General features: G+C 68.9%; 99 protein-coding genes, 3 tRNA genes and 1 pseudogene (2 of these 103 running past the window's edge). 56 read left to right on the top strand and 47 right to left on the bottom strand.

The window, feature by feature from the left end:
• Window positions 1-681 carry the 5' portion of a hypothetical protein gene (locus tag ACTWQN_RS22480; RefSeq protein ID WP_443205497.1) on the bottom strand. Its footprint begins 294 nt before the window's first position, so only the first 681 of its 975 coding nucleotides appear in the window; it begins with the start codon at window positions 679-681; the stop codon falls past the left edge of the window.
• A gap of 390 nt (window positions 682-1,071) precedes the next feature.
• On the opposite strand from ACTWQN_RS22480, the gene ACTWQN_RS22475 reads away from it, so the two are divergent.
• Window positions 1,072-1,656, top strand: coding sequence for a hypothetical protein (locus ACTWQN_RS22475; RefSeq protein ID WP_443205496.1), 585 nt, complete (start codon window positions 1,072-1,074; stop codon window positions 1,654-1,656).
• A 98-nt stretch (window positions 1,657-1,754) separates the two neighbouring features.
• Here the strand turns inward: ACTWQN_RS22475 and ACTWQN_RS22470 are convergent, their stop codons facing one another.
• Together ACTWQN_RS22470 and ACTWQN_RS22465 are read right to left on the bottom strand one after the other, a co-directional pair.
• Window positions 1,755-3,632 (bottom strand): acyl-CoA dehydrogenase family protein, encoded by a 1,878-nt coding sequence (locus ACTWQN_RS22470; RefSeq protein ID WP_443205495.1) that lies wholly within the window; start codon window positions 3,630-3,632, stop codon window positions 1,755-1,757.
• Between the two features lie 77 nt (window positions 3,633-3,709).
• Window positions 3,710-3,907: an NADPH-dependent FMN reductase family protein gene (locus ACTWQN_RS22465; RefSeq protein WP_443205494.1), complete on the bottom strand. Its 198-nt coding sequence runs from the start codon at window positions 3,905-3,907 to the stop codon at window positions 3,710-3,712.
• 122 nt (window positions 3,908-4,029) lie between these two features.
• On the opposite strand from ACTWQN_RS22465, the gene ACTWQN_RS22460 reads away from it, so the two are divergent.
• Together ACTWQN_RS22460 and ACTWQN_RS22455 are read left to right on the top strand one after the other, a co-directional pair.
• Window positions 4,030-4,200, top strand: a complete 171-nt coding sequence (locus ACTWQN_RS22460) for a hypothetical protein (protein WP_443205493.1) — start codon at window positions 4,030-4,032, stop codon at window positions 4,198-4,200.
• Window positions 4,201-4,400: 200 nt separating this feature from the next.
• Entirely contained in the window at window positions 4,401-4,925 is a 525-nt protein-coding gene (locus ACTWQN_RS22455) for an ester cyclase (RefSeq protein WP_443205492.1), read from the top strand.
• 72 nt (window positions 4,926-4,997) lie between these two features.
• Here the strand turns inward: ACTWQN_RS22455 and leuS are convergent, their stop codons facing one another.
• Both leuS and ACTWQN_RS22445 read right to left on the bottom strand, forming a co-directional pair.
• Window positions 4,998-7,886, bottom strand: a complete 2,889-nt coding sequence (gene leuS, locus ACTWQN_RS22450) for a leucine--tRNA ligase (RefSeq protein ID WP_443205491.1) — start codon at window positions 7,884-7,886, stop codon at window positions 4,998-5,000.
• 193 nt (window positions 7,887-8,079) lie between these two features.
• On the bottom strand, window positions 8,080-9,144 hold the full coding sequence (locus ACTWQN_RS22445; RefSeq protein ID WP_443205490.1) for an esterase-like activity of phytase family protein: 1,065 nt from the start codon (window positions 9,142-9,144) through the stop codon (window positions 8,080-8,082).
• A gap of 66 nt (window positions 9,145-9,210) precedes the next feature.
• Here ACTWQN_RS22445 and ACTWQN_RS22440 point away from each other — a divergent pair, with 66 nt between their 5' ends.
• Together ACTWQN_RS22440 and ACTWQN_RS22435 are read left to right on the top strand one after the other, a co-directional pair.
• Entirely contained in the window at window positions 9,211-9,624 is a 414-nt protein-coding gene (locus ACTWQN_RS22440) for an SdpI family protein (RefSeq protein WP_443205489.1), read from the top strand.
• A gap of 84 nt (window positions 9,625-9,708) precedes the next feature.
• Window positions 9,709-10,674 carry a magnesium and cobalt transport protein CorA gene (locus ACTWQN_RS22435; protein ID WP_443205488.1) on the top strand — a complete coding sequence of 322 codons (966 nt, stop codon included), beginning with the start codon at window positions 9,709-9,711 and terminating at the stop codon, window positions 10,672-10,674.
• 176 nt (window positions 10,675-10,850) lie between these two features.
• Here the strand turns inward: ACTWQN_RS22435 and ACTWQN_RS22430 are convergent, their stop codons facing one another.
• Together ACTWQN_RS22430 and ACTWQN_RS22425 are read right to left on the bottom strand one after the other, a co-directional pair.
• Complete coding sequence (locus ACTWQN_RS22430; RefSeq protein WP_443205487.1) at window positions 10,851-11,426, bottom strand: YqgE/AlgH family protein; 576 nt, start codon at window positions 11,424-11,426, stop codon at window positions 10,851-10,853.
• A gap of 374 nt (window positions 11,427-11,800) precedes the next feature.
• Window positions 11,801-13,249: a CCA tRNA nucleotidyltransferase gene (locus ACTWQN_RS22425; RefSeq protein ID WP_443205547.1), complete on the bottom strand. Its 1,449-nt coding sequence runs from the start codon at window positions 13,247-13,249 to the stop codon at window positions 11,801-11,803.
• Window positions 13,250-13,505: 256 nt separating this feature from the next.
• On the opposite strand from ACTWQN_RS22425, the gene ACTWQN_RS22420 reads away from it, so the two are divergent.
• From ACTWQN_RS22420 to ACTWQN_RS22380, 9 genes are all read left to right on the top strand, one after another.
• Window positions 13,506-14,063: an NUDIX hydrolase gene (locus ACTWQN_RS22420; protein ID WP_443205486.1), complete on the top strand. Its 558-nt coding sequence runs from the start codon at window positions 13,506-13,508 to the stop codon at window positions 14,061-14,063.
• On the top strand, window positions 14,060-16,327 hold the full coding sequence (locus ACTWQN_RS22415; protein WP_443205485.1) for a DUF6049 family protein: 2,268 nt from the start codon (window positions 14,060-14,062) through the stop codon (window positions 16,325-16,327). The genes ACTWQN_RS22420 and ACTWQN_RS22415 overlap by 4 nt, the downstream gene beginning before the upstream one ends.
• Before the next feature lie 129 nt (window positions 16,328-16,456).
• Window positions 16,457-18,289 carry a murein biosynthesis integral membrane protein MurJ gene (gene murJ, locus ACTWQN_RS22410; protein ID WP_443205546.1) on the top strand — a complete coding sequence of 611 codons (1,833 nt, stop codon included), beginning with the start codon at window positions 16,457-16,459 and terminating at the stop codon, window positions 18,287-18,289.
• A 98-nt stretch (window positions 18,290-18,387) separates the two neighbouring features.
• Entirely contained in the window at window positions 18,388-19,965 is a 1,578-nt protein-coding gene (locus ACTWQN_RS22405) for a protein kinase family protein (protein WP_443205484.1), read from the top strand.
• A gap of 100 nt (window positions 19,966-20,065) precedes the next feature.
• On the top strand, window positions 20,066-20,674 hold the full coding sequence (gene sigM, locus ACTWQN_RS22400) for an RNA polymerase sigma factor SigM (protein ID WP_443205483.1): 609 nt from the start codon (window positions 20,066-20,068) through the stop codon (window positions 20,672-20,674).
• Window positions 20,671-21,450, top strand: coding sequence for an RsmA family anti-sigma factor (locus ACTWQN_RS22395; RefSeq protein WP_443205482.1), 780 nt, complete (start codon window positions 20,671-20,673; stop codon window positions 21,448-21,450). The genes sigM and ACTWQN_RS22395 overlap by 4 nt, the downstream gene beginning before the upstream one ends.
• Window positions 21,451-21,718: 268 nt before the next feature.
• A complete protein-coding gene (gene trxB, locus ACTWQN_RS22390; RefSeq protein WP_443205481.1) occupies window positions 21,719-22,717 on the top strand; it encodes a thioredoxin-disulfide reductase in 999 nt (332 codons plus the stop codon).
• 34 nt (window positions 22,718-22,751) lie between these two features.
• On the top strand, window positions 22,752-23,084 hold the full coding sequence (trxA, locus tag ACTWQN_RS22385; protein WP_443205480.1) for a thioredoxin: 333 nt from the start codon (window positions 22,752-22,754) through the stop codon (window positions 23,082-23,084).
• A 290-nt stretch (window positions 23,085-23,374) separates the two neighbouring features.
• The gene (locus ACTWQN_RS22380) at window positions 23,375-24,523 is read left to right on the top strand and encodes an N-acetylmuramoyl-L-alanine amidase (protein ID WP_443205479.1); all 1,149 of its coding nucleotides are present in this window, start codon (window positions 23,375-23,377) and stop codon (window positions 24,521-24,523) included.
• A 90-nt stretch (window positions 24,524-24,613) separates the two neighbouring features.
• On the opposite strand, the gene ACTWQN_RS22375 is transcribed toward ACTWQN_RS22380, so the two are convergent.
• Window positions 24,614-25,240, bottom strand: coding sequence for a GNAT family N-acetyltransferase (locus tag ACTWQN_RS22375; protein ID WP_443205478.1), 627 nt, complete (start codon window positions 25,238-25,240; stop codon window positions 24,614-24,616).
• A 289-nt stretch (window positions 25,241-25,529) separates the two neighbouring features.
• Here ACTWQN_RS22375 and ACTWQN_RS22370 point away from each other — a divergent pair, with 289 nt between their 5' ends.
• Entirely contained in the window at window positions 25,530-26,873 is a 1,344-nt protein-coding gene (locus tag ACTWQN_RS22370) for an aminotransferase-like domain-containing protein (RefSeq protein WP_443205477.1), read from the top strand.
• 172 nt (window positions 26,874-27,045) lie between these two features.
• Window positions 27,046-27,996 carry a D-alanine--D-alanine ligase family protein gene (locus tag ACTWQN_RS22365; protein ID WP_443205476.1) on the top strand — a complete coding sequence of 317 codons (951 nt, stop codon included), beginning with the start codon at window positions 27,046-27,048 and terminating at the stop codon, window positions 27,994-27,996.
• 121 nt (window positions 27,997-28,117) lie between these two features.
• Here ACTWQN_RS22365 and ACTWQN_RS22360 read toward each other — a convergent pair whose 3' ends face one another.
• From ACTWQN_RS22360 to rpmH, 8 genes are all read right to left on the bottom strand, one after another.
• Window positions 28,118-29,104, bottom strand: coding sequence for a ParB/RepB/Spo0J family partition protein (locus ACTWQN_RS22360; RefSeq protein WP_443205475.1), 987 nt, complete (start codon window positions 29,102-29,104; stop codon window positions 28,118-28,120).
• Window positions 29,101-30,045: a ParA family protein gene (locus ACTWQN_RS22355; protein ID WP_443205474.1), complete on the bottom strand. Its 945-nt coding sequence runs from the start codon at window positions 30,043-30,045 to the stop codon at window positions 29,101-29,103. The genes ACTWQN_RS22360 and ACTWQN_RS22355 overlap by 4 nt, the downstream gene beginning before the upstream one ends.
• Window positions 30,046-30,098: 53 nt before the next feature.
• A complete protein-coding gene (rsmG, locus tag ACTWQN_RS22350; RefSeq protein ID WP_443205473.1) occupies window positions 30,099-30,797 on the bottom strand; it encodes a 16S rRNA (guanine(527)-N(7))-methyltransferase RsmG in 699 nt (232 codons plus the stop codon).
• A gap of 308 nt (window positions 30,798-31,105) precedes the next feature.
• Complete coding sequence (locus ACTWQN_RS22345; protein WP_443205472.1) at window positions 31,106-31,657, bottom strand: Jag family protein; 552 nt, start codon at window positions 31,655-31,657, stop codon at window positions 31,106-31,108.
• A gap of 33 nt (window positions 31,658-31,690) precedes the next feature.
• A complete protein-coding gene (yidC, locus tag ACTWQN_RS22340) occupies window positions 31,691-32,638 on the bottom strand; it encodes a membrane protein insertase YidC (protein WP_443205471.1) in 948 nt (315 codons plus the stop codon).
• A 5-nt stretch (window positions 32,639-32,643) separates the two neighbouring features.
• Entirely contained in the window at window positions 32,644-32,982 is a 339-nt protein-coding gene (gene yidD / locus ACTWQN_RS22335; protein WP_443205470.1) for a membrane protein insertion efficiency factor YidD, read from the bottom strand.
• Window positions 32,982-33,431 carry a ribonuclease P protein component gene (rnpA, locus tag ACTWQN_RS22330; protein ID WP_443205469.1) on the bottom strand — a complete coding sequence of 150 codons (450 nt, stop codon included), beginning with the start codon at window positions 33,429-33,431 and terminating at the stop codon, window positions 32,982-32,984. The genes yidD and rnpA overlap by 1 nt, the downstream gene beginning before the upstream one ends.
• A 12-nt stretch (window positions 33,432-33,443) precedes the next feature.
• On the bottom strand, window positions 33,444-33,587 hold the full coding sequence (gene rpmH, locus ACTWQN_RS22325) for a 50S ribosomal protein L34 (protein ID WP_443205468.1): 144 nt from the start codon (window positions 33,585-33,587) through the stop codon (window positions 33,444-33,446).
• 713 nt (window positions 33,588-34,300) lie between these two features.
• Between rpmH and dnaA the strand changes: the two genes are divergently transcribed.
• The 12 genes and pseudogenes from dnaA (at window position 34,301) to ACTWQN_RS22265 (ending at window position 49,667) form a co-directional block, all read left to right on the top strand.
• Window positions 34,301-36,028, top strand: coding sequence for a chromosomal replication initiator protein DnaA (dnaA, locus tag ACTWQN_RS22320; protein ID WP_443205467.1), 1,728 nt, complete (start codon window positions 34,301-34,303; stop codon window positions 36,026-36,028).
• A 1,354-nt stretch (window positions 36,029-37,382) separates the two neighbouring features.
• Window positions 37,383-38,507, top strand: a complete 1,125-nt coding sequence (gene dnaN, locus ACTWQN_RS22315; protein ID WP_443205466.1) for a DNA polymerase III subunit beta — start codon at window positions 37,383-37,385, stop codon at window positions 38,505-38,507.
• Window positions 38,508-38,758: 251 nt separating this feature from the next.
• Window positions 38,759-39,646, top strand: coding sequence for a phosphogluconate dehydrogenase (NAD(+)-dependent, decarboxylating) (gene gnd / locus ACTWQN_RS22310; protein WP_443205465.1), 888 nt, complete (start codon window positions 38,759-38,761; stop codon window positions 39,644-39,646).
• A 284-nt stretch (window positions 39,647-39,930) separates the two neighbouring features.
• Window positions 39,931-41,106 (top strand): DNA replication/repair protein RecF, encoded by a 1,176-nt coding sequence (gene recF / locus ACTWQN_RS22305; RefSeq protein WP_443205464.1) that lies wholly within the window; start codon window positions 39,931-39,933, stop codon window positions 41,104-41,106.
• 91 nt (window positions 41,107-41,197) lie between these two features.
• Window positions 41,198-41,746 (top strand): DciA family protein, encoded by a 549-nt coding sequence (locus tag ACTWQN_RS22300; protein ID WP_443205545.1) that lies wholly within the window; start codon window positions 41,198-41,200, stop codon window positions 41,744-41,746.
• 362 nt (window positions 41,747-42,108) lie between these two features.
• Window positions 42,109-44,082 (top strand): DNA topoisomerase (ATP-hydrolyzing) subunit B, encoded by a 1,974-nt coding sequence (gyrB, locus tag ACTWQN_RS22295; protein WP_443205463.1) that lies wholly within the window; start codon window positions 42,109-42,111, stop codon window positions 44,080-44,082.
• 56 nt (window positions 44,083-44,138) lie between these two features.
• Window positions 44,139-46,634 (top strand): DNA gyrase subunit A, encoded by a 2,496-nt coding sequence (gene gyrA, locus ACTWQN_RS22290; RefSeq protein WP_443205462.1) that lies wholly within the window; start codon window positions 44,139-44,141, stop codon window positions 46,632-46,634.
• A gap of 51 nt (window positions 46,635-46,685) precedes the next feature.
• Window positions 46,686-47,465: a DUF3566 domain-containing protein gene (locus ACTWQN_RS22285; protein WP_443205461.1), complete on the top strand. Its 780-nt coding sequence runs from the start codon at window positions 46,686-46,688 to the stop codon at window positions 47,463-47,465.
• A 114-nt stretch (window positions 47,466-47,579) separates the two neighbouring features.
• Window positions 47,580-47,653: transfer RNA gene (locus ACTWQN_RS22280), tRNA-Ile, on the top strand.
• Between the two features lie 65 nt (window positions 47,654-47,718).
• Window positions 47,719-47,826 (top strand): annotated as a pseudogene (locus tag ACTWQN_RS22275) (DLW-39 family protein); the annotation flags it as partial.
• A gap of 100 nt (window positions 47,827-47,926) precedes the next feature.
• Window positions 47,927-47,999: transfer RNA gene (locus ACTWQN_RS22270), tRNA-Ala, on the top strand.
• 441 nt (window positions 48,000-48,440) lie between these two features.
• The gene (locus tag ACTWQN_RS22265; protein ID WP_443205460.1) at window positions 48,441-49,667 is read left to right on the top strand and encodes an MFS transporter; all 1,227 of its coding nucleotides are present in this window, start codon (window positions 48,441-48,443) and stop codon (window positions 49,665-49,667) included.
• A 98-nt stretch (window positions 49,668-49,765) separates the two neighbouring features.
• On the opposite strand, the gene ACTWQN_RS22260 is transcribed toward ACTWQN_RS22265, so the two are convergent.
• The 3 genes from ACTWQN_RS22260 to ACTWQN_RS22250 all read right to left on the bottom strand — a co-directional run bounded on the left by ACTWQN_RS22260 (window position 49,766) and on the right by ACTWQN_RS22250 (window position 51,244).
• Window positions 49,766-50,311 carry a Clp protease N-terminal domain-containing protein gene (locus tag ACTWQN_RS22260; protein ID WP_443205459.1) on the bottom strand — a complete coding sequence of 182 codons (546 nt, stop codon included), beginning with the start codon at window positions 50,309-50,311 and terminating at the stop codon, window positions 49,766-49,768.
• Window positions 50,312-50,313: 2 nt separating this feature from the next.
• Complete coding sequence (locus ACTWQN_RS22255; RefSeq protein ID WP_242189728.1) at window positions 50,314-50,523, bottom strand: HTH domain-containing protein; 210 nt, start codon at window positions 50,521-50,523, stop codon at window positions 50,314-50,316.
• A 145-nt stretch (window positions 50,524-50,668) separates the two neighbouring features.
• On the bottom strand, window positions 50,669-51,244 hold the full coding sequence (locus ACTWQN_RS22250; RefSeq protein ID WP_443205458.1) for a hypothetical protein: 576 nt from the start codon (window positions 51,242-51,244) through the stop codon (window positions 50,669-50,671).
• Between the two features lie 139 nt (window positions 51,245-51,383).
• Between ACTWQN_RS22250 and ACTWQN_RS22245 the strand changes: the two genes are divergently transcribed.
• Together ACTWQN_RS22245 and ACTWQN_RS22240 are read left to right on the top strand one after the other, a co-directional pair.
• Window positions 51,384-51,932, top strand: a complete 549-nt coding sequence (locus tag ACTWQN_RS22245; protein WP_443205457.1) for a peptidylprolyl isomerase — start codon at window positions 51,384-51,386, stop codon at window positions 51,930-51,932.
• Window positions 51,933-51,966: 34 nt separating this feature from the next.
• Window positions 51,967-52,896 carry a rhomboid family intramembrane serine protease gene (locus ACTWQN_RS22240; RefSeq protein ID WP_443205456.1) on the top strand — a complete coding sequence of 310 codons (930 nt, stop codon included), beginning with the start codon at window positions 51,967-51,969 and terminating at the stop codon, window positions 52,894-52,896.
• A 4-nt stretch (window positions 52,897-52,900) separates the two neighbouring features.
• On the opposite strand, the gene ACTWQN_RS22235 is transcribed toward ACTWQN_RS22240, so the two are convergent.
• Both ACTWQN_RS22235 and crgA read right to left on the bottom strand, forming a co-directional pair.
• Window positions 52,901-53,311, bottom strand: a complete 411-nt coding sequence (locus ACTWQN_RS22235; RefSeq protein WP_443205455.1) for a PH domain-containing protein — start codon at window positions 53,309-53,311, stop codon at window positions 52,901-52,903.
• Between the two features lie 170 nt (window positions 53,312-53,481).
• Window positions 53,482-53,748, bottom strand: a complete 267-nt coding sequence (gene crgA / locus ACTWQN_RS22230; RefSeq protein WP_443205544.1) for a cell division protein CrgA — start codon at window positions 53,746-53,748, stop codon at window positions 53,482-53,484.
• A 307-nt stretch (window positions 53,749-54,055) separates the two neighbouring features.
• On the opposite strand from crgA, the gene ACTWQN_RS22225 reads away from it, so the two are divergent.
• Window positions 54,056-54,697, top strand: coding sequence for an aminodeoxychorismate/anthranilate synthase component II (locus ACTWQN_RS22225; protein WP_443205454.1), 642 nt, complete (start codon window positions 54,056-54,058; stop codon window positions 54,695-54,697).
• Between the two features lie 12 nt (window positions 54,698-54,709).
• On the opposite strand, the gene pknB is transcribed toward ACTWQN_RS22225, so the two are convergent.
• The 7 genes from pknB to ACTWQN_RS22190 are packed head-to-tail and all read right to left on the bottom strand — an operon-like array spanning window position 54,710 to window position 64,176.
• The gene (gene pknB / locus ACTWQN_RS22220; protein WP_443205453.1) at window positions 54,710-56,665 is read right to left on the bottom strand and encodes a Stk1 family PASTA domain-containing Ser/Thr kinase; all 1,956 of its coding nucleotides are present in this window, start codon (window positions 56,663-56,665) and stop codon (window positions 54,710-54,712) included.
• A 37-nt stretch (window positions 56,666-56,702) separates the two neighbouring features.
• Window positions 56,703-58,016 (bottom strand): serine/threonine-protein kinase, encoded by a 1,314-nt coding sequence (locus ACTWQN_RS22215; RefSeq protein ID WP_443205452.1) that lies wholly within the window; start codon window positions 58,014-58,016, stop codon window positions 56,703-56,705.
• A 3-nt stretch (window positions 58,017-58,019) separates the two neighbouring features.
• Window positions 58,020-59,474, bottom strand: a complete 1,455-nt coding sequence (locus ACTWQN_RS22210) for a peptidoglycan D,D-transpeptidase FtsI family protein (RefSeq protein WP_443205451.1) — start codon at window positions 59,472-59,474, stop codon at window positions 58,020-58,022.
• A complete protein-coding gene (locus tag ACTWQN_RS22205; RefSeq protein ID WP_443205450.1) occupies window positions 59,471-60,895 on the bottom strand; it encodes an FtsW/RodA/SpoVE family cell cycle protein in 1,425 nt (474 codons plus the stop codon). Before ACTWQN_RS22205 ends, ACTWQN_RS22210 begins: the two co-directional genes overlap by 4 nt.
• Window positions 60,895-62,298 (bottom strand): protein phosphatase 2C domain-containing protein, encoded by a 1,404-nt coding sequence (locus ACTWQN_RS22200; protein WP_443205449.1) that lies wholly within the window; start codon window positions 62,296-62,298, stop codon window positions 60,895-60,897. The genes ACTWQN_RS22205 and ACTWQN_RS22200 overlap by 1 nt, the downstream gene beginning before the upstream one ends.
• Window positions 62,295-62,756: an FHA domain-containing protein FhaB/FipA gene (locus ACTWQN_RS22195; protein WP_443205448.1), complete on the bottom strand. Its 462-nt coding sequence runs from the start codon at window positions 62,754-62,756 to the stop codon at window positions 62,295-62,297. The genes ACTWQN_RS22200 and ACTWQN_RS22195 overlap by 4 nt, the downstream gene beginning before the upstream one ends.
• A 46-nt stretch (window positions 62,757-62,802) precedes the next feature.
• The gene (locus ACTWQN_RS22190; RefSeq protein ID WP_443205447.1) at window positions 62,803-64,176 is read right to left on the bottom strand and encodes an FHA domain-containing protein; all 1,374 of its coding nucleotides are present in this window, start codon (window positions 64,174-64,176) and stop codon (window positions 62,803-62,805) included.
• Window positions 64,177-64,385: 209 nt separating this feature from the next.
• Between ACTWQN_RS22190 and ACTWQN_RS22185 the strand changes: the two genes are divergently transcribed.
• The 7 genes from ACTWQN_RS22185 (at window position 64,386) to ACTWQN_RS22155 (ending at window position 70,117) form a co-directional block, all read left to right on the top strand.
• Window positions 64,386-64,468: transfer RNA gene (locus tag ACTWQN_RS22185), tRNA-Leu, on the top strand.
• A gap of 431 nt (window positions 64,469-64,899) precedes the next feature.
• A complete protein-coding gene (locus tag ACTWQN_RS22180) occupies window positions 64,900-65,382 on the top strand; it encodes an anthrone oxygenase family protein (protein WP_443205446.1) in 483 nt (160 codons plus the stop codon).
• Window positions 65,383-65,506: 124 nt separating this feature from the next.
• A complete protein-coding gene (locus tag ACTWQN_RS22175) occupies window positions 65,507-66,346 on the top strand; it encodes an SAM-dependent methyltransferase (RefSeq protein WP_443205445.1) in 840 nt (279 codons plus the stop codon).
• Window positions 66,347-66,547: 201 nt separating this feature from the next.
• Window positions 66,548-67,315, top strand: a complete 768-nt coding sequence (locus ACTWQN_RS22170) for an alpha/beta fold hydrolase (RefSeq protein WP_443205444.1) — start codon at window positions 66,548-66,550, stop codon at window positions 67,313-67,315.
• 229 nt (window positions 67,316-67,544) lie between these two features.
• Window positions 67,545-68,333: an IclR family transcriptional regulator gene (locus ACTWQN_RS22165; RefSeq protein WP_443205543.1), complete on the top strand. Its 789-nt coding sequence runs from the start codon at window positions 67,545-67,547 to the stop codon at window positions 68,331-68,333.
• A gap of 334 nt (window positions 68,334-68,667) precedes the next feature.
• Window positions 68,668-69,300: a hypothetical protein gene (locus ACTWQN_RS22160; RefSeq protein ID WP_443205542.1), complete on the top strand. Its 633-nt coding sequence runs from the start codon at window positions 68,668-68,670 to the stop codon at window positions 69,298-69,300.
• A 160-nt stretch (window positions 69,301-69,460) separates the two neighbouring features.
• Window positions 69,461-70,117, top strand: coding sequence for an SDR family oxidoreductase (locus ACTWQN_RS22155; RefSeq protein WP_443205443.1), 657 nt, complete (start codon window positions 69,461-69,463; stop codon window positions 70,115-70,117).
• A gap of 28 nt (window positions 70,118-70,145) precedes the next feature.
• On the opposite strand, the gene ACTWQN_RS22150 is transcribed toward ACTWQN_RS22155, so the two are convergent.
• Complete coding sequence (locus ACTWQN_RS22150) at window positions 70,146-71,456, bottom strand: D-arabinono-1,4-lactone oxidase (RefSeq protein WP_443205442.1); 1,311 nt, start codon at window positions 71,454-71,456, stop codon at window positions 70,146-70,148.
• Between the two features lie 74 nt (window positions 71,457-71,530).
• Here ACTWQN_RS22150 and ACTWQN_RS22145 point away from each other — a divergent pair, with 74 nt between their 5' ends.
• Window positions 71,531-72,715, top strand: a complete 1,185-nt coding sequence (locus ACTWQN_RS22145) for an amino acid deaminase/aldolase (protein WP_443205541.1) — start codon at window positions 71,531-71,533, stop codon at window positions 72,713-72,715.
• On the opposite strand, the gene ACTWQN_RS22140 is transcribed toward ACTWQN_RS22145, so the two are convergent.
• Entirely contained in the window at window positions 72,685-73,263 is a 579-nt protein-coding gene (locus ACTWQN_RS22140; protein ID WP_443205540.1) for a TetR/AcrR family transcriptional regulator, read from the bottom strand. The two genes, ACTWQN_RS22145 and ACTWQN_RS22140, sit on opposite strands and share 31 nt — an antisense overlap.
• A gap of 535 nt (window positions 73,264-73,798) precedes the next feature.
• Between ACTWQN_RS22140 and ACTWQN_RS22135 the strand changes: the two genes are divergently transcribed.
• Window positions 73,799-77,272, top strand: a complete 3,474-nt coding sequence (locus tag ACTWQN_RS22135; RefSeq protein ID WP_443205441.1) for an L-tyrosine/L-tryptophan isonitrile synthase family protein — start codon at window positions 73,799-73,801, stop codon at window positions 77,270-77,272.
• Between the two features lie 463 nt (window positions 77,273-77,735).
• On the opposite strand, the gene ACTWQN_RS22130 is transcribed toward ACTWQN_RS22135, so the two are convergent.
• On the bottom strand, window positions 77,736-78,074 hold the full coding sequence (locus ACTWQN_RS22130; RefSeq protein ID WP_443205440.1) for a hypothetical protein: 339 nt from the start codon (window positions 78,072-78,074) through the stop codon (window positions 77,736-77,738).
• A 13-nt stretch (window positions 78,075-78,087) separates the two neighbouring features.
• Window positions 78,088-78,333 carry a hypothetical protein gene (locus tag ACTWQN_RS22125; RefSeq protein ID WP_443205439.1) on the bottom strand — a complete coding sequence of 82 codons (246 nt, stop codon included), beginning with the start codon at window positions 78,331-78,333 and terminating at the stop codon, window positions 78,088-78,090.
• Between the two features lie 222 nt (window positions 78,334-78,555).
• On the opposite strand from ACTWQN_RS22125, the gene ACTWQN_RS22120 reads away from it, so the two are divergent.
• The 4 genes from ACTWQN_RS22120 (at window position 78,556) to ACTWQN_RS22105 (ending at window position 84,295) form a co-directional block, all read left to right on the top strand.
• Window positions 78,556-79,929, top strand: a complete 1,374-nt coding sequence (locus tag ACTWQN_RS22120) for a helix-turn-helix domain-containing protein (RefSeq protein ID WP_504230367.1) — start codon at window positions 78,556-78,558, stop codon at window positions 79,927-79,929.
• 53 nt (window positions 79,930-79,982) lie between these two features.
• Window positions 79,983-80,888 carry a phosphotransferase family protein gene (locus tag ACTWQN_RS22115; protein ID WP_443205539.1) on the top strand — a complete coding sequence of 302 codons (906 nt, stop codon included), beginning with the start codon at window positions 79,983-79,985 and terminating at the stop codon, window positions 80,886-80,888.
• Window positions 80,889-81,039: 151 nt separating this feature from the next.
• Window positions 81,040-81,348 (top strand): hypothetical protein, encoded by a 309-nt coding sequence (locus ACTWQN_RS22110; RefSeq protein WP_443205437.1) that lies wholly within the window; start codon window positions 81,040-81,042, stop codon window positions 81,346-81,348.
• A 331-nt stretch (window positions 81,349-81,679) separates the two neighbouring features.
• Window positions 81,680-84,295, top strand: a complete 2,616-nt coding sequence (locus ACTWQN_RS22105) for an L-tyrosine/L-tryptophan isonitrile synthase family protein (protein ID WP_443205436.1) — start codon at window positions 81,680-81,682, stop codon at window positions 84,293-84,295.
• A 107-nt stretch (window positions 84,296-84,402) separates the two neighbouring features.
• Here ACTWQN_RS22105 and ACTWQN_RS22100 read toward each other — a convergent pair whose 3' ends face one another.
• The 3 genes from ACTWQN_RS22100 to ACTWQN_RS22090 all read right to left on the bottom strand — a co-directional run bounded on the left by ACTWQN_RS22100 (window position 84,403) and on the right by ACTWQN_RS22090 (window position 86,336).
• Window positions 84,403-84,939, bottom strand: a complete 537-nt coding sequence (locus ACTWQN_RS22100; protein ID WP_443205435.1) for a copper resistance CopC family protein — start codon at window positions 84,937-84,939, stop codon at window positions 84,403-84,405.
• Window positions 84,936-85,613 (bottom strand): YcnI family copper-binding membrane protein, encoded by a 678-nt coding sequence (locus ACTWQN_RS22095; protein ID WP_443205434.1) that lies wholly within the window; start codon window positions 85,611-85,613, stop codon window positions 84,936-84,938. The genes ACTWQN_RS22100 and ACTWQN_RS22095 overlap by 4 nt, the downstream gene beginning before the upstream one ends.
• 138 nt (window positions 85,614-85,751) lie before the next feature.
• On the bottom strand, window positions 85,752-86,336 hold the full coding sequence (locus ACTWQN_RS22090; RefSeq protein ID WP_443205433.1) for a hypothetical protein: 585 nt from the start codon (window positions 86,334-86,336) through the stop codon (window positions 85,752-85,754).
• 299 nt (window positions 86,337-86,635) lie between these two features.
• Here ACTWQN_RS22090 and ACTWQN_RS22085 point away from each other — a divergent pair, with 299 nt between their 5' ends.
• From ACTWQN_RS22085 to ACTWQN_RS22065, 5 genes are read left to right on the top strand one after another with little or no spacing between them, the layout of a single operon-like run.
• Complete coding sequence (locus ACTWQN_RS22085) at window positions 86,636-88,270, top strand: BCCT family transporter (protein WP_443205538.1); 1,635 nt, start codon at window positions 86,636-86,638, stop codon at window positions 88,268-88,270.
• 3 nt (window positions 88,271-88,273) lie between these two features.
• Entirely contained in the window at window positions 88,274-88,921 is a 648-nt protein-coding gene (locus ACTWQN_RS22080; RefSeq protein WP_443205432.1) for an ABC transporter permease, read from the top strand.
• Window positions 88,914-90,098 (top strand): ABC transporter ATP-binding protein, encoded by a 1,185-nt coding sequence (locus tag ACTWQN_RS22075; RefSeq protein ID WP_443205431.1) that lies wholly within the window; start codon window positions 88,914-88,916, stop codon window positions 90,096-90,098. Before ACTWQN_RS22080 ends, ACTWQN_RS22075 begins: the two co-directional genes overlap by 8 nt.
• Complete coding sequence (locus ACTWQN_RS22070; protein WP_443205430.1) at window positions 90,095-90,862, top strand: ABC transporter permease; 768 nt, start codon at window positions 90,095-90,097, stop codon at window positions 90,860-90,862. The genes ACTWQN_RS22075 and ACTWQN_RS22070 overlap by 4 nt, the downstream gene beginning before the upstream one ends.
• On the top strand, window positions 90,859-91,872 hold the full coding sequence (locus tag ACTWQN_RS22065) for a glycine betaine ABC transporter substrate-binding protein (protein WP_443205429.1): 1,014 nt from the start codon (window positions 90,859-90,861) through the stop codon (window positions 91,870-91,872). Before ACTWQN_RS22070 ends, ACTWQN_RS22065 begins: the two co-directional genes overlap by 4 nt.
• 57 nt (window positions 91,873-91,929) lie before the next feature.
• On the opposite strand, the gene ACTWQN_RS22060 is transcribed toward ACTWQN_RS22065, so the two are convergent.
• Window positions 91,930-92,442: a DUF6474 family protein gene (locus ACTWQN_RS22060; protein WP_443205537.1), complete on the bottom strand. Its 513-nt coding sequence runs from the start codon at window positions 92,440-92,442 to the stop codon at window positions 91,930-91,932.
• A gap of 224 nt (window positions 92,443-92,666) precedes the next feature.
• Here ACTWQN_RS22060 and ACTWQN_RS22055 point away from each other — a divergent pair, with 224 nt between their 5' ends.
• Window positions 92,667-94,298, top strand: a complete 1,632-nt coding sequence (locus ACTWQN_RS22055; RefSeq protein ID WP_443205428.1) for a TM0106 family RecB-like putative nuclease — start codon at window positions 92,667-92,669, stop codon at window positions 94,296-94,298.
• A gap of 118 nt (window positions 94,299-94,416) precedes the next feature.
• Here ACTWQN_RS22055 and ACTWQN_RS22050 read toward each other — a convergent pair whose 3' ends face one another.
• The 3 genes from ACTWQN_RS22050 to ACTWQN_RS22040 form a co-directional block, all read right to left on the bottom strand.
• On the bottom strand, window positions 94,417-95,175 hold the full coding sequence (locus ACTWQN_RS22050) for an SDR family NAD(P)-dependent oxidoreductase (protein WP_443205427.1): 759 nt from the start codon (window positions 95,173-95,175) through the stop codon (window positions 94,417-94,419).
• Between the two features lie 104 nt (window positions 95,176-95,279).
• Window positions 95,280-95,402 carry a hypothetical protein gene (locus ACTWQN_RS22045; RefSeq protein WP_443205426.1) on the bottom strand — a complete coding sequence of 41 codons (123 nt, stop codon included), beginning with the start codon at window positions 95,400-95,402 and terminating at the stop codon, window positions 95,280-95,282.
• 175 nt (window positions 95,403-95,577) lie between these two features.
• Window positions 95,578-96,540, bottom strand: coding sequence for an aldo/keto reductase (locus ACTWQN_RS22040; RefSeq protein WP_443205425.1), 963 nt, complete (start codon window positions 96,538-96,540; stop codon window positions 95,578-95,580).
• 157 nt (window positions 96,541-96,697) lie between these two features.
• Between ACTWQN_RS22040 and ACTWQN_RS22035 the strand changes: the two genes are divergently transcribed.
• Window positions 96,698-97,990 carry a UDP-glucose dehydrogenase family protein gene (locus ACTWQN_RS22035; protein WP_443205424.1) on the top strand — a complete coding sequence of 431 codons (1,293 nt, stop codon included), beginning with the start codon at window positions 96,698-96,700 and terminating at the stop codon, window positions 97,988-97,990.
• Between the two features lie 197 nt (window positions 97,991-98,187).
• Window positions 98,188-99,996 (top strand): gamma-glutamyltransferase family protein, encoded by a 1,809-nt coding sequence (locus ACTWQN_RS22030; RefSeq protein ID WP_443205423.1) that lies wholly within the window; start codon window positions 98,188-98,190, stop codon window positions 99,994-99,996.
• 27 nt (window positions 99,997-100,023) lie between these two features.
• Here ACTWQN_RS22030 and ACTWQN_RS22025 read toward each other — a convergent pair whose 3' ends face one another.
• The 3 genes from ACTWQN_RS22025 to ACTWQN_RS22015 form a co-directional block, all read right to left on the bottom strand.
• Window positions 100,024-101,181 carry a glycerate kinase family protein gene (locus ACTWQN_RS22025; RefSeq protein WP_443205422.1) on the bottom strand — a complete coding sequence of 386 codons (1,158 nt, stop codon included), beginning with the start codon at window positions 101,179-101,181 and terminating at the stop codon, window positions 100,024-100,026.
• A gap of 9 nt (window positions 101,182-101,190) precedes the next feature.
• Window positions 101,191-102,714 carry an SLC13 family permease gene (locus ACTWQN_RS22020; protein ID WP_443205421.1) on the bottom strand — a complete coding sequence of 508 codons (1,524 nt, stop codon included), beginning with the start codon at window positions 102,712-102,714 and terminating at the stop codon, window positions 101,191-101,193.
• A 189-nt stretch (window positions 102,715-102,903) separates the two neighbouring features.
• Window positions 102,904-103,803 (bottom strand): DMT family transporter, encoded by a 900-nt coding sequence (locus tag ACTWQN_RS22015; RefSeq protein WP_443205420.1) that lies wholly within the window; start codon window positions 103,801-103,803, stop codon window positions 102,904-102,906.
• Between the two features lie 309 nt (window positions 103,804-104,112).
• On the opposite strand from ACTWQN_RS22015, the gene ACTWQN_RS22010 reads away from it, so the two are divergent.
• Window positions 104,113-105,231, top strand: coding sequence for a baeRF11 domain-containing protein (locus ACTWQN_RS22010; protein ID WP_443205419.1), 1,119 nt, complete (start codon window positions 104,113-104,115; stop codon window positions 105,229-105,231).
• A gap of 2 nt (window positions 105,232-105,233) precedes the next feature.
• Here ACTWQN_RS22010 and ACTWQN_RS22005 read toward each other — a convergent pair whose 3' ends face one another.
• Genes ACTWQN_RS22005 through ACTWQN_RS21995 form a run of 3 tightly spaced genes read right to left on the bottom strand, consistent with a single transcriptional unit; the run spans window position 105,234 to window position 107,618 of the window.
• The gene (locus ACTWQN_RS22005; protein WP_443205418.1) at window positions 105,234-105,896 is read right to left on the bottom strand and encodes a response regulator transcription factor; all 663 of its coding nucleotides are present in this window, start codon (window positions 105,894-105,896) and stop codon (window positions 105,234-105,236) included.
• Window positions 105,893-107,401 (bottom strand): sensor histidine kinase, encoded by a 1,509-nt coding sequence (locus ACTWQN_RS22000; protein WP_443205417.1) that lies wholly within the window; start codon window positions 107,399-107,401, stop codon window positions 105,893-105,895. Before ACTWQN_RS22000 ends, ACTWQN_RS22005 begins: the two co-directional genes overlap by 4 nt.
• Complete coding sequence (locus ACTWQN_RS21995) at window positions 107,364-107,618, bottom strand: hypothetical protein (RefSeq protein WP_443205416.1); 255 nt, start codon at window positions 107,616-107,618, stop codon at window positions 107,364-107,366. Before ACTWQN_RS21995 ends, ACTWQN_RS22000 begins: the two co-directional genes overlap by 38 nt.
• 294 nt (window positions 107,619-107,912) lie before the next feature.
• Here ACTWQN_RS21995 and ACTWQN_RS21990 point away from each other — a divergent pair, with 294 nt between their 5' ends.
• Window positions 107,913-111,158 (top strand): glycosyltransferase, encoded by a 3,246-nt coding sequence (locus tag ACTWQN_RS21990; RefSeq protein ID WP_443205415.1) that lies wholly within the window; start codon window positions 107,913-107,915, stop codon window positions 111,156-111,158.
• 85 nt (window positions 111,159-111,243) lie between these two features.
• Here the strand turns inward: ACTWQN_RS21990 and ACTWQN_RS21985 are convergent, their stop codons facing one another.
• The gene (locus ACTWQN_RS21985) at window positions 111,244-112,512 is read right to left on the bottom strand and encodes a hypothetical protein (RefSeq protein ID WP_443205414.1); all 1,269 of its coding nucleotides are present in this window, start codon (window positions 112,510-112,512) and stop codon (window positions 111,244-111,246) included.
• A 224-nt stretch (window positions 112,513-112,736) separates the two neighbouring features.
• Between ACTWQN_RS21985 and ACTWQN_RS21980 the strand changes: the two genes are divergently transcribed.
• Window positions 112,737-114,467 (top strand): acyltransferase family protein, encoded by a 1,731-nt coding sequence (locus ACTWQN_RS21980; protein ID WP_443205413.1) that lies wholly within the window; start codon window positions 112,737-112,739, stop codon window positions 114,465-114,467.
• A 21-nt stretch (window positions 114,468-114,488) separates the two neighbouring features.
• Window positions 114,489-115,157, top strand: a complete 669-nt coding sequence (gene msrA, locus ACTWQN_RS21975; protein ID WP_443205412.1) for a peptide-methionine (S)-S-oxide reductase MsrA — start codon at window positions 114,489-114,491, stop codon at window positions 115,155-115,157.
• 107 nt (window positions 115,158-115,264) lie between these two features.
• On the opposite strand, the gene ACTWQN_RS21970 is transcribed toward msrA, so the two are convergent.
• Window positions 115,265-115,343, bottom strand: partial view of a Txe/YoeB family addiction module toxin gene (locus tag ACTWQN_RS21970; protein ID WP_443205411.1) — the end only. 182 nt of this gene lie beyond the right edge of the window; the window shows 79 of its 261 coding nt (coding positions 183-261); its start codon lies beyond the right edge, outside the window; it ends in the stop codon at window positions 115,265-115,267.

Here is a 115,343-nt window from a genome sequence, read left to right as displayed (position 1 = left end):
GGCGTGCTCGGTGGTCAGCGAACCGTCGTCGCCCACCTTGTAGGAGTACATCTCGCCGCGGCCGGTGTCGTTGAACTTGCCCGCGTAGAGGGTGTCGCCGTAGCTCGACACGAACGACGCGGCGTAGACGTTGCGCGCCTTGCCGACCTGCTTGAGGTACGGGGCGCCGCCCTGCTTCATTGCGTCGGCCAGGTCGGTGAGCCGGTACTTGCGGATCGTGCCCCACTTGCCGGAGTTCTGGCCCTGCACGAACGCCCAGCCCTTGCTGACCGCGATCCCGCCGACGTGCGACTCGGCGATGGCGGCGGCGCCGACCTGCTTGCCGGTCAACGGATCGATGCCGATGATGCGGGCATCCTGGCCCGGCTCGCCGTAGGCGGTCACCAGCAGCAGGTCGTTGCCGCTGCCATCCCAGTCGCGCCAGGAGGAAATGCCCTGCGGCGTGTACTTGTCCAGGCCCGGCACCGCTGGTCCCTTGTCGAAGGCTCCGTCATAGGCGTACGAGGCGGACGGTCCGCTGTAGAACGTCGCGTTGGAGCCGCTGGCGTCCGACTCGCACGTGATGGCCTGGTCGGAACTTCCTTCTTCAGGCGCCGGGGCGGCTGTGCTGGTGGCGGCGGTACCGAGCAGGAACGCACCGCTGACCACGGTGATGGCGGTTTTCCGGAGCAGGGTGTGCATCGCGTCTCTCAGACATCTCGGCATCGTCTTGTCCACCCGTAGGACGCAGCACAGCCGGATCGGTTCCACCTGTGATCCACTTTCCGTTAACCGATCAGCGATCCCCTGGTAGGTGACGGAAATTCGCCAGCCAATCACGGCGAATGTATGCGGTGGCGCGTCGGGGAATTCGGGAAGCCCTGGCACAGGGCACCTGCGGCGCGATCGCGGACGCGGTGGACTTCCGGGATTTCAACGGCTTGTTCCGCGACTAGCGGACCGTTCAGGTCAGCCCGCTGCTGCGTTCGGCGCAATTCGGGGTTCGGGGCGATCTTTCTCGCGGTTCGGGTGAACCCGCATCGTCGCCAGGCGTCCAACGGACAATTGGACGACAAGCGTGGAGGTAGGGCCGTGTTGCACAGGTCGGTGCGAATGCTTGGTTCGGCGTTGGCGGTCGGTGCCGCGCTGCTGCTTTCGGCGTGCGGCCAGCAGGCGCCGCCGCCGCCGAACCTGCCGCCAGCTGGTGAGATCAACCAGGACTGGATCGCCGTCGACAGCCCACCGGTGCAGTCCACATCGGACACACCTGCCGCCGATCCGGCTTCGCCGCCGAAGACCACGACCAAGACCACACCGCAGGCCAGCGAACCGGCCCAGGCCCCGTCGAAGGAGTTCTTCGCGGCCACCTACGTGGACAGCACGAACCGCAAGCTCGTGCAGCGGCCGAGCGAGTTCATCCCGCCGAACGTCACCGGCCAGTACGCCAGCGAGGTCAAGCTGATGAACCTCAGCTGGTCGAGCTGGGGCGACAACGGCGGAATCGCCACCGGAGACGCCTACATCACCGGTGGTGGCGGCGCCCCCGAGACGGTGCACGGTGTCCGGCTCATCCTGGACAACCCGCAACCGCGCAACGGCACGATGCAGTACACCCACTACATGATCACCTGGCCCGAGTACGACGAACCAGACGAAGGCCAGCTCAACACCCTGTAACAGTCCGGATTCACCACTCACGAACCCGTTCAAGTGAGCAGTGAAGGGCACCTTTTACCAACTTACTTGGTAGAAGGTGCCCTTCACCTCGGTTCAGATCATGTGGCGATCGGGGCGGTTAGCCATTGGCGGGGGGTGCCGAAGGCCGTGACGAGGTCGACCGCGTGCGGGCGGAGTTGGCCGCACAGCACGTTGATCGCCTCGATGATCGCCTTCGACCGACGCGGCGTGATGCGCTCGTGCTCCAGGAACCAGCCGCGATCTTCCTCGATGTTGGACAGCACGTACAGGTCGCAGAGCTTGTTCAGCACCGCGGCGGTCCGGCGGTCGCCGCAGCGCTCGATCGCCGCGACGAAGGCCTCCAGCACCACGCGGTCCACGTGCACCCGGGCCGCCCGCAGCAGGTGGTCCTGCGCGTTGTTGAACACCTCGAAGGCGTTGTCGCGGTTCGCCCTTCGCAGCCGACGGCCGAGGCCGTCGAGCACGTGCCGCTCGCGGTCGTCGAACAGCTTCAGCTGCCAGCCGCGGTCGAGGATGTCGTCCCGGCCCGACCTGTCGATGATCCGCTGCACCAGGGAACGCGTCGCCGTGCGCTCGATCACCGCGCCGACGAAGGCCTCGGCGAGGAACTTGGCCATGCCCAGCGTGCCGAGGTCGTCGAACTGGTCCTTGTAGTTGGTCAGCAGCCCCTTGGCCACCAGTTGCAGCAGCACCGTGTTGTCGCCCTCGAACGTGGTGAAGACGTCGGTGTCGGCCTTGAGCTGCGCCAACTGGTTCTCCGCCAGGTAGCCCGCGCCGCCGCACGCCTCCCGGCAGGTCTGGATGGTCTGCGTCGCGTGCCAGGTCGAGACCGCCTTCAGCCCGGCAGCGCGGGTTTCCAGTTCCCGTTGCTGGCGTTCGTCATCGCGCACCTCGTGCAACGTGGTCACCAGCTCTTCCTGCGCGAAGTGCAGGGCGAAGGTCTTCGCCAGCGCGGGCAGCAGTTTCCGCTGGTGTGCGAGGTAATCCAGCAGCACGGCTGGCACGCCGGTGTCGGGTCGCTCGAACTGGCGGCGGGCGTCGGCGTAGCGCAGCGCGATCTCCAGCGCCAGCTTGGTGGCGCCGCCCGCGGTACCGGCCACCGAGATCCGACCGCGGATCAGGGTGCCGAGCATGGTGAAGAACCGCTTGCTGGAGCTGGCGATCGGGCTGCGGTAGGTGCCGTCCGGGTCGACGTCGCCGTAGCGGTTGAGCAGCGCCTCGCGCGGCACCCGCACCTGGTCGAAGGCGATCCGGCCGTTGTCGACACCGCCGAGCCCGGCTTTCCGGCCGCAGTCGGTGATCCGCACGCCCGGCAGCGTCTGCCCGGCAGCGTCCCGGATCGGCACCAGCAGCGCGTGCACGCCGTGGGTCTCGCCGCCGGTGATCAGCTGGGCGAACACCACCGCCAGCCGACCGTCCCGGGCGGCGTTGCCGATGTAGTCCTTGCGCGCCGACTCGTCCGGCGTCTGCACCACGAATTCCTGCGTCGCGGGGTCGTAGGTGGCGGTGGTGCGCAGGTGTTGGACGTCCGAGCCGTGGCCGGTCTCGGTCATCGCGAAGCAGCCCGGCAGGTCCAGGCTCATGATGTCGCGCAGGTAGCGCTCGTGGTGTTCTTCGGTGCCCAGCGCGACGATCGCGCCGCCGAACAGTCCCCATTGGACACCGGCCTTGACCATCAGGGACAGGTTGCCGGGCAGCATCTCCATCGAGACGACCGAACCGCCCGCGTCGCCGCGACCGCCGTAGGCGACTGGGAAACCGAGATCGGTGATGCCCGACTTGACCAGCAGGTGCAGCTGTTCGTAGGTCTGCGCGCGGTGGCTTTCGACGTCCAGGTCGTCGCCCGGCGGAAGCGGCACGCCGTCGAGGGCTTCGCGGACCTGGTTGCGGACGTGGGCCCAACGTCCGTCCAGCAGGGTCGCGAGTTCGCCTGCGTCGAATCCGGAGCTTTCCATCGCGGTCTCCACTCGTCGGTACCTGATCCGAGCCTAGTTACCGACGAGTAACACCGCCATGTGAGCTACCTCGCCGGTCAGCCGGCGAGCTTGGCGGCCTTACCGGCGATCCGGGAACCGTAGTACTCGGCTGCCTTGAGCTCGGCGTCGGTCGGGCCGGACCCGTTGCCGAAGGCGCCCGCGCCGTACGGGTTGCCGCCCGCCGCGTGGATCGCGTCGTCGGTGCAGCCCGGCGGCACCAGCACCGAACCCCAGTGCATGAACACGTTGTACATGCTCAGCAGTGTCGACTCGTGACCGCCGTGCAGCGTGCTCGCACTGACGAAACCGCCCGCCACCTTGTCCGCCAGCGCGCCCTTCGCCCACGGGGGCCTACTACCTGTACCGGACCCATCTGATGATGCTGATCAGCGAGGTCCGGCCAGAACTCGACGCTGCCTACCTGGCCGATGCGCTGCTCGCCGCGACCGGCGCCGAACTCGTCGTCCACCAGCTGCGCGACCTCGGCATCAGCCGCGACCGCGTGCTGGCCGGTATCGACGCCCTCGTCACCGGACTCGACCTCTGAACCCGTCCCGCGCGGCTCGTGGCGATTTCTCGCGAAATCGCCTGCTCACCCGCAGCGGTCGAATCCCGCGCGGCTCGCTTCGAAGAAGGGCACTGACCTCGCTAGGCCCGATGGTGGAGTGCGCGTCGGCCGCCAGCGACCGATGATCGCTGCATGCCCCGCCGCCGCTCGACACCGCTGTTGTCAGGAGGTGCAGTCGCATGAGTTCGAACCCCGGCGACATCGATCTCGGTGCCCTGTTCGACGAGCACGTCGCGGACGAGTTCGTCGTGCGGGACGTTGCCGCGACCATGGCGACGATGACCGATGCACCCGTGGTCAACCACGTGCCCACGACCGCCGGAGGCGCTGGTCGGGACGCGGTGACCCGGTTCTACCGCGACCACTTCATCGGGCAGTGGCCCGAGGACGTGGTCATCAACCGACTGTCCAGGACGATCGACGCGGAGCGCGTGGTCGACGAGATGATCATCAGCTTCACCCACGACCGGGTCATCGACGCGCTGCTGCCCGGTGTGGCGCCAACCGGCCGCCGCGTCGAGATCGCCGCCGTGGCGGTGGTGGGCTGCGAGAACGGCAAGGTCGCCTACGAACACATCTACTGGGACCAAGCATCCCTGCTGGTCCAGATCGGCCTCCTCAACCGCGACTCCCTACCGGTAACCGGCGAAGAACAGGTCAAAGCCCTACTGAAAAACCAACCCCTCAACACCCTGCAACCATGACGAGCGAGTGAAGGGCACCTTTGACCGGCATAGTCGGTCAAAGGTGCCCTTCAGCCATCACCCGAATGGTCGTCAGGCGACGACGTTGACCAGGCGGCCCGGCACGACGATGACCTTGCGCGGGTCCTTGCCCTCCAGCGCCGCGGCGATCTTCTCGTCCGCCAGCGCGCTGGCCTGCACCGCTTCCCGGTCCGCCGAGGCGGGCACCACGATCCGGGACCGCACCTTGCCGTTGATCTGGATCGGGTACTCCACGGTGTCCTCGACCAGGTACTCCTCGTCGGCCACCGGGAACGGACCGTGCGCCAGGCTCCCCGAGTGCCCGAGCCGGGCCCAGATCTCCTCGGCCAGGTGCGGCGTCAACGGCGCGACCATCAGCACCAGCGGCTCCACCACCGCCCGCGGCGTGCCATCGGCCGCCGAATAGGCCTTGGTGATCCGGTTGTTGAACTCGATCAGCTTCGCCACCGCGGTGTTGAACCGCAGCTCCGCGTAGTCCTCCCGGACCCCGGCGATGGTCTTGTGCAGCGCCCGCAGCATCTCGACGTCCGGCTGCTGCTCGGTCAACCGCAGCGCACCGGTGTTCTCGTCGACCACGTTGCGCCACAACCGCTGCAAGAACCGGTGCGAGCCCACCACGTCCTTGGTCACCCACGGCCGCGACGCGTCCAGCGGACCCATCGACATCTCGTACAACCGCAGCGTGTCCACGCCGTAGGCGTCGGCCATCTCGTCCGGGGAGACGGAGTTCTTCAGGCTCTTGCCCATCTTCCCGTACTCCCGGAAGACCTCCTGGCCCTGGTAGAAGTACTTGCCATCGCGTTCTTCCACCTCCTCGGCCGGGACGTACACGCCGCGCGAGTCGGCGAAGGCGTAGGCCTGGATGTAGCCCTGGTTGTACAACCGCCGGTACGGCTCCTCCGACTCCAGGTAGCCCAGGTCGTGCAGCACCTTGTGCCAGAACCGCGAGTACAGCAGGTGCAGCACCGCGTGCTCCACGCCGCCGACGTACAGGTCCACCCCGCCCGGGTCGCTCGCGCCGTGCAGCTCCGGGTGCTTGCCCATCCAGTACCGCTCGTTGGCCGGGTCGACCAACCGCTGGTCGTTGTCCGGGTCGATGTAGCGCAGCTGGTACCAGCAGGAACCGGCCCACTGCGGCATCACGTTGGTGTCCCGCCGGTAGTGCTGCAACCCGTCGCCCAGGTCCAGCTCCACCTCGGCCCAGTCGGTGGCCTTGGCCAGCGGCGGCTCCGGACTGCTGTCGGCGTCCTCCGGATCGAAGGTGCGCGGCGAGTAGTCCTCCACCTCGGGCAGCTCGACGGGCAGCTGGCCCTCCGGCAGCGCCAGCGGCACGCCGTCGTCGCCGTAGACGATCGGGAACGGCTCGCCCCAGTAGCGCTGCCGCGCGAACAGCCAGTCGCGCAGCTTGTACTGGACGGTGCCCTGGCCGTGGCGGTGCTCCTCCAGCCAGTCGATGATCAGCTTCTTGGCGTCCTGGACCTCCAGGCCGTTGAGGCTCAGGCCAGTGGTCTCCGAAGCGGAGTTGATCGCCGGACCCTCACCGGTGAACGCCTCGCCGTCGAAGCCGGGCGACGGCTGCACGGTGCGGATGATCGGCAGGCCGAACACCGTCGCGAAGTCCCAGTCCCGCTGGTCCTGGCCGGGCACCGCCATGATCGCGCCGGTGCCGTAGCCCATCAGCACGTAGTCGGCGATGAACACCGGGATCTGCGTGCCGTTGACCGGGTTCGTCGCCCAGGCCCCGGTGAAGACGCCGGTCTTCTCCTTGTTCTCCTGGCGGTCCAGATCGGACTTCATCGACGCGGTGCGCCGGTACCGCGCGACCGCCTCGGCCGGGGTCGCCACGCCACCGGTCCAGCGGTCGTCCGCCTCAGCCGGCCACTCGGTGGCGGTCAGCTCGTCGACCAGCGGGTGTTCCGGTGCCAGCACCATGTACGTGACACCGAACAGGGTGTCCGGACGGGTGGTGAACACCTCGATGTGGTGGGCCGAACCGTCCAGCGGGAACCGCACGTTGGCGCCCTGCGAGCGGCCGATCCAGTTCCGCTGCATGGTCTTGACCTTCTCCGGCCACTCCAGCCGGTCCAGGTCGTCGACCAGTCGGTCGGCGTAGGCGGTGATCCGCATCATCCACTGCTTGAGGTTGCGGCGGAACACCGGATAGTTGCCGCGCTCGGTCAGCCCGTCGGCGGTGACCTCCTCGTTCGCGACCACCGTGCCCAGTCCCGGCGCCCAGTTCACCGGAGCTTCGGACAGGTACGCCAGCCGGTAGGAGTCGATGACCTCGGCCCGCTCGGCGCTGGTCAGCTCGGCCCACCGGCGGCCGTCCGGGGTGGCGCGCTCACCGGTGGCGAACTGCTCCGCCAGCTCGGCGATCGGTCGGGCGCGGCCCTTGCCTCCGGCGGCCTCGGTGTCGTACCAGGAGTTGAAGATCTGCAGGAAGATCCACTGCGTCCAGCGGTAGAACTCGATGTCGGTGGTGGCGATCCGGCGCCGCTCGTCGTGGCCCAGGCCCAGGCGGCGGATCTGCCCCAGGAACCGCTGGATGTTGGCCTCGGTGGTGGTGCGCGGGTGCGTCCCGGTCTGCACCGCGTACTGCTCGGCGGGCAGGCCGAAGGAGTCGAAGCCCATGGTGTGCAGCACATTGCGGCCCAGCATCCGGTGGTAGCGGGCGTAGACGTCGGTGCCGATGTAGCCCAGCGGGTGGCCGACGTGCAGGCCGGAACCGGACGGGTACGGGAACATGTCCTGGACGAACAGCTTGTCCGCCGGGATGTCACCGGAGAGCGAACCAGCCGGGTTGGGGGCGTGGAACGTGCCGCGCTCCTCCCACTGGCGCTGCCAGCGCCGTTCGAGCTCGGCCGCCGTGTCCGCGGTGTAGCGGAACTGCGGAACCTCTTCGGTACCCCCGGTCGTCGAGCCCTCTGCCTGGCCACTCATCGTCTTGCGTCCTTCCCTGCCCTCTCGCCCGAACAGCGGTTCATGCGCTCCTAGTGTGCCGCCTGCTGAAAATGGAAAACCCCCCAGGCCCTGGGAGGGCATGAGGGGTTGCCGCGTCGAAGCGTCGCTACCGGACGTTCAACGCGGCCTCGCAAGAAGTCGTCGAATGCTCACGCCTCCAGGGTAACCGAGATCACTTCACCGCAAGGGTGATCAGCTGGGTCGTCTGGTCGGGGGAGAAGTTGTCGTCGCTGACCAGCACCAAGCTGCGGCTGCCGTCGGGAAGTCGCGGACCCCAGGTCATCCCCTCGACGTTGTCGATCTTGTTCAAGCCCAGGTCGGCGAGGTCCACCAGCAGCTGCTTGTGCACCGGCCGAACGTCCGCGCCGAGCAGCGACGGGACGTCCTGCACATCGGTGGCGCCGCGGGTGTCGACCCGGTAGATCCGGATCGAGTTGCCGACTCCGGTGACGAACGACCGCTCCATCACCAGGTACCCGCCGCGGTCGGCCAGCAGCGCGGACACCCCGTTGTTGGCGAACCCGCCGGTCGGCGACTCGGCGAACACCTTCTCCAGCGGGTAGGCGTACTGCCCGATCACCCGGCCGGACCGGGCCTGCACGGTGATCCGGGACAGCGCGCCGTGCTCGGTGGTCGGGGACTCGCCGTCCTGGATCAGCGGTCCCTCCATCGCGGTGACCACCCGGGCGCCACCGGCGGTGAAGGTCAGGCCCTCCAGCACCTCGTTCTGCTTCGGCCCGGTCTCCGGCAACATCCGCAGGTTCGCGGGCAGCGGCAGCTCCGCGTCGAACGCGCCGTCGGTCCGGGCGCTGCGGATCGACGGGTCGATCAGCTGCGTGCTGCGCTCGCCCTCGCTGGTCCACCAGAGGTCGCGGGTCCACGGGTCCCAGCGGATGTCCTCCGGGTCCACGCTGCCCTTCGGATAGGTCGTGCCGTCCGGGCGCAGCAGCGGCACGGTGCCGGTCAGCCGCACCTCGTTGTCGTGCAGCTGCGCGGTGTAGATCCGCGCCGGTTGCAGGTCCGAGCGATCGTCGCTGATCAGCACCCATTGCCCGGTTCGCGGGTCGTAGTCCGCACCGGACAGTCCGCCGACCGTGGTGCCGTCGAACTGCATGGCATGCGGCAGCGTCGTTTCGCCCACCAGCCGCACGTCGTCGGTTGCGGCGGCAGCGGGTGCGGCTGCCGCGACCGTCAGCGCGATCGCCAGCAGTCCGATCGGGACAGATGTTTTCGCCATGTGGGACAGCACACCCGACCAGGGTGTCCAGCAGGTAGCGCCCAGATGGAGGCTTAGGCTGTTCGAGTGCTCGCTGTTCAGGTGATCTGCTGCGCGATCTTGGTTCTCGGTGGGGCGGCGCTGCTGTTCCTCGGTTTCCGGGGACTGCGGGGCCAACTGCCCCGCAACCGCTACGTCGGTGTCCGCACCCCCGCCGCCATGCGCAGCGAGGACGCGTTCGAACTCGCCAACCGGGCGGCCGGGCCCGCGATGCTGGCCGGTGGGGCGGTCGCGGTGCTCGCCGGTGCCTCGCTGCCGATGCTGGCCGCCACGTTCAGCGTGGTGATGGTCGCGGTGATCGGGCTGGTCGGGGCGTTCGCGCTGATGACCGTCGGCGGTGTGATCGGTGACCGGGCCGCCGAGGCGATGCCCGAACCGGCGCCGGTCGGCGGCTGCGCCGGTTGCGCGGGCGGTTGCTGCGGCGCGCCGCAGCAGAACTGACCTTTCCAGGGGAACCGGGCCTTTCCAGAGAACCGGGCTCGGCAATTCGCGCCGCTGGGACGCCGCCGTGGCAACGTGACCGGCATGCTGAGGTGCACCCGCTTCCGCAACGGCGACTCGGAGGAGATCGCCGAAGCCGACGTGTTCGAGGCCCTGCGGACCGTGCCGGAGGACGCCTTCATCTGGCTCGACCTGCCGCCCGAGCGTTTCGACGTGCTGCACGAGGCGGCACAGCTGCTCGCCCTGCCGCGACTGGCCGTCGAAAACGCCGTGCAGGCGCACCAGCGCGCCAAGATCGAGCCGTATCCGGGCTGCCTGTTCGTGGTGCTCAAGGTGCTCGGCTACCACGAGGCGACCTCGACGGTCAGCATCTCGGAGCTGATGCTGCTGCTCAGCGACCGGGTGCTGATCTCGGTCCGGCACGGCGATGGGGACCCGTCCGCCGAGGCGCACCGGCGGGCCGCCGAACGACCCGACCTCGTCGCGCACGGGCGGCTGGCCGTGGTCTACCTGCTCGCGGACGCCGTGGTGGACGGCTACCTCGCCATCTCGGCGGAACTCGGCAAGGACCTCGTCGCGCTGGAGCAGCGGGTCTTCGCCCCGGGCCGGGACGACCCGACCGCCGAGCTGTACTCGCTCAAGCGGGAGGTGCTTGATTTCCGCGACGCGGTCGAGCCGCTGCTGCCGATCGCCCACCGGTTCCGGAGCCCGGAGGGCCCGGTGCAGGGCGTGCTCGGGCACCACTTCCGCGACGTGGCCGATCACGTGCTGCGCGCCGGTCGGGAGGCGCTGTCCTACGACGAGCTGCTCAACTCGGTGCTCGCCGCCCAGTTCTCGCGGACCGGGCTGTGGCAGAACGAGGACATGCGCAAGATCTCCGCGTGGGCGGCGATCGCGCTGGTGCCGACCATCGTCGGGTCCATCTACGGGATGAACTTCAACTACATGCCGGAACTGCACTGGGTCTTCGGCTATCCGCTGGCCCTGCTGCTGATCGTTGGCGCCTGCTGCGGCCTGTACGCCACCTTCCGCCGCAACGGCTGGCTCTGACGGCCAGCCGTTCTCACCGGGGCGACCACTCACGAGCTCTGTGCTGCTTCGTCAATCCACACCCAGTTGTCCACAACCCTGTGGACAACCTTCAAATCTGTGGATAACTCCCAGCCCAAACAGCCAAATTCCGCGATTCGGAACCACGCTTTTGGATTCCGGACTTTGGGATCGCGTCAATTGAGTTTGACGTCGCCGGGGTGGGTGGCGAGGAACGCCAGCGGCGGGCCCTGTCGGCGGAGCACGCGCCCCCATAGTTCGGTGCCCGGATCGGCGATCACGTCGTCGGGGAGGGCGGGGACCACGATCCAATCGCCCCGGTCGATCTCGCCAGCCAGTTGGCCGGTCTCCCAACCGGCGTACCCGGCGAAGAAGCGCAACCCCCGAGCCTTGGGCACCAGGTCGTCGGGGTCGCCGTCGAGATCGACCAGGCCGACCGGGCCGCGGACGCCGATCATCCCGGCGATCGCCCCGACGTCCTCACCGGCGCGCAGCGTGGCCAGGCAGATCGCCGTGCGCTGTTCCACCGGACCGCCGACGAACAGCGACTGCGGTTCGGTCGCGTGCTGACCCCACTTCGGCAGCACGTCGTGCACCGCTACCTCGCTCGGCCGGTTCAGCACGACGCCAAGAGTGCCCTCGGCACGATGGTGGATGACGTAAACGACCGTCCGCCGAAAGTTCCGGTCCAGCAGTTGTGGAGCAGCGACGAGCAGCGTCCCCGGTTCCACGTCCGCATCAGATCCCACCATCGCATGATCTCACTGGTTGCCCGCGCACGAACCCACCCTGACCAAACCGACCCAGCAGACACCCCCACCAGGCCCAATACCGACAGCAAATCCCGAAACACCAATCATCAGCCATAGCGAGTCGTTCAATTCACTATTATTAACGACACCCTGAGGGTCTGTCTTTGGTTTTGAAGCGGCGCAGCCGCTTGGCCCACCTACGCCACCGGCACCGCCGCGGGTTCTCAGACTCTGCCCACTGGCGTTCTCTGCGAGGCCTGCCACGACGTGGTGTATCGGACATACATGAGTCGGGGATCCCGGAGTCGAGACGGCGTGTGAGGTTCCGCTACCCGCGCCGCCACGCAAAACGAGTTCAAGAACAGACGCTGAGGTCAGGGAACGTCGATGCCCTGGGTCCTGGCCCAGCGGAAGAGCTCCTCGACGGCATCCTCGTGGGACATCGGGCCGCGGTCCAGGCGCAGCTCCTTGAGGTGCTTCCAGGCCTGGCCCACGACCGGGCCGGGGTCCACGCCGAGCAGCCGCATGATCTCGTTGCCGTCCAGGTCGGGCCGGACCTTCGCCAGGTCCTCAGCCGCCGCGATCCTGGCGATGCGCTCCTCCAGATCGTCGTACGCGCGCTGCAACGCGGCCGCCTTGCGCTTGTTGCGGGTCGTGCAGTCCGCCCGCACCAGCTTGTGCAGCCGATCCAGCAGCGGACCGGCGTCGTTGACGTAGCGGCGGACCGCCGAATCGGTCCACTGGCCGTCGCTGTAGCCGTGGAACCGGAGGTGCAGGAACACCAGGTCGGCGACGTCGTTGATGACGTCCTTCGGGTACCGCAGCGCGCGCAACCGCTTGCGCACCATCTTCGCGCCGACCACCTCGTGGTGGTGGAAGCTCACCCCGCCACCGGACTCGAACCGCCGGGTGGCCGGCTTGCCGATGTCGTGCAGCAACGCCGCGAGCCGCAGCACCAGATCCGGCGGGCCGTCCGGGTCGGCCGCCCGCTCCAGGTCGATCGCCTGGTCCAAGACGGTCAGCGAGTGCTGGTAGACGTCCTTGTGCTGGTGGTGCTCGTCGATCTCCAGCTTCATCTCGGGCACCTCGGGCAGCACGTGGTCGGCGAGCCCGGTGTCCACCAGCAGCTCGACGCCGCGCCGCGGGAACTCGCCGCACAGCAGCTTGGACAACTCGACCTGCACCCGCTCCGGGGTGATCCGGGTGATCTCGATGGCCATGTCGGTCATCGCCTGCACCACCCGGTCGGCGGCGGTGAAGCCGAGCTGGGAGACGAAGCGCGCCGCGCGCAGCATCCGCAGCGGGTCGTCGGCGAAGGAGTCCTCCGGGGCCGCCGGGGTGTCCAGCCGCCGCGCCACCAGGTCTGCCATCCCGCCGTGCCGGTCGATGAACGCCCGGCCCGGCAGCTCGATGGCCATCGCGTTCACGGTGAAGTCGCGACGCACCAGGTCACCCTCGATGGTGTCGCCGAAGGCGACGTCCGGATTGCGGCCCACCCGGTCGTAGGTGTCGGCGCGGAACGTGGTGATCTCGACGGTCGTGCCGCGCCGGAAGGCGCCGAGGGTGCCGAACTGGATGCCGGTGTCCCAGATCGTCTCGGCCCAGCCGGTCAGCAGGTCGCGCACCTGATCCGGACGCGCCTCGGTGGTGAAGTCGAGATCGGTGCCCAACCGGCCCAGCAGCATGTCCCGCACGCTGCCACCGACCAGGTACAACCGGTGGCCCGCCGCGGCGAAGCGCTGCGCGAGCTCCTCGGCGACCGGCGCGACTTTCACCAACTCCACGACAGCGTTGCGCTGCGCCTCGCGTTCCCGAGACTGCATCTCGGCGGACGTGGCGGAGTCGTGGTGCTGTGAAGGGGACACGAGATATCAGGGTATCGGCTGCTCAGCCCACCCAATTACCCCTGTGCGGGCCTGCGCAATCAGGTGGGCCGCGCAACCTCGGCACCAGGCCAGCGGACCAGCCGTGGGCCAGGGTCACAGCGCCGAAACGGCGGCTGGGTTCGCGCCACCAGCGCCCCTGTCGCCGGGCGACCAGTTCCCCCCTAAAACTGCTGATCGCACTACCATCAGCGGCATGCCCCCGTCGCCCGGCCGCTCCGGCGGTGCCCAGCCGGGGCGTCGGAACCGACGCCGGCGGCGCAGGCTGCGGACGGTCGACGAAACCTCCGCTGGGGGGCTGGTGGTCGACGGCGCGGCAGGCCTCGCTGCGATCATCGGAAGGCTGGACCGCAAGGGACGACTGCTGTGGTCGCTGCCGAAGGGACACATCGAGGCCGGTGAGACCCCCGAACAGACCGCGGTGCGCGAGGTCACCGAGGAGACCGGGATCATCGGCCGGGTGGTGATGCCGATCGGCACGATCGACTACTGGTTCGTCGCGGGCAACCGGCGCATACACAAGACCGTGCACCACTTCCTGCTGGATGCGGTGGGCGGAGAGCTTTCCGACGAGGACGTGGAGGTCACCGAGGTGGCGTGGGTGCCGCTTGGTGAACTGGACGAGGTACTGGCCTACGCCGACGAACGTCGGCTGGTGCGCCGCGCGCTGAGCCTGCGCAGCGGCGAACCGGACGGCGCGGCCGAGCGGCTCGGAGCCCGGCCAGCACGAGGTAGCGGGACGGAGCCCGGGTGAGGTTTCTGCTGGCCGCGATGGTCGCGGCGGTGTTGTTCGCGGTAATCCCGGTGGTCCCGGCACCATCGGCGGCCGCACAGGGCGGGACTCCGACCCAGTTGGACGTGATCAAGATCACTCCATCTGTGGTGGATGGCGGCGCGCCGCCCGGCGAGCTCGTCGTGACCGCCAGGTTGACCAACACCAGCGACAACGAGATCAACGACATCGAAGCCCGCATCCAGCGAGGCAATCCGACCACCACCGAACCGGCCGTCCAGCGCGCGCTGCGCGACGACTCGCCAACAGTCACCGAACCCTCCTTCAGCGCGGTCGCCGACCACCTCGCGCCCGGCCAGCAGATCCCCGTCGAGCTGCGCATCCCGCTCACCGGACCGAACTCGCTGCAGATCAGCCAGCCCGGCGTCTACCCGCTGCTGATCAACATCAACGGCGCGCCGACCATCGGCGGCCGGGCGCGGATCGCCGAAGCCCGATTCCTGCTGCCGGTGCTGGCCACCCCCGGCGGCGCCCCGACCCGACCCGCGCAGCCGACCAAGACCAGCCTGATCGTGCCGCTGGTCGATTACCCCCGGCTGGAGCGGGAAGCCATCCCGGGCACGGGGGCGGTGCTGGTCGACGACCAGCTGTCCACGTCGCTGGCGCCCGGCGGTCGGCTCTACGAGCTGGTGCAGGCGGTGATCGACGGCGCTGGGCCCGGCTCGCGGCTGGGCAACGCGCTGTGCTTCGCGATCGACCCGGACCTGCTGATCACCGTGAGCGCCATGCGGGGCGGTTACCAGGTGCGCCAGCCGAACGGTTCGCTGGTCGAAGGCATCGGTACCGGTGCCGCCAACCTGTGGCTGACCAAGCTGCGGGAGGCCACCGCGGGGCGCTGTGTGATCGCCCTGCCCTACGCCGACGCGGACATCGTCGCCGTGAGCCGCGCCGAGAACGGGCTGCCGGACGTGATCGACGGTGCGCTGCGCGGTGCCGACCTGCTGCGGGCACCGGAAATCCTGGGAGTCGACCCGCGACCGGTGCTCTGGCCGATCGAGGGAGCGCTGGACGAACCGGCCGCCGGTGCGCTGCCGCGCATCAGCACCGCACTGCTGGAGCCCCGGTCGTTGCAGCTGCCCGCCGGATCGCTGTCGCCGGTCCGGGTCCGGGGCCACGACCTGGCCGCCGTCCCCATCGACCCGCTGCTGACCAGCGCGCTCGACCCGCTGCACGACACGCCGCAGAAGGTCACCGCGCTGTCGCCGGCGCAGAACGGGCTGCTGTCCGCGCAGAACACCCTTGGCGCGCTGGTCTTCCGCGCCACCCAGGGCAACATCGCGGGCGCCACCTCGGTGCTGGCGCCGCCGCGTCGCTGGAACCTGCGCGGGGACGACGTGCGCAGCTTGCTCGACGGCATGCGACAGCTGGCCGACGCCGGGATCATCGAGCCCACCCCGCTGCCCGAGCCCGACCCGGCCACGCTGCCGGAAGCCGACCTCAGCTACCCGGTGGACACCGGTTCCGCGGAAATCCCGCGACCGCTGGTCGACCAGCTCCGCGACCAGAACTTCAAGGTCGGCGACCTGTACGTGTCGTCGCAGACGGAACGTTCCAGCCCGGTCGACCCCGGCCGCGTCACCACACCGCTGTTCAACGGGCTGCTGCACGGTGTCTCCAGCGCGTGGCGCGGCAGCCCCGAGGCGGCCCGGCAGTGGGTCGAGCGGGCCACCGGCGTGATCAACGAAGTGCTCGGCAAGGTCCGGCTGGAGGAGTTCCCCGGCGCGAAAACCCGGATTTCCTCGGACAGCCCGATCCCGATCACCGTGGTGAACGATCTGCCGATCACGATCTCGGTCGTGCTCCACATCCCGCGGGTGCCCGGCGTCGAGGTGCGCAACGACTTCGGCGGAACGCTCACCGTTCCGGCCAACGCAAGGCGGCAGTTCCTCCTGGAGACCACCGCGCAGGGGGCCGGGACGTTCGCCATCGACGTCACCGCCACAACCCAGCGGGGCACCCAGTTCGGCACCACCGAACGGCTGCAGATCTATTCCACCAACTACGGGGCGCTCATCCCGATCCTCACCGCGATCGCAGCCGCCTTGCTGGTGCTGATGTCCGGGCGGCGAATCCTCCGGCGGTTCCGGGCCAGGCGCCAACGGGCCGCGGCATCAGCCGAATCGACCGGTTCTGCCGAGCCGGGCCAGACCAACGGCGTACCGCAACCGGACGTGCCCGGAATCGTGCAGGCCCCCACCACCGACCGTGATCGGAACCGGAACTGAGATCCTGAGCGGAATCGCACCAGCACTCGCAGGTGTGAAACTCGACTGAGCGACAGGACCGGGCGGCCACTCGGTGTTCCGGCGGGCGAAGGATTTGAGGCAGTGAACCGAGACAGGGACCCCGGGCGGATGGGCGGTGCTCCCAGGCAACAGCCCGCGCCACGGCCCGAGACGCGCCCGACCGTGCCGATCCGGCGACCCGCCGCCGCACCGCCGCCACCGGCCCCGCTGCGGACCGGGCCGCCGAACAGACCGCGCGGCTGGCACGCCGCGGAGACCCAGCCGATCCCGGCGATACCGCCGGAACCCGGCATGGACCAGGCCGCCGAACAGACGCAGGTGATCCGCCCGGTCTCGCCGGGCAAGCCGTCCCTGCTCAAGGCCAGCGGCTCGATGGCGATCGCCACCCTGACCAGCCGGATCACCGGCTTCCTGTGGAAGCTGATGCTGGCCATCGCGGTCAGCTTCGGCGAGGTCAACGACTCGTTCACGGTCGCCAACACGCTGCCGAACACCATCTTCGAACTGCTCATCGGCGGTGTGCTGACCAGCGTGGTGGTCCCGGTGCTGGTGCGCGCGCAGAAGTCCGACCCCGACGGCGGCCAGCGGTTCGTCCAGCAGTTGATGACGCTGGCGATGGTGATCCTCGGGGTCGGCACACTGCTGGCGTTGGTCTGCACCCCGATCCTGACCTGGATCTTCGTCACCGAATCCGATGCCTCGAACCCGGCGCTGGTCAACGCTCTGGCGTACCTGCTGCTGCCGCAGATCTTCTTCTACGGCGTCAGTGCGCTGGTCGGCGCGATCCTGCAGTCGAAGCAGATCTTCAGCCCCCCGGCCTGGGCGCCGGTGGTCAACAACCTGGTCGTGATCGCCACCATCGGCGTCTACGTCCTGCTCCCGGGAGCTCTGACGCTGGACCCGGTGTCCATGACCGACGCGCACGTGCTCACGCTCGGCATCGGCGTGACCGCGGGCGTGATCTGCCAGGCCGCGATCCAACTGCCCGCCCTGCGCAAGACCGGCTTCCGGCTCCGCTGGCGGTGGGGATGGGACTCGCGGCTGTCCGAGTTCGGCGGGCTCGCGCTCTGGACGCTCGGGTACGTCGCGATCAGCCTGATCGGACTGGTCGTGCTCAGCCGGGTGGCCACCGGTGCCGACGCCGGTGCCTGGTCGATCTACAACTACGTGTGGATGCTGCTCCAATTGCCCTACGGCGTGATCGGTTTCTCGATCATGACGGCGATCCTGCCGCGGATGAGCGCGGCCGCCGCCGACGGCGACCACCGCAAGGTGATCGACGACCTCTCGCTGGGCAATCGACTGTCCACAGTGACCCTGTTGCCGGTCAGCGCGGTCATGACGGCGCTGGGCGTGCCGCTGGCCGTCGGGCTGTTCGCGCTCAAGCAGGACGCGATCGGGCAGGCCACCACGCTGGGCCTGGCGCTGGCCGTGTCGGCCTTCGGCGTGCTGCCCTACGCGCTGACCATGATGCAGATGCGGACGTTCAACGCGTTGCAGGACGCCCGCACCCCGACGCTGATCATGGTCGTGATGACCGCCGCCAAGGTGCTGATGGCCTTGGTGGTGGCGAACTTCCTGGAACCCGACCAGGTGGTGTTCGGCCTGACGTTCATCAATTCGTTCACCTTCGTCGTCGGTTGGCTGGTCGGTGAAGGCTGGTTGCGGCACCGGCTCGGTCCGCTGGGCAGCCGGCGTTTCCTTGGCACACTGGCGAAAACGCTGACCGCTTCGGTGCTCGGTGGCCTCCTCGCCTGGGCCAGTACGCTCGGCGTGGACGTGCTGATCCCCGGAAACGCCGGTGCTGGAACGGGATGGCTGCAGTTGATCGTCGGTGCGTTGGTCGGCTTCGCGGCGATCTTCGGTCTGATGTCCGTGCTGCGAGTGGCCGAACTGCGGCCCGCGATCGGACGGCTCACCGGTTTGCTGCGTCGTCGCTGACTGCCGCGTCACGTACCCTCGACGACGAAGTCTCCTTCCGCGGGGGAAGAGGGGCGGCACGCAGCCCCTGGCGGACCGGAAGGAGCGGGAGAGGAAAGGTGACCAGCAAACCCACCGAGCAGATCGCGGCGGAAAGCGGCGAATCCGGCGGCGACGAGGGTTCATCCGAGCAGGGGTTGACCCCTGGCCGGGTACTGGACCACGGCCGATACCGGCTGCTTTCCCAAGTCGGCTCGGACAACCGCTGCAACGTCCAGCTGTGGCGGGCCAAGGACGGCGTGCTGGGTCGCGATGTGGCGCTGACGATCCTGGTCGGCGATCGCTCCGACTCCCAAGCGGCCTCCAACGCGCGGCGGACCTTGGAACGTGCCATGCACGCCAGCACGTTCAACCACATCGGCGTCGCGCGGGTGCTCGACGTCGTCACGCAGTCCTCCAGCGAACCGACCGGCGTGCTCGGCATCGTGATCGCCGAATGGACCCACGGCACCGATCTGCTCGACCTGGTCACCGAGGGACCGCTGCCGCCCGGCACCGCGGCCCGGCTGCTGCAGCCGCTGGCCGCCGCCGTCGAAGCCGCGCACCACGCCGGTCTGGTGCTCGGCGCCGACCACCCGCAGCGCATCCGGGTCACGCCGGACGGTGAGATCCGGATGGCCTTCCCCGGCCCGATGGCGCAGGCCACCTCCAGCGACGACGTGCGCGGCCTGGGTGCCGCGCTGTACCTGCTGCTCACCGGGCGGTGGGCGCTCGGCGACGCGCCCGAGGGGCTGCCGGTCGCGCCGACCGGCCCGGACGGCAACTTGGTGGCACCGCGCACGTTGCGGCCGACCGTGCCGCTGGAGCTGTCCACGGTCGCGGTGCGCGCGCTGGGCAATCCGGATTCCACCGGCACCACCGGCGGGGTCCGCACCGGCGCCGCGGTGCTCCGCGTGCTGGAGCAGCACGCCACCTTCGATACCGCGAATGCGGCGACGCAAAGCGATCAGGCCACCGAGAGCAACGAGGTCTGGCGGCGCGAAGACCCCAAGCCGGACCGGGTCAAGCGCAAGAAGCTGATGATCAGCGTCGGCGTGCTGGCGGTGGCCACGCTGCTGGTGATCAGCTGGATCGCGGTCGGCCTGATCGGCATGTTCACCGACACCGGCAACAACAGCGGCGACGGCCGCACCATCAACCAGAACCAGCCCGGCAACTCGCAGCCGGGCCAGCCCCCAGCCGCAGCGACGCCGCTGAAGATCACCGCTGGCACTTCGTTCAACACCAACAACGACCCGGACGCCCCGGGGCGCATCCCGAACCTGTTCGACGGCAACCCGACCACCTACTGGTCGACGTTCAACTACAAACAGCAGCTCGGTCCCGGCGGCATCAGCAACGGGACCGGCGCGGTGCTGACCTTGGACCACGCCGCGGTGATCAGGCAGGTCGTGATCAACGCGCCGGGCCCGAGTGCGGGCACCAGGGTGGAGATCCGGCAGGTCAACGGCACGCCGAGCCTGGAAGGCAGCAAGCTGATCGGGTCCGCGGTGCTGGCCGCGGGCGACACCCCGATCACCGTGCAGGCCGACTCGCCGACCCAGCAGATCCTGGTGGTGATCACCCAGTTGGTGCCCAACGGTGGTGGCTTCGCCTCCCAGATCAACGAGGTCACGGTCAGCGGCAGCGCGGCTTGATGAGCTGTCGGTAGCCCTTCGTGACGGTTGACCAGGGGTAATGCACCACTCGTCAGTGTGGCGGATGTGCTGGTTCTCACGATTAGTAGAGTTCTGAGCCGTGTCTGTCCCCGTCAGCTCGGACGCCGAACTCATCGCGGCGCATACCAATGGAGATCCGCACGCGTTCTCCGAGCTCTTCCGCCGACATCGGGATCGGCTGTGGGCGGTGGCGCTGCGGACCATGCGCGATCACGAAGAGGCCGCCGATGCGCTTCAGGACGCGATGATCTCGGCATTCCGCAACGCCTCGTCGTTCCGCGCCGAATCCCAGGTCACCACGTGGCTGCATCGGATCGTGGTGAACGCCTGCCTGGACCGGATCCGCCGTCGCCAGGCCAGGCCGACCGTACCGCTGCCGGAAACCGGTCCCACCGAACCGGCGGTGCCCCGCGACGCCATCGACGAGCAGGACACCAGGATGGCCGTCCAGGATGCGCTCGCCGAGCTCCCCGAAGATCAACGGTCCGCGATCGTGTTAGTGGACGTGGAGGGATACTCCGTGGCGGAGACATCGGCGATCTTGGGCGTCGCCGAGGGGACGGTCAAGAGCCGGTGCGCTCGCGGCCGATCCAAACTAGCCAAACTTCTGGGGCACCTGCGGAACCCAAGTGCAGATGCGAACGTCCCAGATGACGCGATGGCCATGCGTCGACGGGAGGGACGATGAGTGGTGAACAACGGCGCACGGGGGCGCCGCAGGGGCCACCTTGGTCCCTGGACCTACTGGCCGATCTCCACGCGGGAGTACTGGACCAGCAGACCGCTGATCAACTGCGGGTGCAGGTCGAGGACGACCCGGAGGCCAGCGAGATCCTGGCGGCGCTGGACGCCACCAGTTCGGATCTCGCAGCGCTGCCGCCGTTGACGATCCCCGACGACGTTTCGGCCCGCATCGACGCCGCGCTGGAGAACGAGGTGCGCGCCTGGGCACAGCAGCAGGGCGCACCCGCCGCACCGCCTGCCACCGCGGGCGGCCAGGTGATCGACTTCGCGGCGGCCAAGCAGCGCCGCCGACGCCGCTACACGCTGGGTGCCGGACTGGTCGGGGTGGCCGCCGCGGCGGCCGCCGTGGTCTTCTCGGTCCTGCCCAGCACGGATTCCGGTGGCGACCAAGCGCAGTCCAGCGCCACACCGCCAGCCGTACCGCCGCTGGCACTGCAGGGTGAGCAGGTGCAGCTGGACGGCGAGCAGTTCGCCGAACTGCTCAAGACCGAGCAGTACAGCAGCGCGCTGGCCGACCCGCAGCAGCTCATCGGCTGCCTGCAGGCCAACGGCGTCAACGGCGGCAAACCGCTCGGAGCGCGGGAGATCACGCTCAACGGGCGACCCGCCCAACTGCTGATCCTGCCCGGCGGCCTCGGCCAGTTCCGGCTATTAGCGGTCGGCCCCGAGTGCGGCCCAGGAAACCCAGCAACCATCTCGGACTCCACATTCGGCGGCTGAAGACCGGCCCTTGAACTCGCTTCGCTTTGCGCGGGTGGCGATGCGGGTGCCGCAGGTGGGCTAAGCGACTACGCCGCTTCGAAGAAAAAGATCAAGGCAGATCCCCAGGCCGCTTGCTTCGGCTCCCGTACCGCCAGACGGGAGCCGACTTCGGTGTGCCCTGGAGCACGGCGTCGACTTGGTCGGGAACAGAGCCGAATAGGATCGCGTTGACCCGAGTACGGTCGCGCGCCCAGCGCGGCGGTGACGCAACGATGGAAGGGGCGCGGTGACTGGCGACGTCCGCAACGTGATCATCGTGGGCTCTGGCCCAGCCGGATACACCGCCGCGGTTTATGCCGCGCGGGCTGAGCTCGAACCACTGGTTTTCGAGGGGACCCAGTTCGGTGGCGCGCTGATGACCACCACCGATGTGGAGAACTACCCCGGCTTCCGGGACGGGATCATGGGCCCCGACCTCATGGAGCAGATGCGCGCCCAGGCCGAACGCTTCGGCGCTGAGCTGCGCGCCGAGGACGTCGAGCGCCTCGATCTGACCAGTGAGAAGAACACCGGGGTCAAGTCCGTGTTCGCCAATGGGGTGGAGTACCGCGCCAAGACCGTGATCCTGGCGATGGGTGCCGCTGCCCGCTACCTCGGCGTGCCCGGTGAGGAGAAGTTGCTGGGACGCGGTGTGTCGGCCTGCGCCACCTGCGACGGGTTCTTCTTCCGCGACCAGGACATCGCGGTCATCGGCGGCGGTGACTCGGCGATGGAGGAGGCCACCTTCCTGACCCGCTTCGCCCGGTCGGTGACGATCATCCACCGCCGCGAGGAGTTCCGCGCCTCCAAGATCATGCTGGAACGGGCCCGGGCCAACGAGAAGATCAAGTGGCTGACGAACAAGCTGGTGACGGAGGTCGTCGGCGACACCACCGTCGGTGCCCTGAAGCTGCGCGACACGGTCACCGGTGAGATCTCCGATCTGGAGGTTACCGGCATGTTCGTCGCGATCGGTCACGACCCGCGCAGCCAGCTGGTGCGCGAGCAGGTCACCGTCGACGACGAGGGCTACGTGCAGGTCCAGCAGCCCACCACGCACACCGGCATCCCCGGCGTCTTCGCCGCTGGCGACCTGGTGGACCACACCTACCGGCAGGCGGTCACCGCAGCCGGATCCGGCTGCGCCGCGGCCATCGACGCCGAACGCTGGCTCGCCGAACACGAGACCGCAGCCGCCGAGCTGGCCTCCGAACTCGTCGGCGGCGGCTACGGCTCTTCGCACTGAGCTGGCAATCTGACCTACCAAGAGGGAGAGAAACATGGCCGACGCCAAGAACACGGTGGTCGTGGACGCCGATACGTTCAAGAGCAAGGTCCTGGAAAGCGACAAGCCCGTGCTGGTGGACTTCTGGGCCACTTGGTGCGGCCCGTGCAAGATGGTCGCTCCGGTGCTCGAAGAGATCGCCGCCGAGCACAAGGACAAGATCACCGTCGCCAAGCTGGACATCGACCAGAACCCCAGCGTGTCGCGGGACTACCAGGTGATGTCCATCCCGACGCTGCTGCTGTTCGACAAGGGCCAGCCGGTGAAGCAGATCGTCGGCGCCAAACCAAAGGCGGCACTGGTGTCGGACTTGTCCGACTACCTGTGAAATCGGACTCCATCTGACGCAACCGAATAACGCGGTCCCGCCGTCTCGTCGATAGGACAGTGACGGCGGGACCGTGTTTTTTCGCGTACCGCACGAGATCGCCCACTCACGGGCCGTTGTCGCACGTCCGACCCGGTGCCCGTGGGCCGCAGCGCCGGGTCCCGGCACACAAGGCACAATGACCCGACGGGTCCGCCTTCCGGGCCCGGCACGCAGAACAGGACCCCGGGGCATTCCCGGCCATCCTCCGCGTCGGTGCCAAACCGGCGCCTGAATCGAGCGAGGAGTGCATGCAGCTGCTCCACCGCGGTGACGTCGGTCCGGCCGTTGCCGAGATCAAGAACACTCTTGCGACGCTGGGTCTGCTACCGGCCAACGGCCGGACAGGCCCGGTGATCTTTGATGAAGCGGTGGAACAGGCGGTCCGGGTCTTCCAGCAACAACGCGGGTTGATCACCGACGGAGTCGTCGGTCCGGCGACCTACCGGGCGCTGACGGACGCGCGCTGGCGGCTCGGGGATCGCTCGCTGGCGTTCCTGGTGTCCAAGCCGATCAGCGGCGACGACGTCTTCGCGTTGCAGGAGCGGCTGCTGGAGCTGGGCTACGACGCGGGCCGACCGGACGGCATCTTCGGCCGGGAGACCGAGCAGGCGCTGCGCAGCTTCCAACGGGACTACGGGCTGAACTCCGACGGCATCTGCGGGCCGGGCACCCTACGGGCCCTCAAACAGCTCGCACCGAAGGTCCGCGGTGGTCGCCCGGTGTTCCTGCGCGAGCAGGAGAAGGTGCGACGGGCCGGTCCGAGACTGCGCGGCAAGCGAATCGTGATCGATCCGGGACATGGCGGCCCGGATCGCGGAACCTGCATCGGCAACGTGCACGAGGCCGACCTGACCTGGGATCTGGCCCGCCGGTTGGAAGGCCGGATGGTCGCAACCGGGATGGAAGCGCTGATCACCCGCGGCCCCAACGCCAGCCCGCCGGACGCCGACCGCGCCGGGTTCGCCAACGAGGCCGGTGCCGACATGTTCCTGTCGCTGCACGTCGACTCCAATCCCTCACCGCTGGCCGAAGGCGTGGCGAGCTTCCACTTCGGCACCGGCAACGGCACCACCTCCACGGTGGGCGAGGCGCTGGCGGGCTTCCTGCAGCGCGAGATCGTCGCCCGGACCGGGCTGCGGGACTGCCACACCCACCCCAAGACCTGGGACGTGCTGCGGTTGACGCGGATGCCCGCGGTCCGGATGGAGATCGGTTACCTGACCAATGCGCGGGATCGCGGTCGGCTGCTGGACCCCGCCTTCCGGGACGTCGTCGCGGAAGGCCTGCTGGTCGCGGTCAAGCGGCTGTACCTGCTGGGCAAGGACGACCAGCCGACCGGCACCTTCACCTTCGACGATCTGCTGCGCCACGAACTCGCCCGCGCCGAAGGCGCCTGAAGGCCGCCAATTGGTTTCCCCATCGTGGAAGGACAGGGCTGGTCGACAGGTTGATTTGTCGACTTGGCGTCAAGGAAGCAAGGGGATTTGTCAGGCGCCGCCGACGATCGGTTCGGCCGTCTTGATCGTCACCGAGCTGAGCAGCCGCTCCAACGCGGCCTCGACGTCTTCCTTCCAGGAGATCGCGGTGCGCAGCTCAAGCCGCATGCGGGGCCACTTCGGGTGCGGCCGGACCGTTTTGAAACCGACCTGCTGCAGGAACCCGGCCGGAATCACGCAAGCCGCCGCCGAGCCCTCCAGGTCGCCGAAGGCCTCCACCGCCTTCACCCCGCGCCGCGTCAGGTCCTTCGCGACGTTCTGCACCAACACCCGGCCCAGGCCGCCGTGCTGGAACTCCGGCACCACGCGCAGCGCCGTCAGCAGCACCGCGTCCGCGCTCACCGGAGCGGTTGGGAAGGCCGTGGAGCGCGGCACGGCCGCTGGTGGCGCGTACATGGCATAGCCCGCCGGAACGCCGTCCACGTAGATGATGCGGCCGCAGGAACCCCACTCCAGCAGCACGCTGGAGACCCAAGCTTCCTTCTCCAGTTCGGTCTCGCCGAACTCCTCGGCCTGCTCCCGGACATGCGGCGCCAGCTCCCAAAAAATGCACCGACGACACTGCTGGGGCAGGTGGTCGAGGTTGTCCAGCGTGACGCCGACGACGCGTCGCGACACCTGACCTCCTGGAAACCCGCACGAACCCGCGCACTCCTCAGGCGCGGATGTGGTCAGGATAAGCCGCCACGCCTGGGCACCGAAAGCGCTAGAGCCCACCGAGCACACCTCGATGGGGTGAGATGGGTTACCGACAAATCTGCTCGGGAAGGCCCTTCCCCCTGTTGTGCGGGGTGCTGGTTACAGGTGCTCGTTACGCGGGGGGTGGGTCGCGGCGATAGCACCTATAGAATCGCCCGATCGCCCCCGAGAGGGCGAGCAGAGCGCACAACCGAAACCGGAGCGCGATATGTCGGATCACGGAAGCCAGCCGGCCACGCCGGAACAGCCCAGCCCGCCCGAGAAGCCCGCACGCAACCTGGACGCGTACCGGGCGCACTACGCCGAGCGGACCACCGGGATGACCGCCTCCGAGATCCGAGCTCTCTTCGCCGTCGCCAGCCGCCCCGAAGTGGTCTCGCTGGCGGGCGGCATGCCCAACCTAGCGGCGCTTCCGCTGGATTCGCTGGCCGCCGAGGTCGCCCGGCTGATCTCCGTCGACGGCCAGGTCGCGCTGCAGTACGGATCCGCGCACGGGGTGCCGGAACTGCGCGAGCAGATCTGCGAGGTCATGGCGCTGGAAGGGATCTCCGCCCACCCGGACGACGTGATGGTCACCGCAGGCTCCCAGATGGCCCTGGACATGGTCACCCGCATCTTCTGCGACCCGGGCGACGTCATCCTCGCCGAGGGACCGTCCTACGTCGGCGCGCTCGGCTCGTTCGCGGCGTACCAGGCCGAGGTCGTGCACGTCGCGATGGATGCCGACGGCCTGCAACCGTCCGCGCTGCGCGAGGCCATCGCCGAGGTGACCGCGCAGGGCAAGCGGATCAAGTTCCTCTACACCATCCCGAACTTCCACAACCCGGGCGGCATCACGCTGGCCGTGCCGCGGCGGGCCGAGATCCTGGAGATCTGCGCCCAGCACGGCATCCTGGTGGTGGAGGACAACCCGTACGGCCTGCTCGGCTTCGACGGCCAGCCGCATCCCGCGCTGCGCAGCATGGACGCGGACAACGTGGTCTACCTCGGCTCGTTCTCCAAGACCTTCGCCTCCGGCCTGCGGGTCGGCTGGGTGCTGGCACCGCACGCGGTCCGGGAGAAGCTGGTGCTGACCGCCGAGTCGGCCACCCTGTGCCCGCCCACGCTGAACCAGATGATCGTGTCCCGCTACCTGAGCACGCACGACTGGCAGGGGCAGATCAAGATCTTCCAGGAGCAGTACCGGGAGCGCCGCGACGCGATGCTCAGCGCGCTGGAGCAGTACATGCCGCCCGGTTGCACGTGGACTCGTCCGGACGGCGGCTTCTTCGTCTGGCTCACCGTGCCGGAGGGCGTGGACACCAAGGCGATGCTGCCGAGGGCGGTGACCCAACGCGTCGCGTACGTCTCGGGCACCGGGTTCTACCGCGACGGGTTCGGCAGTCGGCAGATGCGGTTGTCGTTCTGCTACCCGACGCCGGAGCGGATCCGCGAGGGCGTGCGACGGCTGGCGAACACGCTCACCGAGGAAATGGAGCTGGTCCGCACCTTCGGCACGGTGCCGCAGCGCAGCGTGCCGGGGCCGCAGGCCCCCGCACCCGACACCGCCTGAGCAGCCGTCCCCGAACTCGCTCCGCGCGGGCGGCGGTTGCTCGCCCAGCGTCGAAATGCGATCGGACACATCACACAGCCGATTCACGCGGGGCTCGACAATCGGTACGGTCCACTGTGCACAAGGAGTTCTCCCGTGCACAGTGGACTACTACTTTCCAGGGGTGTGCTGAGTGTCTGATCGCTGGGTTGCCGTGCTCGCCGGCGGGCTTTCGCACGAGCGCGAAGTGTCGTTGCGCTCCGGGCGTCGGTTGTCCGCCGCGCTGCGCTCGGTCGGCACGACCGTGGCGGAGTGGGACGCCGATGCCCGGCTGTTGTCCCGCATCGAGCAGGAGCGCCCCGACGCGGTCGTGGTCGCGCTCCACGGTGGGGAAGGGGAGAACGGCGCGGTGCAGGCGGTGCTGGAGCTGCTCGGCGTGCCCTACGTCGGCACCGGCCCGTACGCGTGCCGCCGGGCATGGGACAAGCCGACCGCGAAGGCCGAGCTGGCCCGCGCCGGACTGGCCACCCCGGACTGGGTGGCGCTGCCGCACGCGACCTTCCGCGAACTCGGCGCGCAAGCGGTGCTGGACGCGTTGGTCGCCAAGCTCGGTCTGCCGCTGATGCTCAAGCCGGACCAGGGCGGGTCGGCACTGGGCGCGCACGTGGTGCGCGACGCCGCGGAACTGCCGTCGGCGATGGTGGGTGCGCTGTCCTACGGGGACGCAGTGCTCGTCGAGCGGTTCGTGGCGGGCACCGAGGTGGCGATCACCGTCATCGATGGGCCGGACGGTCCGGAGGCGCTGCCCGCGGTGCAGATCGAACCGGCGGATGGCGTCTACGACTACACGGCTCGATACACCGCCGGACTCACCAGCTACCACGCACCGGCCGAGGTCGCGCCGGAAGTAGCTGCCGCCGCGGGCCAGCTGGCGATCGCCGCGCATCGACTGCTCGGCCTGCGCGACGTCTCCCGGACGGACGCGATCATCGACCGGAACGGCACGCCGCACTTCCTGGAAGTCAACGTGTCCCCCGGACTGACCGAGACCTCACTGTTGCCGATGGCGGTCGAGGCGGCGGGTCGATCACTGGGCGAAGTTTTCGCGACGCTCATCGAGCGCGCCATCTCGCGGTCGCGATGATCCGCCGTTTCACGTGAAACAGACGGGCCCGGTCTCGACGGAGACCGGGCCCATTTTTCGACACGCTATGCGGTTGATTCGTTGCAGATTGTGATCGTCACCGTGACGAAAGGCCACGGTGTCATTGATCGCGGATTTCTCGCGCCTGATCACCCAAGATCAACTCCGCCACCCGCTCAAGATCGTCGATCGAGCCGAACTCCACGACGATCCGACCTTTCCGCCGCCCTCGCTCCACTTTGACCGTCGTGTCGAAGTGGTTGGACAGCCGCTCGGCGAGCCGATCGAAGCCAGGGGCTTGGATCTCCTTCTTCGCCGCTGGCTTCTCCTTCGCCGGAGCCGCCGACTTCTGCAGAGTCACCGCTTCTTCCGTCGCCCGGACCGACATGCCCTCCGCGACGATCCGCTTGGCGAGATCCTCCTGGTTCCCGGCATCGTCCAGGCCGAGCAGGGCTCGGGCATGTCCGGCCGAGAGCACCCCGGCTGCCACCCGCCGCTGCACCGGCATCGGCAGGCGCAGCAGTCGGATGGTGTTGGTGATGACCGGACGGCTGCGGCCGATCCGGTCGGCCAGCTGATCATGCGTCACACCGAACTCCTCCAGCAGCTGCTGGTAGGCCGACGCCTCTTCGAGCGGATTGAGCTGCACCCGGTGGATGTTCTCCAGCAAGGCATCCCGCAGCAGTTCGTCGTCCTGGGTCTTGCGAACGATCGCCGGGATGAAATCCAGCCCGGCCAGCTGGGAAGCGCGCCACCGCCGCTCACCCATGATCAGCTCGAACTGGTCTGTTTCCAGCTCGCGCACCACGATGGGCTGCATAAGACCGAACTCGCGGATGGAGTGCTGCAGTTCGCGCAGCGCCTCCTCGTCGAACACCTGACGCGGTTGCTTCGGGTTCGGCGTGATCGAGGAGATGGCGATCTCGCGGTACACCGCACCGGCCACAGTCCCGCCGGTTTCACGTGAAACCGACTCTTCTGCGGGCTCGGTCGGCCGCGGCCCGCGCAACACGGGGCTGCGCAGCGCGGCGCCATCGACGCCCGCCGGGGGACCGCTCGGGATCAGCGCGGCGATACCGCGGCCAAGGCCACCTCGACGTTCGGTCATGCTGTTTTCCTCTCGGCACCACGCTCAGCGATCTCCCGCGCGGCGTCAAGGTAGCTCATCGCACCGCGCGAGCCCGGGTCGTAGGTCAATATGGTCTGAGCGAAGCCGGGCGCCTCGGAGATCTTCACGCTCCGCGGAATCACAGTGCGCAGCGTCAGGTCCCCGAAGTGCCCGCGCACCTCGGCGGTGACCTGGTCCGCCAGCTTGGTGCGCCCGTCGTACATGGTCAGCAGAATCGTCGACACCCACAGCGCCGGGTTCAAGTGCGACTGCACCAGCTCGATGTTGCGCAGCAGCTGGCCGAGCCCTTCAAGCGCGTAGTACTCGCACTGGATCGGGATCAGCACCTCGTGAGCAGCCACCAACGCGTTCACCGTGAGCAGGCCCAGCGACGGCGGGCAGTCCACGAAGATGTAGTCGGGGGCGAGCTGGTCCACCGCCTCGGAGTTCAGCGCCTCCTTCAACCGGCCCTCGCGAGCCACCATGGTGACGAGCTCGATCTCCGAACCCGCCAGGTCGATCGTCGCGGGCACGCACCACAGGTTGTTGGACTGGGTGCTCTGCGCAGCGGCATCCGCGACGCTGATCTCACCGAGCAGCACCTCGTACACCGAAGGCACGCCGGAGCGGTGCTCGACGCCCAACGCGGTGCTCGCGTTGCCCTGCGGGTCGAGGTCGATCACCAGCACGTTGAGCCCGTGCAGCGCGAGACCGGCTGCCAGGTTCACCGTGCTCGTCGTCTTGCCGACGCCGCCCTTCTGGTTGGCGACGGTGATGATCCGCCGATGCGTGGGGCGGGGGAGTTCCAGGGTGTCCGGGTGCAGCACCCGGGTCGCCCGCTGGGCCTCCTCCATGATCGGAGTCCAACCGATGTCGTCCCTGCCAAAGCTGCTCACCGGCGTCTCATCCGCCGGTCCGGAGGGGAACCGCAAACTGCCCATGGCACGCCCTCTCGTTTCACGTGAAACACGACCCGCTCCGTTTGACTCCGGATTCACCGTCCACGATCCTTTCTCGTTCGGCGCGCACCGTCACGACGCCGACCGGACGCACTTCGGGCCGCCGCGACCCGTTCCACCACGACGACGGTTGTCGGTACCTCTAGTACTCCGACACCGCATGACACAATTTCAGGGCCGCCACCACCGACCGCACTGATCGCTGCCGCATCCCGTTCGAGCTCCTCCGCCGCGCTGTCACCTTTCATGGCGAGCAGCCGGCCGCCCGGTCGCAGCAAGGGGAGACACCACTTAGCAAGCCGTTCCATCGGCGCCACGGCACGCACGGTCACGGCGTCCTGACCGGCCAGCCGTTCGCGCACCGGGCCCTCCTCGGCACGTCCACGCACCACCTCGACGGTGAGCGCCAACTCGGTGATGACTTCTTGCAACCACGCGACCCGTCGAGCCATTGGCTCCAACAGGGTCAGGTCGAGATCCGGGCGGGCGATCGCCAACGGGATGCCCGGCAACCCTGCCCCAGAGCCTACGTCCAACACCCGGCAGTTCGGGGGCAGCAACTCCGCAATAACCGCAGAGTTCAATAAATGTCTTTCCCAAAGCCGGTCAAGCTCCCGCGGACCGATCAATCCGCGGCGGATTCCGTGCTCCCGGAGCAGCTCCGCGAAGCCTTCCGCCAACGCCAACCGCTCACCGAATACGACCCGCGCCGCCGTCGGCGCACCCTCGGTCAAAGCATTCACCCCGTGTCGATGTTTCACGTGGAACCAGGTGGGTTCGCCTAAGCCTGCCGGATCGCGGTCCGCAGTCATACAGCAACCCGCGTTTCACGTGAAACCTCACCTATACGTTTCAGCGCCGAACTCTCTTTGCGGCGGCGCAGCCACTAGGCACGCCCGCGCAGCCCGTGCCGAAGATGGGGGAGGACCCAGGATCTCCATTCACTCACAGCAGGGTTGCGGCGAGGTTTCACGTGAAACGCACCCCGAATACAGCAGTGCCCCCGCAGGTCCGGCGACCTCGGGGGCACTGGGTGGTGATATCAGCTCTTGAAGACGACCACCTTGCGGTTGGGTTCCTCGCCTTCGCTTTCGCTGTGCACACCGTCGATCACCGCGACCGCGTCGTGGATGATCTTCCGCTCGAACGGCGTCATCGGCCGCATCCGAGCTTCCTTGCCGGACTCCAGCACGCCCTCCGCCGTCGAGCGACCGAGTTCGGTCAGTTCCCGCCGACGACCAGCCCGCCAGCCCGCGACGTCCAGCATCAGCCGACTGCGGACGCCGGTGTCCTGCTGCACCGCGAGCCGGGTCAACTCCTGAAGCGCTTCCAGCACCTGACCGCGACCGCCGACCAGCTTCTCCAGATCGTCGCCGCCGTCGATGCTCACCACCGCACGACCAGCTTCCACGTCGAGGTCGATGTCCCCGTCGTAGTCCAGCAGGTCGAGCAGCCGCTCCAGGTAGTCGCCCGCGACGTCACCTTCCTGCACCAGGAGGGCTTCGGTGTTCGACACCTCGGGCGCGGTCTCGGAAACAGCCTCGTCCTGGGGCTCGGCCGCGGACGGGCTCGACTCCTGCACGGTTTCAGACACTGGGTGTCTCCTCTCCAGGGTTCGCGGGCGAACTCACCGGGACTCGCCCGGCTTGTCCGCGTCACGAGAACGGTCTTCGATCACCCCGGGGATCTCACCGGGTTGGTCCTTGGTTGCCGGGTCCGCGGCACGGGCGCTGTCATCAGCGTCCGTGGCGGGCTCCACAGCAGTGGAGTTGATGACCGCGGGCGCGCCGGCCAGCGCAGCCTCCTCGCGGTCGATCCTGCGGTACACCACCCGCTGCTGACCCAGCGTCCAGAAGTTGTTGGCCAACCAGTACAGCAGAATCGCCAGCGGCAGGAACGGGCCGCCGATGATGGCGAACAACGGGAAGATCCACATCGTCAACCGGTTCATCATCGCCGCCTGCGGGGTCGACGCCGCGTCGGCGGTCTGCCGCTGCACCGAGTGTCGCGCGGTGAAGTGCGTGGCGATCGCCGCGGCGATCATCAGCGGCACACCCACCAGCAACATGTCCAGGCGGTCGGTGCCGAACATCGCCAGCACCTCGGGGGACTGGCTGATGGTGTTCGACAGCTTCGCGCCGAACAGGTCGGCGCTCACGAACGAGGCGACATCATCGGCGTCGAAGATGAAGTTCGACGGCGCACCCGGCTTGAACCCGTTGAGCACGTGGAAGAGCCCGATGAACACCGGGATCTGCACCAGCATCGGCAGGCAGCCGCTGATCGGGTTGAAGCCCTGCTCGGACTGCAGCTTCTGCATCTCCGCGGCCAGCTTCTGCCGGTCGTCGCCGTACTTCGCCTGCAACTCGCGGATCTGCGGCGCGAATTCCTGCATCTTCTTCATCGAGCGCATTTGGTGCACGAAGGGCTTGAACAGCAGCGCGCGCAGCGTGAAGACGAGGAACACGACGGCCAGCGCCCAGGCGTAGCCGCTGGCCGGATCGAGCATGAATCCGAACACCTTGTGCCAGAACCACAGAATGGCCGACACCGGGTAGTAGATGAAGTCCAGCACGCGGGCTACTCCTCGGCAGGTTTCTCAGGGGCGCGGGCACCGCTCGGGTCAACCGCTGCGGACCGCCCACGGGGTGGCGGCACCGGGTCCAGTCCTCCAGGGTGCCAGGGCCCGCAGCGCAGCAGTCTGCGCAGGGTAAGCCAGCCACCGCGGAACAGGCCGTGCACGGTGAGCGCCTCGACCGCATAAGTGCTGCAACTCGGGTAGAACCGGCAGGTCGGCGGCAGCAGCGGGGAGATCACTTTGCGGTAAACGTGCACCGGGCCGAGCAGTATCCAGGCGAGCGGGCTCGGGCGCCGAGCTGGGACGCGGAGCCTGTCGTCGTGCTCAAGGTCCGGAGCCATCACCTGGAACCTGTCGCTGGAACATCGGGGGCGAGGATGCGGAGCTTGCGCAACGCCGCATCGAGGTCCGCACCGAGTTCGCGGCTGGACGCATCCGATGCCGGAGGCAGGGCGCGGACCACCACCAGTGTGCCAGCGGGCAGCGCTGCCAGGCGGTCGCGCATCAGGTGTCGGAGGCGGCGGGTGACGCGGTGCCGAAGCACTGCTGTCCCCACTGCCTTGCTCACGACAAAACCCACCCGGGTCGAGACATCCGAATTCCGGGTGGGTGCCGTATTCGCATCGGCTGCCGGTGAGGTCCCGCCGCTGGCGCGGTGCGGGCCGGGGTCCCGTGCCTGGTCCGTACGCAGCGCGTGGACCACCAGACGGGATCTTCCGGCCCGGCGGCCACGACGGACCACCAGGCTGAACTCCTGGCTCCTGGTCAGCCGGGCTGCCGCGGGAAGCACGGCCGGACGCGATCAGGCAGTCAGCTGCGCGCGACCCCGGCGACGGCGTCCGGCCACGATGGCCCGGCCAGCCCGAGTGCGCATGCGCAGCCGGAAGCCGTGCTTCCTGGCACGGCGGCGGTTGTTCGGCTGGAAGGTGCGCTTGCCCTTGCTCACGGTCGGATCTCCCGGTTACTACAGGCACCGATGGCCACGGTGAACCACGGTTCGGTCAAGGTGTCCCCGTTTCGCGAGCCGCGGTCGCTACCTGTGCGGACAGCGGCGGTACCGAGCGGCGCACGACGCCGGAATTTCGGCGCAGCGACACGCCCGCTCAAGAAGCGAGGGACTGTACGAGACTACGCAGTGCCGACCGGGCACGCACAACCGGGGTCGTCGAGCAGGCGCACACGCTCGAATGCGGTCCGCGTGCCGGAGTTGGCACCGCCGGTTGCCGCGGGGTGCGCGGCGTGTGCTGAAGTCGGCGCGTGCAGAAGTCACGGTCCGGTCTCGAAAATCCGCGCGACCCGGCGGCGACCAGGCTGCCACATCCCGATCTTCCCGGCATCTTCGGGACACGCTTGTGACTGGGGCGCAGCCTTGTTAGCGTGCCCCCCTGCGATGTGCGGGCCGGTGGGTGGGAGCACTGGCCGTCGGAGGACATCTCGACCTCGATCGCAGCGGTACAGCAGCCCCAGGGGGGATCACCGCAGCGGCCTGCCGTACCTTCATACACAAGTTGTGGACAACTCTGTGGACACCTGCTCAGACGGGCGGTCACCGGAGTCTGGCCCCACCGTCCCGTGACACCGCCCCGCACCCGAGCACCGTGGGAGCCCGGCCCGGGACCGCATTGGGGGCTGCGCGAGCGAGGGGAGGGGAGCAAGGCGGTGTCCGACCACCAAGCCGATCTCGGTCGAGTTTGGGAAGAGGTGGTGCAGGAGCTGTCCTCCGGCACGCTCTCACCCCAACAACGCGCGTGGATGCGGGTAACCCGACCGATCGGGTTGCTGGACGGAACCGCATTGCTGGCCGCGCCCAGCGATTTCGCCAAAGAAGCCATCGAGCGCGCACTGCGCGACCCGATCACCGACGCGCTCTCCCGCCGACTCGGCCGCGAGGTGTCGTTGGCGGTGAAGGTGGACACCGCGGTTCCCGCCCCTACCCGGCCGGTCGCGGCACCCGCACCCGGCGATTCCTGGTCCGGCCGCGGCACTTCGGCCCCCTCCGATCCGCAGCCTTACCTCTCGGTGCCGGGCTTCAGCCGGACGGCCGAGACGTTCGGGTACACCGGATCGATCACCGGCTCGGTGCCCAGCACCGAAGGTCGGGCCGCCTCGCCGGAGAAGCCCGCCGAAATCGACTTCCCGACCGCCGAGTTCAAGTGGCCGGGCGGCGAGGCCGCGCAGCCGACGGAGTCCGACGGTGATGGCGAGCCGGACGCCGAAACCGAAACCGGTGCCGCCGAAGGCGAAACCAACGACAACGGCAGCGAGATCTGGCCGACCTTCGGCCGCGCCGGACAGCCGGGCGAGCCGCAGCAAGGCCAGCCGTTCACCGCGCCGAAGCATGCGCCGCCGACCTCGCAGACCCGGCTGAACTCGAAGTACACCTTCGACACCTTCGTCATCGGTTCCTCGAACCGGTTCGCGCACGCCGCCGCGGTGGCCGCCGCGGAAGCACCGGCCCGCGCGTACAACCCGTTGTTCATCTGGGGTGAGTCCGGGCTCGGCAAGACGCACCTGTTGCACGCGGTCGGGCACTACACGCAGCGGTTGTTCCCCGGGATGCGGGTTCGCTACGTGTCCACCGAGGAATTCACCAACGACTTCATCAACTCGCTGCGCGACGACCGGCAGGTGGCGTTCCAGCGCCGGTACCGCGACGTGGACGTGCTGCTGGTCGACGACATCCAGTTCTTGGAAGGCAAGGAAGGAACCCAGGAGGAGTTCTTCCACACCTTCAACACGCTGCACAACTCGAACAAGCAGATCGTGGTGTCCTCGGATCGGCCGCCGAAAGGGCTGCGCACCCTGGAGGACCGGCTGCGAACCCGGTTCGAGTGGGGGCTGATCACCGACATCCAGCCACCGGAGCTGGAGACGCGGATCGCGATTCTGCGCAAGAAGGCCGCGCAGGACCGGATGAATGCTCCGGCCGACGTGCTGGAGTTCATCGCCTCGCGCATCGAACGCAACATCCGCGAGCTGGAGGGGGCGTTGATCCGGGTCACCGCGTTCGCGTCGCTGAACCGGCAGCCGGTCGACCTGCAGCTTGCCGAAATCGTGCTGCGCGATCTCATCCCGGATTCGCAGACCCCGGAGATCACCCCGCCGACGATCATGGCGGTGACCGCGGACTACTTCGGCGTGACGATCGACGACCTGTGCGGGCCCGGCAAGACGAAGGCGCTGGCGCAGGCCAGGCAGATCGCGATGTATCTGTGCCGGGAGCTGACCGACTCGTCGCTGCCGAAGATCGGCCAGTACTTCGGCGGCCGGGACCACACCACGGTGATGTACGCGGACAAGAAGATCCGCAAGGAGATGGCCGAGCGGCGCCGCGTCTACGAGCACGTCCAGGAACTCACCGCTCGCATCAAACAGCAATCTCGCTGATCAACTCGCTCCCGCGCATCGGGCGATGCATCGACTACCGGCCGATGGAAGCAGTCGGATGCTCCGTTCGCGCAGCATCGGTTCCGGGTGCACGGACCTCTCGCCCGAAATACGCGGTCCGGAGCTTCGCCCTCTCAGACGCCCGCTGCGGGCCTGTCGCGGCGTTCCCGGTGTGATTCCCTACGGCTCGCACGACCGATCTTTCTGCTGACCCACCCCGCCGCGAGCCCTGTCCCGCGACAGAAACCCGCGCGCCGAACGCGGTCGGCCAACAGGTCCACCACCGCGCGCCAAGGCCGGAGCAAGGGAACCTTCCTGTCATCGGCGACAGGAAGGTTCCCTTGCTCTGCGGGCTCCGGCAGGCTCCCCCCGGCGTACTCGTCGGATGCGTCGGATGCGTTGAGATCTTTCTGTTGGACCGCGCTGCTGCGGCCAGACACCCCCGACAGAAAGGTTCTGGGCTCGCGTCGGCCACCGGAAGGGTCCGAATTCGGCGCACTTCGAAAGCTCGCCAGTGCCGCTCGGACAGCAAATCATCACGTTCCGAGGTTGATCAAGCGCGCTCCGCACTCGTCAGAAGGTCTTGGCGCGTCTGACTTTTCTGGCACCGCAGTGGTCTTCGCCTCACCCGGTCGGCAAAAAAGTCCACCGCTGGGCCAGCTGTCCACAGGTCCACTATCCCCAGGACTGACCTGGAGATTTCCCCAATCCATCCACATGCTGTGCACAAGCTGGACGGGGCTGCCCACAAGCCGGGGCCGGGTTGACCACAACGCTCCCACAGCTTTGCCCACAACCTGATCGGTGGAGAGGCCCAAAATCGGCCGGGGTTGGGTACAACCCGGCCGCCAGCTGTGGATGGAGCTGTGGACAACTGGGGGTGGTTGTGGATGAACTGAGATGGGGCAGAAGTTGTCCACCACCCGGTTGTCGCAATCCCCGGTTACATCCCGTGTTCATCCACACCAAGCCACGCCACCCGACCAGCCCAAACACCGGCTGTCCCCACAACCCACAGCCCTTACTACTACTGCGGTCATTTCTTTTCTTCTAAGAAAAAAGAAAAAAGAAGTAAGGCCCGGTGGATAAGTGGACAACTCGGCGGCGACCGCCAGGACGGTCTCGCGAAGTGCTCGGACCCGGATGCGGAGATCACGCAGCACGCTCTACGGTGGAACTCCCGCGAAAGCCGCTGGCGTGAACTTCAGGTCGAGCTCCGGGTCGACCCCACGTGCACGGCGCTCGTACGGGATCGCTTCGCCTGCGGTGCGGGTACGAAGCACACCGACCTGATGAGCTGCTTGCTCGCACAGTTCTCGGCAGCCGAGCCACGGCTGAAACCGAAAGGACACCCATGAAGATCCGCGTGGAACGGGACGGTCTCGCCGACGCCGTCGCCTGGGTCGCGCGCAGCCTGCCGTCGCGGCCACCGGTTCCGGTGCTGGGCGGGGTGCTGCTCGACGCGAGCTCCGGGGAGGCGCTGACCATCTCCGGGTTCGACTACGAGGTCTCGGCACAGGTCACCACCGACGCCTCGATCGACGCCAGCGGTCGCACCCTGGTTTCCGGACGACTGCTCGCCGACATCACCAAGGCGCTCCCGGCCCGTCCGGTGGAGATCACCGTCGACGGCTCCCGCGTCACCATCACTTGCGGCAGTTCCCGGTTCTCCCTGCCGACCATGCCGGTCGAGGACTACCCGGAACTGCCCGCGATGCCCGAGCACGCCGGTTCGGTGCCGGGCGATCTGTTCAGCGAGGCCGTCGGCCAGGTCGCGGTCGCGGCCGGCCGGGACGACACGCTGCCGATGCTCACCGGCATCCGGATGGAGATCAACGCCGACAAGCTGACCATGGTCGCCACCGACCGGTTCCGGCTGGCGATGCGCGAGATCACCTGGGAGCCGGGCACCTCCATCACCGACACCGCGGTGCTCGTGCCAGCGAAAACCCTCGCCGACTCGGCGAAGACGCTGGGCGCGGGGGGCAGCAAGGTGGAGATCTCGCTGGCCTCCGGCGACGGCCTGCTGGGGCTTTCCGGCACGGCGCGCCGCAACACCACCCGACTGCTGGACGCCGAGTTCCCGAAGTACCGGCAGCTGTTGCCCGCCGAAAGCGCGGTGACCGCGAACGTCGACGTCGGGCCGCTGGTCGAGGCGATCAAGCGCGTGTCGCTGGTCGCCGAGCGCGGCACCCAGGTCCGGCTGGAGTTCTCCGACCGGGTGCTGCGGCTGTCCGCCGGTGGCGACGACGAAGGCAGCGCCGAGGAGGAACTCGCCGTGGAACTGGTCGGCGAGCCGCTGACCATCGCGTTCAACCCGGCGTACCTGCTCGACGGCCTCGGTGCGATGAAGACCGAGCGGGCCCAGCTGCAGTTCACCACCGCCAACCGGCCCGCACTCATCAAGCCGGTCGGGGAGGATGGAGAAGTAGCGGAGGGCTACCTGTACCTGCTGATGCCGGTCCGGCTGCCGGGCTGACCTTCGGCGGCGGAGTTCGTGAGAACGCCGCCGCCCGCGACCGACCTGGCGGGGCTCGCACGCGACGGCGGCTGAGACGGCACGGCGTTGCGGGGCCGGCTCGGCCGCGCAACCGAACAGGGCCTGAGTCACATCCGGCGCACTGCCTGGCCGCATCCCCGGTCGTCCATCGATAGGGTCTGGTCAGATCGATTCAGCTGGTGAGCTTCGGCCCGCAACCAGACGAAACACAGTTCGCAGAGGGAGATCCGGTGCAACTCGGACTTGTCGGTCTCGGCCGAATGGGTTTCAACATGCGTGAGCGGCTGCGCGCCGCCGGTCACGACGTCGTCGGTTACGACCGCAACCCGGACGTCAGCGATGTCGCGTCCATCGCGGAGCTGGTGCAGAAGTTGACCGGCCCGCGAATCGTCTGGGTCATGGTGCCGCACGGCGACCCGACCCGGCAGACCGTCGAGGAGCTGGCCGGACTGCTGGCCGCCGGTGACCTGGTGATCGACGGCGGCAACTCGAAGTTCACCGACGACCAGGCCAATGCCGCGCTGCTCGCCGAGCACGGCATTTCCTACGCCGACGTCGGGGTCTCCGGCGGGGTGTGGGGCGCCAAGAACGGCTACGGCCTGATGGCCGGCGGTGCCGCCGAGGACATCGAGCGCGCCATGCCGATCTTCGACGCGCTGCGGCCGGCGGGGCCGCGCGAGGAGGGCTTCGCGCACGCCGGTCCGGTCGGTGCCGGGCACTACGCGAAGATGGTGCACAACGGCATCGAGTACGGCCTGATGCAGGCCTACGCCGAGGGCTTCGAACTGCTGTCCGCATCGGGCGTGGTCACCAACGTGCCGGAGACGGTCAAGGCGTGGAGCCGGGGCACCGTGGTCCGCTCCTGGCTGCTGGATCTGCTGGTCCGGGCGCTGGAGGAGGACCCGGAGCTGACCGAGCTGCACGGTTACGTCGACGATTCCGGCGAGGGCCGGTGGACCGTCGAGGAGTCGATCAACAAGGCGGTGCCCACCCCGGTGATCACCGCGGCGCTGTTCGCGCGGTTCGCGTCTCGCCAGGAGGATTCGCCCGCGATGAAGGCGGTCGCGGCGTTGCGCAACCAGTTCGGCGGGCACGCCGTCCAGAAGGCCGAGAGCTGATCTGCCAAGTCCGGGGTGACTTCGCCGCGTTGGGGACTCCGGTTGCCGATCGATTTGTCGACAAATCGATCGGCAGGGGCTTTGTCCACCCATCGTCATGGTGACTTGTCGACAAGTCACCATGACGACGAAGCCATGAATTCGATCACCGGACGGACGCAGCAGCGAACAAGCAGGCGTGCAGGTCGGGCCTGTGGGTGAAAATTCCGGTTCGCACCGGAACAACCGCTCACGAGCCGCATCGCCACGCACACCAATCCGCGCAACCCCTAGGTTGGACCGTCGTGTATGTGCGTCATTTGCAGGTGACCGACTTCCGGTCCTGGCCGCACGCCGACCTGGCCTTGGAACCGGGCGTCACCGTGCTGGTCGGCGCCAACGGACAGGGCAAGACGAACTTGGTCGAGGCGATCGGCTACGTCGCCACCCTCGGCTCGCACCGCGTCGCAACCGATGCACCGCTGGTCCGCGATGGCACGCAGCGCGCGGTGGTGCGGGCTGCTGTGGTCAACAGCGGACGTGAGCTGCTGGTCGAACTGGAGATCACCCCAGGCAAGGCGAACCGGGCGCGCATCAACCGCGGTGCCGCCGCCAAGCCGCGCGACGTGCTCGGCATCCTGCGCACCGTGCTGTTCGCCCCGGAAGACCTGGCCATCGTCCGGGGCGACCCGGGCGAGCGCCGCCGCTTCCTCGACGACCTGCTGGTCGCCCGGTCACCCCGCTACGCGGGCGTCCGCGCCGACTACGACCGGGTGCTCAGGCAGCGCAGCGCGCTGCTGAAGTCCGCGGGCGCGGCACGCAAGGGCGGCGGGTCCGCGGATCTGCGGACCCTGGAGGTCTGGGACGGCCACCTGGCCCGCTGCGGAGCCGAACTGCTGGCCGGTCGACTCGACCTGGTCGCCGCCATCACCCCGCACGTGACCAGCGCATACGCCAACGTCGCAGCCACCGACGAGGTCACCGCGCCGTCGGGCCGCGTCGCCGACGTGCGCTACCGCAGCAGCCTCGGCGAAGCCCTGCCCGAGGGCTACGGCGTACCGCTGGGCAAGGCCGCCGATCCGACCGAACTGGAATCAGCCCTGCTCAGCGAGCTGGAACGGGTACGCCAGCAGGAGATCGACCGCGGCGTGTCGCTGGTCGGACCGCACCGAGACGATCTGGAACTGCTGCTCGGCGAACTGCCCGCCAAGGGCTACGCCAGCCACGGCGAATCGTGGTCGTTCGTGCTGGCGTTGCGGCTGGCTTCCTACCACCTGCTCACCGAAGATGGCGCCGAGCCGGTGTTGATCCTGGACGACGTCTTCGCCGAGCTCGACCGCCGTCGCCGAGCCAGGTTGGCCGAGCTCGTCGCCGAGGCCGAACAGGTGCTGGTGACCGCAGCGGTACCGGAAGACGTTCCGCCGGAACTCACCGGTGCCCGATTCGACGTTCGAGAAGGCGAGGTGCGACGTGCCCCGTGACCGTCCGAACAAGCAAGATGTACCCACAGTGATCACCGAGGCGGAGAAACCCGCCGAACTACCCACATCTGGGGATAACTCTGTGGATGGTGTGGATAACTCGGCGGCACCAACCGACCGAGTCGTCGGCTCCGACGGGGCCGCCCTGACCGGTCCGGACCTCGCCCGCGCCGCCCTGCAGGCGGCCCGCGAGCAGTCCGCGGCCCGCCGCCGCGAGGCCCGCAAGACCGGCGGTCGCACCGGGCCGCGCCGCCGCCGCGGCTGGTCCGGGCCGCGTCCGGACGACCGCGACCCGCAACCGCTGGGACGACTGGCCGCCCGGATCGCCACCGAACGCGGCTGGACCGAGCACCTCTCCGGCGGCCAGGTCTTCGCCAAATGGGCCACCCTGGTCGGCGGTGACGTCGCCGAGCACACCAAGCCGGTGGCGCTCAAGGACGGCGAACTCACCGTGCAGGCCCAGTCCACCGCGTGGGCCACCCAACTGCGCCTGCTGCAACGGCAGATCTTGAAGCGGATCAGCGACGGAGTCGGCCGCGACGTGGTGCGCCGCATCAAGGTCCAGGGCCCGGCCGCGCCCAGCTGGCGGTACGGCCCGCGGCATATTCCAGGACGTGGCCCGCGGGATACCTACGGCTAGTAACCTCCCCGGTGGGAGTCGGTCCACCGACGGCGCCCGCAGGCGTCCGATCGCCGCAGAGATCTCCTGACGGCGATCCGCGGATCTCGGATGGTGGATTGATTCGAGTTCTCCGCTCTGTGAGCAAGTCAGGGGTGTCCTTGCCCCACTTCTGCGTCGGGGGACCAGTAGAATCTAATGAGGGTGCGACCGACGCGTTCGCAAGGCCGCGTCGTCCAGGCGCGGGCGTCGGCACGCACCAGGGCGCGACACCGACAGTCCAGTCGCCCCGAAGCGGTCTGCGGTGTGGCACCGGGCGCGTTTGAACCGGCACCAACCGATCACCCTGACAGCACAGTCGGCTCAAGGAGAAATCGAGGCCCGTGGCACCGAAGAAGAGCGATTACAACGCGTCATCCATCACCGTTCTTGAGGGCCTTGAGGCCGTCCGCAAGCGTCCGGGCATGTACATCGGATCGACCGGGGAACGCGGTCTGCACCACCTGGTGCAGGAGGTCGTGGACAACTCCGTCGACGAGGCGATGGCCGGATACGCCTCCAAGGTCGAGGTCACCCTGCTGGCCGACGGCGGCGTGCGCGTCGTCGACGACGGCCGCGGCATCCCGGTCGACATGCACCCGGTGGAGAAGAAACCCACCCTCGAAGTCGTGCTGACCGTGCTGCACGCGGGCGGCAAGTTCGGCGGCGAGGCATACGCCGTCTCCGGGGGCCTGCACGGCGTGGGCGTCTCGGTGGTCAACGCGCTTTCCACGGCGCTGGAGGCCGAGATCCACTACGACGGCCACGTGTGGCGGCAGCGCTACGAGGACTCCAAACCCGTCGCCGACGTCGAGCGCGGCGAGCGCACCAACAAGACCGGCACCACCATCACCTTCTGGGCCGACCCGACGATCTTCGAGACCACCCGCTACAACGCCGAAACGATCTCCCGCCGCCTGCAGGAGATGGCGTTCCTGAACAAGGGCCTCACGATCGTGCTCCGCGACGAGCGGGCCGCCGAGGAAGACGAGGCCGGTGAAGACGCCAGCGGCACCGCCGCGCGCGCCACCGAGCGCACCTTCCACTACCCGGGCGGTCTGGAGGACTTCGTCCGGCACATCAACGCCACCAAGGAGCCGATCCACAAGAAGGTGGTGTCCTTCAGCGCGTCCGGCAAGGGCCACGAGCTGGAAATCGCGATGCAGTGGAACTCCGGCTACAACCAGTCGGTCTACACCTTCGCCAACACCATCAACACGCACGAGGGCGGCACCCACGAGGAAGGCTTCCGGTCCGCGCTGACCCGCGTGGTCAACGTCTACGCCAAGGACAAGAAGCTGATCAAGGACAAGGACGGCAGCCTCACCGGCGACGACGTCCGCGAGGGCCTGGCCGCGATCGTGTCGGTGAAGGTCTCCGAGCCGCAGTTCGAAGGCCAGACCAAGACCAAGCTGGGCAACACCGAGGTCAAGTCGTTCGTGCAGACCTCCGCGTTCGAGTGGCTCACCGACTGGTTCGAGCGCAACCCCGCCGAGGCCAAGGTGATCGTCAACAAGGCGGTGTCCTCGGCGCAGGCCCGGGTGGCCGCGCGCAAGGCCAAGGAACTGGTGCGGCGCAAGAGCGCGATGGACATCGGCGGCCTGCCGGGCAAGCTGAAGGACTGCCAGTCCAACAGCCCGGAGGAGTGCGAGCTCTACATCGTGGAGGGCGACTCGGCGGGCGGCTCCGCCAAGGAAGGCCGCGAGTCGCGGTTCCAGGCGATCCTGCCGCTGCGCGGCAAGATCATCAACGTCGAGAAGTCGCGGATCGACAAGGTCCTCAAGAACAACGAGGTCCAGGCGATCATCACCGCGCTGGGCACCGGCATCCACGACGAGTTCGACCTGTCGAAGCTGCGCTACCACAAGATCGTGCTGATGGCCGACGCCGACGTCGACGGCCAGCACATCCGCACCCTGCTGCTGACCCTGCTGTTCCGGTTCATGCGACCGCTGATCGAGAACGGCCACGTGTTCCTCGCGCAGCCGCCGCTGTACAAGATCAAGTGGCCGCGTTCCGAGCCGGAGTACGCCTACAGCGACCGGGAGCGCGACGCGCTGCTGGCGCAGGGGGCCGCGGCCGGTCGCAAGCTGCCCAAGGACGACGGCATCCAGCGCTACAAGGGCCTCGGCGAGATGAACGCCGACGAGCTGTGGGAAACCACGATGAACCCGGAGTCCCGACTGCTGCTGCAGGTTTCCCTGGACGACGCGGCCACCGCGGACGAGCTGTTCAGCGTGCTGATGGGCGAGGACGTCGAAGCCCGCCGCTCGTTCATCACCCGCAACGCCAAGGGCGTCCGGTTCCTCGACGTGTGATCGCGGCGCGCGACTAGTCCACCGAACTCCCCGAGCTCCGAAAGAGAAGGACGAGCATGACGGACATCCTGCCGCCGGAACACGGCCGGATCGAACCGGTCGACATCCAGCAGGAGATGCAGAACTCCTACATCGACTACGCGATGAGCGTCATCGTCGCGCGGGCGCTGCCGGACGTGCGGGACGGCCTCAAGCCGGTGCACCGCCGGGTGCTGTACGCGATGTACGACTCGGGCTTCCGCCCGGACCGCGGCTACGTGAAGTGCTCCCGCGTGGTCGGCGACGTGATGGGCAACTACCACCCGCACGGCGACTCGGCGATCTACGACACCCTGGTCCGCCTGGCCCAACCGTGGTCGATGCGCCACCCCCTCATCGACGGCCAAGGCAACTTCGGCTCCCCAGGCAACGACCCAGCAGCCGCCATGCGCTACACCGAGTGCCGGTTGGATCCGTTGGCGATGCACATGCTCGCTGACATCGAAGAGGACACCGTCGACTTCTCCGACAACTACGACGGGCGGACGCAGGAACCCGACGTGTTGCCGTCGCGGTTCCCGAACCTGCTGGTCAACGGTGGTGGCGGGATCGCGGTCGGGATGGCCACCAACATCCCACCGCACAACCTGCGCGAAGTCTCCGAGGGCGTCGTCTGGGCGTTGCAGAACCCGGAGTGCACCGACGAGGAGCTGCTCGACGCGCTGATGGCGCGGATCAAGGGGCCGGACTTCCCGACCCGCGCGCTCATCCTCGGCACCAACGCGATCGCCGACGCCTACCGCACCGGCCGCGGCTCCATCAAGATGCGGGCCGTCGTCACCATCGAAGAGGACACCAAGGGTCGCACCACGCTGGTCGTCACCGAGCTGCCCTACCAGGTCAACCCGGACAACCTGATCGAGAACATCGCCTCGATGCACCGGGAGGGCAAGCTCACCGGCATCTCGGACATCGCCGACGAGTCCAACAGCCGCCGCGGCATGCGGATCGTGGTCACGCTGAAGCGCGACGCGATCCCGAAGGTCGTGCTGAACAACCTCTACAAGCACACCCAGCTGCAGACCACCTTCGGCGTGAACATGCTGGCGCTGGTCGAGGGGGTGCCGCGCACCCTGCGGCTGGACCAGGTGATCCGGTACTACGTCAAGCACCAGATCGAGGTCATCGTCCGGCGGACCAGGTACCGGCTGCGCAAGGCCGAGGAGCGCGCTCACATCCTGCGCGGTCTGGTCAAGGCGCTGGACATGCTCGACGAGGTCATCGCGCTGATCCGCCGCTCGCCCACGGTGGACGACGCGCGCACCGGTCTGATCGAGCTGCTCGACGTCGACGAGATCCAGGCCAACGCGATCCTGGAGATGCAGCTGCGCCGGTTGGCCGCCCTGGAGCGGCAGAAGATCGTCGACCAGTTGGCCGAGATCGAGCGGGAGATCGAGGACCTCAAGGACATCCTCGACAAGCCGGAGCGGCAGCGGCAGATCATCCGCGACGAGCTGATGGAGATCGTCGACAAGTACGGCGACGATCGGCGCACCAAGATCATCCCGTTCGAGGGCGAGGTCTCCATGGAAGACCTCATCGCCGACGAGGACGTGGTCGTCACGATCACCCGCACCGGCTACGCGAAGCGGACCCGCACCGATCTGTACCGGGCGCAGAAGCGCGGCGGCAAGGGCGTGCAGGGCGCGCAGTTGAAGCAGGACGACATCGTGTCGCACTTCTTCGTGTGCTCGACGCACGACTGGATCCTGTTCTTCACCAACAAGGGGCGGGTCTACCGGGCCAAGGCATATGAACTGCCGGAGGCCAACCGCACCGCGCGCGGTCAGCACGTGGCGAACCTGCTGGCGTTCCAGCCGGACGAGCAGATCGCCCAGGTCATGCAGATCAAGGACTACACCGCCGCGCCGTACCTGGTGTTGGCCACCCGCAACGGGCTGGTCAAGAAGTCGCGGTTGACCGACTTCGACTCCAACCGATCGGGTGGTTTGATCGGGGTCAACCTGAAGGACAACGACGAGCTGGTCGGGGCGGTGCTGTGCTCCGCCGAGGACGATCTGCTGCTGGTGTCCGCGGAGGGCCAGTCGATCCGGTTCCACGCCACCGACGAGGCGCTGCGGCCGATGGGGCGGGCGACTTCCGGTGTGCTGGGCATGCGATTCAACCATGGTGATGAATTGCTGGCGATGGGCGTCGTCCGGTCCGACCGGTACGTGCTGGTCGCCACCGATGGCGGCTACGCCAAGCGCACCCCGATCGATGACTACCCCGTGCAGGGACGGGGCGGAAAGGGCGTGCTGACTCTCCAGTACGACAACAGGCGTGGCAGGCTGGTGGGGGCGCTCATCGTCGAGATCGACGACGAGCTCTACGCGATCACCTCGACCGGTGGGGTCATCCGGACCACCGCCAAGGAGGTGCGCAAGGCCGGTCGGCAGACGAAGGGGGTTCGTCTGATGAACCTGGACGAGGGGTCCACGCTGGTGGCCATCGCGCGCAACGCCGACGAGGCCGCCGACCCGGACGCTGCGGGGCCGGAGCAGCAGAAGTAAAACCGTGGGAGACCACGCCGCACACCGCCGACGATCATCGAAGGATCGCTCGTGACACCTTCCGAGAAGCCGGAGCAGCCGGGTCCGCAGCAGGATGCGGACCGGGCTTCGGTCAGCACCCAGACAGTCGACGACAGCGCCGGAACCACCGGCACCGAGTCCGGCTCGGAACCGACGCGGCCCGCCGACGGCGGCAGCGGGGATGCGCTGCACGGCACCGACGCGCCGCCGCCGTGGCAGCGCGCCTCGGCGACCGCGCCCGGCGCGACCGAGACGCCGGTCGTGCCGACCGCCGCCGGGGATGTCGATGACACCCAGAACATCCCGAAGCACGTGCAGGACCAGGAGACGGTCCGCACCAAAGTGCCGCAGGCCGCGCGGACGACGGTGTCGTTCACCGGTGGCGCCGCCACCGCGGTGGCCGCCGGCCGCACCGGGTCGTCGACGTCGGCCAGGCGGCCGAGCCGAGGGCCGCGGCGGGCCAGCCTGCAGGTGAAGCGGCTGGATCCGTGGTCGGTGCTGAAGCTCGCGCTGGTGTTGAGCGTGGCGTTGTTCTTCGTGTGGATGATCGCGGTCGCGGTGCTGTACGGCGTGCTCGACGGGATGGGCGTGTGGAACCAGCTCAACGGCACGTTCACCGAGCTGACGCAGCCCGACGACGCGGCCAGCGAACCGCTGATCAGCGCTGGTCGGGTGTTCGGGGTCGCCTCGATCATCGGTGCGATCAACATCGTGCTGGTGACCGCGCTGGCGACGGTTGCCGCGTTCATCTACAACGTGGCGGCCGACTTCGCCGGTGGTGTCGAGGTCACGTTGTCCGAGCGGGAGTGAGTCGCTGACGTGGCGATTCCGGATTCAGCGCCGGGATCGCCACGTCCGCCTCGGCGCTACGGCACCCCCTGATCCGGCGCCGGGAGACATCCTGTAGTGTTTGAAGCACACCAAGGGCCTATAGCTCAGGCGGTTAGAGCGCTTCGCTGATAACGAAGAGGTCGAAGGTTCAAGTCCTTCTAGGCCCACTGGTTCATTTTTTCCAGATCCGAGATCTTCTCGGGCTGCATGCCGTGCTAGGAGGCGACCGGAAGTGAAGAAGCTGCTCGCACTCGCCGCAGTTGCTGGAGTCGTGCTGTTCGTCATCCGGCGCAACCGGGCCGCCAAGGCCGAGGCCGACCTGTGGCGCGAAGCCACCGCTGAGGCCTGATTGTTTTCTGGGCGCTTTAAATCCGGCTCGCTGAGCCGGTAGCCGTCGCGAGCGTCACCGGCCAGCAGATCTGCGTGGTGCTGCGACAGCCGGGGACGTAGCTCAATTGGCAGAGCACCGCCTTTGCAAGGCGGGGGTTAGGGGTTCGATTCCCCTCGTCTCCACGATGATGCTGGGTGGAGTGTGTCCACGGAGTGCTTGGACCTTTGCCTCATCGTCATGATTTTGGGGGGAGCGACTCCCCCCAAGCCCCCCTACGGTGCGAGTGCCGGTTTCGTTGGCTCCCTGCGTGTGGAGCGTGCCCGGCCTGCTCACCGACCAGCCCCTTCATCGTTCCCTTTAGTGGGGTCTGGCCTCTTGGCTGTTTGAGCTTGTGCTCCAGCCTTCGGCTGTTGCTTGTGCGGGTCGCCAGCCTTCGGTTGGCGTGTTGATCTGTTGTGTGGTCCTTCTGGCTTTTTGCTTCTGGCTTCTGGCTTTGTTTTGTTGTTGGGTTAGCGGCTTTGTTTGGGGTTTTGGGTTTCGTTCAGTGGAAGGTTTTGTGTTGGGTTGGGGGGGTTGAAAGGCAGCATTTGCGGCATTCCGGTTTCGCGGGGTGTGGAGGCGGCATGTCGGGTCGTTGGGTGGTGTCCCTGTGTTGGACTGCGGTGTTGTTGGACGGGTTTGATCTGGTTGTGCTCGGCACTGTGTTGCCGGTGCTGTTGGATAGTGGTGAGTGGGGACTCACCGCGGGTAGTGCTTCGGTGGTGTCCACCGTCGGGTTGGTTGGCATGACCTTCGGTGCGCTGGTCATCGGGACCATCACGGATGTTGTTGGGCGGCGCAAGGCGCTGATCTTCTCCGTCGCCAGCTTTTCCCTGTTCACCGCGTTGTGTGCGGTGGCACCTGGTGTTGTCGTGTTCGGGTTGCTGCGGTTCCTGGCCGGGCTCGGCCTCGGCGGGTGCCTGCCCACCGCCATCGCGCTGGTAACCGAGCACGCTCGCGTCGGCAAGAGCGGCAGCGCCACCACCACGATCATGACCGGTTACCACGTCGGTGCCGTGCTCACCGCGTTGCTCGGCATCTTGGTGCTGCCGACGCTGGGGTGGCGTGCGATGTTCGTCATCGGCGCCGCGCCTGCCTTGGTGCTCGTTCCGCTGATGCTGCGCTACCTGCCCGAATCGGCGTCGTTCCTGCGGTCCGCCGTTCCGGAGCGGAAGCTCAGCGGTGGTGCGAGTGCGGTGGCCTCGCTGTTCCGGGGTGGATTCGGTCGCGCCACCATCGCTTTCTGGGGCACCTCGTTCATGGGGCTGCTGCTGGTCTACGGGCTGAACACCTGGTTGCCGCAGATCATGAAGACCGCCGGATATCCGCTGGGTGCCGCCCTGGGGCTGTTGTTGACCCTGAACATCGGTGCGGTGGTCGGACTGGTCGTCGCTGGCGCGGTGGCCGACCGGGTCGGTCTGCGGTTGTCGACGATCGGCTGGTTCGCCGCCTCGGCGGTGTTCCTCGCCGCGCTGAGCATCAGGCTGCCGGGCATCGGCGTGTACGTCGCGGTGTTCCTCGCCGGTTGTTTCGTGTTCAGCTCGCAGGTGCTCGTCTACGCCTACATCGGGCGCGTGTACCCGGCGGCGAACCGCGCCACCGGGCTCGGCTGGTCGGCCGGTATCGGACGCATCGGGGCGATCTGCGGTCCGCTGCTCGGTGGGGCGCTGCTCACCGCCGGGCTGGCGTACCCGTGGGGCTTCTACGCCTTCGCGCTGGTGGGCGCGCTGGGTGCGGTCGGTGCCTCCGTCGTCCGCCGCCCGGCGGACGACGTTCAGGCGGCGTCGACCCAGGAGCGCACCTCCTCGTAGGTCATGCCGTGCCGGGCGAGGATCTCGGCGGCCGTCCCGCCTTCGGCCAGCAGCGCCGGGAACGGGTGCACCCCGCTGGCCTCCAAATGTCGGGGTTGTCAGGCCGCGTTGCGCACGGCGGCACGCACGGTTTGGTAGGTCATGCCGTGCCGCCGCAGGAGTTCCGCGGCGATGCCGTTGCCGTGCAGGAGCGCGAGCAGCAGGTGTTCGTTGTTGAGGTGCCGGTCGCGGAGCTCGACGGCTTCGCGCAGGGTCGCCTCCAACAGCCGCTTTCCGCCCGCGCTGAACGGGGTGTGCGATTTGAAGAAGCGCCGCGGTTTGCGGGGTTGCTCGGAGAGCGCGTCCACGCCGAGGGAGCGTTCGATGTTGGCGACGACGTTGTGCAGGTCGATGCCCAGTTCGCGCAGCACCTCCGCGTCGGAGTCGCTCAGGCCGCCGAGTCGCCGGGCGCGTTCGTAGGCCGATGTGACGGTGTCGCGGTGCACGTCGTGTTCGGCGAGCAGGCGGCTCGCCGTGGTGGTCGGATCGGCGACCAGTGCGAGCAGCAGGTGCTCTTCGGTGACCTCCGGGGCTTTGTGCTGCTCGGCTTCGCGGAGCGCCCGGATCACCGCCTGCCGGGTCGCCGAGGTGAACTTCTCGAACATGATCACGACCTCCCGTGTTTCTTGTGCACGGCTTGCCTGGACACGCCGAGTTCCGTGGCGATCTCCTGCCACGACCAGCCTTGGTTTCGGGCGTTGCGGATCTGGACGGCTTCCAGCTGCTCCAGCAGCTTTCGCAGGGCCGCCACGGCACGCAGGCCGACGCGTGGATCGCGGCTGCTCGCCGCCGAGGCGAGTTCCGTCGCTTCTGCCATGCTGTCAATCTAGGTTGACAAGCGACAAATGTCAACGCTGGTTGACAGGACTGCAAACTCCACCGGCCAAGACGAGTTCAACGACGGGCTGAGAACAGTCGGAGGCCGGACCCTGTGCGGGCCCGGCCTCCGATGGGGTCGTGGGTCAGCGGGAGCGTTCCGCTTCGACGGGATTGGGCTGGCTGTCGGGCTGCGCTGGCACCTCGGAGCGGTTCGCGCGGTGCCGAGCCTGGCTGTCGCGCCTGTTGATGTCGTCGTCCGCGGACGCCACCGGCAGTTCCTCCGGGCGGCGGGAGAACGCCGCCAGACCGGCCGCGGCCAGACCGGCCAGGCCCAGCAGCACCCACGGCCACTTGCGCCGCTTCGGCTTGGTCGGTTCGATGCGGGCCGCCAACTCCTTGCGAGCCGCGACCGTGTTCTTGGCCAGTTGCTTGCGGGACCGCGCGGTCTTCTTCTCCCACTGCTTGCGCGCCTTGCGGCCGCGCTTGGCCAGTTCCTTGCGGGACATGCCGGTGGCCCGCTGGGCGATGCGTTCCTGCAGTTCGTCGGTGGAGATTCCGCGGTTGGCGAGTTCCTGTTCGGCACGGGAGGCTGCCTGTTTGGACAGCGCCATGCCGATCTCGCTGGCGCGTTTCGCGCCGTGGCGGGCGGACTTGATGCCCGTCCCGACCGCTTTGCCCACGCTTTCGCCAGCTCGGGCCATCGCCTTCACCTCGTCCATCGTGTGCCTCCTTGGCCCGGCGTTCGCCGGTCGACCTCATCCGCCCACGCGCATCGCGTGAACACCGCCCGGCAGGCGGCGATCCGCCCATATTGCACCCAGACACCAGGTTCGGCCTCTTCGATGGCAGGATGGTCGGGTGGCTGAAGACAACGGATCGCTCGTTGGGACGACGGTGACCGCGACCCTGCACACTTCGCAGGGCGACATCCGGATCAACCTGTTCCCCAACCAGGCGCCCAAGACCGTGGCGAATTTCGTGGGCCTCGCCGAAGGCACCAAGGAGTACACCGAACCCAACGCTAAGGGTGAGCGCTCCGGGCCGTTCTACGATGGGGTGATCTTCCACCGGATCATCGACGGCTTCATGATCCAGACCGGGGACCCGACCGGGACCGGACGCGGTGGCCCCGGCTACCAGTTCGGCGACGAGTTCCACCCCGAGCTGCAGTTCACCAAGCCCTACCTGCTGGCGATGGCCAACGCCGGGCCGAACACCAACGGCTCGCAGTTCTTCGTCACGGTGGCGGCCACGAACTGGCTGAACTTCAAGCACACCATCTTCGGTGAGGTCGCCGACCAGGCCTCGCGCGACGTGGTCGATTCGATCGCGCACGCTCCGACCGGCAAGAACGACCGGCCGGTCACCGACATCGTCATCGAGAAGGTCTCGATCGAACGCGGTTGAACACCAGCCGACTAGCTGAAGAGCAGGTCCTGACGTGACTGTTCCGCCCGGATCCCAGCCTGGGGCGGACGGGGCGCCGCCGCAGCTGCCGACCTGCGTCCGGCACCCGGACCGCCCCACCGGGCTGCGTTGCACCCGGTGTGAGCGCCCGGCCTGTCCGGCGTGCCTGCGCGACGCCGCCGTCGGCCAGCAGTGCGTCGACTGCATCGCGCAGGGACAGCGCAGCTTCCGGCAGCCGGTGACGGTGGCCGGTGCGCGGCTGGCCGACAAGCCGATCCTGGTGCCGCTGCTGATCGCGGCCAACGTGGCCATCTTCGCGCTCACCGCCGTGCAGGCGGGCAGCATCGGCGTCAACTACCAGTCGGCGTCGTTCGGCGAGTTAGCGCTCTGGCCGATCCTGGTCGCGGGTGGCCAGTGGTGGCGGCTGATCACCTCCGGGTTCCTGCACTTCGGCCTGCTGCACCTGCTGATGAACATGATCGCGCTGTGGGTGATCGGCCGAGACCTGGAGCTGGTGCTCGGACGGCTGCGGTTCGCCGCGGTGTACCTGTTGTCGCTGCTCGGCGGCAGTACCGCGGTGTTCCTGTTCGGCGACGAGATGAGCTCGGTGGCCGGTGCGTCCGGTGCGGTGTACGGGCTGATGGGCGGCATCGCGATCGCCGCGCTGCGGTTGAAGGTGAGCCTGCGGCCGGTGCTGGTGGTGATCGCCCTCAACATCGCCGCCAGCGTGCTGATCCCGGGGATCTCGCTGCTCGGGCACCTCGGTGGGCTCGTGCTCGGCGTGGCCGCGACCGGTGCGCTGGTCTACGCGCCGCGCGATCGGCGGACGTTGCTGCAGGCGGGTGCGCTGGTCGGGCTGCTGGTGGTGCTGGTCGCGCTGCTGCTCACCCGTGACCTGCAGTTCGGCAACCTGGTGTGCTTCGGCTCCGGGGTGGAAACCCGCTGCGGGCAGCTGGGGTCGTGAGGTCTTAGCCGCGTAGCGCGCTGAGCGCGTCCGCGACGTCCTGCGGGTCGGCGCCCAGGTCGAGCCTGGTCAGCAGGACCAGTTCGGTCTCGGCGTCGAGTTCGAGGATCTGCACCGTGCGGCCGAACCGGCGGTCGCACCGGACCCGGACGGCTATCGCCGGCCAGGGCCAGTGCCGGGCACCGCGCAGGCCGCGCACCGTGATGCCATCGCGGTCGGCTTGCAGCCTCGGTCGGCAGATGCTCGCGTGCGCCGAGACCGCGACCAGCGCCAGCAGGAGCACCCCGATGAACAGGCGGTCGACCGCGGCTTCGGCGAACAGCCACCAGAGGGCCGCCGCGGCGGCCAGCACCCAGCCGCACGTGACCAACCCGATCGGTGTTGTCCAGCGCAAAGGGCCGTTCGGTACATCCACCGTTATCCACCCGCTACCGACGAGTTATCCACAGGAGTTATCCCCACTGGGGATGAGTTACACCTGTGTTGTTCGCTGACCGAACGTCAAGACGTCAATGGGATGAGTGAGGCCCGAAGGGATTGACCCCTTCGGACCTCGACCACGAACAGCTTTCGTGGTAAGCGCGGTCAGCGCCACCGCATCGTCATCAACAGGCCGACGATCATGAACGAAAAACCGACGGCGAAATTCCACCCGCCAAGGTCGGCCATGAACGGGATCTTCTCGCTCGCCAGGTAGTTGACCACCAGCCACAGCAGCCCGATCAACATCATCGCCAACATCACGATCACGTAGATCGGGTGCGACGGGCCGACCGCCTTCGCCTTCACCGGCGTGCGGCGATCGGTCACCGGGGTGGGGGAGTCCTTCTTGCGGACCTTGGACTTCGGCATGGTGTCCTCGCCAGGTGGTGCGGCATCGTGCGCCGCGTGCTCGGGCGGTCGCCGTGCCACAGGTCCCGGGCTCGCGGAACCAGTGACGGCACGGCGCGTTTTCCACCTACCACGTTAACGTAATCACAGTGTCGATCTGGAGGCCGTCCTCGAAGTCGGTCGGCCTGAACCGCTGACCAGCTGTTGATCACTCCGAGTTCGTCGGGGCGCGGTCGTCGGTCGGGCAGGGCCGCTGCTGGCGGGCGCGGAGATCGCGACGCCGCGAGGGCTGGCGAAAAGGGGATGCCGGTCCGCGTACGCTGGCGGAATGCGCGTACTCGTCGTCGACAACTACGACAGCTTCGTCTACAACCTCGTGCAGTACCTCGCGCAGCTGGGCGCGGACTGCGTCGTGCGCCGCAACGACGTCGTCACGGACGACGAAGTGGCCGCCGCCGACGGTGTGCTGCTGTCCCCGGGCCCGGGGACGCCGGACCGCGCCGGGCGCTCGATGGAACTCGTCCAGCGGTGCGCGGCGGAGCGCAAACCGGTGTTCGGGGTGTGCCTCGGGCACCAGGCCATCGGCGCGGTGTGGGGCGGGGTCGTCGAACGGGCACCGGAGTTGCTGCACGGCAAGGTAAGCGAGATCCACCACGTCGGTTCCGGGGTGTTCGCCGGGCTGCCGGAGCCGTTCATCGCGACCCGCTACCACTCGCTGATCGTCCGCGCGAACACCATCCCGGATGATTTCGAGGTCACCGCTCGGACCGCTTCGGGCATCGTGATGGGCATGCGGCACCGGGAGCTGCCGGTGGAGGGCGTGCAGTTCCACCCCGAGTCGGTGCTCACCGACGGCGGGCACCGGATGCTGGCGAACTGGATGGCCTCAGCAGGTCACCCGGTGGACGCGCGCCTGGTCACCGAACTGGAGCGCGGCATGCGCGAGGTCGCCGCAGCAGCCCACCGCTGACCTCGCGCGTCTTCAGTTGAACGGTGGTATGAGGCCACCGTTGGACGGAGAACTGGTGGGTGTCGGGTCGTAGTCGCCGATGTACAGCGTCACCTGCTGTTCCCTGCCCACCCGCTGCCCCGCGCTCGGTGATGAGCCGACCACTTTGTCGTCCCTGCTCTGGTCCGTGGTGGGCTGCGTGACCTCGACGATGTCGCCGTCCCAGCCGCGGGCCCGCAATGCCTGCTCGGCCTCGCTGGCCGACATGCCGACCAGCGACGGAATGGTGATCTGCTGACCGTTGGACACCCACAGCGTGACCTCGGAACCCGGTGCGACCTTGGTGCCGGGCGTCGGGTTCTGGTCGATCACGGTGTCCGCCGGTTGGTCGGAGTCGCGGACCTGCCGGGTGACCTTGAGACCGGCGCCTTCCAGGAAGGCCTTCGCCTCCGCGTAGGGCTCGTTGCGGACGTCCCGCACCTCGACGGTCTCGATTTCCTTGCCCACCACCACGTTGATCGTGGTGCCCGCGGCGACGGTCTCGCCTCGGCTGTCCCATCCGATGATCTTGTCGAACAACCTGGGATCATCGGTGTCCTGGGTCTGGGTCTGCCCCAGCTTGAGCCCGACCTCCTGCAGTCGCTGCGCCGCCTCGCTCATGGTCAGTCCGGTCAGGTCCGGTACCTGCACGCTCGCCGGGCCGCCGCCCGCGCAGAGCATGATCCTGGTCTCGTCCTTGACGATCTGGGTCGGGTACGCCGGGGTCTGCTTGACGACCCTGTCGACCTGATCCGGCGAGGACGGGCATCGCTGTTGCTCCCAACCGATGCTCCACCCCCCGCTGCTGGCCGCGGTCTGCGCCGCCTGCGTGGTCATGTCGACGAAGTTCGGCACCTGCTCCGCGCGCGGCTCACTGCTGACCAAGCTGGTGACCAGCCACGCGGCGAGCGCGAAGACCACCACGCAGGCCGTGGTGACCAGCGCGACCATCCAGTGCTTGCGGCGCTTGCGCTGCTGCTCCGGGTTGGGCTCGTCCGGTTCCCGGTCCACCGACCGGTGGCGGCCCGGCGGCAGCAGTTCGGTCGACGGGGTTTGGGTGAGCATCGCCGTCCGCTCGGCCTCCGACATGATCATCGGAGCCTTCGGCCGCTGCCCGGAGAGCACCCGAACCAGGTCGGCGCGCATTTCCGCAGCCGACTGGTAGCGGTTCGCGGGGTTCTTGCTCAACGCCTTGAGCACCACGGCGTCCAGCGATGCGGGGGTCGTGGGGTTGACCTCGGAGGGCTTGCGCGGCTCCTCCCGGACGTGCTGGTAGGCGACCGCGACCGGCGAATCCCCGGTGAACGGCGGCTCCCCGGTGAGCAGCTCGAACAGCACGCAGCCGGAGGCGTAGACGTCGCTTCGCGCGTCCACCGCCTCGCCGCGCGCCTGCTCCGGCGAGAGGTACTGCGCGGTCCCTATCACCGCCGCGGTCTGCGTCACCGCGGCCTGCCCGTCGGCCAGCGCGCGGGCGATGCCGAAGTCCATCACCTTCACCGCGCCGGAGCGGGTGATCATGATGTTCGCGGGCTTGACGTCCCGGTGCACGATGCCGTGCCGGTGGCTGAAGTCCAGCGCGGCGGACGCGTCCGCCATCACTTCCATGGCGCGGCGCGGTGACAGCGGTCCCTCGGTCTTGACGATGTCCCGCAGCGTCCGGCCGTCGACGTACTCCATCACGATGTAGGGCAGCGGTCCGCTCTCGGACTCGGTCTCGCCGGTGTCGTAGACGGCCACGATCGCCGGGTGGTTCAACGCCGCCGCGTTCTGCGCCTCGCGGCGGAACCGCAACTGGAACGTCGGGTCGCGGGCGAGGTCGGCGCGCAGGATCTTCACCGCCACGTCCCGGCTCAGGCGGGTGTCGCGGCCCCGGTGCACCTCGGACATACCGCCGTAGCCGAGAGTCTCACCGAGCTCGTAGCGGTTTGACAGAAGTCGAGGTGAACTCATCGAAGCGTCGTTCCGATCCTTGTCAACGATCGTCCCATCATGCCGATTCGCCCCGTCCAGTCGGTGCCTGGAGGGCGATGCGCGGTGTTCCCCCGACTGCGGTGTCCGGCCAACCCGCGGGGCCTGCCCAGATCATGGGCGCGTGCCGTAGCGAAGTTTGTCGTAAAGCCGCTGAAGAATCCAGATTTTGCGTTGGCACAAGGCCGTTCTCGCTCAACCCTTGATCGCGGTTGACGACCCAGTAGGTGGCCAACCCGACGATGATCAGCAAGGCTACCGCGAGCACTGCCACCAGCACCCAGACGATGACCTTGTTGTTGCGTGCGGCCATCGGCGGCTGCGGCGGCCGCGGCGGTGCCGGTGCCGGTGCCTGCGGCGGGATCAGCCCCGGTGGGTAGGTGTTGCCCATCGGCGGCAGCTGCCCGGGCATCTGGTGCACCCCGGTGTTCGTCACGCCGACGCTCCGCTGCTGCCGTTGCGGCGGTACGACCAGCGAAGACGGAGTGGGCAACGGCATGCCCGCGCGCACCGCCACGACGGCGTTGGCGAACTCGCCGCCGTCGGCGTAGCGCCGCCGCGGATCCTTCGCCAGCGTCGCCTCGATCAACGCCCGCACGCCCGGCGGCACGTCCGGCGGCAGCGGCGGCGCGATCTCGCGGATGTGCATCATCGCGACGGTCACCGCGTTCTCGGACAGGAACGGCCGGTGCCCCATCAGGCACTCGTAGCCGACCACCGCCAGCGAGTACACGTCGCTGGACGGTGTCGCGTCGCTGCCGAGCGCCTGCTCCGGGGCGATGTAGTGCGCGGTGCCCATCACCATTCCGGAGCGGGTCACCGGTGCCGCGTCGGCCGCCTTCGCGATGCCGAAGTCGGTCAGCTTCACCTTGCCCTCGGGGGTGATCAGGATGTTGCCCGGCTTGACGTCGCGGTGCACCAGGCCGCGTTCGTGCGCGGCCTGCAGCGCGCGCCCGGCCTGCTCCAGCATGTCCAGCGTGTGATCGGTGTTGATCCGGCCCTCGCGGGCCAGGATCGCGGCCAGCGGCTCGCCCTCCACGAGCTCCATCACCAGGTACGCGGTGTCCTCCGGCCCGTCCGGGATGGCGGCCGTCTCACCGTAGTCGTGCACCGCGGCGATCCCCGGGTGGTTCAGCGACGCCGTGGTCCGGGCCTCGGTGCGGAAGCGGTGCAGGAACTCCGCGTCACCGCACAGCTCGGCCTTGAGCACCTTGATCGCCACCGTCCGGTCCAGCCGGACGTCCACCGCCTGCCACACCTCGCCCATTCCGCCAACGGCGATGCGCTGGCCAAGCCGGTACCGGTCGGCGAGTAACTGGCCGGAGGTCAGCACGGATCAGCCACCTCCCTGCAGACCGGCCCGGATGACCTCCCGGCCGATCGGGGCGGCCAGCGAGCCACCGGTGGCTTCGTCACCTTCGTCGCCGCCGTTCTCCACGATCACCGCGACGGCGATGGTCGGGTTCTCGGCCGGTGCGAACGCGACGTACCAGCCGTGCGGCCGGTCCTCGACGTCGCCGTGCTGGGCGGTACCGGTCTTCGAGGCGATCTCGATCCCGGAGATCTTGCCGGAGCCCTTGGTGTTGCGCTCCGACTGGATCATCATGTCGCGGATCATCTGCGCGATCTGCGGCGAAACGGCCTGGCTGAGTTCCTCCGGCTGGAAGGAATCCAGCTCCGCCATGTCCGGCGCGCGGGTCGCCGCCACCAGCTGCGGCTTCATCAACTTGCCGCCGTTGGCGATCGCCGCGGCCATCATGGCGTTCTGCAGGGGCGTGACCCGCACGTCGCGCTGCCCGATACCGCTCTGGTACAGCGACGGCGCGTCGGCCATCGCACCCAGGTCGGACTTGGCGACGCTCATCGGAATCTGCAGGTCTTGGCCGTAGCCGAACGCGGCGGCGGTCTCGCGCAGCTTGTCCGGCCCGAGCTGTCCGGCGATCTCGGCGAACGCGGTGTTGCAGGAGTGCGCCAGCGCCTGGGTCAGGGTGTTGCCCGCGCACTGCTTGGTGCCGAAGTTCGGCAGCTGGGTGTTGGTGTTGGGCAGGGTGATCGTCGCGGCGTCCTGCACCTGGCTGTTCGGCGTGTAGCCGCTTTCCAGCGCGGCTGCGGCGGTGATCAGCTTGAACGTCGAGCCCGGCGGGTAGATCTCGGACACCGCCCGGTTGGCCATCGGTTGGCTGGAGTTCTCGTTGAGCTTGTTCCACTCCTCGGCCACCGCGTTGTTGTCCAGTGCGGCCAGCACATTCGGGTCGTAGGACGGTGCGTTGACCATCGCCAGGATCTTGCCGGTCGACGGTTCCAACGCCACCACGGAACCCTGGAAGCCCTTGCTGGTCAGCTGGTCGTAGGCGACCTGCTGAATGGCCGGGTTGATGGTCAGCTCCACGCTGCCGCCGCGCGGCTTGTTCCCGGTGATCATGTCGGACAGTCGGCCGAAGGCCATGCTGTCGTCCGTGCCGTTGAGGATCTTGTCCTCGGCCCGCTCGACGCCGTTGGACCCGTAGAAGAACGAGTAGAACCCGGTAACCGGCGCGTACAACGGCCCGTTCGGGTAGGTGCGCTGGTACTTGTACAGCTGGTCCTCGGTCAGCTTCGAGCTCGCCAACGACTGGCCACCGGCGATGATCTGGCCGCGCTCGCGGGAGTACTCCTCGTACTTCGTCCGGACGTTGCGGCTGTCCTCGTTCAGCTCGTCGGCCCGGATCACCTGGACGTAGGTCGCGTTGCCCATCAGCAGCACGACCATCGCCATCATGGCCAGCGCCACCCGGCGCAATGGCTTGTTCATCGAGGACGCTCCACCAATTCGGTATGTGCTTCCGCGATCGGCGCCTGCTTCGGCTTCGGCTTCGCGGGCGCCTGCGGACGGCGTGCGGCGTCGGAGACCCGCAGCAGCAACGCGACCAGCACGTAGTTGGCCAGCATCGAGGAACCACCGGCGGCCAGGAAGGGGGCCGTCAGGCCGGTCAGCGGGATCAGCCCGGTGACGCCACCGGCGACCACGAACAACTGCAATGCGATGGCGAAGGAAAGACCACCGGCGAACAGCTTCCCGAACGAGTCCCGCACCGCCAGCGCACTGCGCAGTCCGCGCATCATCAGCAGCAGGTAGATCAGGAACAGCGCCATCAGGCCGACCAGGCCGAGTTCCTCACCGACCGCGGAGATGATGAAGTCGCTGGACGCCCACGGCGTCCGCTCCGGCATGCCGCCGCCCAGGCCCGACCCGCCGATACCGCCCTTGGCCATCCCCATCAGGCCGGTGCGCAGCTGGTAGCCGGGGTCCTCGTCCGGGTTCGTCGGGACGGCCAGCGGGTCCAGCCACGTGTTCACCCGCACCTGGACGTGGCCGAACAGGTTGAACGCGATGATGCAGCCGACCGCGAACATGGACAGGCCGAGGAACACCCACACCGCGCGTTCGGTGGCGATGTAGAGCATCACCAGCACGATGCCGAAGAACAGCAGCGAGGTGCCCAGGTCCTTCTCCAGCACCACGATGCCGATGGACAGCAGCCAGGCCACGATCACCGGCATCAGGTCGCGGGCGCGCGGCCAGTCGATCCCGAGGAACCGCTTGCCCGCTGTGGTGAACAGCTCGCGCTTGGACACCAGGAACGAGGCGAAGAAGACCAGCAGCAGGATCTTGGCGAACTCGCTGGGCTGGATGGACAGGAAACCCAGGTCGATCCACAGCTTCGCGCCGTTGCGCTCGGAGATGCTGCCCGGCAGCAGGCCGGGCAGCGCCAGCAGCGCCAGACCGACGAAGCCGCAGGTGTAGCCGTACTGCGCCAGCGTCCGGTGGTCCTTGACGAACGCGAGCACCAGGATGAACAGCGCCACCCCGGCGGTGGTGAAGACGATCTGCTTCGCGGTGAACGGGCCGCCGAAGGCGTCCGCGAGGTCGAGCCGGTGCAGTATGACCAGACCGATCCCGTTGATCAACGCGACCAGCGGCAGGATCAACGGGTCCGCGTACGGCGCCCACCGGCGCACCGCGAAGTGCGCCGCGCCGTAGAGCACGAAGAACGCCAGCCCGTAGAAGAGCAGCTCCCGGGTGAGGGTCTGCTCCTGGGCGATCTCCACCAGGATGAGCGCCGCGGTGACGATCAAAGCGGCGAAGACCAGCATGAACAGCTCGGTGCCCCGCCGCGTGGCGATTCGGGGGGCCCTGCTGGCAGATCCGGTCGGAGTGGCCGGCTGTGCCATCAACTCACCATCCGGCAGGTCACGCCCGGCTTCTGCTCCTCCGTCTGCAGCGGGGTGGCGTCCGGCGTGGACTCGATCGGCGGTGGCACCACCGAACCCGGGTTCGGGTTGGGGTTGGGAGGTGTTGGCGGCACTGGCGGCGTTGTCGTTGTTGGCAACGGCTCGGGTTGCTGGCATTCCGGCAGCAGCGCGGTCATCCGCAGCCGTCGCATCGCCTCGCGGGCCTCCTGCAGCCCGTTGACCTCGGTGATGCCGTTGCGCACGTCCGGCCGCTGCGCCTCCTGCAGATCAGCCAACTTGATCGGCTCGCAGTCCGGTGCCGATCCCGCCGGGCAGGACGTCTCGACCTGCCAGTTCAGCGAGACGTTGAGCACGTTGCCCTGCACGCCTTGGAAGATCACCACCTCGTCGGCGCTGTTCGCACCGATGTAGTACTGGTTGAGCACCCACCAACGCCCGACCAGTGCACCTCCAGCCAACACGATGAGCACGCCGCACATCACCAGCAGCGGACGCAGCCAGCGGCGCTTGCGCGGCTGCTCCGGCGGCGGTGAGGTGGGTTCGAAACGTTGCGGCTGCGGTCGCGGCCTGGTCACCGCGGATGCGCGCGCCGCCGACGAATCGGGTTGCGGATGCTCATCACCATTTCCCGCCGCGCCCCCGACGATCGGGGCGTCATCGCCGAACTCGACGTCGACGACGTCGGCGATGATCACGGTCACGTTGTCCGGACCGCCGCCCTTGAGGGCGAGCTCGATCATCCGGTCCGCGCACTGCTGCGGGTCCGGGATGCGCAACGCATCCGCCATCGTCTCGGTGCTCACCGGTCCGGTCAGACCGTCCGAGCACAGCAGATAGCGGTCACCGGCGCGGGCCTCCCGGATCGCCAGGCTCGGTTCCACCTCGTGGCCGGTCAACGCGTGCAGCAGCAGCGAGCGCTGCGGATGGTTGGCGGCCTCCTCCTCGGTGATCCGGCCTTCGTCGATCAGCGACTGCACGAAGGTGTCGTCATGGGTTATCTGGGTCAGCTCGCCGTCGCGGACCAGATAGGCCCTGGAATCGCCGATGTGCACCAAACCCAGCTTGCTGCCCGCGAACAGCACAGCGGTGAGCGTGGTGCCCATCCCTTCCAGGTCCGGGTCGTTGGCCACCAGCTCGGCGATCGCCCCGTTGCCGGTCAGCACCGCGCCGCGGAGCTGCCCCAACAGGTCGTCGCTGGGTTCGTCGTCGTCCAACGGCGCCAACGCCGCGATGACGACCTTGCTGGCGACCTCCCCGGCGGCATGTCCACCCATGCCGTCCGCGAGGGCGAGTAGTCGTGGGCCGGCATAGACCGAGTCCTGGTTGTTCGAGCGCACCAGGCCGCGGTCGCTGCGGGCTGCGTAGTGAAGGACGAGGGTCATGAGCGCAGCTCGATCACCGTCTTGCCGATTCTGATCGGAACGCCGAGCGGGACCTTGGTCGGCCCCGTGACCTTCGCCCGATCGAGGTATGTGCCGTTAGTGGAGCCTAGATCCTCCACGTACCAATCGGAGCCGCGAAGCGACAATCTCGCGTGCCTAGTCGACGCGTAATCGTCATCGAGGACCAACGTGGAGTCGTCGGCGCGACCGATCAGGATCGGACGGCCGTCGAGGGAGATGCGCGTGCCGGCCAGAGCGCCGTGCGTCACCACCATCTGACGGGGCGACTTGCTCTTCCGGGACTGCTTGCCCGGAAGCCGACTCGCGCCCGGCATCGAGACCCGCATCCCGGACGCCGAGTAAAGATCCGAGCGAACCACGCGAAGCGCAGCCAGCACGAACAACCAGAGCAGGGCGAGAAACCCTGCTCTGGTCAGCTGAATCACCAGCTCTGGCACTTGTTGTGAACGCTCCTACTCGTGTCCGGACGCGGTTTCCGCGAACTCAGGCCTGCTGAGCGCGGAAGATCAGGGACGAATGGCCAACCCTGATCACGTCGCCGTCTGCCAACTGCCAAGTTTGCACCGGCGTGCCGTTCACCGTGGTGCCATTCGTCGAACCGAGATCAGCCAACATCGCGCTCTGACCGTCCCAGGTGATCTCGATGTGCTTGCGCGACACACCCGTGTCGGGCAGCCGGAACTGTCCTTCCTGGCCGCGGCCGATGATGTTCGAGCCGTGCTGCAGCGTGTACGAGCGGTTCGAACCGTCGTCGAGGTGCAGCGTCGCGGTGAGCTGGGCGCGGCCGCCCGCGGGGTAGCCACCGGGCGCGCTCTGCGGGTAGGCGCCGCCTGGTTGGCCGTAACCCTGGTCCGGGAAGCCACCGGACTGCGGGTACGCCCCGCCCGGCTGGCCGTAACCCTGGTCGTAGCCGGGCTGCGACTGGCCGTAACCCTGGTCGTAACCCGGCTGCGGCTGCCCGTAACCCTGGTCGTAACCAGCGGGCTGGCCATAACCGCCCTGGTCGTAACCAGCGGCGGGCTGCTGGCCGTAGCCCTGGTCGTAACCGGGCTGCGGCTGGCCATAGCCCTGCTGCTGGTCGTAACCGGGCTGCGGCTGCCCGTAACCCTGGTCGTAACCAGGTTGCGGCTGCCCGTAGCCCTGCTGCTGGTCGTAGCCAGGCTGCGGCTGGCCATAGCCCTGCTGCTGGTCGTAGCCAGGCTGCGGCTGCCCGTAGCCCTGCTGCTGGTCATAACCGGGTTGCTGGCCGTAGCCGCCCTGCTGCTGCTGGTCGTAGCCGGGCTGCTGCTGGCCGTAGCCGCCCTGTTGCTGGTCGTAGCCGGGCTGCTGGCCATAGCCGTAGTTGGGGTCTTGGCCTTGGCCGTAACCCTGGTCGTAGCCGTACTGCCCCTGCTGGTTGTACGGATCTCCCTGGGGGTAGTGGCCTGGTGGCTGGCTCATGGGTCGGTCTCCTGCGGTACGCGGTTGTGCCGGCCGTCGAGTCACGTCGGGGTCGACGGTCGAGCTGATTCGAAACTGTCCCGTGTGCAGCGTCTCAGAGCGCTCCAGGGAGACTACGACGTCACCATATGTGTCCCACCCCTGCTCGGTGAGATGCTCCTGAACGCAGTCGGCGAGGAGGTCGGTCACCCGGGCCTCATCGCCGGTGAGCCGATCGTGATCGGACGGGCTCAATTGCACAACGTAGTGGTTGCAAGCGAGCAACCGTCCCCCGGCAAGCTCCCGAACCTGCAGCTCGGCTTCCCGCTGCAGAGCTTGGGCGACCTCCTGGGGAACGACCTTTCCGCCGAAAACGCGCGCGAAGCCGTTGCCGACGATGCCTTCGAGTCGGCGCTCAAAGCGCTGCACGAGGCCCACGGCAAAATCCCTCCACGCGTACGACTCCTGGCGACCATCGTATCTGGGCCAACGGGTCAAGACACCGCCCAGTTCCCAACTGGCCCAACCCCCTGCCGAAGCCGCTCGTCAGCCCGTGCTAATCTGCTTCCGCCAACAGGGCAACGGGAAGTGCGAACAACCCGATGTCAACGGTCGGAAGCGAGCAAGATAGCCTTCCAACCAGCCACGGGCGAGTGGCGGAATGGCAGACGCGCACGGTTCAGGTCCGTGTGTCCGAAAGGACGTGAGGGTTCAACTCCCTCCTCGCCCACTCGGAGAGCGGGAGAGCCCTATCTGCGGATTGCGCAGATAGGGCTCTTCTCGTATTTCTTTGCGGGGGCCGAGCCCCCGCGCCCCCACGGTGCGGTGGTGGATTTCGTCGGCTCCTTGCTTTGTTGAGCGTTCCCGGCCTGGTCGTGGACCAGCCTGTGGTTTCCCACGTGTGGCCTGGCTTTTCGAAGCGGCGGTCACGTGCTGGATCTGCTGGTCCGGTTTTGGTCGGCGCTGTGCGCCGTGGTGGGCGTGACCGTAGTGCGTCGTTTCCCTTGCCCTGGAGAGATCTTCCGTTGTTTGGGTGGGGTGATTTGGTGGGTTTTGGTGTGTGGTTGGGCTTTTTGTGGTTGGTTTCTCCTGGTTCGTGTGGTTCCCCGCTTGGGGGTTCTGTGCTGGTTGGCGCTTTTTCGGTGTCGTGAGGAGGGCGTCTTGCTGGTTGTTGGGGTGTTGGTCGCGGCCACCGTCTTCGCCGGATTGATGGCCGGGTTGTTCGCCGCGTTCGGTTACGCCGTCATGCCCGGGCTTCGCGAGGTCGGTGACCATGCGTTCGTCGCCGTGATGCAGCGGATCAACGTGGCCATCGTCAACTGGTTGTTCCTGGTGCTCTACCTCGGCGGGTTGGTGCTCAGCGCGCTGTCCGTCGGATTGCTCTGGTTCGGGCCAGGTGGGGCGGGGCTGAGCTGGGCCATCGCCGGATTCCTGCTGTACGTGGTGATGTTCGTGGTCACCGTCGTGGTGAACGTGCCGTTGAACGACGAGCTCGCCGCCGCTGGGGACGTCGAGCAGATCGTCGACCCGGCCGCGCTGCGGAGGCGGTTCGAAGGCCCCTGGGTCCGGTGGAACCTCGTTCGCGCGTTCGCCTCCACCGCGGCGTTCGGCTGTCTGGTGCTGTCCTTGGCGGCGCTCGGGTGAGGTCGTTGCACCGACATCGCCGTCGTGTTAGGTAAACGAGACCACGTTTCCTTGCTCCCGGTTCAGCGGGCTGTGATCATTTTTTCGCGCAGCAGCAAGCCCCGGCAGAGAGGCGAAACCTGGAATGGGAAGCGTTGAGCAGCAGGTTCGGCAGTTCTACGACGTGGCGGGTCCGGCATACGCCAGTCTGATGGAAGACGTTTGGCACCACGGCAAGCCCGGGGCCGAGGAGCGGGGGCTGTCCCCGGTGGAAGCCGGGCTCGAACTGGCCGAGGAGCTGGTTCGGGCGAGCGGGATCCAACCGGGCGGCCGGGCGCTGGACTTCGGGTCCGGGGTCGGTGGCTCCACCATCCACATGGCCACCGTTTCCCAAGCCACCTTCATCGGCATTTCCAACAACGAGTGGTTGTCGGGGCGCGCTCGGGCGTTCGCGGCCGAGCGCGGGATGGCCGACCAGGTGTTCTTCCACACCGTCGGCGACGACGACTACAAGACCTTGGGGGCGTGGCCCGAGGCGTCGTTCGACCTGGTCACCTTCTACGAGTCGGTGGTGCACCTGCCCGACAAGCAGAAGTTCTTCGACGCCGCGCACCGACTGCTCAAGCCCGGCGGTCACCTGGTCGGAATCGATTGGCTGCAAAGGCCTTTCGGCGAGTACCAGACCGAGGAGCAGATCAAGCGGTGGATGGAGCCGGTCGAAAGGTTCATCTCGATCCCGTGGCACGGCACCGTCGGGAGCTACCGGGAGATGATCGAGAAGGCCGGTTTCGAGGTGCGGGTCGCCGAGGACATGTGGTCCGGGATCGAATGCTGGGGCAGCACTCCCCCCGAGGACGGCCAGGGCTGGCTGAGCTACGACGGCCAGGAAGGCGAGCTGTTCCAGGACGGCAAGCGAGCCCTGGACGCGGCGCGCGGCGCGGGGGTGTTCACCATCGGCCAGTTCGTCGCCGTCAAATCCAGCTGACCCCTACCAGCCCACCGGACCGGGTGCGGGCCAGCGGCAGGCCGTGATCGTCGCGGGCCTGTCGCTGGTCGAGGTCCGGTTTTCGCTGGTACCGGTGGTGGCTGAGGAGTTGTACGGTTCGATTGTGACGGTGCGGGTGCTGGGGCTCGACTGGGTGCGCTGCTCGGCTTGCGCGCCGGTTAGCCGACCGCGGAGGGCCTTTTGAGCCGGTGGCAGGATTTCGGGTTGGAGTGGCACGAGTCCGGGCATCCCGAGGCTCCGGTCCTGGTGCTGTCCAACGCGCTCGGGTGCACCTGGGAGATGTGGGACCCGCAGATCGATGCGCTGAACGCCGGTTACCGGGTGCTCCGGTACAACCAGCCCGGCCACGGCGGTTCCGCGGTGCTGCCCGGTCCCTACACGCTGGCGGGGCTTTCTTCGGCCGTTCTCGCCCTGCTGGACCACCTCGGGGTGCAGCGGGCTTCGGTCATGGGGTCGTCGCTGGGCGGGATGGTCGGTTTGTGGTTGGGCGCGCACGCAGGTGGGCGCATCGAAGGGCTGACCATTTGCTGCAGCTCCGCTTGGCTGGGGCAGGAGCAGGTCGAACTCGATCGGGCCGCCGCCGCTCGGGAGCACGGCACCAACGAACTCGTTTCGCCGACCATCGAGCGTTGGTTCACCCCGCACTTCCGCGAGTGGCACGCCGAAACCGCGGTTTACGCCGCGATGATCGCCAGCACCGACGACGAGGCGTACGCGTCGTGCTCGGAGCTGATCGGGCGCGTCGACCTGCGCGCTGACCTGCCCGCCATCACCGCGCCGACGCTGGTCGTAGCCGGTGCCGACGATCCGGCGACGCCGCCGGAGCACAGCGCGGCGATCGTTGCCGGGATCGGGGCCAATGCCCGGTTGGCGGTGCTGCCGCACGCCGCGCACCTGGCCAACGTCGAGCAGGCAGCGGCGTTCAACGCGCTGCTCGGTCTCGACTAGCGCGGATCCCGGCGTTCGGTGCTTTGGTCTTGGCGGCAGCGATCAACTGTGCTGGGCTTGGGCATCGTTCGGGTGAACTCTGGAGGCGACGTGGGCGACAATTTCCTCCGCTCTCGCTGCCGACCGGGTGCGGGTGCCCCGCAAGGCACTGGCGGCGGCGTGGGCGACGATTTCGTCCGCCCTCGGCGCCGACCGGGTGCGGGTGTCCCGCAAAGCACGGGAGGCGACGATGGCGGGCAACAGCCGGGATCCTGGCCGTTCGGTCACGGCACGGGCGCTGAGCGTCCTCACCGCCTTCGACATCGATCACGTCCGGCTCACCCTGACGGCCATCGCCCGCCGCGCTGAGATCCCGCTAGCCACCGCGCACCGGCTGGTCCGCGAGTTGGAGATGTGGGGTGCCCTGGAGCGCGACGGCGAGGGCCGCTACGCGATCGGCTTGCGGTTGTGGGAGATCGGCCTGCTGGCGCCGGTGAACAGCCGACTGCGCGAAGTCGCGCTGCCGTTCATGCAGGAGCTCTGCCAGCACACCCACGACAACGTCCACCTGGCGGTGCGCGACGGGATGGAGGTGGTGTACGTCGAGAAGCTCACCACGCCGCGCGCCGTGCCGATCATCTCGCGCAGCGGCGGCCGACTCCCGCTGCACTCGACCGGGGTCGGCAAGGTGCTCCTGGCGCACGCACCGGCCGTGGTGATGCACCAGTACTGCGAGCGCGGGCTCACCCGGCACACGCCGTACACCATCACCGAGCCCGGCCGCCTCGGTCGTGAACTGCACAGCGTGCGCAGTCGCGGTTTCGCCCAGGCCAACGAGGAGATGACGCTCGGCAACTGCTCCGTCGCAGTGCCGGTGCACGACGCGAGCGGTGTGGTGGTCGCGGCGCTCGGGGTGGTCGCGCACAGCGTTCGCGCCGATGTTTCGAAACTGGTCAAGCCCCTGCTGCCCGCTGCCGAGGGGATCCGGCACCGGCTTGCCGAACAGGATCGGATCAACCTCGGTCTGCTATCGCACTGATCACATCGGTGACCGCCCGTCCGCGGCCGCCTCGGCGGTGTCCCGCCGCGTCGCCCGCGGCTGGTCTTCGCGCAGGTCAGGCGAGTGGTCGGCGGCTCGTTCGCGGGGCCGCTCGCGGGTGCCGCAGCAGAATCACCTGAATGGCCGCATCGCTGGGCTGAAGTCCTGATGTCATTCATCGACCAGTCACCGACCGTTGCCCGCCGCCGGTCGCAGGGACCCTGTTGAACAGCGCAGAACCTGCGCGGAGCTGTTTTAGTCAACAGTGGCGCCGCTGTCGGTGGCCGTGGAGTGCAAGCGCAGTGCATGAGGGAGGCGGAACGCCGTGACCGGAATGCCGGGACGTGCCTGGACCGAAGACGAGCTCCGAGCCTGCTCGACGACGCAGCTTCGGTCTCCGCTGGGGCTCGCCGCCTCCATGGGACGGCTCGCTCAGCAGGCCGTGGACACGTTGGGCTGGACGGGCAGCGTGCTGCCCCCGGTGAAGCTGCTCGGGCGGCAGATCATCGCGACCGCCGACCTGCTTCCCGACGCGCACGCCGAACGGCTTTGCTTCGGCAGCGAACCGGTGTTGGACCGCGCCGAGATCGCCACCTGGGTGTGGCCCGAGATGGACGGCCGGGTGCCGCCGCCCGCCGCCCGGATCGCCGGGGTGCTCGCTCCGGCTCGGCACTGGCGCAGCGCGTTGACCGCCGCCGTGCCGTTCTCCCGGTTCGCCAGCGCGGCGATCGTGGTGCCGCGCAGCGTTGCGGTGGCCTCCGACTTCGCCTCGACGTGCCTGATCCGCGCGCGCCAGTTCGGCATCGCGGTGCTCAGCGCGGACGGTGACAACGTGCAGGTGGAGCTGGACGGGCGACGTTTCGACGACGCCCCGCCGGTGGAGCACACCGCGGTCTCGCGCTGGGTCAACGAGGTCGTCTACCAGCAGCTGCTTTCGACCGAGGCCCCCGCGCCGTCGCGCAGCTGATCCCTGAGCCAGCCCCTGGGGACCGGTCGTGAGTGCGCAGGCGGGCTCCAGCCCGCCTACGCACTCACGACCACCAGCCTGACTTGTCCACAAGATTCGGCTAGTTGTCCACAGGCGGTGCGACCGGCCGAGCACCGCGCGGTGTTCTAGGTTTGGCGGCATGCGAATCGTGATTGCCGGGGCCCACGGGAAGATCGCGCGACAGCTGGGGGCGATGCTCGTCGAGCGCGGCGACTCGGTGCTCGGCCTGATCCGCAATCCCGACCACGCCGCCGAGCTCCGCGCCGACGGTGTCGAGCCGCAGCTCGCCGACTTGGAGCACACCGACGTCACCGCCCTGGCCGCGCTGCTGTCCGATGTGGATGCTGCGGTGTTCGCCGCCGGAGCGGGGCCGGGTAGCGGCGCGGCGCGCAAGGACACTGTGGACCGAGCGGCGTCGGCGTTGTTCGCGGATGCCTGCGAGCGGGCCGGAATTCACCGTTTCGTGCAGGTGAGTTCGATGGGGACGACGAAGCCGAATCCGCCCGATGTGGACCCGGTGTTCGGCGCGTACCTGGACGCCAAGCGGGCCGCCGAGGCAGACCTGCGGCGGCGTTCGCTGGACTGGACGATCCTGCGTCCGGGGCGGCTGACCGACGATCCGCCGACCGGTCGCGTCGCGCTGGCCGAGGCGGTCGGCCGGGCCGATGTCACCCGCGCCGATGTCGCCGCGGTGCTGCTCGCGCTGCTGGGCGAACCCGCCTCGGCGCGGCGTTCGCTGGAGCTCGCTGGCGGCGAAACCCCGATCCGCGAAGCCCTCCGCGCCGCCCTCGGTTGACCGTCGGACGAGCCCGCCGCGAACCGAGTTATCCACAGGGGCCGAGGACGCGGTCGAGGTAGGCGTTGCGGAAGACCCCATCGGGATCGACGGCGGCGCGCACCTGGCGGAAGTCGTCGAAGCGCGGGTAGCGCTCGCGCAGCGCCGCGGCGTCGAGCCGGTGCAGCTTGCCCCAGTGCGGTCGACCGCCGACCGCCGCGACGATGTCTTCGAAGGCGTCGAACCAGCGCCGGTACGGCATCCCCTGGAACTGGTGGATCGCGATGTAGGCGGTCGGCCGCTGGTAGGCGGTCGACAGCCACACGTCGTCGGCCGCCGCGACCCGCACCTCGACCGGGAACATCACCGGCTCGTCGAGTCGTCCCGCCGCGGCGCGCAGCTCGCCCAGCACGTCCCGCAGCGCGTGCTGCCCGACGGCGTATTCGCATTCGACGAACCGGACGTTGCGCTGCGTCGTGAAAACCCGGTGCGAGCGGTCGCTGTAGGAACGCGCGGACCAGGTCGCGGCGCAGAGCCGGTTGAGCGGTCGCACCAGCGCGGGTACCGCGCGCCCGAGTCGGCAGACCGCGCCGAAGAGCCGGTTCTCCAGCACCCCGTATTCGAGGAAGTGCCGCAGCGGGTGCAGCGGTCGCGGTGGCTGTCCGGCCGGGAGCCGGTTGTTCCGCTTGACCAGCGTGTTCGACGAGTGCGGGAACCAGTAGAACTCGAAGTGGTCGTTGTCGGCGGCGAGCTGGTCGAAGCGCTCCAGCACGTCGTCCAGCGGGGCCGGGCGCTCGTCGGCGGCCAGCGCGAACGCGGGCACGCAGCGCAGCGTCACGGTGGTGATCACTCCGAGTGCGCCGAGCCCGACCCGCGCTGCGGCGAACAGTTCCGGGTTCTCGGTGGCCGAGCACCGCTTTTCGGTGCCGTCGGCGAGCAGCAGCGTCAGCTGTTCGACCTGGGTGGCCAGGCCGCCCAGTCCGGCGCCGGTGCCGTGCGTGCCGGTGGAGATCGCCCCGGCGATGGTCTGCTGGTCGATGTCGCCGAGGTTGGCCATCGCCAGGCCCAGCCCGTCGAGTTCGGCGCCCAGCCGGTGCAGCGGTGTGCCCGCCCGCACTTCGACCAGCCCGTTGTCGGGATCGGCGCTTGCGATCCCGGTCCAGTGCGAGAGGTCCAGCGCGCAGCCGGTGTCCGGTGAGCCGATGCTGGTGAAGGAGTGGCCGGTGCCCAACGGCCGGACGGTGCGGCCATCGCGTGCGGCGGCGCGGATCGCGTCCGCGGTCTCGGTCGTGTCGCGCGGTGCCACCACGGTGCTCGGAGCGGCGGTCGCGGTACCTGCCCAGTTGGTCCAGCGCTGCATGGCCCTCCTTCGGGTGCATCGCGGAGAAATTATGTGAATGAGATTCGCGTAACAAGGCTTTTCGGCCTACCGTTATCGACGTGCGCCGGTTCGACGAGATAACCAACGAGCTCGACCCACCGTTCGCGGTGGTCGACCTCGACGCGTTCGACCACAACGCTGGCGATCTGGCGCGTCGGGCCGCCGGGCGACCGATCCGGGTGGCGACCAAATCGGTGCGCTGCCGCGACCTGCTGCACCGGGTGCTGCGCACCCCGGGTTTCGCCGGGCTGATGTGCTACAGCCTCGCCGAGGCGCTCTGGCTGCACCGCGAAGGACTCAGCGACGACATCCTGGTCGCCTACCCGACCGCCGACCGGGCTGCGCTGCGCGAACTGGCGGCCGACCCGGCCGCCGCGGCGTCGATCGCGCTGATGGTCGACTCGGTCGAACACCTCGACCTCGTCGACGCCGCGGTCGGCGCCGCCCGGCCGGACATCCGGGTCTGCCTCGAAATCGACGCGGCCTGGCGGCCGCTGCCCGGTCTGCACATCGGTACCCGGCGCTCCCCCGTGCACACCGTCGCGCAGGCTCGCCGGTTGACCGAATCCGTGCTGCGCCGCAACGGTTTTCAGCTCGCCGGGCTGATGGCCTACGAAGGTCAGATCGCCGGCGTCGGCGACGCCCCGACCGGACATCCGCTGAAAGCCGCTGCGGTGCGCTGGATGCAGCGCCGGTCGGCCGTCGAACTCGCCGAACGCCGGGCCGCCGTGGTGCGCGCGGTGCGGGCGCTGGCGCCGCTGGAGTTCGTCAACGGCGGTGGCACCGGCAGTCTGGAGCGCACCGCCGCTGAACCGGCCGTCACCGAGCTCGCCGCGGGCTCCGGGCTGATCGGGCCGACGCTGTTCGACGGCTACCGCGCCTTCCACCCGCAGCCCGCGGTGCTGTTCGCGCTGCCGGTCGTGCACCGCCCCGCCGGGCGGATCGCGACGTTGTTCGGCGGCGGTTACCTCGCCTCCGGACCGGTCGGCGCGGATCGGGTGCCCGCGCCGTGGCGGCCCACCGGCCTGCGGTTGATCGCGACGGAGGGCGCTGGCGAGGTGCAGACGCCCGTCGTCGGGAACGCGGCTCGCGGGCTCCAGCTCGGCGACCGGGTTTGGTTCCGGCACGCCAAGGCCGGGGAGCTCGCCGAACGGTTCGCCCACTACCACCTGGTGACCGGTGATCGGCTGGCCGCCACCGTGCCGACCTACCGGGGCGAAGGCAGATCCTTCGGATAACCGCCGGGCAGCCGGTTGGACAGGTAGCCGCGGATCAGCTCCTTGGCCTCCGCGACGAGCATCGGCTCGCCGAGCGGATCGCGCCGGAACGCCAGGTGCAGCACTGCGTCCGCCGCCTCCACCGCGACCGCCAGCGGCAGCATCAGCTCCGCCGGATCGAGCCCGAACCCCTCGGCGATCAGCCCGGTGAGCTTCTCCGCGATCACCGCGTTGTTGTCCTTGCTCGGATCCAGCAGCCGCAGGTCCACCACGTCGCCGAAGTGCAGCCGGCTGAACGCCGGGACTTCCCGGTGCATCGTGAGGTACACGTCGAAGACCGCGTCCACCGCGTCCCACCAGTGCGCCAGCTCCAACTGGTCGAACCGCGTGGACACGGTGCGCACGAAGCGATCCAGGTTGCGCAGCGTCAGTTCCTGCACAACCGCGCGCTTGTCCGGGAAGAACTGGTACAGCGATCCGACCGCGACTCCGGCCCGCTCGGCGATGAGGGTGGTCGTTAATCCGTCATAGCCCACCTCGTCGATCAGTTCGGCGCAGGCCGAGAGCATTTTCTCCACACGTTGAGCGCTGCGCTGCTGGACCGGCTTGCGGCGCAATGGGGCTACTTCGGCGGGCAAGGCGACTCCTTGATCATGTTCTCACTGACCATCTTGCCGACCACGACCGTGATTCTCGTTCAGGGATGCCCCTGGGGAGACGGTGCCGAGCTCGACTCGGCGGTCTGGTTCACCGGCGGCTTGCGAGGTTTGCCCTCATTTCCGGTGACGTCCACAGTTTCCCGGCCCGGAGGCGGTCGTGCGCTCCGGACATGCCGTGGACGGTATCAGTCGATTGGGTGAATTAGCGGTCCATGTCTTGACCCGGCCTCGTCGCCCGGTCCCTGGCTCGCCAGAAGAGGTCGTGCTGACCTGCGGTTCCCGCGCGTTACATCGTCGGTATATGCATTGAGTCATGTTGTCAGCACACAAGGTCGCTATCTAGTGTGAGTCGCGTCGTCATTCTCCGTGACAGAAAGGTCATCGTGGGTTACTGCGCGGCTGCTCCTCGTTTTCCCGCCATGCCACCAGGTGCGCTGCCCTCCGGGTGGGCACCGACCGTGGGGAGTGGCAGCTGTGCCGCTGGTACCCATGTCCGCTCGGCTGCTTCGCGCGCGACACGCACCGCGGCGCCGTGACCGCGCGGCTCACCTCGGATCTCCCCGCCTCGGCGGGTCGACAACGCGCAGTCGGCGAAGCGGATGAACCGCCGCCAGCGCCCGAACTGTGGCACCCGCTGACCATCCCCGACGCCAACGCCGTGCTCTCCGACGGCGGCTACGGGCTGTGGGTCGAGCGGTCCCCGCACGGCATGCTGCGGCTCAGCGGAGCCGGTACCGGAGCCGGGTTGCCGCTGGGCGACCAACCCAATTGGTCCGACCTCTACCGCGCCCTGGTCCGACTGCGCCGCACCCGCCGGGTGTTCAACTCGACGTGGCTGCACCGGCTGGCCCGGTCGCTGGGCGTCGGCGGCGGCACCGGCGGATCCGTACCGCTGCCCGCCGACCGCGTGGACCTGCTGACCTCGGCGCAGCGGCAGCTCGCCGAGGATTGCCTGGCCGCGGTGACCGGTCCCAACCGCAGCGTGCCGTTCCCCGCGGAGCGGATCACCGTCAGCGGACCGGAGCGCACCGTCCAGCTGCAGGCTGCCGGGCCCCGGGAGCGCGCGCTGCGCCAGCTGCGCGGCTGGGAACGGCTGTCGTCCACAGTGGAGTCCGATCCGAACCTGCGGATGCACTGCGCCACCCAGCCGGTGCCCGCCGCGGTGGTGGACACCGCCACCGGTTCGGCCGCGCTGACCCGCATCGCCGAACCCGCACCGGCGCATCCGAGGCACCCCGGCGGCACCATCACGGCGAAGTTGTCCACGCTGCTGCGGCCGGTCGGCGACGGCACACCGGGCGTGCTGCGCGTGGTGCTGGACAACCGCTTCGAGCGGCGCGAGGACGAGCTCGAATACTTCGTGGAGCACTTCGTCCGCCCGCTGCTGCGCGCGTTCCGGCTGGCCCTCGACACGCACCGGATCGGCCTGTTCTCGCTGGACGAAACCGGTGTCGCCTTCGAACTGTCGCCGGAACTGCAGGCCACCGGCCGGATCGTGCTCACCGACTACCTGCGGGTGAGCCACGAGCCGACCCGCGCCGAGGTCGCCACCGGGGTGCGCGCGCTGGTCGCGACCCTGGACGAGCTCAGCGCCGGGTTCAGCAGACTCGACGCCGGTCGGCCGGAGAACCGGGTGCGGCACGCGGTGGACCGGGTGATCGCCGAGGAACTGCGCTACCTGGCACCGCACACCGCGGAACTGCTCGCCGGCGAACAACCGCTGCAGTGCTACGCGCACACCGTGCCGGAGTCGCAGGACGCGGTGCTCAAATCGGTGCTGGACCGGGTCCAGCACCGCAGCCAGCGGCGCCGCTGGAACGACCGGCTGCCGCAGCCGACCGTGGTCGTCGACGTCGACCTGTGCGGACTCGTGCCGCTGCAACGGATCCTGGACGCCGCGCGCTCGATCTCGGGTCCGCGACCGGGCGCGCCGGAGGGCATCCTCGAACTGGCCGGGCCGGGCACCCTGCCGGTGCTGCCCACCTGCTCGGCCGCCACCTGGTACAACTTCGTCGAGCTCAGCGGCCTGGGCAAGCGCTACCCATCGGTCGACTGGACCGCGGTGCACGCCGATTTCGCGCGCGCCTTCCTGTCCCGGCCGAGGGAGAAGCTGCGCACCGACAGCGTGAACGCGGGGCTGGCCCGGTTCGTCTGGGACGTGCAGGACGCGGGCGGGCGGGTGGTGTTCTGCACCGGCCGCCGGGAGCGGTTCCGCGAGCAGACCGAAGCGGTGCTGGTGGCGGCCGGGGTGCCGGACCCGACGCTGCTCTGCCTGCCGGAGGACGGCAACCGACGGCGTGCCGAGCTGCGGGTCGAGAAGCTGCGCGAGCTGGGTGACCTCGACGTGGTCGCGTTCTTCGACGACGAACTGGCCAACCGGGTCGCGCTGACCGAGCAGTTCAGCGCGGCACTCGCGGTCGCCGTCGAGATTCCCGGGCTGACCACCGAGCGCCGCCCGGGTCAGCCGGTGTTCGACTCCGCCGCCGTGATCGCCACCTTCGAGACCACCCCGCGCCCCGGCGCACATGTCGGTCCGCGGTTGTCCAACACGCATTCGCTGGAGGAGCTGCAGATCGGTGCGCTGCGCAAGAACCGCCTGGCGCAGCGCTGGGCTGTTCACCTCAGCGAGCAGGAATCACAGTCCATTGTGGACGCGATACTGGCCGATGCGGACCGGGCGGCGGCGCGGACCGGCCGCGGTGCGGTCGCGAAGTTCGGCCTCGACGAGGGCGGCGACCAGGATCAGGTGCTGGCGGCACTGCACCACGTGCTCACCCGCAAGCAGTTCATCAAGGGATCCCGGGCCAACTACCAGGTGAGCGACCTGCGGCGGGACGCCGAGCCGTTCCTGCGCCGCCGCGAGCCCATCGAAGTGGTGCTGCTGGGCTTCCCGGTCAAGCAGTGCCTGAACCGGCTCAAGGCGGGCGGTCCGCTGCCCGACCTCGCCGAGCTCGGTGGCATGGCCCGGCTGCGCGAGCTGCAGCGGGCGGTCAGCGCGGTGTACCCGCCCGGCCTGCACTTCAACATCCTCACCGACGGTCGGCACTTCCGCAGTCGCCCGTCGGCGATCACCGAGGCCTACCGCAGGAAGCTGCGCGAGTACGTCGAACTGGTCGGCATCGGTGACCGCACCACGGTCGAGGAGATCGACGCGGTGGCCGAGCAGCGGCTGGGTCCGGGTCTGCCGGAGCAGCGGTCAGCGCGGATCGCCCGCTACCGCCAGCTGCTCAGCGAGTCGCTGCGGCACTTCGACATCACCGACAACCCGCTGCGCACCCTGGAACGCGTGCACCTGCGCACCGCCTCGATGGCGGAGTTCCAGCCGCACGTCATCGGGCTGTTCCGGGAAATCCTGATGTCGCTGGTGTATTCGGTGCCGGTCACGGTGCCGCCGGGTACCGACCGGCTCGAATGGTCCACCGCGGTCTACGCGGACATCTACAACCTCACCGACCAGAGCGCGTCGGCCGAGGTGCGGCAGGCGCGCTGCGCGGTGCTGCGCCGCGCCTGGCACACCGTGATCCGCTACCTGGCGACCATGCAGGTCGACGAGGAGTTCGGTTACGAGCGGATGTTCCCCAACCGCATCCGGTTGACGCTGAGCGCGGTCCGCGAGGGCTGCCTCGGGTTCACCTACCTCGGCGGATCCGGGCTGCTGCCCTGGCAGGGCACCGGGGTGCTGGACGCCCGCGGCTGCGTGGCGGTGGACTTCGCCATCTCGCTGCTCGACCAGGGATTCGTCCCGGTGTACTCGCCGCTGCTCGGCCCGCGCCAGCCCTGGCTGATGGTGCCAGCCCAGCGCACCCACCTGATCGGATCGCCGACGAGCGCGGTGCCGACCCAACGCGGCGCGGCCCCACCACCGGGCATCCACCTGGACCCGGACTTCGCCACCCGAGCCCGACTGCGCCGCAAGTGAGTCGGCGAATCCGGCTACGAGTGCGTGCTGCGCATGGGCCGCCAGCGGCTGTGGCTGTCGCGGCAAGAACGATGGCGGCGTCTGAGGTTCCGCTACCGGCACCGCTTCGCAGCGCAACCACGTACTGGAGAGAACATGGAAAGGCCCTGGGCTCGGTCGGGGTTTGAGCGCCAGGGCCTTTCCAGACTCCGGGCCGTCCGGGGAAACGGTTTGTCCGGAGTGGTTGGACTCCGCGGACCGGCACCGGTCGGGGGGAGGGGAGTGCGTCAGCACCGGCCCGCGGAAATCTGGGGTGACCGCTGCTGGACAGCGGTCCACTGTGGAGTTTTGTGGTGGCGGCGGCCGATGAAACGCTGGTCGAGGTCGGGGAATCACGACTGTCGTTCATCGGCCGCCACCAGGCGGTTGCTCGGAGCCCGGGTCGGGGAGGAGGTCTTGCTGTCCGGGTCCGAGTCCGCCGGCTTTACGGCACCGACGCCGCCGGGCGCAGAGCGTGCGCCGGTCGAAGGTGCCGTGCGGGACGGGGTGCCAAGGCACCTGCCACCAGGTGGTCGTAGGCCGAGCGCCACACCGAGCACGGTGCTTTCTGCGGGCGCCAGCGGCCTGAGCACTCCGGGCAGTTGCCCTTTTCGTCGGCGTCGTGAGCGGCGAGCAGCGTCCGCCACCCCTCCGTGAGTCGGGGGAGTTCGGAACGCGCCACGGAGAGCAGGGAAGGGGCGTCCGCGCGGTTCGCGAGCTCGGTCAGCACATCGAGCCGCTCCCGTACCGCGTTGCGCAGCACCTGTCCCAGAATCTCGTCCACCGAAACGTCACCGTCACTTTCTCGCTTGCACAGCGGCATCCCGCAGCGCTACGGACAACTGGCTGACGCCGTTTGCCGACAGCGCGGCGGAGTGGCCGGGCGGTCCGACGAGCACCACCCTGTCCCGGTTGACCAGCACGTCCAGGAATCGGTGCGAGTTCGCCACATCTCGGCAGTCCACTCGCCACCACCGGCGGCGGTCTGCGGGACCGGGGGAGAACTCGGCCGGTTGGCCGTCCTCGCCCTGTGTTGTCCGCATTGCCGTCACCGTTCCCGTTCGTGCTCGGTTCGCCTGTGCTGACTAGATTGGAACGAGTTGACCCGGCTCGCCTAGAGGTAGGCGATAACCGGGCTGACGGCAACGACGAGCGGTCGGTGGACTTCACCCCTGCCGATCACCTCTACCGATACGCACTTCACCGGGTTGCCGCAGTGCCCTTACTCTGCGACCAACGCCCGTGCAGAGCGTGAGGGGGTCTAAATGAACATCATCGGTTCTGGCGGCTCTCCCGTTACACCCGACGTCTGGAACGAGCGGGAAATGCGGGATGCGCTGGCCCGACGGGACGTCAGTGAGATCTACCGACAACTGCGTCGGCACGGCGTCTCGCAGCGCCAGATCGCGGCCTCCACGGGGCAGTCGCAGTCCGAGGTGTCCGAGATTCTCAAGGGGCGGCAGGTCATGGCATATGACGTGCTGGCCCGGATCGCCGACGGGTTGGGAATACCGCGGGGCTACATGGGCCTCGCATACGACGGGGCAACCGCGATGCGGGTCGCCAAGGCGGCGGCCAACGCCCCCGATGCTGAGGAGGACGAGTCGGTGAAGCGTCGGAAGTTCTTGTCCCACGCGGCGGCTGTGACCATGGGTGCGGCCGTCTTTGGCGCGGAGGACAGCTCCTGGGTGCCCGCCAGCGCCCAGACACCGGCACCGGCACGCATCGGCATGACCGATGTGCAACAGATCCAGGCCGCCACCAAGGCGTTGCGCGACCTCGACTACCGCTACGGCGGCGGGACCTGCCGCGACGCCGTGGTCGCCCAGCTGTCCTGGGCGCAGCAGCTGCTGGAGTCCACGGCCGCCGATCCGGTCCGCAAGCAGCTGTTCGTCGCTCTGGCGGACATGCACAGCCTGGCCGGTTGGACCTCGTTCGACATCGGTCTGCTGGATCCGGCTCGCGGCCACTTCGGCAAGGCGTTGGAGTTCGCCAAGCAGGCCGACGACGACAGCCTGGTGGCCAGCGTGCTCTACCGGATGGGCCGGGTGTACCTGCACTACCAGGAGCCCAACGAGGCGCTGAAGTTGTTCCAACTGGGCCAGATCGCCGCGCAGGAGTCCGGTTCCGCGTTGACCGTTGCCGTGCTGTGCGCCAACGAGGCGTGGGCCTACGGCATGCTGAACAAGCCCGACCAGGTGCGCAAGATGGTCGGTCGCACCAAGGACGAATTCGCCCGCGCCAAGGTTGACGAGGCGCCGGACTGGGTGCGGTTCTTCAACGAGAACGACCTGCACGGCATGATCGGTTCGGCGCACGACGCACTGGCCAACTTCGACCCGAAGAAGCACGCGTCGATCGCGGTGGCCGAGACGATCAAGTGCAACGAGGCCTACGGCGCGGACATGCAGCGCACCCACGTGTTCGGGCTGAGCCTGCAGGCGACCAACCACTTCCGGGCCGGTGATCTGCAGGAAGGCATCAAGGTCGGGCGGCAGGCGCTGCAGTTCGGCGACCGGGTCAAGTCCGCCCGGGTGGCCGACCGGCTCAAGCCGTTGGAGCTGGAAGCGGCCAAGCAACGGATGAATTCCGATGCCCGGGACCTGTTCGAGGAAGTCCGGCGGTTCCGCCAGGTGTGAGGCTCGCCGACCGGTTCGTCCGGTCCGCCTGCCGTCGGTTTGAGAACATGAGTATGAAGACATACGAGGTGGAAGAGGATCGGTGCATCCCGCCGGAGCTGGAGTCCGCGCTGACCGCGATCTGCGCGTCCGTCGGCTTGGACTCGCGCGGCGCGCGCCTGATCCGATTCGTCAACAACGGGGTTTTCCTGCTGCGTTCGCAGCCCGTGATCGTCCGCATCGTGCTTTCCCCGTCTTTTACCTATCGAGCTTTCAACGCCGTTGAAGCCGCGCGCTGGATGGCCGTCCACGACGTGCCCGCGGTGCGTCTGCTGCCGGGCCTGGAACAGCCCGTTCAGGTGGGCGAGCACCTCGCGACGCTCTGGCAGTACGAGCCGGAGATCGGCCCGGTGCCCAGCGGTCGCGACCTGGGTTCGCTGTTGCGCCGGATGCATTCCATGCCGCCCACACCGACCTTCCTGGATTGGCAGCCGATGGCCGATCTCCGCCGCCGACTCGACGATGCGGTGGAAATCGATCCGGCCGACCAGCACTTCCTCGAACAGCGCTGCGACTACCTGGAAGAACGGCTGGATTCGCTGCGATTTCCGCTGCCGCAGAGCGTCATCCACGCCGACGCGCACCTGGGCAACGTGATCGGCGGCGCCGATGGTCCGCTGCTGTGCGATCTGGATTCGCTGTGCGTCGGCCCGCCGGAGTGGGATCTGACGCCGATCGCGGTGGGGCGCCTGCGGATGGGGCATCCGCCCGATTGGCACGACGAGCTGGCCTGTGCCTACGGCTTCGACATCACCGGGTGGGAAGGCTTTCCGGTGCTGCGCGAGCTGCGCGAACTCAAGATCACCACGGGCGTGCTGCCCATCCTGCGCAGCAATCCGGGAGTCCGCGACCAGCTGCATCGGCGATTGCGCACGATCCGCGAAGGCGATCTGGTCACTCAATGGGCGCCCTACAGCTAGTCCCTCCACCGGCTGGATGCGTCCAATCGGGCGATATTGCGCCGGATACCGAAGGTCTTTGGGCAGTTCTGGTGACGTGCTGCCGTCCGTACGGGTAAACCATACGAGCGGATTGGGTGCATCGCTCGCGTAGCTACTGGATGGGCTGTCGATGAGGATCGCGAACTGGACGCCGCGGAAGCTGATCCCGAACTGGCGCCGAGCACGTGCGCGGCGTTGCGCGCAGGTGCTCGACGAAGTGGTCAACTCCCAGGTCGAGTTGTTGCCGCAGCTGCCTGTCGAAATGCGGCAGCGCTGCGCCGACCACCTGGCCGAGTTGGTGCTGCTCGGTCAGGCCTACCGGCATTTCGCGGCGGGCTGGATATCCCACCGGGAGTTGGAGCATCGCGGGCAGGCGACCTTGCGCCGGTTGGCCGAGCCGTGTTGCGTCCCGGCGGTGCAACTCACCGACGGCGAATGACCATTCGGCGACACGACGGGTTTTCCTGCCACGCGGCCCGATTCGGGCGAAATCGTCCTGCTTCGACGCCCGGCGAACTGCGGTTTCGACAACCGGCTGCGGCGAAGTTCGGCCCGGGCTAATTCGTGTGTTCCGCAACAACTTCAGCACGGCGGCACTTCGCCAACGCTGGTGTGAAGTTCTGTCGCAGCACCGGAAACTGCTCCTGATGAAGATCAACTAGACTCCGTCGCCAAGCGGATTCGCACTCCTCGGGTATGCGATTCGCGGTTCGGAGAACAGGTGTCGAGTCGGTTCGGCAGGAGCATCGATTTCCAGCAACGTGCAGAACTTGATCGCGCAGGACGATCTGCTGTCGCTGTACTGCGGGCCGCCCGAGGTGTCGCCCGGCGCCTGGCGGTTCGTGCTGTCGCTCGGTGAGTTGGTCGGCGGGCAGCTGCGCCGGGTGCTCGACGGTCGGCCGTCCGGGTGGGCGCAACTGGACTACCTGGCCGAGTTCGTGGTTCGGCCGATCGTGGCGACCACGCGCGGCCTGCTCGTCGAAGGGTTGCGACCGGCCGGTGGTTTCGCCGTCGAGCTGGCCGCCGAATTCGTCGCGACTGGCCGAGCCGTCCCGGCCGGTGTGCTGCCGGTGGACGCGGCGGACGGTTCGGTCGCGGAGTCGATTTCCGCGCTGCACCGGGAGTTGGAGTCGTTGGCGGCGGCCTTCGGGCAAGTAGCGGCAGCCGAGGGGGCCGCCGCGCTGGCCGCGTTCGAGCGGATCACCGCGCATGAGCTGCGCTACCTCGCCGCCGAGACCGCCGCGCTGCTCGCCGGTGATCATCCGTGGCGGCACCACGTGCACAGCGTTGCCGCTGGGCAGCACGAACTGCTCAGCGGGGTGATCCGAGAGGTCAAGCAGCGCAACGTCGATCGTCGTCGCGATCGGAGCCTGCCAAGGCCGGTGGTCGCGGTGGATCTGGACTACTGCGCGCTGTTGCCCCGGCAACGAGTCCGCGCCGCGTTGTCGCAGCTCGGCCGGGCGCTGCGGATCGAAAGGCTCACCGCATCGGATCGGTTGGCCGTGCTTCCCGGCCTGTACTCGGCGGGTTGGCCGTTGTTCCTGGCCCGCAACCGGTTGCGCGAGGACTACCCGGATGTCGACTGGGACGCGCTGTACGCGGAGTTCCGGAAAACCCTGTCGTGGAGCCGCGATGCGCTGCTGACCGACGAGCCCGCACCGGGTTTGATCCGGTTCGTCCGCGCCGTCGAGCACGTCGGCGGACGGGTGCTCTGGACCACCGGGCGGCGACCGCGCATGCGGCCCGCCACCGGTGAACTGCTGCTCCGGCACGGCCTCGGGCGGTTGGACCTGCACACCACGCCCGACGAGCGCGCCGATATCGGGGCGCACAAGGTCGAGGTGCTGCGCGAGCTGGCCGACGCCGAGGTGGTCGCGGCCTTCGACGACCTGGCAGCCAATCGGGCGGCACTGCGCGCGGCGTTCCCGGACGCGACGGTGGTCGCGGTGCGGCCGCCCGGATTCAGCACCGAACCCCGGACCGGTCCGGGCATCGCAACGTTCGAGTTCCTCCCGCACCCGACGCCGCTGGGCCGCGGCCACGCCAGTCCGCGGCGGCGGGCGAAACCCGAGTTGTCGCACGCGACGTCGATCGCGGAACTGCCGATCGGCGAGTACAGCACGCGTCCGACTATCTGGGCGCGCGGTGTGCAGTTGACCGCCGAGCAGCAGGACCGGATCATCGCGGCGCTGTGCACCAGCGCAGTCCAAAATGGACGGAAGCTGGGCGGCGCGGTGCGGGAGCGGCTGGGCCGTTCGGCGGATCCGACCGCCATCGCACGAGCCGTGCGGAAGGTGCTGGTGGCGAAGCCGTTCGGCGCGGCGAAGGCGGCGTACCCACCGGAGGCCGCGGTCGCGGACATGGCCGCCGCGATCGTCGCGGGCGAGCGCATCACCTTCGTGATGGTGGGACCGCCGGTGAAGCAGGACGGCTCGCGGTTGAAAGCGCTGGGCGGCGCACCGGATCTCGCGGAGGTCGCCGTGCTCGCCCGGCTCCGGCAGCTCGACGCGGCGATCCGGCAGGTCCACCCGCCGGGCATCCGGGTGCTCGCCCTCGCCGACCCGAGCCACTTCCGGATTCGGGATCCGCAGCGCTACACCGGGTACCACGCCGAGTTCGGACGGCTGCTGGAGCGGACCGGCGCGCATCGCGTGGTGACCGTCGTCGACATCGACGCCGCCGCGGACGCGCATCCCGGCTGCGGCGATCGGGCGCAGCGACCGGCACTGCTGGCGAAGCACCGCGAGCGGTACGCCACCGCGTTCGCCGGACTGGACGTGCGCCGCGATCCGCTGCCGGTGCTCGCCGAGGCGGCCGAACGCGATCCGGGGGAGCCCGGCCAGCCGGGCTTCGTCGAGATGTTCCGCTCGGTCCTGCACGCGATCGACGTGCCGCACCAGGGCGGTGATCCGTTCGCCTGGTCGCAGCAGCTCTACGCGGATCCCTACGAGCTCGCCAATCCCGCCGTGCCCGCCCGGGTGCGGGCCGCGCGCGCCGACCTGCTCGCCGGGGCGTGGCGGGAGACGATCACCTACCTGGCGAACAAGCACGTCGACCACGAGCTGAACTACCAGGCGCTGTGGCAGCGCAACCGGGTGCGGATGAGCCTGTCGATCCGACCGGCCGCCGGACGCTTCCGGTTCATCCCGATCGGCGGGGCCGGGGTGATGCCCTGGCACGGCACCGCCGCCCTCAACGACCACCGCGAAGTATCAGTCGACTACGCGATTTCCCTGGTCCACCAGGGCTTCCTACCGGTCTACGCCCCGAACACGAGCCCGTCGCCAACGGGCATCCAACAACCCTGGTTCATGCTCCCGACCACCGCCGCCCACACCGACCTCGACCCAGCACTACTCGACCAGATCCGCCTCCGAAAGTCGTGACGCTGTCGTGAGGTGAAGGGCACCTTTGACCGGCTTAGTCGGTCAATGGTGCCCTTCACTCGTCGCCCGAACGGGGTCGTGAGCGCTTTCGCACTCACGACCCGTTCTCAGCTCTTCGGCTTGCCCAGGCGCAGGGCCAGGACGAGGCCGAGGGCGACCAGGACTACCGCGCCCGCGATCCACGGCCAGATCGGCATGCCGCCCGATTCCTCGGGTTGGGCCTGCTGTCCCGCCGGGTTGGCGGTCTGCGGTGGTGGGGCGGGGTTGCCATGGCCCGGGGCGGTCAGCGTGAAGGTGACCTTGCCCGGCACCGGGTGGCCGTCGTTGGACAGCACCCGGTAGCCGATCGTGTAGACCCCGGCCGGGCCGAGCTCCCGGACCGGCGCGATGACCGAGTTGCCCTCGACCCGCACCTGCCCGTCGGTCCAGTACGAGCCGTCCGGCCCGACCACGTTGACCGTGTTGTAGCCCTCGCCGGCGCGCACCGGCTGGTCGAAGGTCAACCGAACCTCACGAGGTCCGGTGGCCAACTGCGCACCATCCGCCGGATCGCTGCTGACCAGCACGTTGTGCGCCAACGCGGTACCCGCACCGCCGAGCAGCGCGGCCAAGGCCAGCACCGCGACGGCCACCAGCCGCTTCACGACTGCGCCTGCTCGGACCGGTCCGCACCGGATGGGGCTTTCCGGCTGCGCACCAGCGCGCCCGCCCCGACACCGAGGCCGAGCGCGCCGACCACGAGCCCGGCACCGCCGAGCCAGCGGGCGGTGTCGTCACCGGTTGGTGCCGAGGGCTCCTGCCCCGCCACGGCCGCACCGTGCGAGTGCTCGCCCTCGGCCTCGTCGACCAGCTTCAGGGTCGGCGCCGGGTGCTCGGGCTCCTCCGCTCCTTCGGCGGGCGGCGGGGCGTCCCAGCTGACGACCTCGCCGTTGTCGTAGGTCTGCGTGGTGGGCAGCACCAGCTGATCGGCGTTGTCCGGTAGCGCGCCGAGGGTGGCTTCGAACTCGTTGAACTCGTCCGGTCCGATGCGGGTGCCCGGCTGCGCGGTCCAGGTGATGCTGCGCACCGCCTGGGTGACCTGCGCCCCGTCCACCTCGACCGGGGCGATCTGGACCCGCTCGATCTGGGTGGTCCAGCCGGGCATCGGCTTGGTGCGCACCGAACTCAGCGGGAATTGTTCCGGAAGTGTGACCTTGACCTGGACGGTCGATGCGTTGGGCCGCTCATTGGGCACTCGGAAGGCGACCTTGGCGTAACCGCCCTTGGCGGCCTCGCCCGGCTGCGCCGTAACGTGTGCGAGGGCGGTTCCGGTGCCCATTAGGGCAGCAATCCCGCAGGCAGCCGTCAGCGCTGCGGATCTGACCACGAATCGTTTTGTCGACATGTTTGCTTGAAATCTCCTGTGCTGAGAACTATTCGCGCGCGCGTACGCGACGAAATGACGGGGCAGCAACAGTCAGATGGCGAATGCCATCGGACCGCGGCTCGGGACAGGAGATTTCGGCGGCCCGCGACGGGCGTGAATCCGCTGGTAGATCAGCTGCGCGAGGGTACGCACCGTGATCGCCGGGATGCACACCGTGCGCGGCGCTGTAACAACCGGTAACGGCGTCGACTTGCGGGGCAGGATTGAACCGAGCAGGTGGGCGACTACGAAGAGTGCCCGTTCGGCCCGGGCCAGCACCAGGCCGGTCAGCAGCACCGCCGCGAGGTGGCCGAGCGTCATCGCCAGCGGCGAGAACGGCAGTCCCGGGTACCCGATTCCCCCCTGGTGAGAAGCCACTAGCTGCAGAAATACGTGAAGTGCCAGCTGACTGATCCCCAGGGCCCCTAGAATGCCCCACGACCCGCGCTTGCGATCAGCGAGCGCCACACCGGCACCGGCCAGCAAAGCGGTGATCACAACGGTGGTACCCGGATCGGGTACCGCTCCGCCCGCAGCCACATGTGCGGCTACGGACAGTGACGCCGAGGTGGTGGCCAGCCCAACCCCGCGCAGGACGCGTAGTGCGCCCTGCGTAGGTGCGAGTTTGACCGCCACGGCGGTCAAGTCTAGGTGTCGGTTCGGCCACGCTGACCGCAGGTGAGCTTGCCTTGTTCACCCGATTGGGTCACGGTTTACGGGTTGCAGACGGTCCGGAGCTACCACCTGCACACATGTCGGGATCGATTAGTTCCAGATCGTCGTAACTGACGACGGAGAGGAGGGGGCGTCGCCGAAAGTCGACGCCGAAACCTGTGTCGACCGAAACAGAACGAAGTGGTGACCCCGCAGGGGGCCACCATTCAACCGAAGTACCAGGAAGTCCGGAGTTCCTCGGCAAGCCGCGAACGGATTGGATCGTTTTCGGCGTCACCGCGGCCATCATGTTCATCGTGGTGGCCTGGGGTGCGTTGGGCACCGACTCGCTCAGCAACGCCTCGTCGGCCGCGCTGAGCTGGCTGCTCACCAACACCGGCTGGGGCTTCGTGCTGGCTGCCACCGCGTTCGTCATCTTCGCCTTGTTCCTGGCCTTCAGTAAGTACGGCCGGATCCCGCTCGGCAAGGACGGCGAGCAGCCCGAGTTCCGCACCGTGTCGTGGATCGCCATGATGTTCAGTGCCGGTATGGGCATCGGTTTGATGTTCTTCGGCGTTAGCGAGCCGTTGGGCCACTTCGTCTCGCCGCCGCCGGGGACGGTGCCCGGCGAGAGCGAAGAGGCCATCAAGACGGCGATGGCGACCTCGCTGTTCCACTGGACGCTGCACCCGTGGGCGATCTACGCCGTGGCGGGTCTGGCGATCGCCTACAGCACTTTCCGACGCGGTCGCAGCCAGACGATCAGCGGGGTGTTCCTGCCGCTGATCGGCAAGCGCAACGCGGAGGGGCCGATCGGCAAGCTGATCGACATCCTCGCGCTGTTCGCGACGCTGTTCGGCTCCGCTGCCTCGCTGGGCATCGGCACGCTGCAGATCCGCGCCGGGATGCAGGCCGCTGGCTGGCCGATCGGGGAAGCCGGCACCAGCGTGCTGGTGGCGATCATCGCCGTGCTGACGGTGTGCTTCATCCTGTCGGCGGTCTCCGGTGTGGCCAAGGGCATCCAGTGGCTGTCCAACATCAACATGGTGCTGGCCGCGCTGCTGGCGGTCTTCGTGTTCGTGGTGGGCCCGACGGTGTTCATCCTCGACCTGCTGCCCACTGCGGTGGGGTCCTACATCAGCGAGTTCGGCGAGATGGCCTCGCGCGCCGGAGCCACCGGTGGTGCGGAGATGCAGGAGTGGCTGGCCGGTTGGACGGTCTTCTACTGGGCTTGGTGGATCTCCTGGACGCCGTTCGTGGGCATGTTCATCGCCCGCATCAGCCGGGGCCGCACGATCCGCCAGTTCATCGGCGGTGTGCTGCTGGTCCCCAGCGTGGTCAGCCTGGTCTGGTTCGCGATCTTCGGCGGTGCCGCGATCGACCTCCAGAAGGGGGGCGACAACGTCTACGGCGACGGCTCGGCGGAGGCGCAGACCTTCGACGTGCTGGCGCAACTGCCGTTAACGGTGATCACCTCGGTGTTGGTGATGATCCTGGTGGCGATCTTCTTCGTCTCCGGAGCAGATGCCGCATCGATCGTGATGGGCACGCTCTCGCAGCGCGGCTCCATCGAACCCAGCCGGTGGGTGGTGGTCTTCTGGGGCGCCGCGACCGGTGCGGTCGCCGCGATCATGTTGGTGATCGGCGGGGGCGAGGACAAGGCGCTGGCAGGTATCCAGAACCTCACCTTCATCGGTGCGCTTCCGTTCGCCATCGTCATGGTGTTGATGTGCGTGGCCATGCTCAAGGACCTGCGCAGCGACCCGTTGACGTTGCGCGACGCCAAGGGCGCCGAAGTGCTGGAACAGGCCGTCATCTCCGGTAGCGAGGAGCACGACGGCGAGTTCCAGTTGGTGACCACGTCCGCCGAGAACGGCGACGCGGACGCGACTGCGTCTACCGGTGGGAAAGAGTAACGAGTGAATTTCCTGGACTACGTCGCATCCAGGTGGCAATCGCTGCTGGTGAATGCCTACCAGCACGTCAGCATGGTGGTGCAGTGCATCGTGCTGGCGACGATCGTCGGCGTCCTGGTCGGGGTTGCGGTCTACCGCAGCCCCGCCGGGGCGGCGATCGCCACCGCACTTTCCAGCGCGGTCCTGACGATCCCGTCGTTCGCGCTGTTCGGCCTGCTCATCCCGGTGCTGGGACTCGGCGTGCCGGCGTCGGTGGTGACGCTGGTGCTCTACGCACTGCTGCCGATCATCCGCAACACCATCGTCGGACTGTCCACAGTAGACCAGCCGATCCTGGACGCCGCCCGAGGCATCGGGATGAGCCGGATCGGCGTGCTGACCCGCATCGAGCTGCGGCTGGCCTGGCCCGCGATCCTCGCGGGCATGCGGGTGAGCACCCAGATGCTGATGGGCATCGCGGCCATCGCCGCGTACGCGAAGGGGCCGGGCCTGGGCAACTTGATCTTCAGCGGACTTGGTCAGCTGGGCGGCGCGAACGCGCTGAACATGGCCATCGCCGGGACCGTCGGCGTGATCATCCTGGCGCTGCTGCTGGACGCCGTCTTCGTGCTTTTCGGGCGGTTGACGACTTCGAGAGGTATTCGTGGCTGACGACAAGACGACCCCGACCGGTGGGCACGGCGTGGAGATCTGCCTGGCAGAGGTCTCCAAGCGCTACCCGGGCCAGCGCCAGCCCGCGGTGGAATCGGTGACGATGACCATTCCGGCCGGTGAGACGGTGGTGCTGGTCGGGCCTTCCGGCAGCGGCAAGACCACCACCATGCGGATGATCAACCGGTTGATCGAACCGACCGCCGGCAAGATCACCATCGGCGGGCAGGACGTGCTCGGCCTCGACCCGGACAAGCTGCGCCGCGAGATCGGCTACTCGATCCAGCAGGCCGGGCTGTTCCCGCACCTGACCGTCGGCGAGAACGTCGGCGTGGTGCCCGGCCTGGTCGGCTGGGACAAGAAGCGGGTCAGCGAACGGGTCGACGAGATGCTCGACCTGGTCAACATGGATCCCGCCGAGTTCCGGGGCCGCTACCCGCGACAGCTCTCCGGCGGACAGCAGCAGCGCGTCGGCGTGGCGCGGGCGCTGGCGGCCAACCCGCCGGTGCTGCTGATGGACGAGCCCTTCGGAGCGGTGGACCCGATCACCCGCGGTGTGCTGCAGGACGAACTGATGCGCCTGCAGGCAGACCTGGGCAAAACGATCGTGTTCGTCACGCACGACTTCGACGAGGCCGTCAAGCTCGGCGACCGGATCGCGGTGCTGGGCGAGCGTTCCAAGATCCTGCAGTACGACACCCCGGATGCGATCCTGGCCAACCCGGCCGACGACACCGTGGCCGGTTTCGTCGGCGCCGGTGCCGCGCTCAAGCAGCTCACCCTGCGGCGGGTCCGCGAGATCGAGGTCGGCCAGGTGCCGACGGTCACCGTGGACGAGTCGCCGACGGTGCTCAAGGAACGGTTGGGCAACCGGCGCGGCGCGATCGGCCTGGTGCTCGACAAGCGCAACCGCCCGCTGCGCTGGGCGAGCGCCCGCGAAGCCGGTGCGGTGTCCACGTTGGAGCGGGCCGGGCGGCCGGTCGAGGACAGCGTGTCGCTGGCGTCGACGCTGCAGGACGCGCTGGAGGCGATCCTCACCGACGACGACGGCGTCGCCGTGGTCACCGGTTCGCGCGGCGAGTACGTCGGCGTGGTCGACATCGACACGGTGATGAACACCATCAAGGCGCTGCGCGAGGAGCACGCGGCCGACGAACCGGCCGAGGACCAGTCATGAGCAGCCAGTTCACCTCGGATTCCGGATCCCGCCGGGCGGAGCGGCTGCGGCTGCTGGCGCAGCCGATCGCCGTCGTGGTGCTGGTCGCCGCGGTGCTGGGCTGGGCGTTCAGCCGGGACAACAGCGCGGTGACCGCGCGCAGCATCAACGCGACGTCGATCCTGAGCCTGACCTGGACGCACTTCCTGATCAGCCTCGCGGTGGCGTTGATCGTGATCGTGGTGGCGGTGCCGCTGGGCGTGCTGCTCAGCCGCGGTTGGGCGCGCCCGGCCGTGCCGGTGGTCATCGGCATCGCCAACATCGGGCAGGCCGCGCCTTCGGTGGGCCTGCTGGTGCTGTTCTTCCTGTTCACCGGCGGCTCGACCGGGTTCTGGATCGCGGTGCTGCCGATCGCCTTCTACGCGCTGCTGCCGGTGCTGCGCAACACCATCGTCGGGCTGCAGCAGGTCGACCCCGCGCTGACCGACGCGGGTCGCGGGATCGGCATGTCGGCGACGGGCGTGCTGACCCGCATCGAACTGCCGCTGGCGGTGCCCTACATCCTGGCCGGACTGCGCACCGCGCTGGTGCTGGCCGTGGGCACCGCGACGCTGGCGCTGTTCGTCGGCGCCGGTGGGCTCGGCGAGATGATCGACACCGGTTACAAGCTCAACGACTGGACGGTCATGATCGTCGGCGCGGTGCTGGCGATGGCGCTCGCGCTGCTGGTCGACTGGCTGGGCGCGCTGGCCGAAACGTACCTGTCGCCGAGGGGGTTGCGATGAAGCTGCGAACGTCTCGTCGCGGTGCGGTCAAGCTGGCGTCGCTGGCGATGACCGGCGTGCTGCTGTCCGGCTGCGGCCTGAGCTCCGGTAGTTCGGTGCCGCTGCAGGTGGAACCCGGCACCATCCAGCGGGTTCCGGAGCTGGAGGGCGTCACCATCACGGTCGGGTCCAAGGCCTTCACCGAACAGCTGGTGCTGGGCTACATCGCCGAGTTCGCGTTGTCCGCGGCCGGTGCCAACGTGCGGGACCTGAGCAACATCGTCGGTTCCTCCACCGCCCGGCGCGCGCTGGCCAGCGACCAGATCGACATCCTGTGGGACTACACCGGCACGTCCTGGATCAGCTACAACGGCAACGCCGATCCGATCCCGGACGCCCGCCAGCAGTACGAGGCGGTCAAGCAGCAGGATCTGGAACGCAACGGGATCGCCTGGACCGCGATCGACTACCAGGTGGACAACACCTACGCGTTCGCGGTCAACCAGGAGGCGGCGCACCGGCTGGGGGTGGAGAAGATCTCGGACATCCCGAAGATCATCGCCGAGCGCCCGGAGGACGCCACGTTCTGCATCGACACCGAGTTCGCCAACCGCAACGACGGCATGCCCGGGGTGGAGCAGGAGTACGGCTTCACCGCCGACAAGTCGAAGGTGAAGACGCTGACCGAGGGCAGCATCTACCAGGCGACCGCGAACGGCACGTGCACCTTCGGCGAGGTGTTCACCACCGACGGGCGGATCCGGTCGCTGAACCTGAAGGTGCTGGCCGACGACCACCAGTTCTTCCCGAGGTACAACATCGGCATCACCACCCGCGACGAGCTGCTCAAGCGGTACCCGCAGATCACCGGCGTCTTCGAGCCGGTGTCGGCGAAGCTGACCAACGAGGAGCTGATGAAGCTCAACGCCCAGGTGGACGTCGACGGCCGGGACCCGGCCGATGTCGCCCGCGACTGGCTGGTCCAGCAGGGGCTGGTGCGGCTCCCCGACGGCCAGGCCGCGGCCCGCTGACGGATCCAGCCGGGGCAACCGCCCGCTCCAGGTCCGGGTGGTGGCAACCCGGCGCCGTCACCTGGCGTTCTTGGCGGGGACGCCGAAGCGGGTGAGGAGTTCGTCCTCGATCTGGCCGAGCTCGGTGTGGACCGCGCGGTGCGCCGACTTGCGCCGCTGCGTGGGCATCCGCTCCGCCGCGCGCACCGCGCTGGTCAACTGCGCCAGCCGCAGGGCGGTCCGCTCGGTGAACTGCTCTGCGGCGAGCTTCGCCTCGTCGCCGCCCGCCGACTGGGTGCGCAGGTCGCGCAGCGCGTTCGTGTCGCCCGCGATCCGGGCGTGCAGCGCCGCGCCCCTGCCGGTGAAGGTGCCGAGCTCATCGACCGGCACCCCGAGCCGTCGCGCGCGCATCCGGTCGTAGCGTTCGCGCACCGCCGACGCCGCCCGGATCGCGATCGGTGCGAGCACCGGCCCGACCACCTTGACCACTCCGATTACCTTCTTGGCGTTGCCCGGGGTGATGTGCCCGTGCTCGCCCTTCTTCATCGCCTTGGCGGCCTTCTTGTCCGCCTTCTTCGCCTGCTTGGCCACCTTGCGGGAGTCGACCGGGGCGTTCTTCGGGCCGCTGCGCCCGGCAGTGCTCTTTCTCACCGAGGTCTCCCCTGTTCGGCGGTTCCACTTCGGTCACTCTAAGTCCGGGTTAGCGACGGCACGACATCAAGTGACTACAGATCGTGCACGTTGCGTAATCGAATGCCGGTCGTGTCACCGGGGTGATGGGCGCGGCTGTCAGGGCGACGGCATAACCTTTACCCGTGAAGGAAAGGGTGCTGCTCGATGCTGGCGTCGTGACTCGTTGTCGGCGACGCGTGCATCTTGAGCACGACCCCTCCATGGCGGACGAGCTGCTGGCCCCGGTGGACCTGGGCATCGAGCAGCGCATCGCCGACGCCGCCGAGCACCGCCTGGCCGTCGCGAAGTGGCTGAGCAGGGTGCTCGGCGCCGACTGGACGGAGATCCCGCGCGGCGGCTCGGAGGGCCGCGAGGAGCTGACGCTGGCCGCGATGCGCGCCGGGACCCGCTACATCTCCAACGCCCAGCTGCCCTCGGACGACATCGGTGGTCGGCGCGGCGGGGTCGACCTGCTGGTGCGCGCCGACGACGGTTACGTACCGGTGCTGGTGGTGCGGCACAAGATCACCGATCCGGGCACCGGTGCCCGCGTGTCGCCGATCGACCGGCCCGAACCGGAAGCCGCCCGAGCGGATTCGACGCGCAAGGTGCGGGCGCAACCCCGCGACCAACTCCGCCTGGCGCACGCCGTCCGGCTGCTGCAGGCCTGCGGGATGGGATCGGCGGCGCACCTCGGCGGGGTGATCGGCGTCGAAGCCGACGTGGTGCTGTGGCACGACCTGGAGGTGCCGAACTGGCCCGGCGGCCGCACCGCGCTCACCGAGTACGAGGTTCGGTTCGCCGACCGGCTGGCGGTGGCCTCGGCGGCCGCCGACCGGGCCGAGCCGCTGGCGCTGCCCTCGCGGATCACCGAGTGCAAGGGCTGCCCGTGGTGGCCGACCTGCGAAGTTTGGCTGCGCGAGAGCAGCGACGTCAGCCTGGTGGTGCGTGGCGAGGACGCCGTCGCGCTGCGCGACATGGGCGTGTCCACGGTGGAGCAATTGGCCGCGATGCCGCTGGAGAGCGCGGAACAGCTGCCGCTGACCGGGGTCCACAACACCGATGCGATCCTGCTCGCCAAGGCCTGGCTGCAGAACCTGCCGCTGGTGCGTCGGGTGCGCGAGCTGGCGGTGCCGCGCGCGGACGTGGAAGTCGACGTGGACATGGAGAGCTACGCCGACGCCGGGGCCTACCTGTGGGGCTGTTGGGTGTCCGGTGTGGACATCGGCGAACAGCAGGGCTACCGGGCGTTCGTCAGCTGGGAGCCGCTGCCGTCCGACGACGAGGCGCGGTCCTTCGCGGAGTTCTGGACGTGGTTCAGCTCGGTGCGCCGCCGCGCGTACGAGCGCGGTCTGAGCTTCCGCGCCTACTGCTACAACGAGCTCGCGGAGAACCGTTGGATGCTCGCCTCCGCCGAGCGGTTCGCCGGTAAACCGGGGGTTCCGTCGGCGGCCGAAGTGCACGAGTTCATCGACTCCGCCGAGTGGATCGACCTGTTCGCTTCGGTGCGGGAGCAGTTCCTCTGCCCGAACGGCAAGGGTCTGAAGGTGATCGCGCCGAGCGCCGGGTTCGGCTGGCGGGACGCCGAGGCCAGCGGCGAGAACTCGATGCGCTGGTACCGCGACGCGGTGGGCCTCGGCGGCGGCGTGCCGGTGCTGTCCCAGCGCGACCGGATCCTGCGGTACAACGAGGACGACGTCCGCGCGACCTGGACGATCCGCCGCTGGATGACCTCCGAAGCAGCCCACCAAATCCCCTACGCCGCCGACCTCTAGGGATCAGGGGGTGAAGGGCACCTTTCACCAACTTACTTGGTAAAAGGTGCCCTTCACCTCGACCTGATCGTGGGAACCCGCGGCGGCAATGACCGCGGCCCTTGATCCGGTCCGGCTGCTACCGGGGGGCCATTCGCAGTGCGCCGTCCATCCGGATGACCTCGCCGTTGAGGTAGTCGTGCTCGACGATGCTCACCGCGAGCTGCGCGAAATCCTCAGGGGTGCCCAACCGCTTCGGGAACGGCACGCTCGCGGCCAGCCCGCTGCGGAACTCCTCGCTGATGGTGGCCAGCATCGGGGTGTCCACGATGCCCGGCGCGATGGTCATCACCCGGATGCCGGTCGAGGAAAGGTCCCGCGCGGCGGGCAACGTCAGGCTCGCCACCCCGCCCTTGGACGCCGCGTACGCGGCCTGGCCGATCTGCCCGTCGAACGCGGCGACCGAGGCGGTGTTGATCACCACACCGCGCTGCCCCTGCTGATCGGGTTCGGTCTGCCCGATCGCCGCCGCGGCCAGTCGCAGCACGTTGAAGGTGCCGATCAGGTTGACCTCGATGACCTTGCGGAACAGGTCGAAGTCGTGCGGGCCCTGCCGCCCGACGATCCGCGCGGACGGCCCGATGCCCGCGCAGTTCACCACGATCCGCAGCGGGTTCCCGGCCCCGGCGGCCTGCTCGACCGCGGTCTGCACCTGCTCGGCATCGGTGACGTCGGCGGCCGTGTAGGTGACCCCGTCAACGACCGGTGCGTCGGCCGCGGCGGCTGGCAAGTCCACCGCGAAGACCTGCGCGCCGCGCGAGGCGAGTGCTCGGGCGGTGGCCGCGCCAAGGCCGGAAGCCCCGCCGGTGACGATCGCCGCGGTGTCGGTGATCAGCATCTGCTCGTTCCTTTGCGTCCGTTGCTGGTATCCCGGCATGTCTAACACCCGGGAACGGCCTCGCCCAGCATCGGACGCGGAACGGGCAGGCGGCGAATCGACGGTCAGCGATGGCGGTGCACCTGTCGTTGCGAGGTCATCTCGACCAGCGCCAGCAACGCCACCAGCGGCAGCGCGGCCAACAACGCCAGGCCGGTGAACAGTGCGGCGATCCCGATCAGCTCCATGCCAAGAGCGTGGCCCGCACGAGGAGACCGGCGCGTCGGCCACCGGTGCGGTTCTGCTGTCCGTCCGAGCGAAAACCCCATCACCGAACGTGGTCGCAGTTCGCCGCAGGCAGGCAGGATGCCCGATTTCGCGAGGAATCGCGCATGCCGGGTGAACGCGCAGCAGCTCGGTGGCTCAGCGTTGCAGCGGTGGGCAGATCGTGTCGATGGTCTCCAGATCCGCTTGGGTGGGTCGCCATTCCCCGGCCAGCGCATTCGCCTGCACCTGCTCCGGGGTGGTGGCGCCGGTGATCACCGAGCCGACCACCTCCTGCGCGGCCAGCCAGCCGACCGCGACCGAGGTCATCGGGATGCCGCGCTGTTCGGCGAAGGTCCGCAGCCGCTCGATGCGTTCCCACGGCGCGTCCGCCAGCATCTGGTTCCGGTTCGCCAACCGGCTGCCCGCAGGCGGTTCCTGGTCCTGCCGGTACTTGCCGGTGAGCAGCCCGTTGGCCAGCGGGAAGTACGGGATGATCCCGACGCCGAACCGCTTGCAGGCCGGGACGACCTCGCGTTCGGCTTCGCGCGCCAGCAGCGAGTAGTGGTTCTGCGCCGACACCGGTGCGGTCAGCCCGGACGAGGACGCCGTCCACGACGCGTCGGCGAGCTCCCAGCCCGCCAGGTTGCAATGCCCGAGGTAGCGGATCTTGCCTTCGCGCACCAGGTCGTCGAGCACCGACAGGGTTTCCTCCATCGGCGTGAGCCGATCCGGTCGGTGCAGCTGGTACAGGTCGATCCAGTCGGTGGCCAGTCGTCGCAGCGACGACTCGACGGCCCGGCGCACGTAGCGGCGGGAGCCGCGCGCGGTGAAGTCCGGGCCGTTGTTGCCCTGCATGTCCATGCCGAACTTGGTGGCGATGATGGCGTGCTCGCGGCGACCCGATAGCGCCTGCCCGAGCAACTCCTCGCTGCGTCCGCGCGGCGAGCCGTAGACGTCGGCCACGTCGAAGAAGGTGATCCCGGCGTCGAGCGCGGCGTCCACCACGGCTCGCGCGCCGGCTAGGGATTCGGTTGTCGTGCCCGGTCGGCCGAGGTTGTTGCAACCGAGGCCGACGGCGCTTACCACCAGACCGGATTCGCCCAAGCGTTGCTGTTCCACGGCTGGTGAGCCTAAACGGCCGGTCACCGGCTCGTCACGTAGGTCGTACGGCGCGTGAACAGTTGGCGAAGCAGGTTCCGCTGCGCGGGGGATGTGCCACCATGCCGGTGGGGCCCGCGACCGGTTGGTCGTGCGAGGTGAAGGGGTGTGTGGACTGATGTTCGCCCGTCGGATCGTTGTGGTCGGAACCGGGTACGTCGGGCTGACGACCGGGGCGTGTCTCGCGTCGCTGGGACACCGCGTGGTGTGCAGCGACGTGAACGCCGCGAAGGTCGAGCAGCTCTCCCGCGGTGAGGTGCGGATCCACGAGCCCGGTCTCGGCGAGCTGGTGCAGGAGGGCATCGCGGCCGGTCGGTTGTCGTTCGTGGTCGGCTCGGCCGCCGCGGTCGCCGACGCCGAGGTGGTCTTCCTGTGCGTGCCGACGCCGATGGGCTCCGGCGGCGCGGCCGACCTGGCGGCCGTGCAATCGGTGGCGCACGAGGTGCGCGAGCTGCTGCCCGTGGGGTGCGTGCTGGTCACCAAGTCGACGGTGCCGGTGGGCACTTCGGCGCGGCTGCACGAACTGGTCGGGCGCGATGACGTCGCGGTGGTCAGCAACCCGGAGTTCCTGCGCGAGGGCTCGGCGGTGCACGACTTCCTCAACCCGGACCGGATCGTGGTCGGGTCGGACACCCAGGACGCGGCCGAACGGGTGGCGGCGCTGTACGCGCGGCTGGGCGCGCCGACGGTGCTCACCGACGCGGCGAGCGCGGAGATGGTGAAGTACGCGGCGAACTGCTTCCTGGCGACCAAGCTGTCCTACGTCAACGCGATCGCGGAGTTGTGCGAGCGGCTGGGCGCCGACATCGCCGACGTCACCGAGGGGATGGGCTACGACCGCCGGATCGGGCAGTCGTTCCTGCAACCGGGGCCCGGCTGGGGCGGCTCCTGCCTGCCGAAGGACACCGCGGCGCTGTTGCAGGTCGCGGAGGCGGTGGACTTCGAATTCCCGCTGCTGCAGGCCACGATTTCGTCGAACGCGCGGCAGCGCGAGCGGATGGTGGCCAAGGTCGTCGAGGCCTGCGGCGGCAGCCTGGCCGGGGTGCGGCTGGGGCTGCTGGGCTTGACCTTCAAGGCGGGCACCAACGATCTGCGCGATTCACCGGCGTTGGAGGTGGCGCGGCTGCTGGCCGAGCGCGGCGCGGAGCTCGTCGCCTACGACCCCGGCCTGCGCGGCGACGAGGTGGCGCTGCCCCCGGTGGTGACGTTGGTGGACGACCCGTACCAGGCGGCGAAGGAGGCTGCGGCGCTGGTGCTTCTCACCGAGTGGCAGGAGTTCCGGACGCTGGACTGGAACCGGGTGGCCGCCGCACTGGGCGGCCCGGTGGTCGTCGACACCCGAAACCACCTCGACCCCGACGTCCTGCGCCGAGCGGGCCTGTCCTGGCGCGGCGTCGGCCGAACCCGCTGACGCGGCTGTCTGCCAACGCTCGTCTTCGGCGCGCCTGCGCGGGATTCGCGTGGCTGGGCCGACGCTTCCCACACCGGTCGCCTAGTCCAAGGACGGACACCACAACAGCCCACCGGCAACCCGGCGCAACGGGCCGGTTTCAGGCAAAACCGCCCGGCTATCGCTCGAAGGGGCGAAGGGGGCCTAGGGTAGTTGACGTGTTTACCACTCGCCCGGAACTTGCTGGCACGCACGGGATGGTCGCCTCCACGCACTGGCTCGCCTCCGCGGCGGGCATGGCGGTGTTGGAGGACGACGGGAACGCCTTCGACGCCGCGGTCGCGGCCGGATTCGTCCTGCAGGTCGCCGAACCGCACCTGAACGGTCCCGGCGGTGAAGTCCCCGCGCTGTTCACCACCGCCGACGATCCGCGCCCGAGGGCGCTCTGCGGCCAGGGCCCGGCCCCGGCTGGCGCGACGATCGCCCACTACCGCGACGAACTCGGTCTGGACCTGGTGCCCGGCACCGGTTTCCTGGCCACCACCGTGCCGGGCGCGTGGGACGGTTGGCTGCTGTTGCTGCGCGATCACGGCACCAAGACGCTGCGCGACGTGCTGAAGTACGCGATCGGCTACGCCCGCAACGGGTTCCCGGTCGTGGAGCGGATCAACACCACCGTTGAGACGGTGCGCGAGATGTTCGCCGAGCACTGGCCGACCTCGGCCCAGCTGTGGCTGCCCGACGGCGCGCCGCCCAAGCCGGGCAGCGTGTTCAAGAACCCGGTGCTGGCCGACACCTGGGAGCGGCTGCTCGCCGAGGGCGAAGCGGCCGGAGCCGGTCGCGAGGCGCAGCTCGACGCGGCCCGCCGCGCCTGGTCGCAGGGTTTCGTGGCCGAGGCGGTCGAGAAGTTCGTGCGCACCCCGCACCGGGACAACTCCGGTCGGGACCACGCGGGTGTCCTCACCGCGCAGGACATGGCCGAGTTCGAAGCGAGCTACGAGGCCGCGCTGACCGTCGACCTGCCGGGTGACTGGACCCTGGCGAAGTTCGGCATCTGGTCGCAGGGCCCCGCCTTGGCGCAGCAGCTGCGGATCCTGGAGGGGCTGACCGACCGGATCAACTTCACCGACGGCATCGCCGACGTCGACACGGTGCACCTCGCGGTCGAGGCGGCCAAACTCGCCTTCGCCGACCGCGAGGCCTGGTACGGCGACTCCGCCGATCCCGGCGTCCTCGACGACCTGCTGTCCCGCGACTACGCCGCCACCCGCCGCGAGCTGATCGGCGATCGCGCCTCGCTCGAACTTCGCCCCGGCGCGCCGGGCGGTCGCAACGTGGTCCTGCCCGCGCACGTCGCCGAAGGGCGCGGCGTGGACGGTCAGCAGGACCCCGGCGGGGTCGGCATCGGCGAGCCCACGGTGTCGCCGACCGGGGAGAGCCGCGGCGACACGGTGCACGTCGACGTGGTGGACCGGTGGGGCAACATGATCTCGGCGACGCCCTCCGGTGGTTGGCTGCAGTCCTCGCCGACCATCCCGGAACTGGGCTTCTGCCTTGGCAGTCGGGCTCAGATGTTCTGGCTGGACAGGGGCTTGCCGAACTCGTTGGCACCGGGCAAGCGGCCGCGGATCACGCTGAGCCCGTCGCTGGCGTTGCGCGGCGGCGTGCCGACGCTGGCCTTCGGCACGCCGGGCGGCGATCAGCAGGACCAGTGGCAGCTGTGCTTCTGGCTGGCGCACGTCCACGGCGGGCTGAACCTGCAGGAGGCGATCGACTCGCCGGCCTGGCACACCGGAGCGTTCCCGAGCTCCTTCTACCCGCGTGCCTGGGAGCCCGGTCGAGTCGTCGCGGAGTCCCGCCTCGGTGCGGAGCGCCTCGCGGAGCTGCGTCGTCGGGGTCACGACGTGCTCGACGGCGGCGAGTGGGCGCTCGGCCGCCTTTCGGCGGTCTCCCGCGACCCGGAGTCCGGTCTCCTGCGCGCCGCCGCCAACCCCCGCGGCAACCAGGGCTACGCCGCCGGACGCTGATCGCACCCCAGGGCGCTCGCACCAGAGCTACGCGGCTCGCAAGGTGCGGCCGACCAGCAGCATCCGGAGGGTTCGGGCGGTGGCGTCCGCGATGAGTTCCGGGGCGCGGATGATCGCATCGGCCAGCTCCACCGGACCGGTCACGATGCCGGTGATCGCGTCGATGCCGTGGTCGTAGCTGGTGTCCGCGCCGGGGCCGATGGTGCCGCACAACGCGATCACCGGCTTGCTGTGCCGCTTCGCCCGCCGCGCCACTTCGGTGGGGATCTTGCCGAGCGCGGTGGACGCGTCGATCGCGCCCTCGGCGGTGATCACCAGGTCGGCGGCCTGCAACCGCTGCTCCAGGTCGCTGCTCTCGATGAAGACGTCGAACCGCGACGCCAGGAGCGCGCCGAGACCCCCGGCCAGCCCGGCGCCGAGCCCGCCCGATGCGCCGCTGCCGGGCAGTTCGGCGAAGTCGATGCCGCTGTGCTGCCGCAGGACGTCCGCCCAGGTCCGCATGGCCGCGGCGAGCTGCTCGACCTGCCGCGGCGAAGCGCCCTTCTGCGGCCCGTAGCGGCGCGCGACGCCGCCCGGCCCGCACAGCACGTTCTTCGGGTTCACCGCAACGGATATGTCCACTTCGGACAGTCGTGGGTCTAGGCCGCTGACGTCCAGCCGACGGGCTCGGCCCAGCTCCGCACCGCCATCGCCGACCTCGGCCGAGTCGGCGTCGAGCACCCGAGCACCGAGCGCCCGCAGCGCACCGGCGCCGCCGTCGCAGATCCCGGAATCACCGCAGCCGACGACGATCTTCGCCGGGTCGGCGTCCAGTGCGGCGGCGATCAGCTCGCCGACGCCACGACTGGTGGTGATACCGGGATCGCGCTTGTCCGGTGGCACGAGCGAAAGCCCAGCGGCGGCGGCCATTTCCACGAAAGCGGTGCGCGGACCGGGGCCGCCGAGCAACGTGAAGTGCGAGTCCACCGGCTCGCCGACCGGGCCGGTGACCACGGCCGGGACCAGCTCGCCACCGGTCGATCTGGCCAGCAGCCGCGCCGAGCCTTCGCCGCCGTCGATCAGCGGGATGGTGTCGATGATCGCGGCCGGAACCACCCGGCGGATGCCGGTGCGGATCCCGTCGGCGACCGCGTCGGCGTCCAGGCACTCCTTGAATCCGCTTGGGGCGACGGCGAAACGCAACATGATCTTCTCCTAATCGTGGATGTATCCGGTCAACGGCAGGCCGAGCACCGGCCAGACGAACAGGGCGAACAGCACGACCAGCGCGCCCAGCGCCGGGCCGAGCAGAACCGACAGCTTCAGCAGGTCGCGCGGGGTGTAGGTGGGGGCCTGGTCGAGCCGGGCGAACATCGCCACCGGCTTCGCCGAGGACGGCAGCGTGTGGCAGAAGCCCGCGGCCGCGGTCGAGGCGAACGCCAACGCGACCGGGTTCATGCCGACCGCCAAGGCGGCGGGCACGACCAGCGGGATGAGCACCGACGACCGCGCCGAGCGCGACTGCACCAGCAGGTGCGCGGCGATGCTCAGCGCCACGACGGTGATCAGCATGGCCATGACGTCATCCCCGCCCAGCGCCTTCGCGGCGATCCACTCCGCTGCACCGGATTCGGTCAACGCCGTGCCGAGCGCGCCGGTCGCGGCCATGAACAGCAGCAGCGACCAGGGGATTTCGCCGATCGCCGTGCCGATGCGCACCGTGCCGACCTGCGGCGAGGTGATCAACAGCGCCCCGGCCAACGCGATCAGCGCAGGTGGCAGGCCGTGCAGTGATTCGGTGCTCCACAGCAGCACGACCGCGCCGAGCAACGCGGCGGCCGGGACCTCGGCCCGCTGCAGCCGCGCCGGAACGCCCAGCTGCTCGCGCAGTCCGGCGGCGTCCACGCGCAGCCGAGGGCGGCGGTCCGCGCGGCGGGTGAACAGCAGCAGCACCAGCTCCGCGGCCAGGTGCGAGCTGACCACCGCCAACGGCAGCCCCCACAGCAGCCACTCGCCGAAACCGATGTCCGCGTCGATCGTGGCGTCCAGGATCTGGCTGGTGATCAGGTGCGCGCCCGCTCCCACCAGCGTCGCGATCGCGGACAGCAGCACCACGGTCGGGAACAGCACGGCGAGGGCGCGGACCAGCCGCGGCCGGTCCGGGAAGGCGGCGGCCAGCACGAGGTAGATCGGCAGCACCAGCGCTGCCCGGCCGCTGGTGCTCGGCACCAGCAGCGCGGTTCCCACCAGGCCGAGGGTGATCAGGTGCACCAGCCCGCGTGCTGATCGGGCGCGGCCCATCAGCGCGATCGCCAGCCGGGCGGGCAGACCGGTCTGGTTGATCCCGGCGGCCAGGATGAACGCCGCCACCAGCAGCCAGATCTGGTCCTCGCCGAGCGCCTCGAACAGTTCCTCGGAGTCCAGTGCGCCGAGCACGACGAGCACGGCGGCCGCGGCCAGTGCCACGAAGGTGTCGTCGATGCGGCTGTGCATCCAGCCGACCACCGCGGCGCCGAAAACCAGGATGGTGATCAGCCCGGAGCGATCGAGCTGTCCCGGCCCGGTCGCGTCCGGCATGGTCAGCACGGCCAATGCGGCCAGCAGCGCGAGGGCGCCGCTGGTGAGTCCGATGGCCCAGCCGCGTCCGGCGCCCGGATCGGATGCGACGCGGGTGGTGCGCACCGGGCTCGTGGCGTAGTCGGTGCGGACCCGTGCTTCGGTGTCCTGCTGGCCGTTCATGGTGTCTACGATCTGTCCCGCCGCTGAGCGGTGGGTGAACGGCTCGTGAGGAGAGCTTCATCTTTCGCCGGGTTGTCCACAGCGTTGTGGACAACCCGGCGAATAGTGGATTGACCTGCTGAAATGAGCCCGGAATCGGGGAGTTGTGCACAGTTGTGGAGAAAGTTATCCACAACTGTGCACAACTCGTCATCGACGGGTGCTGACCACTACCAGCCCGATGCCGATTAGTCCGACACCGCACCAGGCGGCCACGCCCAGCCGCTCCCCGACGACGAGGACGCCCAGCAGTGCCGCCACCACCGGTTCCAGCAGGCTCAGCGTCGTCGCGACGCTGGTGGACGTGCGGCGCAGCCCAGCCCCGAAGAGCACGTAGGCCAGGCACATCGGGATCACCGCGAGGTAGCCCGCGACCACCAGGCCGGACGCGGAGCTCAGCAGCCCTCCGCCGGTGATCGCCAGGATCGGCAGCAGCACCAGGGCACCGGCGCCGAACATCGCGCCCATCACCCCGCGCGATCCGCAACCGCCGCGCATCATCCGCCTGGCCGTCCACGAGTACACGACGTACGCGGCGCCGCCGAGCAGACCGAGCAGCGCACCCAGCACCACATCGGAACCTCCGCCGGTCTCACCGCCACCGGTGATCAGCAGCAGGCCGAGCACCGACACCGCCGCGGCCAGCGCCCACCGGCCGTCCAGCCGAACGCCGTCCAGGAGGCGTTCCAGGATCGCGGCGAACACCGGTGCCGAACCGAGCGTGAGGACGGTGCCGATGGCGACTCCGGCGAGCGACATCGACGAGTAGAACGCCAGCGGGTACACCGCCACGGCGACGGCACCCGCGAGCAGCAGCCCGATCTGCCCGGACCGCAGCACGTCCAGCGCGGATCGACCGGCGAGCGCGAGCAGCAGCAGGCCGCCGACGCCCATCGTGGCGGCCCCGATCGCCAGCGGACTGGCGGCCGCCGGGGCGAAGCTGGCGGCCGTTCCGGTGGTGCCCCACAGGACTGAGGCGAGCAGCACCAGCAGCGGGCCGGACGCGAAAGTCCGGGCAGCAGAAGGTGTGGTGAGCAGTTGGTTGGACAAGGTGAACTCTTCCGTTCGCGAACCGTCAGGGACTCGGCGAACGGGCGCGCGCTCCAGTGTGGTTGCGAAAGCGAACACACGAACCGGACAACCGCTGGCGGTAGCTCTAAGCAGAACTGCCGCGGCCCGGGTTAGAGGGAGATCCGCCGCCCGTCAGCGCGACGGCGGCGGCAGAACGCGATGCCAATGCGAGTTCACGCCGTACATCCTAACGGGCCGACCGCACATCCCGAAACGGTTCGCGCCGCTCTGCCGGTTCGCCGCACCGTCGGTAACGTCGCAGGTCCGGGACTTTCCGGGGAGGCACCGATGGCGATCCTGCACACCGACATCCCGACGCGGACGCAGGTGGACGCGCTGCTGACCGCACGCGCGCCGGAGAGCGTGTCCCTGTACCTGCCGACGAACCCGGCCTCCACCGGCGAGGCCGAGCGCATCGGGCTGCAGAACCTGACCAGCCAGGCGCTGGAACAGCTGCGCGAGGCCGGGGCGGACAAGGACGACGTCGCCGAGTTGGCCGAACACCTCGCCGACCTCGTCGAGGACGACGAGTTCTTCCGGTACCAGGCGCGCAGCCTCGCGGTGTTCGCCACCCCGGCGTCGATCAACACCTTCCGGCTACCCAACCACCTGCGGGAAGTGGTGGAGGTCTCCGACCGGTTCCACCTGAAGCCGCTGCTGCGCTCGATCACCTTCCCGCAGACCGCGCTGGTGCTGGCGCTCGCGCAGAACTCGGTGCGGCTGCTGGAAATCGTGCCCGACATGGATCCGGTGAACATCGACGTCCCCGGCATGCCGAAGGACGTCGACAGCGCGGTGGGCCGGGCCTTCCCGGCAGATCGGTCGCCGATGCGCCGGTTGCAGGCGGCCGAGGGCAAGAAGGTGCGGATCCGGCAGTTCGCCCGGCAGGTCGACCGGGCGCTGCGGCCGGTGCTGCGCGGCGACGTGCCGTTGATCCTCGCCGCGACCGAGCCGCTGCAGAGCATCTTCCGCTCGGTCAGCGGCGCCCCGGAGCTCGCTCGGGTCGGCCTGACCGGCAATCCGGAGGAGAGCACCGACCGGGAGCTGGGCTCGGCCGCCCGCGACGTCCTCGACGACCTGCACGTCGACCGGTTGCGCGACCTGCACCGGCTGTTCGAGCAGCGCACCGGGCAGGGGCGGACGGTCACCGACATCGCCGACGTGGCCCGGCAGGCGACGATGGGTGCGGTCGACACCGTCTTCGTCGACATCGACCACACGGTGCCGGGGTTCATCGACGAGGTGGGCGCGGTCCGGTTCGAGGGCACCGACGACGCGGTGGCCTACGGCGTGGTGGACGAGATCGCGCGCCGGGTGTGGCTGACCGGTGGCCAGGTCCTCGCGGTGCGTCAGCAGGACATCCCGGGCGGCGGCGGAACGGCCGCCATCCTCCGCTACGCCCCCTGACCTCAGACGCCCAACCGGTACCCCATGCCCCGGACGGTGCGGATGCGTTCGATGCCGATCTTGCGGCGCAGCGCGCGCACGTAGACGTCGACCACGTTGGAACCGGGATCGAAGTCGTAGCCCCACACGTGCGAGAGGATCTGCTCGCGGGAGAGCACCTGCCCGGCGTGCCGCAGGAACAGCTCCAACATCGCGAACTCGCGCGCCGTGAGGTCCACCGTTCCCCCCGGCACCTGCGCGCGCCGGGTGCGCAGGTCCAGCGAGAGCTCGCCGTCGCGCAGCACCGTGACCTCCGGAACCCGGTCGATCGGCCGCAGCCGCAGCCGCACCCGCGCGAGCAGCTCCTCGAACCGGAACGGCTTGGTCATGTAGTCGTCCGCGCCGCCCTCCAGCCCGGCGACCGTGTCGTGCACGGTGTCCCGCGCGGTCAGGATGATCACCGGCACGGTCACGTGCTGGGCGCGCACCGCCCGCAACACCGAGAAGCCGTCCTTGCCCGGCAACCCCAGGTCGAGCACCACCAGGTCGAAGTCGCCGGTCAGCAGGTAGTCCAGGGCGGTGTCGCCGTCGCCGACAACGGTCGTGGTGAAACCGTTGGCCCGCAACCCCTTCTCGATGAAGGCCGAAATCCGCGCCTCGTCCTCGACGATCAGGATCTTGCTCATCCGGTGATCTCCTCGATCGGGTCGTGCGGCGGGACGGCGGGCAGCTCCAGTCCGAACGTGGCCCCGCAGCCGGGTTCGGACACGACGCGCACCCGGCCGTGGTGCGCGTCCGCGATGGCCTTGACGATCGCCAGCCCGAGTCCCGCACCGCCCTTGCCGTGGCTGTTGCCGTGCGTGAAGCGGTCGAAGATCTTCGCCACCTCGTCCGGATCGACACCGGGCCCGTGATCGGTCACCCACAGCGCCACGGTTCCGTCGGAGAAAGCGGATCCGATGCGGATCTCCGAGCCCGGCTCGGTGTGCTGCACCGCGTTCTGCGCCAGTTGCACCATGGCCTGGGTGACCCGCTGCTCGTCGATCACCACCTCGCCCTCGCCGATGTCGGCGAGCACCCAGCGGCGGTCCGCCAGCGAGCGCACCTTGGCCTCGATGTCGCTGGTCAGCTCGGCCAGCGAAACCGGGGCGGGGGCGACGAAGTCGGGCCGGTCGGCCTTGGCCAGCACCAGCAGGTCGTTGACGATGCGGGTCATCCGGTCCAGCTCGTCGGTGCACAGCCGCACCACTTCCTCCCGCTCCGCCGGATCGTCGCCGAGCAGTTCCAGGTTGCCGCGCACGATCGTGATCGGGGTCCGCAACTCGTGCCCGGCGTCGTCGACGAACTCGCGCTGGATGCGGAAGGCGTCCTCCAGTCGGTCGAGCATCGCGTTGAACTGGTCGGCCAGCGCCGCGATGTCGTCCCGGCCTTCGACCGGGATGCGCCTGGTCAGGTCCTGCTCGCTGATCTCGGCCGCGGCCTGCCGCACGTCCCGCACGGGTGCCAGGATCAGTCCTGCCACCACCCACGACGACAACGCCGCGAGCACCACGCCGAACGCGCTTACCAGCAGCAGAAGCTGAACGGTCCGGTCGGTCTCGGACATCGCCCCGGCGGTGTAGCGCTCGATGATGAACCAGGACTCCTCGCCCTGCTCGGTCTGCGCCCGCACCTTGAGCCATTCCATCGGCCCGAGCGGGGTGTCGATCGAGCTGTAGTTGCCGGGGGCGGACACGATCTGGTTCAGCAGCACTGGATCCCTGGCGAGCTGTTCGATCGTTTTGTTCTGCTCCTGGGACAGCGATTCCAAGCCGGTGGGTGTTCGCCACACGCCGATCAGCGCCTCGTCGTGATCCGGGTACTGCCGCTCCAGGTAGGAATTGAACAGCTGCTCGGGATCGGTGAGCAGTTGTCCGGTACGCGGATCGCGGCCTGTCTCGGCGAACGTGACGAACTCTTGCGCCTCCTGCTCCAGCGACGCGGTGACCTGGTTGTGCACGTCGCCCCGCAGGAATTGGCGGACGATCAGGACCACCGCCAGGAGCACCACGACCAGCACCAGCAGCAGCCAGCCCATGATCTGGGCGCGCGCCGGGATGCGGGTGCCCCGCCGTTTGACGAGTATCGACAGCGGCCGAGCCGGCGTTTTCGGTTCAGCCGTCGTTGTCGTCGTCATCATCGTCGTCGTCATCGTCCGGCGGTGGCGGTGGCAGTTCGGCGGGTGGGTTGGTGGCGCTGGGAGCCGGTACCAGCTGCGTCGGCTCGGGGCCGGGCGAGCTGCCGATCCGCACGTTGGCGGGGACGTGCGGGGTGCGCGGGCCATCGGTGAGCGCGTAGCTCACCAGCACCGCGGCGATCGGCAGCGCTAACGCCGCGAGCAGCAGGACTGCCTTGGGAACCGACCTCATGCCGACCAGCCTGGGGTCCGGTCGGGAGCTGAGCATGAAAGCAAGATGAGAACCTCTTCATCTTCGGCGCCGGTGCTGCGACGCATTTCCAGAACCACGGCCGGGACCCGGCACATCACCTCCCGAAATCGGCGGAACTGACCACAGGACGACCAAGATTTCGCATCGCGGAAGACACTGGCTCGCTGCGTCCACCTTCCGGCAGACCCGCAGCGGTATTTCGATGTCCCACCACGGCCGCCCGGCCAGGGACGCTAGCCTGCTGTGGGATTTTCATACGCGGTGAGGAACCGGATGGACAAGCGGCTGATCGACTGGACCGGCGAGCGCTGCGTGCCGTGGACCGATGACGTGCAGGTCATCTACGAGCACTACCACCGCTACGCCCTGGCGGCCCGCTTCGCGCGCGGCAAGCGGGTGCTCGACCTCGCCTGCGGCGAGGGCTACGGCGCCGCGCTGCTGGCCGCCGAGGGCGCCGAGGTGGTCGGCGTGGACATCGACCCGACCACGGTCGACCACGCCCAGCACAACTACGGCAGCCGCGACGTCAGCTTCCACGCCGGATCGATCACCGACCCGGAGCTGCTGGCCGACGCCAAACCCTTCGACGTCATCGTCTGCTTCGAGGCGATCGAACACGTCGAGGACCACGACACCGTGCTGCGGCTGGTCAAGTCCCGGTTGGTCCAAGGTGGACTGTTCCTGAGCAGCACCCCGGACACCACGGTCTACTCGCACCAGCACGGCAACGACAACCCGTTCCACGTCAAGGAACTCACCGCGCGGCAGTACGAGGGGCTGCTGGAGGGCGCGTTCCGGCACGTGGCCGTGCTGAAGCAGAACGTCACCGTCGGCTCCCTGCTGACCCCCGCCGACCACGGCGACCTGGACACCGCGATCGAAGGCGTCCGCCTGCAGACCATCGAGCGGGGCGACGGCGGTGAGTGGTCCATCCGGCAGGGCGTGCCGCACACCTACCTGCTGGGCATCGCCTCCGACAAGCACCTGCCGAAGCTGCCCGCCGCGGCCGTGCTGACCGACGCGCAGCTCACCCTCGCCCGGCGCGGACCCGACGTCGCGCCGATCATCGAACAACGCGACGCGGCGGTCGCCGACGTGGCCAAGCTCAACGAGCTCTACAAGCGCAACCGGGCCGAGGCCGACGAGCTCAAGAGCGTCATCACGCGCCTGGAAGAGCTGCGCAAGACCGAAGAACAGCGCGCCGACCGGGGAGTTCGCGAGCAGGCGAAGCTGCGGGCCGAGCTGGACCGCATCGGCGGCGAACTGCACGACCGCCAGCAGGGCGCGGAGCGCGATGCGGCGCGCATCGAGTGGCTGCGCGACGCCGTCGCCCGGCTGGAAGGACGCGTAGCGGACGCCGAGCGGCAGGCCGCCGAGCTCGGCGCGGCGAACGCGGAACTGGCGGCGCAGAACTCCGCGCTGGTGCAGCGCGCGGTGACGAAGTACCGGAAGGTCGTCGAGCGCATCGCACCGCGCGGGACCACCCGGCGCGATGCGTACGAGATCGTGCTCGGGCGCAAACCGGGCGTCCCGCAGGTCGACGAGGCGACCGAGACCGGGCCGCTGCCGGTGCCGCACAGCGACCGTCCGCTGGTCAGCGTGATCATCCCGGTGCACGGCAAGTGGCCCTACACCCGGCAGTGCCTGCGGTTCCTCGGCGGCCACGTGGCGTCGGTGCCCTTCGAGGTGATCGTCGTCGACGACGCCTCGCCGGATGACAGCGCCGCGAAGCTCGCCGCCTGCGAAGGCGTCCGGCTGGTGCGGGCCGAGCGCAACCTCGGGTTCATCGGCGCCTGCAACCTCGGCGCCGAGCACGCCCGCGGCGACTACCTTTTCTTCCTGAACAACGACACCCAGGTCACCGAGTCCTGGCTGGACATCCTGATGGACACCATCCGAGCCGACGAACGCATCGGGCTGGTCGGCGCCAAGCTGGTCTACCCGAACGGTCGGCTGCAGGAGTGCGGCGGCATCGTGTGGTCCGACGGCACCGGTTGGAACTACGGCCGCAACACCGACCCGGGCGGCGCCGAGTTCAACGTGGTGCGCGACGTCGACTACTGCTCCGGTGCGGCGATCCTGGTGCGCACGAACGTGTTCCGGCAGATCGGCGGCTTCGACGCCCGGTACGCACCGGCCTACTACGAGGACACCGACCTGGCGTTCGCGGTGCGCGCCGCCGGATACCGGACCGTGGTGCAGCCGAAGGCGGTCGTGGTGCACCACGAGGGCGTGTCCAACGGCACCGACCTGAGCACCGGTGTGAAGAAGCACCAGGAGCTCAACCGCAAGGTGTTCGTGGAGAAGTGGGCCGAAACGCTGGCCGCCGAACACCTGCCGGAGGCCTCGCCGCGCAACCTCTGGCTCGCCAGGCAGCGCGGTACCCGCGGTCACCACGGGCCGATCGTGCTGGTCAAGGACCACCAGGTGCCGCGCCCGGACTTCGATTCGGGTTCGGTGCGGATCCGCCGGGTGCTGGAGCAGTTCGTCGAGCTCGGCTGCCGGGTGGTGTTCTTCCCCGGCAACCACGCCCGCTTGGAGCCCTACACCACGGATCTGCAGCAGCTCGGTGTCACGGTGCTGCCGCAACCCGAGCTGCAGCAGGCGTTCCTGCACGAGGCGGGTTCGGAGATCTCGCTGGCGCTGCTGTCCCGACCGCAGGTGGCGTGGAGCCTGGTGGAGGAGCTGCGCACCTGCGCGCCGCAGGCCGTGATCGCCTACGACACCGTCGACGTGCACTTCCTCCGGTTGCAGCGGCAGGCCGAACTCGCGCAGCGGCAGGGCGATTCGGTGCGGGCGGACGCGTTGCGGCGCAAGGCCTTCGCGTCGCAGCAGATGGAGCTCGGGCTGACCCGCTCCTGCGACGTCACGCTGGTGGTCTCCGAGGCCGAGCAGGTGTTGCTGCGCGAGCTGGTCCCGGACGCCGATGTGCGGGTGCTGTCCAACGTGCACGAGGTGGACTGGAGCCCGGTGCGGCCGGATGGGCGCCGGGATGTGCTGTTCGTCGGCAGCTTCGACCACCCGCCGAACGTCGACGCCGTGCGTTGGGCGGCGCGCGAGATCATGCCGCTGGTCCGGGACAAGTGCCCGGATGCGGTGCTGCACGTCGTCGGCAGCAATCCGACCGACGAGGTGCGGGAGTTGGCCGGTTCAGGTGTGCAGGTGCACGGCTGGGTGGCGGAGCTGGAGCCGGAGTACGCGGCCAGCCGGGTCACCCTCGCGCCCCTGCGGTTCGGTGCCGGGGTCAAGGGCAAGGTCGGCGAGAGCCTCAGCCTCGGGGTGCCGGTGGTCGGCACGGCGGTGGCGTTCGAAGGCATGAGCTTGGGCAGCGGCCAGGACGTGCTGGTCGCCGATGACGCGGCCGGGCTGGCCGAGGCGACCATCCGGCTGCTCACCGACGACGACACCTGGCGTCAGGCGGCGGAGACGGGCCGGGCGGCCATCGCCGCCCAATTCGGCCCAGAGATCTCCCGAGCCGCCCTCCGAGACCTCCTAAGCACCGCCGACCACCAACCCTGACCCCACGATCATGATGAGTGAAGGGCACCTTCGACCGACTATGCCGGTCAAAGGTGCCCTTCAGTCTTGACTCGAACGTGCGGGGTCAGTCGCGGACCGTTGGCGGGGCGTGGTTGATCTGCTGGTCCAGCAGCGCCTTGAACGCCTGCTGGGCGGCCTGCTTCTGGTCCGAGGTCGCGCTGACGTCGATGATGACCGCCCAGTTGTGCGTGACGTAGGCGGTGCGGAACGTGCCGCCGGTGTTGACCACCCGGACCCCCTGGTACGACAGGCTGTCCACAGTGGATAGTCCTTGCTGGGCGTCCAGGTAGCTGTCCACCACGTTCTTGGCGGCGTTCTGGTCGGGCATCCGCAGCGCGAGCAGCGTGGACTTCGGCGTGACGCCGTCGGTGCCGTTGAACCAGCCGTCGATCAGGCCGCCCTGGATCGCGGTGTCCAGCACGTCCTTCGGCTGCAGCAGGCCGCCCTTGGAGCTCTGCAGGCTGGGCACGTCCAATGCCCCGGTCCACGGGTGCGCCGAGCCGGGCACCAGGACCAGGGCGTCCTTCGAGCTCTCCGGCGGGTTCGGGCTCGCGGGCGGCGGCGCGGGCAGCTGCTGGGTCGGTGCCGCGCTCGGCGGTGCCGAGGCGGTCGAGTCGCTGGGCGCGTCGGTGCCGCCGCTGGTGAAGTAGAAGATCCCGGCGACGATCAGGGCGACCACCAGCACACCACCGATGGACAGTCCGGCGATCAGCTTGCCCTTGCCGGACTTGCCCGCGCTGTCGAACACCTCCGGACCCTGGCGCATCCACGAAGCGTCGCCGTGCTCCGGCGTCCCGGGCAGGTCGTCGCCCCACGGCGTACCGGTGCTTTCGGCGGCGCCCCAACCCTGCTGCGGTCCCCACTGCGGTGGGCCCCACTGCGGCTGCTGGCCGACGTTGACCACCTGGGTGCTCTCCGAGTCGCTGCGCTGCGGCGCGGCTCCGGCGAGCGGGTTGGGCACGATCTGGGTGGCTTCTTCCGGCGCGCCGCCCTGCTGGGGTTGCGGCGGTTGTTGCTGCGGCGTGCTCTGGGCGGCGTCTCCCCAGCTGAACGCTGGCGGGAACGGGTTGGCTTGCTGCTGCGGGAATCCACCGGAGGGAGTGCCCGGCTGTTGCTGCGGGAAGCCACCGGACGGTGTGCCCGATGGCTGCTGCGGGAAGCCGCCCGACGGCGTGCCCGGCTGCTGCTGCGGAAAGTCACCGGACGGCGGCCCGGCTTGTCCGCTCTGAGCTCGGCCGAGCACCGCGTCACGCCGTTGGCGGTACTCCTCGGCCGAAATCCGCCCCGCCGCTAGTTCGGCGTCGAGGTTCTGCAGCTCGTCTTGCCAGGTCACCGAATGCGCCCTTTCCGGATTTCGGGAACGCCCCCAATTGCGATCGACCGCCATTCTGGCACCCAGCAGTGGGTGCCGGGTGCACCGGCCGGATAACGATCCGACTTGCGGACTGGTCGGACTGGGCCGCCAGGAGGTAATAGGTCCACAACCATTGAGACCCGAGCTAGGCTACGCAGCGTTGACTTCTCCGGTCGGGGACATGACTTGATGGGGTGATCTGGGTGGGTGACGCGCGGGTCGTCCACACCCGCCCGGAGTGGTTCGCGGAGCCGCACCACGGGTTCGCCTGGATCCGGATGATCGGTGCCGTTCTGGTCATCTACGGTCACAGCTCGCCGCTGGCCGGATCGGGCGACCTGTTCCCGTCGGACTGGGCGCTGCAGCCGGACGAGGGCGTCCTGATGGGCTTCTTCGCGATGAGCGGCTTCCAGATCACCGAGAGCTGGATCCGGGACCCGCATCCCGCCAGGTTCGCCGCGAAGCGGGTGCTGCGGTTGTGGCCGCCCATGCTCACCGTCTCGCTGGGCATGGCGCTGCTCGTCGGACCGCTGGTGACGACGTTGCCGGTCGGCGAGTACTTCGCCGCCCACGGCACGTGGGCCTACATCATCAACAACGCCGGACTGCTCAGCCTCAAACACGAGCTGCCCGGTGTGTTCGTGCACAACCCGTGGCCGAACGCGGTGAACGGGTCGCTGTGGACGCTGCCGATGGAGCTGCTCGCCTACGGCGGCCTCTACGCGTTGCTGCTGCTTGGCGCCGGAAAGTACCGGTACCGCTGGCTCGCGGTGATCGGCCTGGTCGGGCTGGTCGTGTGGGACCGGTATCTGGAGCAGCTGCCCGGCGGGGAGTCGGCGGGCTCGTTCCTCAGCGTGCCGGTCGAGTCGCTGGTGGCGTTCCTGGTCGCCTTCGCGTTCGGCGTCGTGCTCAACCTGTACCGGATACCGCTTTCCCCGCTGGCGGCGATCACCGGGATCGTGGTGCTGGTGCTGATGCCCAACAGCGTCACCGCGTCGTTCTGGATGACTTTCGTGGTCAGCTACGCGGTGGTGGTGGCCGGGCACTTCTGGCCGTCCCGGCTGGAGGTGCCGGGGGTCTGGGTCAATGGCAGCTACGGCGTGTACGTGTGGGGTTTCCCGATCCAGCAGCTGCTGGCGATGGGCGGGATCCACAACCAGTGGCTGATGCTGGTCTGCGCGGCACCGCTGGCCTACTTCGTCGGCACGCTGTCGTGGAAGTTCATCGAAGAGCCGACCATGAAGCTGCGGCACTACTTCACCCCGGCCCAGAAGAAGGAACCCGAACCGGCCGAGGAAGACCTCGATGAGCTGGACGACCTCGCCGATCCGGACGAGGACGCCGCGGATGAACCGGACGAGCCGGACGATACCGAGGACGACGAGCCGGACGAGGTCGAGCCGGAGCGCGAGGCGACCACGATGCGCCGCCCGCTGCCCCGGCCACCAGCCCCGAGCCGAAACGGTGTCGCGCCACCGGAAGCGCCGACCAGGATGACCCCCCTCCCGCCCGAACACACCCGTCCGGCCGGGCCGCGCCCGCCCCAGCGCACCGGGACACCGCCGAATGGCACACCGGTCAACGGCAATCGGGTCAATCGCGTCGAGGTCAACGGCGCCGCCCAACCGAATTCGCCCGATCGGCCAGGCGCCCGGATCAACGGCCTGCCGATGAACGGGCCCCCGGCACCGCTGGACCGCCCGTACGCGCGCCCCCGCCGCCTGGCCGATCGCCCACCGGCGCCGCCGTCGGACGAATCGGTGCTGGCCAAGCGGCTCTCCGGTGACTTGGACGCCCCGCAGGCCCCGCCCGCGCGACCAGGGCCACCACTCCGCCGCGCCGGTGGTCGGCACGCCCGACCCGAGCCGCCGCCGGAGCCGGAGGAGGAAACCCGCCCGGTCCGGCCGTATCCCAAGCGGCAAGATCGCCCGTGAACGCCGCGTACCCTGGGATGCATGGCGCTTTTCGGTGACAAGATGAGCCTGATCGATCCGGCCGATGCGTTGCCGGGCCGTGCCACCCCGCTGCCGGTGGCGGAGTGGCACGCGGTGTTCTCCGATCGCCGGATCGTGCCGCCGTTCCCGGCGGGCTACGCCACCGCGGTGGTCGGCATGGGGTGCTTCTGGGGTGCGGAGCGAACCTTCTGGCGCACCGACGGGGTGTGGACGACAGCGGTCGGCTACGCCGGTGGTTTCACGCCGAACCCGACGTACGAAGAGGTGTGCACCGGTCGAACCGGCCACGCCGAGGCGGTCCTGGTGGTCTTCGACCCGGCCGCGATCAGCTACCAGCAGGTCCTGAAGGTCTTCTGGGAGAACCACGACCCGACCCAGGGCATGCGCCAGGGCAACGACTTCGGCACCCAGTACCGCTCGGCGATCTACTACGCGGACGACCAGCAGAAGGCCGAAGCCGAAGCCAGCCGGGCCGCCTTCCAGAAAGCCCTGACCGCAGCGGGCCTCGGCGAGATCACAACGGAAGTGGCACCCCTGCGCGACTTCTACTACGCGGAGACCTACCACCAGCAGTACCTCTCCGATGCCAAGAACCCCAACGGCTACTGCGGCCTCGACGGCACGGGCGTCTCCTGCCCAATCGGATTGGGTGTTGACGCCGCTGAGTAAGGCCGGGTCAAGCGCTTTCGCTTACGCGGTGCTTCCGTCAACCGCAAGATGGACACGACCTTGTGCCTGCTCGATTCGACTTCGGCGCGGCGCTCACGCCGCACCTGCTATCTCTCGTAGTGGTAGCGGCAGGCCGCGATTCGTATCTCGTCACCAGCGATCTTGTAGACCAATCGGTGCTCGTCA

This window comes from Saccharopolyspora antiqui (genome assembly GCF_052246905.1).
Classification (GTDB): Bacteria; Actinomycetota; Actinomycetes; order Mycobacteriales; family Pseudonocardiaceae; genus Saccharopolyspora.
This window is presented reverse-complemented; position numbering and strand designations above follow the sequence as displayed.

Bases quoted from the DNA above. Each gene is read 5' to 3' on its own strand.
- yidD (WP_443205470.1), bottom strand. From the start codon at position 32,982: ATGGCTCCGGACCTTGAGCACGACGACAGGCTCCGCGTCCCAGCTCGG.
- ACTWQN_RS22460 (WP_443205493.1), top strand. From the start codon at position 4,030: ATGATGCTGATCAGCGAGGTCCGGCCAGAACTCGACGCTGCCTACCTG.
- ACTWQN_RS22355 (WP_443205474.1), bottom strand. From the start codon at position 30,045: ATGGGCAGTTTGCGGTTCCCCTCCGGACCGGCGGATGAGACGCCGGTG.
- ACTWQN_RS22155 (WP_443205443.1), top strand. From the start codon at position 69,461: ATGCGAATCGTGATTGCCGGGGCCCACGGGAAGATCGCGCGACAGCTG.
- ACTWQN_RS22465 (WP_443205494.1), bottom strand. From the start codon at position 3,907: ATGTACAACGTGTTCATGCACTGGGGTTCGGTGCTGGTGCCGCCGGGC.
- ACTWQN_RS22025 (WP_443205422.1), bottom strand. From the start codon at position 101,181: ATGTTGCGTTTCGCCGTCGCCCCAAGCGGATTCAAGGAGTGCCTGGAC.
- ACTWQN_RS22260 (WP_443205459.1), bottom strand. From the start codon at position 50,311: ATGTTCGAGAAGTTCACCTCGGCGACCCGGCAGGCGGTGATCCGGGCG.
- ACTWQN_RS22005 (WP_443205418.1), bottom strand. From the start codon at position 105,896: ATGAGCAAGATCCTGATCGTCGAGGACGAGGCGCGGATTTCGGCCTTC.
- ACTWQN_RS22035 (WP_443205424.1), top strand. From the start codon at position 96,698: ATGTTCGCCCGTCGGATCGTTGTGGTCGGAACCGGGTACGTCGGGCTG.
- murJ (WP_443205546.1), top strand. From the start codon at position 16,457: ATGGGCGGTGCTCCCAGGCAACAGCCCGCGCCACGGCCCGAGACGCGC.
- ACTWQN_RS22435 (WP_443205488.1), top strand. From the start codon at position 9,709: ATGCTGAGGTGCACCCGCTTCCGCAACGGCGACTCGGAGGAGATCGCC.
- ACTWQN_RS22065 (WP_443205429.1), top strand. From the start codon at position 90,859: ATGAAGCTGCGAACGTCTCGTCGCGGTGCGGTCAAGCTGGCGTCGCTG.
- ACTWQN_RS22250 (WP_443205458.1), bottom strand. From the start codon at position 51,244: ATGGACGAGGTGAAGGCGATGGCCCGAGCTGGCGAAAGCGTGGGCAAA.
- ACTWQN_RS22205 (WP_443205450.1), bottom strand. From the start codon at position 60,895: ATGGCACAGCCGGCCACTCCGACCGGATCTGCCAGCAGGGCCCCCCGA.
- pknB (WP_443205453.1), bottom strand. From the start codon at position 56,665: ATGAGTTCACCTCGACTTCTGTCAAACCGCTACGAGCTCGGTGAGACT.
- ACTWQN_RS22095 (WP_443205434.1), bottom strand. From the start codon at position 85,613: ATGGGCACCGGAACCGCCCTCGCACACGTTACGGCGCAGCCGGGCGAG.
- ACTWQN_RS22370 (WP_443205477.1), top strand. From the start codon at position 25,530: ATGTCGGATCACGGAAGCCAGCCGGCCACGCCGGAACAGCCCAGCCCG.
- dnaN (WP_443205466.1), top strand. From the start codon at position 37,383: ATGAAGATCCGCGTGGAACGGGACGGTCTCGCCGACGCCGTCGCCTGG.
- ACTWQN_RS22120 (WP_504230367.1), top strand. From the start codon at position 78,556: ATGAACATCATCGGTTCTGGCGGCTCTCCCGTTACACCCGACGTCTGG.
- crgA (WP_443205544.1), bottom strand. From the start codon at position 53,748: ATGCCGAAGTCCAAGGTCCGCAAGAAGGACTCCCCCACCCCGGTGACC.
- ACTWQN_RS22000 (WP_443205417.1), bottom strand. From the start codon at position 107,401: ATGACGACGACGATGATGACGACGACAACGACGGCTGAACCGAAAACG.
- ACTWQN_RS22010 (WP_443205419.1), top strand. From the start codon at position 104,113: ATGGCGATCCTGCACACCGACATCCCGACGCGGACGCAGGTGGACGCG.
- ACTWQN_RS21990 (WP_443205415.1), top strand. From the start codon at position 107,913: ATGGACAAGCGGCTGATCGACTGGACCGGCGAGCGCTGCGTGCCGTGG.
- ACTWQN_RS22070 (WP_443205430.1), top strand. From the start codon at position 90,095: ATGAGCAGCCAGTTCACCTCGGATTCCGGATCCCGCCGGGCGGAGCGG.
- ACTWQN_RS21995 (WP_443205416.1), bottom strand. From the start codon at position 107,618: ATGAGGTCGGTTCCCAAGGCAGTCCTGCTGCTCGCGGCGTTAGCGCTG.
- ACTWQN_RS22255 (WP_242189728.1), bottom strand. From the start codon at position 50,523: ATGGCAGAAGCGACGGAACTCGCCTCGGCGGCGAGCAGCCGCGATCCA.
- ACTWQN_RS22380 (WP_443205479.1), top strand. From the start codon at position 23,375: ATGCAGCTGCTCCACCGCGGTGACGTCGGTCCGGCCGTTGCCGAGATC.
- ACTWQN_RS22020 (WP_443205421.1), bottom strand. From the start codon at position 102,714: ATGAACGGCCAGCAGGACACCGAAGCACGGGTCCGCACCGACTACGCC.
- ACTWQN_RS22165 (WP_443205543.1), top strand. From the start codon at position 67,545: ATGGCGGGCAACAGCCGGGATCCTGGCCGTTCGGTCACGGCACGGGCG.
- ACTWQN_RS22470 (WP_443205495.1), bottom strand. From the start codon at position 3,632: ATGGAAAGCTCCGGATTCGACGCAGGCGAACTCGCGACCCTGCTGGAC.
- ACTWQN_RS22140 (WP_443205540.1), bottom strand. From the start codon at position 73,263: ATGCTCTCGGCCTGCGCCGAACTGATCGACGAGGTGGGCTATGACGGA.
- gyrA (WP_443205462.1), top strand. From the start codon at position 44,139: ATGACGGACATCCTGCCGCCGGAACACGGCCGGATCGAACCGGTCGAC.
- ACTWQN_RS22225 (WP_443205454.1), top strand. From the start codon at position 54,056: ATGCGCGTACTCGTCGTCGACAACTACGACAGCTTCGTCTACAACCTC.
- ACTWQN_RS22045 (WP_443205426.1), bottom strand. From the start codon at position 95,402: ATGGAGCTGATCGGGATCGCCGCACTGTTCACCGGCCTGGCGTTGTTG.
- ACTWQN_RS22210 (WP_443205451.1), bottom strand. From the start codon at position 59,474: ATGAACAAGCCATTGCGCCGGGTGGCGCTGGCCATGATGGCGATGGTC.
- ACTWQN_RS22050 (WP_443205427.1), bottom strand. From the start codon at position 95,175: ATGCTGATCACCGACACCGCGGCGATCGTCACCGGCGGGGCTTCCGGC.
- ACTWQN_RS22150 (WP_443205442.1), bottom strand. From the start codon at position 71,456: ATGCAGCGCTGGACCAACTGGGCAGGTACCGCGACCGCCGCTCCGAGC.
- ACTWQN_RS22395 (WP_443205482.1), top strand. From the start codon at position 20,671: ATGAGTGGTGAACAACGGCGCACGGGGGCGCCGCAGGGGCCACCTTGG.
- ACTWQN_RS22420 (WP_443205486.1), top strand. From the start codon at position 13,506: ATGCCCCCGTCGCCCGGCCGCTCCGGCGGTGCCCAGCCGGGGCGTCGG.
- ACTWQN_RS22115 (WP_443205539.1), top strand. From the start codon at position 79,983: ATGAAGACATACGAGGTGGAAGAGGATCGGTGCATCCCGCCGGAGCTG.
- ACTWQN_RS22160 (WP_443205542.1), top strand. From the start codon at position 68,668: ATGCCGGGACGTGCCTGGACCGAAGACGAGCTCCGAGCCTGCTCGACG.
- msrA (WP_443205412.1), top strand. From the start codon at position 114,489: ATGGCGCTTTTCGGTGACAAGATGAGCCTGATCGATCCGGCCGATGCG.
- trxA (WP_443205480.1), top strand. From the start codon at position 22,752: ATGGCCGACGCCAAGAACACGGTGGTCGTGGACGCCGATACGTTCAAG.
- ACTWQN_RS22455 (WP_443205492.1), top strand. From the start codon at position 4,401: ATGAGTTCGAACCCCGGCGACATCGATCTCGGTGCCCTGTTCGACGAG.
- ACTWQN_RS22445 (WP_443205490.1), bottom strand. From the start codon at position 9,144: ATGGCGAAAACATCTGTCCCGATCGGACTGCTGGCGATCGCGCTGACG.
- ACTWQN_RS22175 (WP_443205445.1), top strand. From the start codon at position 65,507: ATGGGAAGCGTTGAGCAGCAGGTTCGGCAGTTCTACGACGTGGCGGGT.
- ACTWQN_RS22360 (WP_443205475.1), bottom strand. From the start codon at position 29,104: ATGACCGAACGTCGAGGTGGCCTTGGCCGCGGTATCGCCGCGCTGATC.
- leuS (WP_443205491.1), bottom strand. From the start codon at position 7,886: ATGAGTGGCCAGGCAGAGGGCTCGACGACCGGGGGTACCGAAGAGGTT.
- ACTWQN_RS22125 (WP_443205439.1), bottom strand. From the start codon at position 78,333: ATGCGGACAACACAGGGCGAGGACGGCCAACCGGCCGAGTTCTCCCCC.
- ACTWQN_RS22200 (WP_443205449.1), bottom strand. From the start codon at position 62,298: ATGACCCTCGTCCTTCACTACGCAGCCCGCAGCGACCGCGGCCTGGTG.
- ACTWQN_RS22430 (WP_443205487.1), bottom strand. From the start codon at position 11,426: ATGGTGGGATCTGATGCGGACGTGGAACCGGGGACGCTGCTCGTCGCT.
- ACTWQN_RS22110 (WP_443205437.1), top strand. From the start codon at position 81,040: ATGAGGATCGCGAACTGGACGCCGCGGAAGCTGATCCCGAACTGGCGC.
- ACTWQN_RS22265 (WP_443205460.1), top strand. From the start codon at position 48,441: ATGTCGGGTCGTTGGGTGGTGTCCCTGTGTTGGACTGCGGTGTTGTTG.
- ACTWQN_RS22425 (WP_443205547.1), bottom strand. From the start codon at position 13,249: ATGCAGTCTCGGGAACGCGAGGCGCAGCGCAACGCTGTCGTGGAGTTG.